The organism is Nonomuraea sp. NPDC003709 (assembly GCF_040610775.1).
Lineage (GTDB): Bacteria > Actinomycetota > Actinomycetes > Streptosporangiales > Streptosporangiaceae > Nonomuraea > Nonomuraea angiospora_A.
Genome location: NZ_JBEXMW010000006.1, coordinates 1 through 113,867 on the forward strand (window position 1 = coordinate 1; position 113,867 = coordinate 113,867).

A 113,867-nucleotide genomic window follows, 5' to 3' on the forward strand; every position below is an offset into this window, starting at 1 on the left:
GCCCAGTGAACGTCTCCACCCACAAAGGATCAGCCCGTAACACCCCACTCATACACAGAAGATGCCCGCTCAACTACTTTCTGCAACACCCTTTAGCGCCGAGGGCTACGGCCTCGTTGACCGGGCTCGAACCGGCGTCCACCCGGTCCCGAGCCGGGCGCTCTACCACTGAGCTACAACGAGGTCCGGCCATCGCCGACCGGGCTCGAACCGGCGTCCACCTGGTTGAAGAGCCAGGCGTTCTACCACTGAACTACGGCGTGACCGGCTCCAGTCTCCTAGGCGTCGCCCGGCCCGCGCCACCCCTTTTACGCAGGGTGGTCATTCACCGGCAGGTCGCTGAGCACGACTCCGGACCGCAGCCCGTGCCAGGCGTCGGCGGCGAGCTCCTGCTTGACGGGCCCGCCGCTGAACACTCCGGCCCGGCGCAGCAGCGCCGCCCATACCGGGTCGCCGATGGTCACGCCGTGGACCAGCTCCGGCGTGGGCCGAAACACCGCCGTGGCCCGCGGCGGCGCGGCCGCCGTCCAGCCGGAGGAGGCAGGATCGAGGCCGGCGCGGCGGCAGGCGGACTCGACCTCGGCGCGCGTACAGGATGCGGTGCCGTCGAGCACCGCCCACGGCGGCGGCAGCGTCGCCCACACCTTCGTGTTGGGATCGACGTCGCCGCCGGAGGCGCGGTGCCAGGCGGCCAGGTCGGCGGCCATCAGCCGCATCACCTTGCCGGGACATGCCGCGTCCAGCAGGTCGAGGGCGTTCAGTGCGGTCAGGCAAGACAGCCAGCCCGCGCGGGCGGCGTTGTATGCGACGGCCAGGTTGTTCCAGGTGGTGGAGTCGTGGCCGCGCCGGACGATCATCGTCTCCCGGTCGGCATCCGGCTGCCAGCGCTCGCGCAGCATGGCCGCGCTGTGCCGCAGGACTGACGACCAGCGGCCGAGCAACAGGCCCCGCTCCTGCTCGCTCAGGTGCTCCAGCACGTCCGGGCTGGTACGCACCTGCGCGATCATCCACCAGTCGGAGCGGCTCGTACACCGATCCAGCAACAGCGAAGCGATCTCGTCGAACGGGTTGTCCCGCCCGGCCAGGCTGAGCTCCCTGCGCAGCTTGCGGCGAGCGGTGTAGTACGCCACAAAGCAGGCGGCATCGACGTCCGCGGCGAACCGCTTCACCGGCACCTCCGCCGCGAACCCGGTGACCCCGACCATGAGCAGGTGCCGCTTGTCCTGCTCGACGGCCAGCGTCCCGGCCTTGGCCGCGACCCTGCGCAGCATCCGGAAGCGCCGGTTGTACTGCCGCTTGGAGAGGTCCATCCCGGCCGCGTCGCGGGCCTGCCGGTTGAACCGGTCGGCCAGGAAGTCGCTGCGCTCGGGCGCCCATCGGATCGAGCGCCCCACGTCCGCGGCGAACTCCAGCAACGACTCCGGATCGTCCGGATCCACCTCCGCCGACCGCCCGAACAGCCGGGTGGCCGCCGCCACCTGCCGTGCCCCGCCCACCGGGCGGGCGTAGTCGGCCGACATGGAGGAGAACCACGCCGCGCCTCGCGAGGAGTGCTTGGCCGCGCGTTCCAGCACCACCCGCTCGCGCCGGGTCAGCCGCCCCTCCAGCGCCTGCAGCACCAGGTCGGCGACATCTTCCGGACGGTAGCGGCGATCCAGCGAGCCGTGCAACTCGATCATGATCTCGCGATGGGAGCGCGGCCGCGGGTTGCGGTTCCTCATGGGCTCCATCATTGCCAGATCCGGCGCGGCGATCGACTGGTTTATCCCGGTCCGACCCGCGACACGGCACTCCTACTCGACGGCGCGCAGGTACATGGGGAGCTCCTGGTGGCCGTTGCTGATGAGCGTGGGTCCTCGGCCGGTGCCGCGAGTGACGTGGCGGGGAAGCTTTCGAAGAGCCGGCGCAGGACCTCCGCGACTTCGAGGCGGGCCAAGGGAGCGCAAGTGCACGCCATACCCGAACGTCAGGTGGTCCCTCACCTTGCGGGTGACGTCGAAGGCGTCGGCGCGGCGAGGATGGGTTCGCCCGCGGTGATGACCTGTCCGTCGGGCAGCTTGAGGTCGGTCACGGCGAAGCGCAGCGGCAGGTACTTGATGGCGGGCTCGGCGCGAAGGGTTCCTCCACCGCGTCCTCCCAGGCGACCTGCCCGGAGCGGACGAGATCGAGCTGGTCGGGGGACGTCAGCATGGCGAAGATGGCCTGGTCGATGACATTGACGGTCGTTTCGTACCCGGCGTTGATCATGAGGATCATCGTGTGGCCGATCACGGCGATGGGCACGGATAGGCCAGTCGCTCGCGCAGATTCACCACCTGGCCGGGAGGCGCCGTGGCAAGATCGTCGATCAACTCGGTAACCAGGGATCGGATGGTCGGCTTCAGCTCGGCGACGCGGCGCGCGCGCTGAAGGCGGGGGCGACCATCCGCCGTAACCTGCGTGGTCGGCGCCGTACGCGGTGAGCATGGGCGCGCTATGAAGGGCTGTCTCGACCGCATCGCCCGCCTCATGGCAGGCAAGCACCCGTCCGGCCGCGACCCCAAGGGGAAGCCGGACCTGGCCGCGCTCGCCATCACCGGGGAGACGGTGCACTGGCATCTGCTGCGGCCCGAGCACACCCAGCACATCCGCTCCCTGATCGTCGCCCCACCGTCCAACGCGGCGACCGCGCCATCCCACAGGCCCGGCTGGAAGCCCTGTTCACCGACAACCGCCACGCCCTGCGCGAGCGGGTGCTGTGGCGGCTGCTGTATGAGACGGCCGCACGCGCAGAAGAGATCCTCACACCGAACGTCGAAGACCTCGACCTGGAGTTCCGCCGCGCCCGCGTCACCTCTAAGGGCGGCGCCCTCGAGTACGTGCACTTGGCCACCGCCCGGCTGCTGCCCCGCCTGCTGGCCGGCCGCACGGCCGGGCCGGTCTTCCTGGCCGACCGCCGCGCTCCTGCCTCGGACCCCGCGCGCCCGCGGCCTCCGACATCTGCCCGATCACCCGACGCGGACGCCTGCCCTACCCCCGCGCCCAGCACCTGTTCAAAACCGCCTCCGCTCAACTCGACCCCCACGGCCAAGGGTGGACACTGCACCAGCTCCGCCACAGCGCACTGCAGCATCTGGCTCAGGCCGGGCGCACCGCCCCCGAACTGCAGGCCCATCGCCATCTCAGGCCCGATATGCCGCCCGCCATGCCCGATGGGCTCTTAGCCCTTAGTGCGATGACCAGCACGCTTCTTGTTGGACGTGCTACGTCCAAGGGTGCTCCCCACCGTTCGGCTAGGAGACACCTTGGCACGATTTGAGTGGTTCGCCCTCCTCAGACCGTCCGATTCCAATCGGTCGACGCGATTCGCGAATCTGGCGGAGAACAGCACGGCTACAGCCCTCAAGATCGCTGGACGCTCCTCTGGGCGAGTCCCTCGCAGCGCCAGCCACACCACAACTACCCGGGTCAGGCCCGCGACTATCCCTGCGGCGGCCAGGAGCGCCATGCCGCTAGGGACGAGATTGCCCACTTCAACAAGATCCCTTCGCCTCTCTCCTGATCGAGAGAGGCGATCCACATCAGGTCCTCAGCTCGACCAGTGCATGACTGGTTGAACCGAGAACCCTTCGCTGCCGGCACAACGCGGATCTCAGAAGTGGTGGGCGACGACCCCTCTAGCGTCGAACGACAAGGCCCTTCTGCGTTTCCCCTCACCCTCCGGGGCAGGGGCGGAGCGTGCTACTGCCGGTGCAGCCGACTCGACTGGCCCGGCAGAGCCCGCGGCCTTATCCACGAGTTACCCGAACGACCTCACGGCCGCCGACCAGATAGCAACAACCCTACTCGCCTCCGTCCAAGACGCGGGCGTTCGCCGACTCTGAACACTGCCAGCAGCTTGGAACCCTGGTCGCCGTCACGGGCTGCGTTCGGGTCAACTTGGCCTACGTGAAAGAAGAGATCATCGTCCTCTGACCTGGTGGAAGGGTCCTCCAACCCTAGATAACGATTGCTGGATGGTCTTCAGTCGCGGCGGGAGGGAGCTGGGGATTACGGGCTCGGACGGTGGCCGGAGCTCAGATGGCCGAGGATAAGGCGCGCCACTTCGTGCGGGGCCTCCAGGTGCATGTCGTGGCCGGTGGCCAGCTCGGCGAGGCAGAGCAGCGGAGTCTGCGCGGCGGCCGTCCTCAGTTCGCGAGCGAAGCCCCGGACGTAGGCGTCGAAGGCCACCGAGACGGCCGGGGGCAACATCGCACTCAGATCCGAGCCGCTGGAGGAAACGACGAGGAGGCGACAGCGGGCCGCCCGGTAGACGGCGACGAGGTCAAGCGCGTCCATCTGCGCGACGAAGTGGGTCATTCCCGGATCGCCCGCCGTCTGTTCGGCCAGGAACGCGCGCATTGTGCGCTCGGCACCGACCGGGTCGACTCCATCGAAGGGCCCGGTGGGATTGGTATGCCCGTCCAGATTGACCGCGAGCGGGCACTCGGGATGCACTGAAGCCCACAGGGCCGCGACGATGCCGCCCAGCGAGTGCCCGACCACGGCAGGATGCTCCAAACCATGGTCGTTGATCGCCTCACCCACAGACTCGACGGCTCCAGCCCAAGACCACGAGCCTAGATCCGGCAACTCGACCGCCACCGTGCGTAGCCCCGCTGCCTCCAACAACGGCGCAGCGAGCCGCCAGTCCGTGGACCTCCGCCCACCGCCGGGCAAGAGAAGAATCTCCATCATCGTGGCACTCTCCCGGCCCGGCGGCCGCCCCTGCAACCCGATTCCGCCTCTCGGCTGCCGCCGGCCGTGATGGAGTGGCGACAGGTATTACGTCCCCGATCCGTGGTCGAGGAGGCGGGCTTCAAGGTCGGCGATTCGCCGCTCTTGGAAACGGACATTGGAGCGAGCGGCCTTGAGCCGTTCGTCGAGGACCCGGTTGCCGGCGGTGAGCTGAGCGTGCGGGTGACGGAGCTGGAACGCCGACAGAAGCGCAACTCCGGCAACTCCTCGGTACCGCCTCCCAACGGCCCCGATGGGTCCCTGATTTCGGATGATGTACGGGCGAAGCCCGTGCCCTTGTGATCTTCTGAACGAGATTCTCTCTCAATCCGACGCCCTTTACAAAGTAGATTTCCTAGAAGGCGGAAGCGGGCGGCTTGTGCCGCCCGCTTCCGCAAACACCTCATAAGGAACGGGCTTCGCCCGTACGTCTTAACCCCACCCGAGCCCCACCGCCGAACAACCCACCAACGCGGACGTCCTCGCCGCAGGCCCACGCCATGGTTCAGCGCGTTACCCCGCCGCGCCGCCGAGGCCCTGCTGCGACAGGTCAGCCGAAGCAACTTGAAGGTCCTGCTGGAGTCCTCAGCGAGCGCCGACCCGTCGACGGGGGCATCCTGGACGGACCGCTCCGCGGAAAACCGGACGCCCGCTCACCTGAGCAGCGCCGACGCCGACAGCTTCGCGATCGTCGCGCCGGAGCGCCGCTCCGGCAGGTGGCCTCGGGTGACGCCCATCATCAGCGCGGCCAGTCCTCAGGGCGGCAGCCGCGGCCCCGCCTGCTGCGATCATCTGAGGGTGGCAAGCCTGGCGGAGCAGGGGAAACTGCGTCGGCCAGGGGAAAGGCAAAGGTCAGGCGGCGCTTCGGCCGTCCTGCGGAGCAGACGCTCGAGGTCGTACTCCTCGCGTCTGGCGCGCTCGACGAAGTCCTTCCACACGTTGGCCGGGAACTCCAGAGGCGGGTCCGACGACTCGGTGTCAGCCAGACGCTCTATCTGACCTACGCCGGCAGCGGGGCCGGCCTGTTCGACGTGGACGACTTCACCCTGGTCAAGGGGGGCTCGCCGGCGGACCGGACCGGGCCGGTGAAGGGGCTGGCGGGCAAGTGCCTGGATGTGGCGGGCGCTTCGTCGGCTGACGGTACGCAGGTGCAGGTGTACTCGTGCAACGGTACGGGTGCACAGGCGTGGACGGTGAGCGGGCAGGTGTTCAAGGCGTTGGGCAAGTGTCTGGATGTGGCGGGGGCGGGGACGGCCGACGCCACTCCGGTGCATATCTGGGACTGCTACGGCGGCGCCAACCAGAAGTGGGTACTTCCATGACCGCTGGCCGTGCGCAGCTTCGACGCGGCGTTCCCCGGCATCGTGCAGAGCAAGGCGGGCGACGGTAGCCGACGTGGCGGTCATGGATGGACGACGAGGTCTCCGGTAGCCGGTTTGCCGGGGACCTCGTGGCCGGTGTCGTGCTGACGCGGCGGCATGACGTCACCGACGGGCAGTAGGCTGGAGCCGCTGGTTCCCGCCGTCTCGGGCCATCACATGCCCGCCGCTGCCGTGGATCACTCCCGTGCTCTACGCACGCAGCTTGACCACATATCGGTAGCGATCCCCGCGAGCCGCCGAGCGCGTGTACTCCACCGGTCTGCCCGCCCGGTCGTACGTCCATCTCCTGATGACGATCAGCGGACTGCCGAGCGGGACGCCGAGCACGCGGGACTCCCGCTCGTCGGCGGCCTCCGCGTGGATGCTCTCCGTGGCCTCGGCGACCTTGGTGTCGAGGTCCTCGGCGAGCGAGGCGTAGAGCGACTGGCGCCGCGCCAGTGCCTCGGGGTCGATGCGGGAGCCGATGCGGTCGGGAAGCCAGGAGTCGAGCAGCGCGAAGGGCGAGCCCGAGCCGGTCCGCACCCTGCGGACCAGCCAGACGACCTCGGAGGGCAGGAAACCGAGTATCTCCAGCGGAGGGCTCGGGTCGCGGTGGACCTCGACCCCGCTGATGCCCGGTTCCAGCCCCAGGTCGCGCAGCAGTGTGGTGAAGCTGCGCAGGCTGCCGAGCGAGTGGCTGATGCCGATCTCCGCGTTGACGTAGCTGCCCGAGCCTCGGCGCCGGGTGATGAGGTTGGCCGCGGCCAGGCGGTCGAGCGCCACGCGCACCGTGTTCCTGCTGACGCCGTACTCGTCGGTGAGCGCACCCTCGGACGGCAGCCGCTCCCCGGGTTTGTACCGGCCTTCCAGGATCCGTGTACGCAGCGAATCAGCAACGATCTCGTGCGCATGGCGCTTGGTCATGCGGGCCCATCTCCCCTCGCTCGCGAAGCCTGCGCAGACCGAGGTACCAGTGAACGGTTAACGAGCACAACATATACCAACAGGATTCGGATTTGTACCTACAACTCTTGACAGTGTTCGGTACTGATTCCTAGCCTGTTCGACACAGGCGGCACGGGGCGCGCCTTTGGACCTGTCAGTCGTCTCGTCGGGATGCGTTATGCGAAACATCAGAGCCGGGCTCGTAGCAGCCCTGACAGCGGCCGCGCTGGCGGCCTGTTCGACCGTGGGAGGTGCGGCAGGGCCCAGCGCCGCGTCCAGCGGCGGCGGTGGCGGCGGTACGAAGGTCGCCTTCGTCTCCCAGGTGGAGGGCGTCCCCTACTTCTCCGCCTTCAAGCACGGCGCGGAGCAGACGGCGCAGTCGCTCGGCATGTCGTACACCCAGGCCGGACCGGCCACCGCCGACGCGACGGAGCAGGTCCGCATCTTCAACAGCCTCGTTCAGCAGGGCTACGCGGCGATCGCGGTGTCCCCGCTCGACCCCCGTTCGATGAACCCCGCCATCGCGGCGGCGCGGCAGAAGGGCATCGTCGTGGTCACCGCCGACGCCGACGCTCCCGACAGCCAGCGCCAGCTCTTCGTGCAGCAGGCCACCGACGCCGCGCTCGGATCGACGGTCATGGACGAGATCGCCAAGGCGATGGGCGGCAAGGGCAAATACGGCATCGTGTCCGGGGCCGCCGACACGCAGACCTTCAACAGCTGGGTGGCGCAGGCGCGCAAGCGGCAGGAGTCGGCCTACCCGGACCTCCAGCTCGTGGGCGGCGTGCGCTACACCACCGACACCGCGCAGGCGCTCAAGGAGGCGCAGGACCTCATGACCGCGTACCCCGACCTCAAGGGGATCATCGCGGTGCCCTCGACGGCGGTGCCCGGCGTGGCGCAGGCCGTGCAGAACGCCGGCAAGGCCGGCCAGGTCGCGGTCTCCGGCTTCGGCTCACCCAAGACGGCGCGCACGTTCGTGGAGTCGGGCTCGATGACCTCCACCGTCCTGTGGGACGTGCCGACGCTGGGAAACCTGACCGTCTGGGCGATGAAGCAGCTCCTGGACGGCAAGGAGATCGCCCCTGAGTCGTCCGTGCCGGGCCTGCAGCAGCCGGTGAAGTACGAAGCAGGCAGCAAGACCCTGGTGCTGGGCCCGCCGATGGTCTTCACCAAGTCGAACATCGCGAAGTTCGATTACTAGGAGCGACGTGCGGACCATCCTCTCGGTCTCCGGCCTGTCCAAGAGCTTCGGAGCCACCGCGGCCCTCACCGACGTCGGCTTCACGCTCGGGGCGGGGGAGCGGCTGGCCGTGCTCGGCGAGAACGGCGCCGGCAAGTCCACTCTGATCAAGCTCATCGCCGGCGTGCACCGCCCGGACGCCGGCGAGATGACCCTGGACGGCGCGCCGCACCGGCCCGCCTCACCCGGCGACGCGCTGGCCGCGGGCGTCAGCATCGTCTACCAGGAGCCGTCGTTCTTCCCGCGCCTGTCCGTGCTGGAGAACCTCTTCGTCGGCCGCGAGCCCCGCGACCGCCTCGGCCAGGTCGACTGGCGCGGGATGCGCAGGCGCGGCGAAGAGCTGTTCAAGCGGCTCGACGTGCCCGTGGCGCTGCTCAGCCGCCGCATGGACGCGCTGAGCCTTGCCGAGCAGCAGCTCGCCCTGATCGCCAGGGCCGTCGACGTCGAGGCCAAGGTGCTGATCCTGGACGAGCCCACCTCGATACTCACCGACGCCGAGGTCCGCCGGCTCTTCCGCATCGTCGAGCGGCTGTCGGAAGCCGGCGTGGGCATCCTGTACATCACCCACCGCTTCGAGGAGCTGGCGCACGTCGCGGACCGGTTCATCGTGCTGAAGGACGGCCGGCTCGCCGGCGACCTGCCCGCCGCGGCTGCGGACCACGACACGATTCTGGAGCTGATGTCCGGCAGGCCGGTCAACGCCACGATCAGCCGGTCGGCCCCCGATCCGGGCCCCGTCGTGCTGGAGGCCGACGGGATCACAGTGCCCGGCACGCTGTCCGACGTAAGCCTGACCGTGCGCGCGGGCGAGGTCGTCGGCCTGTACGGCCTCGTCGGCGCGGGACGTACCGAGCTGGCGCTGACTGTCTTCGGCATGCTGCGGCCCAGCGCGGGATCGATGCGCGTGGAGGGCCGGCCGTACGCTCCGCGAAGCCCGCGCGACGCCATGGCGCACGGGATCGCCTACCTTCCGGAGGACCGCAAGACGCTGGGCATCTTCCCCGGCATGGACACGCTGAGCAACCTCACGGCCGCCCGGCTGCCCGCCCTGCTGGGCAGGCTCGGCGTCATCCGCCGCGCCCAGGAGCGCGAGCTCGCCGGCGGCTGGGTCCGCAGCCTGCGCATCAAGGCCCCGGCGCTGAGCTTCCCCGTCACCGGGCTGTCCGGCGGACACCAGCAGAAGGTGCTGTTCGCCCGGCAGCTCGCCACCGAGCCCAGGATCCTCATCCTGGACGAGCCGACCCGCGGCATCGACGTGGCCACCAAGACCGACATCCAGCAGCGGCTGGTGGAGGTGGCCCGCGGCGGCACGGCGGTGCTGGTCATCTCCAGCGAGCTACCGGAGCTGCTGGCCGTCTCCGACCGGGTCTACGTCATGCGCGAGGGCCGGATGGCCGCCGAGCTGAGCGGCCAGGACCTGACCGAGGACGGCGTGCTGCGCGCCACCATGGGGGTGAGCAGGTGACCACGACCACCCTCTCCCCCGCGGCTGCCCCCTCGACCCGGGCACTGACCCTGCTGCGCGACGCGCTGCTGCCCATCCTCCTCGTCGCCGAAGTGATCTTCTTCGGCCTCGCCGCCCCCGACTTCCTGTCCGGCGCGAACCTCGCCAACGTGGTCATCAACTCGGCCGACCTCGCACTGCTGGCGGCGGGCATGACGCTGGTCGTGCTGCTGGCGGGGATCGACGTGTCGGTCGGCCCGATGCTGGGCGTGGTCGCCTGGGTCGGCGCCAGCCTGTTCGTCTCCGGGCTGCCGCCGCTGCTCGTGGCGCTGGTCTCGGTGCTGCTCGGCGGCGCGCTCGGCGCCGTCAACGCCGGGCTGATCGTCGGCGGGCGGATCTCCCCGATCATCGCCACCCTCGGCACGGCCGCCGTCTTCAAGACCGTGCTCTTCCTCCTGTGGGACAGCACCGACGTCTTCGCCGGCCCCGTCGTGACCCTGCTCGGGCCCGCCCGGGCCGGCGGCGTCCCCCTGGTGGGCCTGGTCGTCCTGGCGGTGTTCGGGATCTTCACCTACGTCCTGCGGCGCCGCGTGTTCGGCCGGCGGCTGTTCGCCATCGGCAACGACGCGGAGGGCGCCCGGCTGCTCGGCGTCCCCGTCGCCCGCACCTCGTTCGCCGCGTACGTGCTCGTCGGAGCGCTCGTCGGCGTCGCGGCGCTGATCTACGTGGGCAGGGTGGGCGTCGTCCAGGCCACGGCCGGCCAGGAGCTGACCCTGTCCGCCATCGCCGCCGTGGTCATCGGCGGCACCAGCATCCTGGGCGGCGAGGGCGGCGTGCTGCGCACACTCGGCGGCCTGGTCTTCATCGCGCTGCTGCAGAACGGCGTCGTGCTGATGGGCGTGCCGCCGCTGTGGAACGGCGTGCTCGTGGGGGTGGCGGTCGCCCTCGCGGTGGCCTTCGACGTCCTGACCCGGCGCACCCTCGACAAGCGGATCGGAGCGCGGAAATGACAACGGAAGCCCTGACCAGGCGATCGGTCCGGGATCGCGTGGGCGACCGCAGGGTGTTCCTCGCCGTGCTCGTCGTCGCGCTCGGCGTGGTGATGAGCCTGCTGTCGCCGTACTTCCTGCAGATAGGCAATCTCCTGGCGATGACGCAGTACGGCGCGGTCATCGGCCTGCTGGCGCTCGGCCAGGCCTTCGTCATCCTCGGCGGCCGGGGCGGCATCGACCTGTCCGTCGGGTCCGTGCTGAGCCTGTCCGGGATTGTCATGGGGCTGCTCGCCCAGAACCTCGGGCTCAGCCCGTGGCTGGCGGCGGTGGCGGCCGTGGTCTTCGGCGCGCTGCTCGGCTCGGTCAACGGCGTCCTGGTCGCCAGGCTGGGCCTGCCGCCGCTGATCGTCACGCTGAGCACGCTCTTCCTGTACGGCGCACTCGCCCAGGTGCTGACCGAGGGCGGCCAGCTCGCCGGGTTCGAGCGGGAGGGCTTCGCGGCGCTCGGGCAGAGCGCGATCCTCGGCGTACCCACCCAGGTCCTGCTGATCCTGGCGCCGATGTTCGCGCTGGGGATCTGGGCGCAGAACCGCACCGCGTTCGGCCGCCGCCTGCACCAGGCCGGCACCAGCGACAGGGCCGCCGGCCTGGCCGGGATCGACGTGAACCGGCTCCGGTTCCGCCTCTACTGCCTGTCCGGCGCGCTGGCCGCGCTCGGCGCCGTCGTGACGAACGCCTGGCTGCTCACCGCCCGGCCCAGCGCGGGCACCGGCATGGAACTCCAGGCGATCACCATCGCCGTGCTCGGCGGCATCGACATCTTCGGCGGGCGCGGCCACCTCAGCGGCGTCCTGCTGGCGCTCGCCGTCGTGGTGGTCCTGTCCTGGGGGCTGCAGCTGGCCCAGGTCGGCAACTCCGTACAGACCGGCATCCTCGGCCTGGTCCTCATCGGCGCGGCCCTGCTGAACAACCTGATCAGCAGGAAGGTCGCCGGATGACCGGCGCGACTGCCCCGGCCCTCGACGTGCTGGCGGTGGGAGACGCCAGCGTCGACTACTTCGTACGGGTGCCGCACATCGCGACGGCCGACGACAAGGCGATCGGGCGGCTGGTGGGCGTGTACGGCGGCGGCATGAGCGCCAACCTGGCCGCCGCCGCGAGGTTCGCCGGAGCGCGCGCCGCCCTGGCCACCGCAGTCGGCTCCGACGAACCAGGCCGCCAGGCCCTGGACCGGCTCGCGGCCCAGGGGGTGGACGTCTCCGCCAGCATCACCGTCCCCGGCGGGCACACCTGGTTCTGCGTGATCCAGCTCGACCGCAGCGGGGAGAAGTCGCTCGTGGGCGCCGTGACCGAGGTGAAGATCCCCGCCGCAGACCAGATCTCCGACGACCTGCTGCGCACCGCGCGAGTCGTCGCCCCGCTCGCGGACGACCTGGACTGGGCGATCGGCCTGGCCGCGCGCGCCCGCGCGAACGGCGCGAAGGTGGCCGTGGACCTGGAGCCCGACGCTGTCGCCGGGCGCTGGGACCAGGTGCGGACCCTCGCCCGCCACAGCGACCTCGTCTTCTGCAACCAGGGGGCGGTCCAGGTGCTGGCGGACGGCGACCCCGCGCGCTGCGCCGAGCTGCTCATCTCCGTCGGCGCCCGCGTCGTCGTGGTGACCGGCGGGCGGCACGGCGCCGCCTGCCACAGCCGGGAGGAGAGCTGGACCGCGCGCGGGCCGGAGATCGACGTCGTGGACACCACCGGCGCGGGCGACGCGCTGGCCGGGGCGTTCACCGGGTCCTGGATCCTCGGCCGCTCCCTCGCCGACAGCCTGCGCGCCGGCGTCGCCGCCGCCTCCCTCTGCGTCAGCCACCTCGGCTCACGTTCCTACCTCGATGCCGGCACCGGTATCGAGACCTACGCGCGGAACGTCACCCTCGACCCCGCGCCCCGTCTACAAGGAATCTGATGACCCCACTTCTGGACCGCATCCACGGCAGCCTGGCCGCCGCCTGCATCGCCGACGCGCTCGGTGCCCCCACCGAGGAACGCTCCATCCCGGAGATCCGGCAGCTGTTCGGCCGGCGTGTGGAGAGCTTCCACGCGCCGCTGCCCGACGCGCCGTACGCGGTCGGGCGCGGACCGGCGCAGATCACCGACGACTCCAGCCAGATGCTGCTGCTGGCCGAGGCGTTCATCGCCCATGGCGGCGAGGTGTCCCCCGAGGTCATGGCCGAGCTGCTCATCGGCTGGTCCGGCAACCCCGACTACTTCCCCCACTTCGCCGGCCCCACCACGCGCCGGGCCATCGAACGCCTCAAGGCCGGTGACGACCCCTGGGAGGTGGGCAGGGCCGGGCGCATCATGAGCGAGGGCGCCAGCAACGGCGGCGCCATGCGGGTCGCGCCCGCCGGCCTGGTGCATCCCGGCGACGTCGAGGGCGCCGTCCGCGCCGCGCACCTGACGTGCGTGCCCAGCCACCACACGAACATCGGCGTCGCCGGCGCCGCGGCCATCGCCGCCGCCACCGCGGCCGCCTGCGTGGACGGCGCCGACCTGTTCGAGGTCGTACGGGCGGCACGGTACGGCGCCGAGCTGGGCGAGCGGTTGGGGTCCGAGCAGGGCAGGCACGTCCCGGGTCCCTCGGTCGCCCAGCGGATCGACCTCGCTGTCACGCTCGCCGTCCAGTCCCGCGACCTGGACGACGCCATCGAGCGGATCGCCGCCGTCATCGGCACCGGCCTGCCCGCCGCCGAGGCGTGCCCGGCGGCCATCGGGCTGCTGGTGGCGGCGGGCGGCGACCCGTTCCAGACGGCGGTCGCGGCGGCCACCGCGGGAGGCGACTCCGACACGGTCGGCTGCATGGCGGCGGCCGTCGCGGGCGCGCTCCACGGCATCACCGCGCTCCCCGCGGAGGCGGTCGCCCGGGTGGAGCAGGCCAACAACCTGAACCTGGCCGACGTAGCGTCCCGCCTGGCCGCCGTCGCCCACCCGGCGCCCGCTCCGGTCGGGGGCTGACGCGCGCGTCGGAGGCGGCCGAGGGGTTCGGCCGCCGCCTGGCTCACGTACCAGCGCTGTGCGGTGACCATCGATAATCCTCGAATGCTGCGATTACTGGCAATGCTCGTGACGGTGACCATGCTCGCCGGCGGCGACCACCTCCTCCATAGACGGCTCACATTCGACGACTACGCCGCCCGTGCCGTCTGGACCTGGCGGACCAGCGGCGCGGCGGAGATCTGGCGCAACGGTTTCGTCCCGACGGAGGACCTGAGCCAGATGCGGCAGAACGTGGAGGAGCAGATTTCGAGTGATGAGGAGTACGGCTTCGCCGTGGCCGGCCCGCTCCCGGCGACCCCGAAGGAGGCGCGAATCCGCTGGGACGACGGCTCCGGCATGCGAGTCCCCGTGATCAGTGCACGCCAGGCGCTGATCACGCTGTCCCCCTACGAGCAGGAAGCCGCGGTCCAGGACGATCGCGCGTACAAGCTGACCGCTGCCACCTTCACGACCATGCGGCTGCGGACCCTGCGCGGTCTGGCGACCGTCCCGGCGTGGCGGCTGTACTTCTCGAACTTGCCCGGCCCGATCGATCACCTTGCGGTGGACCAGGCCACGCTCGGCACCGTCGAGGACGCCGTCGGCGACCACCTGTCCCCCGACGTCAGAGGCTTCGAGGTGCTCGACGAGCGCACGCTGCGGGTGACCTACCAGTACGGTGCCTGCAGCAGCCAAGAGATGCCGACCGTCCGCCTGCGGGCCGATCAGTGGCCCGACGTCGTGGTCCTCGGAATCGAGGTCCACGAGCGCGTCCCCGGCGGCATCTGCGCGGGTGTCGGAGCAACCGGCGAGGGCGTCGTCCGGCTCAGGGAGCCGCTGGGCGGTCGAGTAGTGCTGGATGCGCAGAGCCGGCTTCCCGTCTGCCTCCATTGGTCGGCCCCCTGCCGGGCCGGACAACCTACGGGCACATCCTGGCACGGGCCGCGGCCGTCCGGGCCCTCTCCCAGAGTGGTCTCAGCGGGCATTTGATTTGAGTAGTTCGCGGCTTATGTCCTAAATAAGTGCGCGTACGCCGACACGTAAATCCGAGGTACAGAGCAGCTGGTTACGATCGCCGCATAAAGTAGGTGGCACACCGCACCGTCGGCAAATTGGTGTAGGTGCTGGTCGTCGAGTGGCCAATCAATGCGGGGAGAAACGTGTCATTCAAATATTATCTCTACATCAGCGACGCCAAGATCGACATGCTCTTATCGCAGATCGACCCGGGAGCCGGCCACAAACGAGGGACCGAACTCGGTGTCGACCTCAAGATGCTGAAGGTCAAGCGGACCTACGAACCGAGTGCCGGTGACCGTATTGCGCGACTCGAACTCGTCGTACGACACCTGCTGGACCATGGTGACGTCGGCTCGGTGGAAGAACCGGGACAGTTCTTCTGGGGGCTGCTCCCGATGCGGTGGGGACCGTTTCCGGTCGAGACCGGCTCGTCGCTGGTGTTCTTCGGCGGGCAGACCGAAGAGACGACCGTGGGCCTCGGCGGTTCCGTCAAACACGTGCTCGGATCGGTGCCGGACGCGGCCGACCACGGCATTGGCCGCTCGCTCATGCCACCGATGCTGGACGCGCTCGGCGTGTCGTCCGACCTTGAGGACGAGTATGTCGCCGACGCGGTCGACGGCGACCTCGACCGGGCCGACAGTGCTGCTCTCGCCAAGGCGTACGAGGCGGTCACGAGCCTGCGCCGGCCGGCGCAGAACGTCGAGTTCGTGGCGAAACGCCTGCTTCACGGCAAGGACCCGCGCTCAGGAGAGTCCGTGCTGCTCGGCTCACCGGTCTACGTCGCGCTGGTGGACTGAATCCACATGGCCGTCGGGCGCAGGTGGCGGGTGGGCGAGGTCATGCTGGACCTGTACGAGGTCCGGGAGGTGGTCCGCAGCGGGGGCATGGGGCTGGTCTACCGGGTGCACCACGGCGGCTGGAACGTCGAGCTCGCTGTCAAGACGCCACGGCCGGCGCTGCTCCGATCGCCGGACAGCTGGTCGGACTTCGAGCGGGAGGCCGAATCCTGGGTCGGACTCGGGCTGCACCCGCACACGGTGAACTGTGCGTACGTGCGAAGGGTCGGCGACATCCCAGCGGTCTTCGCCGAATGGGTCGACGGCGGCAACCTCGCCGACGCGGTACGGACCGGGCAGCTTTACGACGGCGGACCGCGACGAGCGCTAGGCCGAATCCTGGACATCGCCATCCAACTTGCTTGGGGGCTCGACCACGCGCACGCACACGGACTGGTGCACCAGGACATGAAGCCGGCCAACGCCATGATCACGAGAGAGGGTCTGGCCAAGGTCACGGACTTCGGGCTTGCCAGGGCACGCGCCGCAGCCAATGAGCACGACACCGACCTGACCGGAGCAAGCGTGCCGGCCGGCCACGGCGGACTCACCCCGGAATACTGCTCCCCTGAGCAGGCACGCGGCGCGGGCCTGACCCGTGCCACGGACGTATGGTCATGGGCGCTGACGGTGCTCGAAATGTTCACCGGCCGGCCACCGGCCGCGCATGGCCAGGACGCAGCCGAAGCTCTTGACGGAGCAGTGCGCCAAGGGCCACCGCACAACCGTGTTCCGGCATTGCCGCACGCACTGGCCGGTCTGTTGCGCTCCTGCTTCCAGCCGGAGCCGCCCTCCCGACCGTCACAGATGGACGAGCTGGCGCACACGCTGATCGAGACCTACACGGACCTTCTCGGCGAGACCTATCCACGCAAACGTGCGGAACCTGCCGACCTGATCGCGGACAGCCTGTCCAATCAGGCACTGTCCATGATGGACCTTGGTCATGTCGAGCGGGCGGAGATGTTGTGGGAGAAGGCGTTGCGGGCCGACCCGCAGCATGTCCACGCGATCTACAACCGAGGGCTGCACTTGTGGCGTGCCGGAAAGATCACCGACGCACAGCTCGTGGCCAAGCTCGAAGTGGCCCGCGCCCATGAGCTGACCGAACGATTGCTCACCCAGGTACGTCTGGAACGCGGTGAGGCGGCCTGCTGCTGGGAGATACTCGGAGAAGTAGACGAAGGCGTCGTCCGTGGTGACAGAGTCGCATTGAGCGCGAGTGGCAACCTGGCCGCAGTGGTGACCAGCGAATACTCCAAGAATGCGGAGCGGTGGGAAGGTTCCGTCACAGTATGGGATATCGAAGCCCGACGCCGTCTTGTCGATCGGGCCGGGCACGCCGGGAAGGTCACGGCCGTAGCGTTCACGTCCGATGACCGGCTGATGGTCTCGGCAAGCGAGGACCGGACGGTCCTGGTGTGGGACGTATCCACCGGCCGGCGGCTGCACCGGCTCGACCACGCAAGCGAGGTCAGATCAGTGGCCGCGGCCGGCAACGGTGATCTGGTGGTGTCGGCCGCGGTGGACGGGGCATTGCTGATCTGGGACCTGCGTACGGGACAGCTCCGGCATACCCTGCGGCCGGGGCGGCCTGACACTCGGCACCTCTGGTCCTCGGTGGCCGTGACCGACGACGGCGGCAACGTCATCACATCGGACCACACCACCAACAGATTGCAGGTCTGGGAAACCGCAACCGGCCGCCTGTTGCGTTCGACGACCATCGGCGCGGACGCACCGAACACGGCGACCGGCATGCGGGCCATGCTCTTCGCACCGCTCGTCCAGGTGGCGCCGGCCCTTGGCGGTAAGTTCGCCTTGACCTACCAGGAAGACCACATCGCGCTCCGTGACACCGCGACCGGCCAGTTGGTGCGTGCCATCGCCGCCGACTCGTACTGGCACTCGGCAGCGCTGAGCGGAAACGGGCGATGGGCCTTGTCGTGGGGGCTCGGCGGCGTGCAGTTGTGGGAAACGGACACCGGCCGCTGCCTGCACACCTTGCAGCCGCACACCCCTCAGCGGGTGTCCCTCGCGTTGAGTGCCGACGGCAGAAGGGGCCTGCTGTGTTCCAGCCGAGCCGCCGCCGTCTGGGATCTGCCCGGCCCCGGCCCGACGGCACCGTGGAGCTATGCGCAGCCACGCACCGCAGTCGAGCTCACCCACGGCGACGACCTGGTCAACCGCGCCATCGAACGCGCGCGCGGCTACATTCAGGACGGCCAGCTGGGCAACGCCGCAGCAACCCTACGGGAGGCCCGCGGAATCCCCGGCCACGAGCGCGACCGAGAACTGCTGGACCTGTGGACTGATCTGGGCCGGCAGGGCCGTCGAACCGGCTTGCGCGACGCCTGGCTGGTGCATGAATTCGAGTCCGGCGATGCCTATGCGCTCGGTGCCGCATTCTCGCTCAGCGAGGCCGGCCGCCGGGCACTGATCCGCTCTGCGTTCTGGTCGGTAGACGTGGTGGACCCGGTCGCTGGTGCGCATCGGCACACGTTGGCCTGGAACGGCGACGCCATCAGGGACCTCGCACTGAGCCGGGACGGACTCTTCGCGGTCACCGCAGGGGAAGACAAGGCAGTCCGCGTGTGGGACCTGGAGAACGGACAGCAAAAGTACGTGCTGACCGGACATCGGCGCGAGGTCCTGGCTGTCGCGATCAGCGCGAGCGGCGACTTGATCGCGTCGGGAGCCGTGGATGGAACGGTGAAGGTGTGGGACTCGGCACGGGGCCGTCGGTTGAGGTCGATGCGACCGCATCGCGGGCGTATCACAGCTATCGCGTTGAGCGCTGATGGGCGTTTCGTGCTCACGTCCGATCATGCCGGTGACATTTGCGTCCGCGACATGGCAGCGGATCAATGCCGTCATGTAGTGCCGGACACCGGCAAGGGACTCGACCTGGTGGCGCTCGGGCCCGACAGTCGTACGACCCTCTCCCCCAGCACCGACGGCCAGGCGCTCCGCGTCACCGATCTGGTGACAGGAGACCTCCGGCATCTTCTGCCCGGGCACCCGGCCCAGATCATCTCGGTCGCCATCAGCGCCGACGGCAAACTCGGATTTTCAGGCGGAGATGACAGCACGGTACGCGTATGGGACCTCGTAGCGGGGAAATGCGTGGCCATCCTGACCGGCCATTCGGCTTCGGTCTGGTCACTCGTACCGAGCAGTGACGGCAGGGTCCTGCTGTCGGCAGCCAAGGACGGCACAGTTCGGATCTGGAACCTGGCCGACGGCCACTGCCTTGGCAGGCTGGACAGCCGCAGCCGTGCCGCCCCGTTCATAGCAGCCGATGCCGAGGCCCGCATCGTGATGTCGGGGAGCAGCCTGGGCCTGGGCCTGGGCCTGATACGTGTCTGGGAACTCGACTGGGACTACGAATTCACCCATTGAGCGACAGCGAGGGAGGAGCGGAGCCCGATGATTCTCGCTTGTGGAGGGTGGGCGTGCAAACGTTTCATCTCAGTGTCCGGCATTCGTGGCGGAAACCCGGTGGCACGTCAGGACCAGGAGCACTTCTCGATTCGATTCCAGGTGTGCGTCGACTGTCGCAAGAACTTCTGCGATCGATGCGTTCCGTTCAAACTTCTCCGCAGGGCGCGCTGTCTGCTGTGCGGGGGCCGGCTGATCGACGGCCGGCAGGCGAACCGGGTTTGGGGGACTCCGCTGCCTGGCTTCGTCTTGTACCACGACAAAGGCGTCAGGCTGATTGAGTCCGGGCAGTTCCGCGCGGCACTTGTCGAATTTGACGAAGCAGCGCGACGTCGCTCTGGATACCGGTCCGCGCACTTCCATCGCGGCGTTCTACTCACCCGTCTGGGGCGAGATCAGGAAGCCCTGCTTGCCTTCCAACGAGTGATACAGCTCGATCCGCGCAATGTTGCCGCCCGGTTCGAACTCGGCAAGCTGCTCCGGCAACTGGGCAGACCGGCGGAGGCCGTCCGCGCTTACGATCGTGTTCTCGGGCTGGAGCCACGCTACGCCATGGCGCTGGCGCACAAGGCGATCGCCCTCGCCGATCTTGGACACCTCGACGAGGCATCGGCCGCCTGTGACACCGCGCTGCGGCTGCACACGACGAACGAGGCGGTCGAGGGTACGGCCCATGTTGCCGGCACGGCATACGCCGCACGGGCTGCCGTCTTCCTGAAGCTCGGTCAGCACGACGATGCTCTTGCCGCCATCGACAACTCGCTACAGTACGAACCCGACAACGCGGATTCCTATGATCTGCGGGCGCACATCCTCGATGCGCTCGGGCGCGAAGCGGACGCGCTCCAGGACCGGCGGCAGGCCGGGAAACTTCGCCATTCCCAGTCAGGCTAGTCCCCGGGGCTGAGGCATTCTCGGCCGATGGAACGGTTGCGGAATTTCGAAAACAGGTCGCGGCGGCCCCCTTCACCGAAAGGTAGGCTCCTGCGTTGGTGACGGCACACAGAGCTGAGTGCCCGAGAGGACGGCGATGACAGCACAGCGGTTCGAATTGCTCCCTCAGGTCGGCACAGCGGAGGTCACTCTCGTCATCGCCGCTTTCGCGATTTTGGTGGCAGCGCTCTGCGTGGTGTATGTCGGTCGGACCCAGGCTCGGCGGCTCCAAGAGGAATTCGGCCACGCGGAGCACGTGTTCGCACGCCTGCACCGTGATCCGGACGATGAGGAGATCCGGCTGTCCGCCCGGCGCAAGTCCCGGACCGACACGGACCCGGAGATCGTACAGACCGAGGGGATGACCGCAATCTCACGGACCGCGCGGCAGGAAGCGGAGATCTACCTCCAGCACCACCTGATCGCGCTCAAGCATCACGCCGCCTACCAGCAGGCATCGCTGTGGTCAGGCCTGCTGGGATTCTCGGTCATACTCGTCGGCGGGGCACTCACCTACTTCGTCGGACTCGACGTCGGCGCGGTGACGGCGCTGGCCGGTGTCATCCCGGTCGCCGCAGGACGGCTGCTGTTCCGCCAGGCGAACGTCGTCGGCGCCCGTGCGGCGGGCAACCTGCGCGGACTCGAGGACAGCGTGCGGCGGTTCGGCGCGCTGCAGGGGGGCTGGCGGCGACCGTCAGACGCGCAACCGCATGTACGAGGTGATCGGCATGCACCTGCTCTTCCCGACCAACGAACTGGAGACGTTGTTGCAGGACCCGGTGAAGGCGGTCGAGAACGGCAAGAAGAACGGGGAGAACTGACCCTATCTTCCCCGCACCACCCGAAGGTGCTGCTCGGCGAGAGCACGATTCTTCGGGTCGATGGCGCGGTGGCTTCGTGCGTACTCGAGCATCTTCGCAGCCTCGGCGAACTGCCCGCGTTCCTCCAGCACGCCGCCGATGTTGAGCGCCGCGAGTGGGATCACCGAGGGAAACATGGTGAACTCGCTGTCGCGTAGCGCGTAGACGTCCCGGTACCTCGCCAGCGCCGCCTCGACGTCATGCCGCTTGTGCGCGATGGTGCCCAGCCAGAACGTCGCCTGCGCGCGGATGTCCAAGATATGCGACGTGGTGGCGGCGGCGAGCGCGCTCTCGGCGCCGCTCAGATCCTTCGTGTCGAACAACAGGATTCGGCCGAGGGAGAAGCCGCACATGGCGGCGAAGTCACTCCCCGGCGCCAACTCGAGGCAACGGCGGTACGCCGCGATGGCACCCTGTTGGTCTCCGAGCTCTTCGCGGCACATCCCGAGGAACGAGTACAGCGGCACCGACTCGGTCGTCTCGACGGAGTCGAGTATCTGCGTGTAGATCTTCTCCGCCTCGGCGTACTCCTTCTTCGTCTGCGCTTCGAAGCGGCGCCCCCCAGTTCGAGGCCGCCCTGGCTGCCGCCCGGGAAGTGAAGGCCCACGCCCCGCACTGCCGCGTCATCCTCACCGTCTACGAAATGAAGCGCCTGGGCCGTGACGCCGCCGAGCTCACGGCCCTCGCCGACCACCTCACCGCGCACGGCCTGGTCCTCGAGATGCTCGCCGGACCGCTCGCCGGGACCTACGACCCGTCAGGGCCGGTCCGGATACTGTTCGCGTTCTTCGCCGCGATGGCCGAGACCGAACGCGAGAACATCCGCGAGGCGACCCTGGAAGGGCTGGACGCCGCCGCCCGCAAAGGCAACCACGGCGGCCGCCGCCCCGTCATGACCGACGACATGCTCCACACCGTCCTGCGCCGCAAAGCGGCCGGGGAGAAGGTGGAGGACATCCGGAAGGACCTGATCATCCCCTCGGGGAAGAACAAGGGCCAGAACCCCTCGCTGGCCAGCGTCTACCGGGCGCTCGCCGAGCATGTGAAGGCCAGCGCCTACCCCGAAGCGATCGAGCAAGCACACGCCGACTTCGCGGCGGCCCTGCCGTAGGGTCCGCAGTCCTCGCGGCCAGAGAACCCGCTACAGGCGCACCAGGTAACCGGGGTCGGCATCCCCGCTCATCTGCTCGACTCCGGTTCCTGGGGAGACTCACAGGGTCGCGGGAGTGGCACCAGCCGGAATCCGGCCGTAGGTGGGCAGATCGTGTTCGGGGGCCCGCTGGTGGTCGCCGCTTACGGAGGATCTGGGCGCGAAGCCGTTTGTTCGTCGCCGTTGTTGTGGGTGCGTTGAGTGATGGTGCGTTCGAGGCCGTCGAGGAGGGCGAGGAGGCCGAATTCCCGGGTGGTGGTGGTTGAGGGGATGGCCACGGTGGTGGCAAGCAGCGGGAAGCGGCTGGCGTTGAGGAGTAGCAGGTCGCGCATGATGGGGGCGGCGCTGCCGTCCGTCCAGGTCTGAGTGCCTTGGGTGGCGGCCGGGTGGGTGGCGCGGATGTGGTGGGACACCATCATGACCGCGTCGAGCCGTTCGCGTTCGGTCAGGGGGGTGTCGGTGAGGGCGCTGAGGGCTGTTTCGGGCCATGCGGTCTCACGTGGGCCCATGACGCGGTCGCCCACGGTGACCGACGGCAGCCAGGGGTGGCGCCGCCAGGCGGTGGACAGTCCGCGGGCGTACTCCTCCAGCTTGGCCCGCCAGCCGGCCGCCCCGCTCAGGTCGGGGGGTGTGCCGACCGCCGCCTCGATCATGATGGCCATCAGCTCTGTCTTGCCGTTGACGTAGCGGTACAGGGCCATCTTGGTGAGGCCGAGCTCGGCGGCGATGCGGTGCATGGAGACCGCCTCCAGGCCCTCGGTATCGGCGACCTTGACGGCGGTGTCGGCCAGCCGGGCGAGGTCGAAGGCGGGCCTGGGGCCTCTGATGCGCGGCTTCCGCAGGCCCCACAACAGTTCCGCCAGTGTCCTCGGATCTTCGTTGACCGCCACGTCGCCTCCCGCTTGCCATCCGCCAAAACTGTCTCTACCGTACACAGTGTTCTGGGGACACAGTTAATCTCCGGACCCGGGAGCAGGCGGTGGCCGAGAGGCCACGCCGTGAAACAAGGAGTGGGCCATGTCCAAATCAGTGCTCGACATGTCGATGTCCCTCGACGGGTACATCGCCGATCCCAACGACTTCCTCGGCGGCAACGATGGCGAGCGGTTACACAAGTGGGCTGACTCGGACCAGCATCCCGGGCCGGTCAAGCAGTTCCAAGACGAATGGAACGGAGCTGGTGCGATCCTCGCGGGACGGCGGACCGCTGAGCTCATGGACCACTGGGGCGGCTCTCACGGCGGTCTCCCGATCTTCGTCCCCAGCCACCGGCCGCCCGGCCCGGCCGCCAGGTGGGGCTATCCGCTGGTGACCTACGTGAACGACGGGATCGAAAGCGCGATGGCGCAGGCGAAGGCCGCCGCCGGGGAACGGGACGTCCAGATTCGCGGCGGCGCGTACACGGTGCAGCAGGCCCTCGAGGCCGGAGTGCTGGATGAAGTGCAGATCCACCACATTCCAGTACTCCTGGGCGCAGGGCGCCGGTTGTTCGACGTCCTGCCGTCGGAGATCGAGTTGGAGATCGTTCAGGTGCTCGACACGCCCGAGGCCACCCACATCCGCTACCGCGTCCGCCGCTGAGCCGATCGGCCACGGACCGGGCTGGGCGTTACTGCCCAGGGGACGTTGAGGTTGGTTTCGGTCATGATGGAAGAGTGACTGCTTTGCCTGGTGATCGATTCCGTGATCCGAAGGTGTGGATCACGGCATTCGCGGACGAAGCCTTGGTGCGATGCCCGCGCTGCGCTGGTGCGCCGTGGTGCTCGCTCAACTGGGCGATCCTGTGCATCGGCGCGTACCCTGACGTGGGGGACGATTCGAAACGCTGAGGCGGTTGCGCTGCTCAGGTTGTGCGCTGGCCAAGGACGAGTTCCAGTCGTCTTCGATGTTCGGCGTGGCCACGGCGGTCGACCCGTACTTTGGGTTGCCCTTGTGGCTCCAGGCCGGGTTTCGCGGTCACCTCTTGTGGGCGTACAACCTCCGGCACCTTGATCTGTTGGAGGGCTATGTGGCAGCACGCCTGAGAGAGCGTCACGAACGTCCTCTCACCACAGGCTCCATGACCATGATCGCCCGGCTTCCCGTCTGGATGAAGGCGGCAAAGAACCGGGACGAGGTCTTGCGAACGATCGGCCGCATGAGGGCCTCAGCGCCCGCCACGGCCTGACCCAGGCCTGTTCGCCCCATCGCCTCTGATGCCGCTGGAGCAAGCGGGAGGAAGCCAGCGCCTGGCTGGCCGGCCACCTGCGGCGCCGTAGCGCGATCGCGTCCGGGGTGAACGAGCTCGCCCACGGCTTCGTCGTCAACCAGACCGGCCCCGGCGCGGGCGAGGCGCTCGACGCTGACGGCCAGTGTGGCCCTGATCGAGTCGTGCTCACCCGCGTCCCAGGCGGGCATGCTGTAGCCGAAGGCGATGTAGTCGAGGGTCACTGGGATATTCGTGCCGGCCCACCCGGCGAAAACCCTCCTGGCAGTAGGCGAGGAAGCACAGGGCCGCGCCTTCGGTGCTGTGGGCGAGGATGCCGAGATGGCGCATGATGATCGCTCCTTCGGCGACGGCTGTCGCTACGACCGCCGTGGAGCGATTCGCGGAAACCGTGAAACTGGACGGTATTGGGCGGCAACTTGCTACTAATCGTTTATCGAGCCACTGGCTATTGAATCACCGCAGCATTTGCGCTCAAGCAGCGAGAGGAAATAGTCATGTTATCAAGCGAACAACGACCCGACGACCAGCCGGCGTTATCCGACGACGGCAACGGAGACGGACGATCTCCGGCGGACGTCGTCATACCGGAGCTCTCTCGCCGGGCCTTCCTGGGGACCAGCCTCGGCGCCATGGCGCTGAGCTCACTGCCCTGGGCCGGCGGGCCCATCCCGCCGTCATGGCACTGGGGTGCTCGCGGCAAGCCCGGCCCTGGGGTGACGTACGGGATCGGTGCGGTGGCGGTCCAGGACAGGACAGTCTCGATGGCCTCCCGTCCTTTCCTCTTCGTGCGAGCGGATGACAGTCATCTGTGGATTCTCTGGAAAAACCCCGCTGACATCTGGGAATGGGTCGACCAAGGGGGAAAGGTCGACCGACCCGTTGGTGTCATCGCCCTCGACGACCATCCGAATGGGAATCGACCCTACGCGTTCGTCGTGCGAGATAGACATCTCTGGATGCGCTGGTGGAACGGCATAACTTGGATCTGGTCCGATCAGGGGCAGCCGGCGAGCGTCGACGTTCTCAATGGCCTCGGCGCGGTGACGGTCGCGCTGAAGCCGACGCTGGATCTCGCCCCCTTCGCCGTCGTAACCGGCAGCGACGGCAATGCGTGGGTGAACTGGTGGAACGTGTTGTCCTTGTCCTGGAACTGGTACAACATGGGTTCGCCCGGCGTCGCGATCGGCTCCTCGATGGGAGTTCTCGCCGTCCCGGACGAGAGAACCGGCGAGCAGAGCCTGCAGGTCTATGTGTGGGACGGCGGCAGGCAACTGTGGCTCGGTGTCACGGACATGGTGTCCACGCGATGGACCGCCCTTGGTGGGCCTCGCTACCCCGCGGCGATCAGTGGATCGGCCAGTGCGGCGATCATCATAAGCGCCTCGGAGTGGCCCCCGCAGCCCTGCTGCTTCGTTCTGAGCGCATCAACCGGCGACCTCTGGGCCTGTCAGGACGGCACCTGGCTCAACATGGGCGCCCCGCCGAGTGACCACCACGCCAAAACCGGTTTGGGTGCGAGAAGCGTCCTGGACATGAACAACGGCTCCCAATACGCACTGGTCTTCGTGACCGACGGCAACAACTCCGTCTGGGCCTGTCGGTGGGACGGCACCAATCCGGTCTGGGAGGATCACGGGAATCCGACTGGCCATACCATCGACGCGGGCGTCGGCATCACCAACACACAGACCTCGCCTGCGGCAGCTTGGCTGCCCCATGCCTTCATGCGAACCACCGACGGGCTCGTCTACGAGAACTGGGAGCAGTAAGCCCGGGCATCGTCCAGCGTCGGCGCGCCTCCCGCGGCCGCTCGCGCTGAGCAGGGCGGCGGCGGCCCTGTCGGCGAGCTCCGCCGGTGGCCCGGCAACCTGATCACGTGGTTTCGAGCATGGCGGTGATCCGCCGGCATCGGCCTGGAATTCCTCACCGGCGAACTGCAGGGCAGCCACGACCCGTCCGGCGTCGTGTTCACCGTGCTGGCCGCGCTGTCGGGGATGGAACGCGAGTGCATCCGCGACCGCACCCTGGAAGGCCACGAATCCGCCCGCAGCCGCGGCAAGACCATCGGCGGCGCCACCGTCACCGACGACGCCATGCTCTCCATGGCCCTGCACCTGCGTCAGCAGAACCTCAGTCTCCGCGACATCGCCGCGCGGCTCGTCATCACCAAGGGCAAGAAGAAGGGTCGGCACCCGGCCCCGGCCACCGTGCTACGGATGCTGCGCGAACACGACGAAACCCACCCCGACGTTGGCCTCGGGCTGACCCGCCGGTCACCTGGCGTAAGGGAGAAGATCGGGTGAGGCTACGCCCCGGCGGCGTCGCCGAGTTCGCCGCGCCAGGAGTGGGCGGGCTCGAACCCAAGGACGGAGCGGGCCTTCTCGATCGAAAGCAGGGTGCCGTACTCGTCCACGTCACGCAGCTCGACGCCGGGGAAGACCGCCTTCATCAGCTCGGCCGAGGGCCGGTTCATGATCGTGTCCGCCGCCGCGATGATGAAACTCTCCGCGCCGGTGACCGGCGCGTCCAGGGCGAGCCGGCAGGCCAGCGCCACGTCACGCACGTCGATATAGCCCCACAGGTTCCACCTGCGCGACTCCGGGTTCTCCCAGAACGACGGCACACGCTCGTACTCGTGCGGCTCGAAGATATTCGAAAAACGCAATGCCACGAACGGGATCCCCGACCACTCCGAGACGTGCGCCGCGGTCGTCTCGCCGACCACCTTCGACAGGGCGTACGTCGAGGTGGGCAGCGGATAGTGCGCCTCGTCCACGGGGGCGTACCTCGGCGGCACGTCGAACGGCAGCCCCAACGTCGTCTCGCTCGACGCCCACACCACCCGTCGCAGCCCCTGCTGGGCGGCGGCGAGGAAGACGTTGGCGTTCATCGCGGTGTTGTCGGTGTACGTCACAGCGGGGGTGCGCAGCCCCGGAGCGGGGATGTTGGCCAGGTGGACCACGGCCTCCACGCCCTGCAAGACCTCGACGGTCTGGCCGTAGTCGGTGAGATCGGCCTGGAGCACCGGAACGGTCGTCCGGTGCGACACCATGTCGGTGGCCACGACCTCGTGGCCGTGATCCAGAAGGTCGGCGACAACGGCCCGACCGGCCTTACCGGCTGCGCCCGTTACACATATCTTGGTCATGCCCCCAGCCTTCCACTCTGGAGTGAACTCCAGGCCAGCGCGGGTCGCGCGAGGCCCGTCACGGCGGGCGCCAGAAGGAGAGGCGCGGCGGGACGGCCCATGCCGCTGGACTGGACACGACGACTGGCCCGGCCTCGGAACTTTGCTGGTGAGGTCGCGTATTCAGCTGTCGCGGGTTCTCGATGCAGAGGGGCGCGGCAGTAACTGACCGTGATCTCCAGCGGCAAACCGGCTTCATGCGCCTACATCATCAACACGGCGGAAGGCCGCGCGGTAGTCCCTCGGGCGTCGTCCAGTGTGTTTGGCGAAGAGGGCGGCGAACGTGCTGGGGTCCCTGTATCCGACCGCAGCGGAGATGCTGCCGATGGTTCGGTTCGTGGCCTCAAGGAGGTGGCGGGCGCGACGGACACGCGACGATTGCAGGTACTCCAGCGGGCTCTGGCCGGTCTCATCCGCGAAGCGCCGCAGCAGCGTCCGGGTGCTGACCTTGAACGTGTCCGACAACGCGGCGAGGTCGTATCGGGTGGCAAGGTTTTGGTCGAGCCATCGCATGACCTTGTGGGAGAACGCGTTTCCGGGCTGCGGAAGACATTGCGCGTCAACGTATGGGGTCTGGGACGATCGCGCATCGTCGACGAGCGCCACCCGCGCGGTTGTCCGTGCCACGCCGGCACCACTGTGTTGACGGATCAGATCCAGCGCGAAGTCGTACATGGCGCTGAAGGCCGCCGTTGTCGTCACCCCGGTGTCGGTGACGACCAGACGCTCAGGCCGGACGTCAGCGTCCGGATAGCGTCGAGCCAGTTCGTCCGCGAGGAGCCAGGCTGTCGTAGCACGGCGTCGGTTGAGGAGTCCAGCCTCGGCGAGCAGGAACGCACCGACACAGATCGAGACGACGACAGTGCCCGCAGCAGCGTGTGAACGGATCGCCGCAATTTCAGGGGCGAGGGGTGCGAGCTTCGCGTCCACGTCGAGGCCTGGCACGAGCTCGAACCCTGGCACAACAAGGACATCCACCTCGCGCAGCGGAGAGACGTCCAACACCGCACCACCCGATGCCGCGACACGACGACGAGGCGAAACGATCGACACCTCGTATCCGGAGCCGTCCGGACCGGCAACGTGCGTGGCCATCGTCAAGAGATCGGGTACGCCGTATACCTCGGACGCGAAGCAGCCTGGATAGGCCAGGACCCCAACCCGCAGCGCGCTCACGCTCGCCTCCTCACCATCAGCCTATGGCGAAATTACCCGCATACATGGCGATGTCGCCTCTCGCCCTCGCGGGGGCATCGGTCCACGCTGTCACCATGAGCGCTGCCAGCGGACGACTTGACGACATGATCACGGACTTCTCCCGCCGACTCGTGGATGTGGAGGGGGTGGTGAAGACGGTGTACGCCGCGGGTTCCGGGCCGGCCGTCGTGTTGATGCCGGAGATGCCCGGCATCAGTCCTGATGTCCTTCGACTGGCGCGGTGGGTGCGAGATGCGGGCTTCACCGTCTATGTCCCCTCACTCTTCGGGATCGACGGTGCCTATCCCACGGTAGAGGGTGGTACGGAGGTCGTCCGTCGCGCGTGTGTCAGTGCCGAGTTCCGCGCGTTCGCCGGGGGCGGCACCAGCCCGGTCACGGCATGGCTACGTGGGCTGGCGCGCCAAGCCCATGCCGAATGCGGCGGTCCGGGAGTCGGCGCGATCGGATTGTGCTTCACCGGCAACTTCGCTCTCACCATGGCGCTTGAGCCGGCTGTCATCGCGCCAGTGGTCAACCACCCGTCGCTGCCGCTTGACGACCCTGTCGGACTCGAGATCAGTGACGAGGACGCGCGCGCAGTCCGAGACCGCATCGCGCGCGAGGGACTGAAGGTCCTTGCCTACCGCTTCGACGACGACCGCTGGTGCACCGGCCAGCGCTTCGCCGCCTACCAGGCGCTCCTCGGCGACGCCTTCGACGGCCGTGTTCTTCCGGGCAGTTCCGCGAACACCAGCCCGCCACCGTTCTTCGGCGACGTGGTCGGGTCCCCCCACAGCGTGGTCACCGCCCACCTCGTCGACGAAGACGGACATCCCACGCTGAAGGCCAGGGACGAGATCATCGTCTTCCTGACCGACCGCTTGAGCCCGTTCGGACATTCCGAGACGACATACGGCTGAGCGGCACACCCGCCTGGGCGGCAGGGACCAGCAATGAAACAACCAATAGCGGTAAGCGGCTCTGAGCCTGGTCAAGGGCCGGGGCATGAGGGAACATCGGGACCGGATCGTGCTAAGCCCTGCTCACAGCAGGGGAGCTTCGAGAGTCGAGGAGCTACCGCAGAACCTGCGCCTGAGGCTCGACCTGATGCGCAAGGCGTACGAGGCAGGCCGAGCGGCGGGCGGTGAGGCCGGATGAGCTCTTGCCGACAGATGCGCGCTCCACGTCCGGCATAACTTCGCCCGTAATGCCGTCCCTGGCGCAACTCCCATCACGCACGAGGGCGCAGCGCCGCCCTGCTGAAAACTGCCGCGCCGACCGCGACCCTAACGATGTGGCGACGCCGGCTCACCGGCGGTCACGTGAGGGGCGCGGCCTGCGTCACGCGTGGTGCTTTGCCGGCCTGCGCAGCGGCCCGGTTGTGGAGGTTCTTGCGGACTTCGGCGCCGGGCCAGGTGCTCATGTGGTGGGGCTCGCCGCCTTCGATGGCCAGAGCGAGCGCGTACTGCAGGCGGGTGCTGTCACCGGCAGGGGGAACGGTGCTGCGCTGGTCATACCCGGTGGCCGGGACGTCCCACACCAGGATGCGCCAGGCGGTGTCGTCGTCATCGTCGAGCAGGAAGTAGTCAACCGCCGTGAGTGCATGTGCAACCAGGTCGTCCAGGTAGGTGCGGAAGGTGGCGCGGCCGAAGACCCGCGGGCTGCCCACGGCGTCGTCGACCACCCCGCGCCCGATCACCGGGTGATCCCTGTCGCCGAAGTTCGTCATCCACGACCAGGACGTGTCGCGGGTGCTTCGCGTCTGGATCACGAACGCATATTGGTGGGCGCCGCTGGAGCTCATTCTCCGATGATGCGTGCCCGACGGGAGACGCGTCTGTGGAACGCGGGCATTGGCCCGTGCAGTGGCTGAGGCCGCCCGGGACGGGCTGGTAGGCGCCACGATCGGCGGTGGCCGTCCGGCAGCAGAACCCACGAGGGCAGCGAGGTTACCAGCCGGATTACACGCACAGATCGCCGAAGTGGATCATGCCGCAGAAGGTGGGTGCTGCTGCGCATGGCCGCGCATCAGCCGGATGGTTCGTTGTGGATTCGTGCGGGCAACGGATGGGAATGTCCCGGCGGATTGGGCATACGACAGGCGGCCCCGCGAAGACGTGTAGATGAGGCGGATGAACATCATGGCAACCGACTACGACAGCCCCCGTAAGACCGACGACGACGCGAGGGAGGAGAGTCTTCAGGAATTCCAGGCACGTCGCGCCGACGCCTCGTCCGACAGCATCGACGTCGACGAGACCGAACTGGCCGACTTGGTCGAACTGCCTGGCGCGGATCTGTCGGACGAGGAGCTATCCGTGCGGGTGATTCCACCTCAGGCGGACGAGTTCACCTGCTCGCGCTGCTTTCTGGTGCACCACCATAGCCAGCGCGCCTCTGAGCGGGACGATCAGCCGATCTGCCTGGAGTGCGCCGCCTGAGCGGGACGACGATCAAGGCAACGAAGTACGCTACCGATCACCGGCCCCAAACTGGCGACGCTTTGCCAAAGAGCAAGCAACTCCTTCTGCGCGTCCGGGTCCGCGCTCGCCCACCAGCTCTCCACGCTCGTCGTGTCCGGCGGCACGAGCTCGGCTCCACGGCGATGCGCAAGCGCCAGCAGCAGAGCGGGCGCGGCGCGGTCCGCAGCTGCTCCACCACAGCCGGCACCAGCACGCGCGCCGCGATGCGCACCAGGCCGCAGCCGTCGTCCGGACAAGCGAAGGTGATGACGCCGACGGTCATGTCGGGGGTCAGGTCGCCACCGCAGCCGCCGCACGTCACCAGTCCTGCGAGGACCAGGTCGGCACGCCAGCCGTACTCGAACGCCGTCTCCTCGCGGCCGGGGAGCGCGGCGATCATCACGGCGGCCTGCTCGGCGGTCAGTCGCCCGGGGTCTGATCGGCCATGGTGACTCCTGTGGCCGATATGATCGCCCGCTCCGTTGAGCGGGCGCCTGCCTGCGACGACGGCCAGGCCTCGGGATGGTCCTTCATGATCCCTGGCGACACCGTGGTGCGGCTGGGTGGCACCGCCAAGGCGCGCGCGGCGGCTCGAACCGCCGCCCAGCGGTTGGGCTGGAGCGTGCTGACCCACGTGTATCCGATCATGCCCGGTGAGCCCGCGCAGGCGGTTGGCGTGATCAGCGAACGGCGCAGCCCGCAGAAGCGGCCCGCCGCTCCATCCGTCATGCCCGCACGTCCGTCCAGCGCGCTGGGCGAGCCGTCGTGCGGTTGCACCCGTGGTCCGTGCGAAGCTGCTGCCGGCTTCCGCCTGGGCCATCTGCCCGTTCGGGACGGTGACAACCTCGCCGGGGAGCATGGGGCCATCACACTGGCCACTGACCTGCGGACCTTGCCTGCCCGGATGCGTAGCGTCCACAACGCATCCGCTCTGTTCGCTCCGACCCGCCCTGCGGACCACTTCGCCGACCCGAGCCACTACCTTGACGTGGAACTACTGCGCATGGGCGCCCCCTTGGGGCCTTTGGCGGACGTGCACGTGTACTGCACCGACCCGTACGGCCGCTACCCCGGGCAAGGCCCATGGACTGGGGCGCCAGCACGCCCGCCGGGATCGGGCCCCGGCACATCGTGCTCCCCCTTGGCGAGTTCCTCCCGGTTCTGCCCACCGGCGACCTGGCGATGTTCGAGCCGGACTGGAGAACCGACCGGTGGTGTATCGGCTGCGGCGGCTACGCCATCAGGCGGCTGGGACCCAGCCAATGCGCCTTTTACCAGGATCTGGTGCGACGCGCCAGTACGGGTGGATGATGGGCACTTCAGCTGCATCGTCCCGGCGGAACCGCTGAAACGAGTTCTCAAGGCACCGTTCGCCGTCACGGTAGGCCAGACGCCAGCCTTGTTGATGCGGCCGGACCCCCTCTGCCGCGTACCGTCACCGCCGGGCCGGGCTCCGACCCGGTAACGAGACTAGGCTCCGACGTATTGGTATGTAGCCGCGAAGGGATCCGATCATCAGCAGCGACTCTGTCTCTCCGCGGGAGGACCGGTCAAAACCGGTGCGCCGCCGAGTCACCGAAGCAGCCGTTCTGAGCGCCCATGCCCAGAGCCCGGCCGACGTCGCCCAGTGGACCTGCCGGCATGGTCAGCATGCCAGGCACGGCTGCGTCGCCTGCTATCACGCCTGTGCCGACGTCGATCCTGCACAGCCGCTATGGGAGGTCGCGGCGTGGTTCACCACCGAGCGGCCGATCCCCATCAGGGCGCTGCAGGACGTGCACCGCCACGACCGCGGCCTCACTCTCACCCAGCCGTCGACGCCCCTTGTCTACCTTCTGAGCGCACGTGTCAGAGCAGCCCTGGGCTCGGAGGCGGTGGCGGGAGTGGTGGGGTTTCTGGTGCAGAACCGGCATATCGTCGACGAGTTCACCGTGACGGAGATCCGCGCCGCCCACTCCTGAACTTGCCGTCCTGGGACGGACCCCTGACTCTGGAGCCCCTGCGCGAGGAACCGTATCCAGCGTCCCTTGCGCTCCAGGCGGGGTAGCGGGCGGGCCTGCCCCGATGCGGGCGCGCACGAAGAATGCAGGCACCGTTTAGGGCTGGGGCGGCATCGTGATCGGTTCGTTCGGGCAGCCAGCGGCGGCTGCGGCGAGCGCGTCCTTCTCGGCAGGGTCGGCCGTCAGTTCCCAGCGCAGTTTCACTGTGACGCAGTCCGCCACATACCGGCAGTGTGCGCCCTCGTCCGGCGGCATCCACGTGGACGGGTCCTGGTCGGCCTTGCTCCAAAGCGAGCGGGTTCTCGGATTCCTCAACCTGTAGTTGAAGGAATCCGTGCGCGGGTGCAGGCGCAGGTCCCCGAACGCAGACGAGTTCCTGACAGGCGCCTCACCATAGCGGAGCATTCTTCCCGATCAGCGTGCGTCTCCAAGCGGTGGGTGACCCGTTGCTCGAGAGAAGGGCGCCCGCCGATCTGGTGGGTGCCCTTCTTCTGCCTGCCCCTGCTACGCCGCCGGCTCCCCGGCAGCCTTCAACTCGGCCAAATTCTGGGTCAACGCGAGCCACCCCTTCAGGCGAATCCAGAACCGCCAGCATGGCCCGCCCAGCACCACGGCCCTCTGTTCTGCCAGCTCCAGCACCTGCGCGCATTGCTCTGAGCGCGAGCGAACGCCCACCGCCAGCCCGGACCAGCGGCAATGAGACCGCTCGCGACAACGCCCACCGTTCCGGCTACTCCGGCGATGCCGAGCGCCCGATTGCGTTCCCGCCCTGCACGGAAGGTGACGGCCAGCAGCGACAAGACTGCCGGTGCGATGAGCGCACCGCCCAACCCCTGGAGCCCACGCGCCGCGATCAGCACGCCGCTGTGCTGCGCCACGCCCGCCACCAGCGACGCGGCGGTGAACAAGCCAAGGCCGGCGAGCAGGACGCGGCGTCGTCCAAGCAGATCGGTCATCCGGCCACCGACGAGGAGGAATCCGCCGAGCAGGAGACCGTAGGCGACGACAACCCACTGCAAGCTGTCTTGGCTGATGCTGAGGTCCCGCTGGATCGAGGGCAGGGCCATGTTCACGATGGCGATGTCGAGGCCCACCATCGCCATGGCGGCGCACGCCAGTACCAGCACGAGCCGTTGGCGAGGGCCCGGCTTCTGCCGGCGCGTGGAGGTCAGCGGACTAGCGGCGATTTCCACGGGGTTTTGCGCGTCAGACATGGGTTCGGTGTCTTTCAGCTCGCGGCGGTTCACCGGCGGTAGCTCACAATGGGCTGACCGGCGCCGGTGGTGAGCAGCTGCGGCAGGCTCTTGGTGATGAAGAAGGTCCAGGCGCGCGAGCACGCTTCGAAGCAGGCGGATTCCGCCGCAGTGAGGCCTTCGTGCATGAAATGCAGCGTCGTGCCCTGCGCGTCGGTGGTGATGTCGAAGATGACGTTGGTGTCGGTCCACTCGTCACGGTCGTCGAGGCCGGTGTTGTCGGAGTCCACGACGTGCCAGACCACCCGTCGGCCGGGCACGAACTCGGTGATCTGGAACCGGGCGAAACGGAGGCCCTTCTTGGCTCGGACGGTCTCACCGGCGTATTCGCTGTCGTCGGTGAAGACGAACTCGTCGTGCAGGGCGGCAGAGTGGCCGATGAGGTTCTCGCTCCACCAGCCGCGGACGTTGGTAATGGCCTCGAAGACCTGCTCCGGCGTCCGGTCGACGGTCATGGTGGCGGTCAGGTACTCGGTGTCCGACATCGTCCTTGCCTCTCTCTTGGGTGGTTTCGCCCCACCGACGAAGGAGGCCGCCCGGGATCGACATCGACCGGGAAGAAACTTCGAAAATTCGGCCGCGATGGCCCTTGTGCTGGTCAGAGCTCGGAAAGACGACCCGTCAGATAGCGACGTTCGGCGTCGGTCGGCGCCAGTCTCAGCGCCTCCTTGTAGGACGTGGCGGCCTCGGCGCGGCGGCCGTCCCGGCGGAGAAGATCGGCCCGTGTCGCGGGCAGCAGATAGTAGCCATCGAGCTCACCGGACTCGGTGAGCTCGTCGACGAGGGCGAGTCCGGCGGGGATGCTGTCGGCCATCGCGACCGCCACGGCGCGGTTGAGGGCCACCACGGGAGATGGCGCCAACCGCATGAGCTCCGCATAGAGGGCGGCGATCTGCGGCCAGTCGGTAGCCGCGGCATCGGGCGCTGTGGCGTGACAGGCGGCAATCGCGGCCTGCACCTGATACGGCCCGGAGCGCCGCACGGCCAACGCGTCGTCAAGCGTCGTAAGGCCTTCGGCGATCAGCGCGCGATCCCACTGGGATCGGTCCTGGTCCTCCAACGGGACCAGCACACCGTCGTCGATGCGATGCGCGCGCCGGGCCTCGAGCAGCAACATCAACGCCAACAGGCCGCGCGCCTCAGGCTCGGTCGGCATCAGATGGACCAGCGTCCGGGCGAGGTGGATCCCCTCAGCGGCCAGTGCCCTGCGCCCGTCTTCTTCGTCGTAGCCCTCGTTGAAGATCAGGTACAGCACCGCGAGGACAGCTGTCAGCCGGTGCGGCAGGAGCTCCGCCGGTGGAACCCGGTACGGTATCCCGGCCTCGACGATCTTGCGCTTGGCGCGCACCAGGCGTTGCGCCATCGTCGGTTCGGCGGTCAGGAACGCCTTGGCGATCTCACCCGTGCTCAGCCCCGCCAGCGTCCGTAGCGTCAGGGCGACCCGGGCAGGGAACGGCAGCGCGGGATGACAGCACGTGAAGATCAGCCGCAACCGCTCGTCCGGAATCTCCTCAGCCGACGGCTCGATCGGATCCCGCTCCAGCACAGCAAGCTGCCGCAACTTCGCCGCCCCCGTTGCGTCCCGCCGCAGCCGATCGGTCGCCCGGTGACGTGCCGTCGTCGTCAGCCACGCACCCGGACGAGCCGGAACGCCATCGCGCGCCCACGTCGCCAACGCGGCGGCGAACGCGTCCTGCGCGCAGTCCTCCGCCAGATTCCAGTCCCCGGTCAGCCCGATCAGCGTGGCGACCACTTGGCCCCACTCGTCCCGAAACGCCGCATCGACCGCGGCACGAACCGCCTCCGGCGCGGTCATTCCCAGACGGGGCGGACCTCGACACAACCCCGGCTCGCGTAGGGGTGCCGTGCCGCGATCGCGATCGCCTCGTCCAGATCGGCGCATTCGATGATGTCAATACCGCCGATGAAGTCCTTCGTCTCTGCGAACGGGCCGTCGGACACCAGCGTCTCCCCATCGCGGACACGGACCGTCGTCGCATCCGCCACCGGACGCAACCGCGCACCACCGAGAATGGCTCCCCGCCGATCCACCTCCGCCCCATACGCCTGATGCGCCGGGTCCGCCGCAATCTCCTCCATGGACGGCGACACCTTCTCATCGTCACAGATCAGCAGCACATACTTCATGAGGCCACTATGCCCGACCCGCCCGATCCGCTCGAACGTCGCACCTCTGCCGAGCGCTCCAACCCCTCGCGGACCCTGGGTTTCCGGCGGTGCGGCGCACCCCGTTCGGCTGGGGCTTGTACCGGCGCAGCGTGCGCTGGTATGACGACAAGGGACTGCCGGTCATCGGGCCGGCTGGCGTGTACTGGGACCACACCTACGCCCCGCTCGGACCAGCGCCGTTCGCGGTGCAACTCGTCGTCCGCGACCAGGGGCTGTACACCCTCGTCACCTACCTGCGGCAGGCCATGGTCGGCGGCGTGCTCAAGGTCGCCGCGGCCGTGCAGGGATACCTCGAGAACGGCCACCTCGTGCTGCCGGCCGTCATGAAGGACTGGGCTTCCTCGGCCTACTCGAGGACGAGGCGCTGCAAATGGTGCCGGTGCTCGTGATGTTCCTGGCCGGCGGGCTCGTCGGGCGCTTCCTGGTTACCTTCGGCAAGGGCGAACTGCAGGCGCTCGGCCTTGCCATCCTCGCCGGCGTCAAGGTCGCCGGGTACGCGATGGACATCCAGTTCCGCGGCCAGGTTGCGTTGCTGGCCAGCTCGGGGGGTCCCGGTAGCAATCGCGGATAATCCAACGAACCCATCTCTGAGCGGTTTGTCGTCAGCGGATCGCTTGGTCGCGGCGTCGGCGGGCGGCGCGGATCTCGGCGTCGGCGACCTTGTCGTCCAGCAGCGCGTACAGCTGGGTGGTCTCGGTAGAGGCGTGGCCGAGGCGGCGGCGAACTGCCTCGATGGACACCCGGCGTTGACGAGCTCGCTGGCGTGGGCATGACGCAGCTGGTGGATGTCGATCTCGACACCGGCGGCGGCGCAGTAGCTCTGCCAGCGGTGGTGGGCGGCGTCGTAGGACAGAGGTCCGCCGCAGCCGTTGATGGACGCGCGGAACAGCGGCCCTGCGCTGTAGCCCGCGCGGGCCAGGTAGAGCTTGAGCAGGGTGACGTAGCCGCGGTCGTCGAGCAGGACGCTGCCGCCCTTGCCGTGAACGCGGACGTGTTCGTCGTCCAGGCGCAGGTCGAGATCCTCCACATACAGGCCGCACACCTCCGAGGCGCGTGCGCCGCACACATAGGCGGTCTCGAACAGCACCCGATCCCGCAGCCGGTCCAGCGGCAGGTCCTTGCGCGGTCGCCGCGGGCAGATCACCGCCAGCACCTTCGCCACGTCGGCGGCCGCGGCCGGGCGGGGCAGGCTCTTGGGCACCTTGACCGTGTCGATCCGGTCCATCGGGTTGGCCTGCAGTAGATCGTGGCGGATGGCCCACTTGGCGAAGGAGGCGACGGCGGCGCGCTTGCGCTTGCGGCCGGCCGGCGACAGTTCTGCGAGCTCGGCCAGGAACGCCCGGACCGGCGCGGCGGTCAGCTCACCGAGTTCTTCGCCGTGGTGGGCGGCGAAGGCGATCAGGTCGCCGCGGTAGGCGCGCCGGGTGTGCGCGGAGGCGCCGGCGTTGGCCAGGTCGGTGAGGAAGTCGTTCAGGTGTGCCGCGAGCGGGTGGGCGCGGCCGAGCTGCTCGGCGATGACCGGATCCACCGTGCCGGCCTCCACCATCCGCCAGGTTGCCAGATAACCGGAAAACGAAGCCTGCGCGCCGAGCGACGGCCGCCCAGCTCGCGTTCCGCCGGTGATCGCTATCTTGCCGGATAACGAAGGATATCCAAGAACCGCTCGAACCCCGGCCCCGATCACAACCCTGAAAGGGTTTCCGTCTCGGGCACCTGCGCCGGCAGTGTCGGTGTCCGGCGATGCGCTGCCGGCTACCCCAGCCCCGGCGACGGTATGGCGTCCGGGCTACAGGGTCAGCAGCGCAAACTGCTCATAGCGAGCTGCCACATTCCTAAAGGTGCCGGACATTTACCAGGTGTCCGGCACCTTTCGGCAAGGAGACTTTGTGACATACCGAGATCGCTTCGAAGCGGTCTATGACGCGTACTACCCGGCGATACACCAGTACGCCGCCCGCCGTACCAGCTCGCCCGACGACACCGCCGACGTCATCTCCGAGACGTTCCTCACCGCCTGGCGGCGCATCGGCGATATGCCCGAGGACGAGGAGGCGCTGCTGTGGCTGTACGGGGTGGCCCGCCGCGTGCTGGCCAACCAGCAGCGCGGCGAATCCCGCCGGGCCGTGCTCACCGAACGGCTGCGTGCGGAACTGGCCGCCGACCGGCCGGTCAGATCGGTCGATCTGGACCATGTTCGCGCCGCCTTCGACGGGTTGCCCGAACGTGACCGCGAGGTCTTGGCGCTGGCCTGCTGGGAGGGCCTGACCAGCCAGCGGATCGCCAAAGTTTTGGGATGTACAGCTATTGCCGCCCGCACCCGGCTGCATCGGGCGCGCAAACGGATGGCAGCGGCGCTGGAGCGGCAGGCGTCCTTGACAATCGCGATGGGGGAAGCATGAGCGACATCGACAACCTGGTCAAGGCCATCGACCCGGCACCACACGCGCCGGATCAAGGGCCCGGCGCGCGCGAACTGCGTGAGGCGATCATGGCGACCCAGGAGCGCCCACACCGGACGGCCCGGCGTCTGCCGTGGCGGGCCGGTGCCATCGGGCTCGCAGCGGCCGCGGCCGCGACGGCGGTCTTCCTTGGCCAGGCCACCCCCACCGCAGCGCCCTCCCCCACAGTCACACCCGGCGGCACCATCCTGTCAGGCACGTCGATCCTGCTGGCCGCCGCTGCCAAGGCCCAAGCCGCCTCAGAAGGCGGCTACTGGCATCTCAAGCAGCTGTACGTGGGCTCGGCGGGACCGTACGGCCAGAACGGCAACACCTACCGTCTGGAAACCTCATACCTCTCAGAGACGTGGGTGGCCAAGGATGGCCGAGGCTGGATCGGCCGCAGGCAGCTGGCCGCACGCCCCCTGGATGTGGAGGCATGGCGCCGGGACGGCTCGCCGACCGAATGGGAGATGGGGAAGGACGGCGGCGTCTACTCCACCTCGCCCGATGAGGGCACGCTCACCCGGCTCATGAGGGAGCAGAAGCTCTACTGGAGTGCCATGCCCATGACCCTGAAGGAGATCGAGGCCCTGCCCGCCAACCCCGAAGCGCTGAAGAAGCGGGCCGCTGAGGCGATCCGTAGCGATCAGGATTTCGCCGGTTCGGTGGAGAACGGCCTGCCGCCCACCTTGGCATCACTCCTGTACGAGCTGCCCGCCTCCCCACAGGTGCGCAGCGCCGCGTACCAGGCGCTGGCGACGCTGCCCGCAGTGCGGGTCGAAGGCCGGACCACCGATCCGCAGGGGCGGCCGGGCGTCTCCGTGACCTTCCCGATCCAGGAGGGCCAACCCACCCAGGGCAGACTGATCATCGACCCCGACACCTCCAAGGTGCTGACCTTCGAAGTTATCGGCGGCATTCCGCAGGTGAAAGACCGGGTCAACATGGTGCTGGAGTCCGGCTGGACCGACACCCGGCCATCCCCGCCCTCCGCCGGGTGAAGCCCGCCGTCGGTGAGGGGATGTGAGCGGTAAGCGGTGGTGAGGTGGAGCCGGGTGTCCATGTCCAAAACGAACCGGCCGTAGAGCTTGACGTGGGGCCAGAACAGAGGTTGAGCCTGCGGCGGTCTTCGGGGGTGAGGTGCTCATACAGCCCCGCACGCCGCCAGGCGGCCACCATCATGGTTCTTCCGGGGTTCGCCATCAGGGGTTGATCAGGAAGGTGATGACTAACTCGTTCACCAGGGTTGGCCGCAGCGGTAACCAGCCGTCGTCCAGTTTGGCGAGTTCGGCTTCGATGTCGCCTCGATGAAGCCGAAGAAGTTGATGTTCTCGCGGTGGCCGGGGGCGATGAACGACAGCAGTTCGTCGGGGACTTCGCGGCCCTGGGCGCGCAGCTCCTTGATCGCCATGCCGTAATACTCGGTCGTCCAGGTGATCACCGCGTTCGTCAGGATCGTGAGGAACCAGGCCTGCTCAGTCTGATCTTGCAGGTGAGGCCGGACGATGGTGCCCTGCTGGGCGTAGTGCAGGTCCCGGCGCAGCGCGTGCAGCGATTCGCGTTTGTTGAGCTGCCTGGAGATCTTGCGCCGGTAGACCGGATCCGAAAGGTAGCAGGCGGTTATGTGGAATCTGTTCTGTCAAACCGCGTACTCCAGGTCACTCACAGCTACTCTGCGTCTGGTCGCACGGACCCGAGCGGAGGGCCGTTATGGCCGGCCGCCATCGCCGCACCGCGTCGGGTTCGCATCTTGCTGTGGACGGTCAATCTCCGAAGGCTGCCTGGTGGGCAGCGACGCAGGTGTGCGGGAGGTCGACCGGTACCACGACGCTGCCGGTGATCGTGGTCTGCGGGGTGAACGGGATTGCCCGCACCCGGGTGGAGCGGATCTCCGCGACCTGGTCGCCTGGCAGCACGGTCCAGCTACGCGGATTGAAACCGACCTCGACGATCGTGTCCTGGACCGTCCCGGCAAGGCGGCCGACCCGAGTTTCGACCCCGGCCTTCCGTATCGCGGCTTTCAAGGCCTCCGGCAGGAACAGGCCGTGGTCCCGCGACGGGATCCGCAGTTCGCCGACGGCGAGATCGGCCAGGTCGACTGTCGAGCGACCGGCGGCGAGGTGCTGCACGGAAACGATCGCGAACAGCTGCTCCGTCCACGTCGGCAGCACCCGCAGCCCGGGTGCCGAATGCACCCCCCGGGCCAGTGCCAGATCGATCTCCCCCCGTCGCACGGTGTCCAGACGAGCCGCCAGTGGAAGGTCGACCAGCACGACGTCGACGCCGAGCGCCGAGGAGTGCTCGCGCAGCGCGTCGATCCCGCGTTCCAGGCGAGCGGTGAACCCGGCGGCGGTACCGATGCGCATGGTGCCCGCCGGCGCACCGGCGGCGGCCTGGACCCGATCCGCGGCCGCCAGCGCATCACGCGCCGCGGCGAGCACCCGGTGCCCCGCAGCAGTGAGCCGAACCCGGCGCGGTGAACGGTCCAGCAGCCGGACTCCCAGCTCCCGTTCCAGTTGGGCGATCCGCCTGCTGACCGCGGGCTGGGCGATGTGCAGCCGCTCGGCGGCCCGCCCGAAGTGCAGTTCGTCGGCGACCGCAACGAAGTAGCGCAGTGACCGCAGTTCCACCGAGCCCCCTGTTCTGCGACGATGCCTCCAGGTTATCGAGCGCGTCGGAACTGGTCCTGGTTTCCGAATGGGGCGTGGTGCTGGGATCGGATCATGGATATCGATCTGGGTCTGCTCGGCGCCCACCTACGCGAGCATGAGGTGAGCCCGCAGAGCGCGATGGAGGTGGAGCGGGCCGGCTATGGCACGCTTTGGCTGGACGCATCGCCACCGGCCGACCTCGCCTTCGCGGAGAAGCTCCTCGACGCCACCACCCGGCTGGTGGTCGGCACGAGCGTGGTCAACGTGTGGTCCGCCGACGCCGAGACCGTCGCCGCCTCCTACCACCGAATCGTCGCCAGGCACCCCAGCCGGTTCCTTCTCGGCGTCGGGGTCGGGCACCGCGAGGTCCACGCCGAGTGGGCGTCGCCATATGACACCCTGGTGTCCTACCTGGACCAACTGGCGCTGGCCGGTGTCCCGGCCGAGCGGGTGGTGCTGGCCGCCCTCGGTCCGAGAATGATGCGGTTGGCCCGCGACCGCACCGCGGGTGCCATCCCCTGCATGGTCACGCCCGAGCACACCCGGCGGGCGAGGGAGGTCCTGGGTGCGGGCAAGCTGCTACTTCCCGGCCACTTCGCGATTGCGGAGCCCGACGTCGAGCGGGCCCGCGCCGTCGCCCGGGCCGCACCGCCCGGGAAGGCGTTGCAGGTCGCCAACTACGCGAGCAACCTCCGGCGGCTGGGCTTCACCGACGAGGACCTCTCCGGCACCGGGAGCGACCGCGTCATCGACGCACTGCTTGCCTACGGCGACCCGGCCGACCTCGCGCGCGGCCTGACCGCGCACCTCGATGCCGGCGCGGACCACGTCGGCGTCTACCCCCTCGGCGACGACCCCATCGCCACCCTCCGAGCGGTCTCCGACGCCGTGCTGGCCATCAGGCCCGAGTGACCGGGCGGGAACGCGTCGGCGTCCACGTCGGCGAGCACCACAACCTCCGGTGCGGGTCCGTCCCAACTGTGTCCAAGCGGTCTCCACGCGGGGGCTGCATCTCCATCAACATCACCCACGCCATGACGGAGCTGGAGGAGCTGCTGCCGACCTTCGGCGGCTGGGAAGGACGGCGGGGCAGTACGCCGACGTGCGTCGCGGGTAACTGCGGGGTGCGGAGCTCAGAGGGAAAGCCCAAGAGCACCCGATCCGTCCGGGGGCCACAGGCGAGGGGAAGGCCGAAAGGACGAGCGAAAGCAATCCCTTGTTTCAAAGCCTCGTGAGGCAAAGATCCCCGAGACGGCTTTCAAATTCGGGGCTAACAGGGACTGGCCGCGAGAGTCGGCAGGAGGCGGCCCCGCCACACGGCGGGGCCGTACTTTTGCCGTCAAGGGATTATGTCCGGCCACGTAGCGCCGGAGATTCCCGGACATTTACCGCCGGAACTCACGCAGCAGTTGCTCCAGGCGCCGCTCGCCGTCGCGGGTCTGCGCGCCGGCCGCGAGCGCGCTGCGGAACAGTTTCTCCGCAGCGGGCCGGGCGAACTGACTTGCCCATGCCTCGTGCTCGCGCACCATCCCGGCGGCCAGGTCCTGCGGCGGCAGGGCACTCTTGACGGCCGCGATCGTGCCGTCCGGCAGGTCCGCGATGTTTCGGGCGAGCCGGTCGACGAACGCGTCGATCTCGTCGGTCGGCAGCGCGCGATTGACCCAGCCGTAGCGTTCGGCCGTCTGCGCGTCGAACAGATCCGCACCGAGGACGATCTCCACAGCGCGGTTGCGGCCCGCCCGGGCCAGCAGGTACTGCGTGCCGCCGCCACCGGGCACGATGCCGCCCAGCACCTCCATCTGGCCGAGCCCGGCCCGGCCGATCGCCGCGAAACTCATGTCGGCCGCCGCGACGAACTCGGCCCCTCCGCCACGAGCGATCCCGGCCAGCTTGACGATCGTCACTTGGGGCTGGGTACGCAGGGCCTCACCGAGCGCCTGGAAGACGTTGAGCCCGGCCGGCGCCCCGGCGGTCGGGTCGGCGGTGGCGTCCTCGTCGTCCACGAGCGTCATGTCGACGTGGGCGATGAAGAACTCCGGGTCGGCGCTCTCGAACACGACAACCTTGGCCGTCTCGTCCTGCCGCAATGTGGTCAGCAGCGTCATCAGGTCGGCCATCATCGCCAGGCTGAGAACGTTCACGGGAGGGTTGTCGATGACGACCTTGACGACGCCGCGGTCGCGCGTCACGTGCAGGGTGGGGAAGGTGGGCTGGCTCACGCCGGGGAACTCCTATCCGGAGACGGCGACGGCAATGCGACACAGGCTGCCACGCCGCTAGGTATCTGATGTATACCTATGGTTGGGTGATCGCCTGGGGGCGTCAATAACGCACTTTGGGCATCTCAAGCATCGCGGAGGATACCTAGGTGACCGATACCAGCGAGCCGGACCGGGTCTTCCGCGCCGACTGCCCGACCCGTCCGATCCTCGACCAGATCGCGGACAAGTGGTCGATGATGACGATGGCGGTGTTGGCCGAGCCGAAACGGTTCAACCAGATCAAGCGCCGGCTCGAGGGAGTCACCCAGCGCGTGCTCACCCAGACCCTGCGTCGTCTGGAACGCAACGGCATGATCGAACGCGGTGTCCTGCCGACCTCGCCCGTAGGGGTGGAGTACTCGCTCACGCCACTCGGCGAGTCGCTGCGAGAGCCGTTCTTACACCTCTACACCTGGGCGGTCGAACACGCCGACGACATCGACGCCCGGCAACGGGCCTACGACGCGCGCTCCGTAAGTGCCCACTCCAGTGATGGTTGAGCGCTCATCGTGGCAGTCCGCTCGGGTCCGTGTCACCAGACGCAAAGTAGCTGTGAGTGATCAGAGCTACCGGTCGGTACCAGCTGGTCAGCCCTCGGCCGGTGCTGCGGCGTCGTCGTGCTCACGGGGCATGCGCAAGACGGTCGCCGGAGATGGATGGCGGGAGCCTTCTTGCCGGTGGACCCCAACCCCGCTGGCACGGCCCTCACGGTTGGCTAACCTGATCAATAGAGGGCGAGGAGAGGGCCGATGACTGTCTCGATGGCGGTAGCAGCCCTGATGCTGCTCACAATTGCGGCGATCGCTGTCCGTTCGGCGTGGTCACTGCTGTTCCGCAAGGCTCCCGTGCCCAGGCGTCGGGCCCGGGGCCGCCACCTGCCGTACCACGGTCCGATGGATCACGCCGGCCAGTACCCCATGCCCGGCGCGGACGGTATCGGCTGTGACCCAGGTAGCTCGGGCAGCACTGGCGGCTGAGACCGTGCCCGGCGAGCCAGTGACAGGGCCCTGACAGCCGTAGCAGAGCATTTCCGCAGGTCACATTGGGTAACGGCCGCGGCACCCGACTCCGGGTTTTGGTCCGCTCGCGTCTCGGGGTCGGTAACGAAGCCGTCAGCAGGGTCAACACGATCGCGTGTACCTGGTGACACGACTCTTAACGACACCCCGTGAAATCCCGGAGTTCAGGCGAACTGAAGGCTCTTCGCGATGAACCCGTAAGTCTTCATGCTCCGTGGGTTGTTTCGGCCCTTGGGTTCGCCGTGAACTTGGTGGGTCATAGCGAGAGGTCTTGATCTGTGAGCCCGAGCCCGAACTCAGGCTCGGGAGCCGAGGGGCGCCAGCCAAGTCGGAGAGCAAGACGGACACTGGCGGCGACCACGGCGTCTTCCAGATGGTTAGGTTGCGGGCCTGACGTTAAGGTCCACGACACCCGCAGGAGGCTGCCCGGGGTTTCTGCAGGCTCAACCAGGAAGGTCACGACGGGTGGTTCTATCCCGGCTCGGCTCCGCGGGCCCCATTGAGCGTGGTAGCCGACTCCGTCGATGGTCATGAAGCGGGTCGTGCTGTTGTCGAATGTCATGGCTCACGATCATGGGCCCACCTGGCGTCTGGGGTCGATTCCATTTGTCTACTGTGTGGTAGAGCTACTTGGTCTCGTGCTCCTCTGCTGCAGTGACGAGAAGGGCGCGGGCGTTCTCGGCGTAGCGGATGGCCGCCTTGGGATCGAGTCCGAACACGGCTGCGAGGTGGAGGGGGTCCGAGCCCTGGGTGAGGGCTTCCTCGAGTTGTCGATGCATGCGCAGTCGTTCCAGGGTCGCGGCCTGGCCGCGGAAGGACTGGGTGAGCCAGACTCTGCTGACCGGACCGGTCTCCGGGGTCGAGGAACAACGGGACAGCCATTAGCAGCGAGATGGATCATGGTGCAGATGGCCACCGGGACCTGCGGAAACACTCAAGGTCGCGTTATTGCGCCAGGCTCTCCCGCCACGTTCGGGCCGACGCTGACTCAATGCCGTTGGTCGTGCACACCTGTCCTGACATGCTCGAACATCCCGTACCGCTAATGGCTGTCCCGTCGTTCCTCCACCCCGGAGTTGCTGATGGCCGAATGTGATTACCAGGCCCGCAAAGCGTCGGAGCCGCGGATCAAGGCGGCGAGCTTTCCGAGGCAGAAATCGCTGCGCGAGTTCGACTTCGACGCCACCCCCAACGTCGACTCGGCCGTCATCACACGCTGGCCACCTGCGACTGGGTACGCATGCACCTGCCGCTGTGTCTGATCGGCGACTCAGGAACCGGCAAGTCGCACCTGCTCATCGCGCTGGGCACCGAGGCTGCGCTGGCCGGGTTCAAGGTCAAGTACACCCTGGCGGCCAAGCTGGTCAACGAGCTGCTCGAGGCCGCCGACGAGAAGGCGCTGACCAAGACCATGTTCTCACCGAGGGAGGAGACCAACAGTGTCGCGATCGCCTCAAATGAGTCGTTTTCGAAAGCGCACATATTCGCGCGAACGTGTGTCAGGTGACGCCGAAACTGCACAAGTTCAGAATGCGCCTTCGAACTTTCACCGTCAGAAAGGTGGACTTCATCGGAGACGCCAAGATCCAAACTGCCCGCCGTGCAGGCGGGCGAGGCCGCTGGCCGGCGCGATGTCGCCATCACCAGCGGCGGCGCGACGGTGAACCAGCCTCACCAAGAGGGCTCATCGGAGTTGCGCCTGCAACTCGCGGCGTCCACGTGATCATGGCAGATGCTCTGGTGGCATCCGGATGTGGTTGGCGAGCGATGAGTTCGCCGGTCGTCGACGGTCTGACTGTCCGAAGGCACACGCCGGAACGAGAGGATCCACGAAGCCCACGACCGGGAGGGCGCACGAACTGCGCCTCTGGTGGGCTTCAAGGCGCCGTCGACTCGGTGAACCGGCGGGATCTGAGCAACATGACAAGGAGTTCGATCATGACCGTGAGCGCCAGCTTCTGTATGTCTCTCGACGGGTTCGTGGCCCGTCCGGACAACAGCGTCGGCCCTCTGTTCGACTGGTATGACAACGGCGATGTGGAGGTGCCGATGGTCGGCTATCCGATCACATTCCGGGTCGCCGCGGCCAGCGCGGGCTATCTGCGGGCGCAGATGGACTTCGCCCGGGACAGCGCGTTCGTCTGCGGCCGGCGGGTGTTCGACTACACCGGCGGCTGGGGCGGAAACCCGCCCGGTGGCGGACGCGCGTTCGTGGTGACCCACCGCGAACCTCCAGCGGACTGGCCCGCGGAACGGCTGGCGCCCTTCACCTTCGTCCACGACGGCGTCGCCAGCGCGATCAGTCAGGCCAAGGCCGCCGGAGACGGCAACGTCGGTGTCTCCGGCCCGAACATCGCCCAGCAGTGCCTCAATCTCGGCCTGTTGGATGAGGTGCGGATCGATCTGGTCCCCGTGTTCGTCGGTGAGGGCGTCCGCTACTTCGACAACATCCAGAACGAGAAGGCCGAGCTCGAACGCGTCGAGGTCGTCGAGGGCGAAGGCGTGACACACCTGCGTTACCGCGTGCGCTACCGCTGACCGCCCTGTTTCCGCGTCAATCGTCGGCTTGGATCGCCAAGAACCCAAAACCGCTGACTAACCGGGGCGGCCGCGGTTCTTATTCGCCGGAGAAGCGGCGGTCAGCGGCCGAACGCGGACATCTGGATCGTCTTGGCTGCGGATGGTCACTTCGGGCAACTCGGTGACGTCGTGATCTTCTTGGTGCATCGCAGCGAGGATAGGTCTCACGTTGGCCGGTCAACCGCGCTTCGTCCGGGCAGGCGGCCGGGATCGACATGGTCGGCGAGATAGATCATGACGCCTTCGGAGTGCATCCCGAAGGCTGCGGCGACGAGCTTCGTATCCATCGTGTTGACCAGGTCGATCAGGCGGGTGGAGCGGCGCATCCGCGGTGAGATCCCGGCCGGGTCCAGGACGTGGCTGACATAGGCGGCCGAGGCCGGGTTCCGGCCGGCCTTGGTGCCCTTGGTGACCATCAGATGCGGGTTGCCGGTGCGTTGGGTCTCGCGGTGAGCCACGCACCGCTGCACGGTGGTCCAGCTGACCGGATCCAGGGGCGCCGGGCGAGGACGTTGCCCCAGGCGGATGGCGCGGTCCGCCGGATTGATGTCGTCCAGCCGCAGGTGGCGAACCTCGCTACTGGAGGCGCCATGCAACAGGGCGAGAACGCCCAGCAGAGCCTCGTGCGGGTGGACAGCCGGGTCGGTGGTCCACCGCTGGAAGAGGTGTCGCTGCTGGTCGAGGGTGAGAGCCTTGCCGATGAAGCCCTTGGGAGCCTTCGCCGACAGCCCGTCGGTGGGGTCGATGAGGATCATCTTGTGGCTCTTGGCGAAGCGGAAGAACTGCCGGGTGATCTGCAGCCTGCGGGGCCGGTTCTTGGGCTGAGCGGCCAGGAACGCCTCGATGTCGTGCACGTCGGCCAGGGCCCAGTCCTGCTTGCCGCGCGTGCTCACGTGCTGGGCCAGATCGCGCAGGGTGGACAGCTTGATGTCGAGAGTGACGTCGGCGCGGGGCAGTGTCCCGGCCCGGCGGGCACGCTCGCGTGAGCGCAGCAAGAAGGAGTCCATGAGCCCCCCGGAAAACGTGGCGCCCGGCTGGTTCCTCGGGCAGCATCGGGGTGTCTGCCACGTTCGACATCCTGATCCGGAGCGGCGATGTCCGAAGAGAACGGTTTCTCACTGCGGATCACCCCGGCCGGGGCCGACGTCGATCCGGCGGAGGTCGAGGAGTTGGCCATCCAGTTCCGCCGGGACCTGCTGGCGTCGGGGATCTCCGGGGTCACGCGGGCGGTGGAGGGGCCGGCCCCTGACGGGACCCGGTCGGCCGAGCTGCTCGCCGCCGGGATCGGCTTCCTGGTGACGGGACTGTCCACGGCGGCGTCCGTGGCGCAGATCGCGGACTACGTCCAGCGGTGGCGGCAGGCGCATCCACGTCGTCGCCGGGTCCTGGTCTCCGTCGAGGCCGGTGCTCCGTCTGGTGGTGCGGCTGCTTCCGGTACGGCCGGCCGGCGGAGCGCGCTTCTGGTGGCCAACGCGGCCTACCAGGATCCCGGGCTGAGCCGGTTGCGTTCGCCGGTCTCCGACATCATGGCGCTTGCCCAGGTCCTCGGCGAACCGGGCATCGGTGCCTTCGACGTCGAAACGCTCACCGATGCCAGTGAGTCCGTGTTGCGCCGCCGGGTCGCGGCTCTCTTCGCCGACCGGCGGCCTGACGACGTCCTGCTCCTGCACTTCTCCTGTCATGGGCTCAAGGACCAGCGGGGCCGGCTCTATCTGGCGGCGGCCGACACCGAGCTGGACTCGCTCGCGGCGACCGGGCTGCCGGCGTCGTTCATCTCCGAGCAGATGAGCGAGTCCGCGTCGCGGTCGGTGCTGCTGGTGCTGGACTGTTGCTACAGCGGGGCGTTCGCGCGCGACGCTCCGGTGCGCGCGGACCGCACCGTCTACCTCGGCGACGAGTTCCGCGGGGGTGGGTCCGGGCGTACGGTGCTGACCGCGTCCAGTGCGACCGAGTACGCGTTCGAGGGCGGCCGACTCACCTCCTACGAGGCTCAGCCGTCCGTTTTCACCGAAGCGCTGGTGCACGGGCTCAGGACCGGGGGCGCCGACCTGGATCACGATGGTGAGATCACCGTTGACGAGCTGTTCGACTACGTCGCCCGGCGCGTCCGCGAGGCCGGGGTCGGGCAGGTGCCGCGTAAGTGGAGCTTCGAGACGACCGGGGCGCTGGTGGTCGCGCGCAGCGTCCGCCCGGCCGTGCTGCCGGAGGAGGTCCGCGCCGATCTCGGCAGCGATCGGCCCGTGCTGAGGCTGGAGGCGGTGCGAGCGCTCGCCGAGCTGCTGGCCGGGGGGCGCGAGGGCTATCGGCGGGCCGCCCGTGAGGCGCTCGCCGGGTTACGCAACGACGATGACAGCAGGCAAGTGCGGGCGGCCGCCGCTGCCGCCCTGGGTGACGTCGCGCCGCCCCGGCTGCCCCCGCCCGCCGTACCTCCGCCCGTAATCGAGACGCCCGCAATCGAGACGCCTGAGGTCGAGACGCCTGGGGTCGAGGCGCCATCGCCGTCGCCACCCGGCAGCGCCCCGGTGCCCGTCACGAAGCGCCGACTCGTGTTGGTCTTCGGCGCGATCGGCCTCGTCGTCGCCATCGCCGCGACGATCGGCATCTTCTCCGCACTGCCCACACAGCGCACTACAGAGAGCGGCAGCGGCCCGGCAGGCTTCGGGGCGACGCTGGGGATGATCACGCTGAGTCACGGCGGCTCGATCGAGTCTGCCGAGCTGAGCCCCGACGGCCGCTGGGTGGTCACGCTCGACCCGCCGGTCAACCGGGCCGCCGCGCAGATCGCGACATTGTGGGACACATCGACCGGCCAGAAGGTGGCGACGTTCGACACGGACAACGGCGTCGTCTTCAGCCCGGACGGCAACCTGGTCGCCGGCACCTACTTCGACGGCAAGCGCGAAGTCACCACGGTGGATGGCGAGTCGATGGGTGTCCTCTCGGGTGGCACGATGACCGTCTCGCTGCGTAACACCAGCAGGGGCGACGTCATGGCCTCGTTCACCGGCCATCAGGGGTCCGCAGCCGTGGCGTTCAGCCCGGACAGCAAGACCGTCGCCACGGCCAGCATGTTCGCCACCGACAGGCCCTTTGACGCGCCGATCCGCTTGTGGGACCCCTCGACGGGCAAGCTGCTGGCCACGTTGACCGGCCACCGTAACGGGATCCAGAGCATGGGGTTCAGCCAGGATGGGAAGGTGCTGGTCACGGGTGCCGCCGGCGGGGTGACGAAGGTGTGGGACGTGGTCGGCGGCAAAGCCACGGCGACGCTGGACAACGCTTGGTTCCCGGTGTGGATCAGCCCCGACGGCAAGACGCTCGCCGACACGCTGCCGGGCGGCAAGGACGGATTCGAGCTGAGGCGCGTGCCCGACGGGAAACGGCTGGCTTCGGTCGCCAAGGCCGGGCGCTTCGCCGGCTTCACGCCCGGCTCCAAGGCGTACGCGACCGACAAGGACGGGGGCGTCCGCCTCTTCGACCTCGCGACCGGGAAGGTTCGCGCGACTCTGACCGCGACGGTGCAGGGCGATCTGGTGTTCAGCCCGGACGGCAAGCTCATCGCCGCCGCGACGAAGGAGGGCGAACCGGCTCTGTTCGATGCCGCGACCGGTCAGGGGCTCACGCCGCTGACCGGCCACACCGGCAAGGTCACCGACCTCACGTTCACGGCGGACGGACAGGCGCTCTTCACCACCGGGACGGACAAAACGGTGCGAAAATGGAACGTCAAGCGCTGATCATGGCCACGGGTCGGCCGGGTCGTTCAGCGGACGGCTCTGAGAGCGTCGATTATTGCGCCTGCCGAAAACTACATCCATGCAGTTCAAGTGGCATGTCGGTGTTCGCGGTGGACTCCTGGGGCGAGGAACAACGGGACAGTCATTAGCGGTAGGGGCTGTTCGAGCAGGTCAGGGCGGTGCACCACCAACCGTGTCGAGTCAGCTCTGCGGCCCGAACATGGCGGGACAGTCCGGCTCAACAACACGATCTTTAGTGCTTCCGCAGGTCGCGGTGACCATGCGCACCATGATCCATCTCACCGCCAATGGCTGTCCCTGCGTTCCTCGCCCCCGGCCTCCGTTCGCTGGGTAGCCGCAGCGCGCGGAGGGCCGAATAGCGTCGCGTGCTGGCGGTCGACGCAATACGCGTTCATGCCAGGCCTATCGTGGGAGACATGGGCGCACTCACCTCCCGGCGCCAGCACCTGCGCGGCGTCACCGTGATCGCCATGGCGGGTCCGCCGCCAATGCCGACCCTTGGCGCCAATGCTGTGACCGGTAACCTTCACCGGGTTGGTTGCACCTAGTAGCTGCGGTTGGCGGGGACTTCGAAGATGAGTCCGAGACCGTCCTCTTCGTCCCAGTCTTCTCCGACCTTGACGAAGCCGAAGCCGGCGATCGTGGCCAGGGACGCCACATTGTCGGGACTGATCGTCGCCCGTACGGTCTTGACCGCCGGTTCGGCCGCGGCCCGGCGCAGCAACTCGATCAGGATGGCTCGGCCGTACCCCTGGCGACGGAAGTCAGGAGCGACCGCGTAGCCGATCTCGACCATGCCCGCCTCATCGGGCGGTCCGTGAAACCCGGCATGACCGATGACGACACCTTCGGGCCCGGTTACCGCTTGCCGCGCGATCCACCGTGCGTGGCGGGGGTCGGCGGCCATCTGGTCGATCCGAATCCGCCACAGCCACTGTGCTCTGTCTGTCACGAAGTACTCAGTCAGAGCGACCCCAGCCGTGTTGCTGGCCGCGGGCAGATCCCCCTCGAGCAGAGCGGACATCGCAGTGCTCGACAACTCGACAAAGCGCACATGCTTCGAACTGGTGGGGAACGACGTCTGGCGATCGGCTTCATCTGTCACCGTGCGATGGTCGCAGAGTGTCCGACAGACGTCCACGAAGTTTGGAGTGATTGATCAATCGAACGTGCTCACGACAGCATCCACCACCCCGAGCACCAACCCGTTGAAAGATCATGTCGGGTACCGATTCTCCTGGTCCGCCTGGCCGGAGTGGCAGTGATCATGTACGCGCCGCGCGGCTGAGCCCGGGATGGGCGCTCGCGGGAATGATCCTTCCCGACACCGGTCAGAGATGATCAGGGGGATTATCGCGGATAGTGAGCCATTATCTGCGATAACCTCGATCTTGCCTCTGGTGGCGGCCTGATCGACCTCGGACGTTCCGCGGAGCGCTCCCGCATCAGACGGGGTGACTCGGGGTGCTTATCTGCGATAGCGGTTCGGAGGGGTGCGATGGGGACGGTTCGTCGGCTGAGTCCGCGACCGGAGGTGCCGGATCTCGGCGCGGCGGTCGAGGCGTTCCTGGCCACGATCGGCAACCGCAACACCGCCAAGGCGTACGCGATCGCGCTGCGCGCCCTGGCCGCCGAGTTCGGCGAGCACGCCGCCCTGGAGGAGTTGGAGGGCGAGGCCGGCGCCGACCGCCTCGCCGCCTGGTTCACCGCCCGCTGGGGGACGGCGGCCGCGGCCACCTTCAACGCCCGCCGCGACGCGCTCGGCTCCGCCCGCGACTGGTGGCATGACCAGGACTGGCTGACCGGCGACCCGCTGCGCCGCATCCGCCGCCGTGCCCGGACGCCGGACCGCACCAAGGCCCTCGACCGCGCCCAGGTCGAGGCCCTGCTCACCCGGCAGAACCTGGGACTGCGCGAGCGCACCCTGTTCCGAATGCTGTATGAGAGCGCGGCCCGGGCCGAGGAGGTCCTGGCCCTCGACGTCGCCGACCTCGACCAGCGCAACCGCCGCGCCAAAGTCCGACGCAAGGGCGGCGCCGTCGACGTCATCGTCTGGCAGACGCCCACCGCCCGCCTGCTGCCCCGCCTGCTGGACGGCCGCCGCACCGGGCCGCTCTTCCTCACCGACCGGCGCGCCCGCGTCCCGCTGCCGCCGCCCGACCTCGACCCCGGCTCCGGCCGGGCCCGGCTGTCCTACCGCCGCGCCGCCGAGCTGTTCGAGCAGGCCACCGCCGAGCTTTCCGGTGGCCCGTGGACGCTGCACCAGCTGCGTCACTCCGCGCTCACTCACGCCGCCGAGGACGGCGCCAACACCTCCACGCTGCTGGCCTACTCCGGCCACACCTCGGTCGCCTCGCTGGCCCGCTACGCCCGCGTCTCTCCCGAAGCCCTGGCGCGCTGGCAACAAGCCCGCGACCCGGCCGCGCGCCGCCGGTGAAAGCTCAGTGGGTCTGTCCTCTCTAACAGCCGCCTCCTCAACCCCTCCGCGGCACACGTCCCCCAGGCCGCGAGCTTTCATCCGGTACATCGCACTCCGTGCCGGTTTGATAGCTGAGATGACTCTTGTTGCCTGATCTTGCGAAAGTTACGCTTTGCCCGTTTGGTCGGTGCTCCAGAGCCGCACGAGTCAGGACTTCTGCCGGGTGGGGTGGAGCGACGTTTGATCCTTCGCGGGGTCCCTCGTTGTGGTTCGGAGCGTGACGGCGTATGCGCCGGATTTTGTCGTGGGCACGTTCCCCCTTAGCGGGTCTTGCTGTCACTGTTTTCTCGATGCCGGGCTTGCTGACGTTAGCGGTCCAGCCGGTGGCGGCGGAGGTACAGCAGCCGACGGTAGATATTTCACAGCAGGAGACGACGGCTGGGATCCCGCAGCAGCAGAGATGGGCCTTTGGCGTCGCGCCCGTGCTGGTGGACTCTTCGGTCACGCAAGCGGGACAAGACGCTTTCCTTAAGAGACAGGCGTCGACCCAGCCGCCCGGCGAGGCGCTGGGGCCGGACAGGTTGTACGCCGGCCCGCCGGCCCTGGTGGGTGAGGCACCGGAGGTGCGGATACCGCGGGACGGAGTGGAGCGGAACCTCGCTTCCAGGGCTCCTGAGCGGCAGGCGGCCACGATGGCGGCCGATCCGCCAGCGCTGTGGGAGACGCAACCGGAGAACGGCATTCAGAGTGACACCTTGACCCCGCAGCTCCGGCTGGAGGCCTACGGCTCCGGCTCGACCCCCATTTGGGAGGTCGGCCTCCAGTACGAGATCTGTGAGGTGACCAACACGGGCGGGACGGGCTCGTGCACCACCTCGCCCTGGAAGGGGTGGACCGAACCGTACTGGACGGTGCCCGCCGGCACGCTGAAGTGGGGCAAGACCTACACCTGGAAGGCTCGGGCGCGCGACAACACCAGCGGCGCGACCAGCGAGCGGACCGGCATGTACTTCACTACCGGTGTCCGCCAGCCGCTGGTGAGCTCGCTGCTGGCCACCAGCGGGGTGAACGGTCAAGAGTTCCACCAGATGGTCGGCAACTACACCACCGCCGTCACGGACGCATCAGTCGCTGCGGCGGGATCGGTTCCGCTGAGCGTGGTGCGCTCCTACAACAGCCTGGACCGGCAGGCCAAGGCCATGTTCGGCGCGGGCTGGTCCACACGCTTCGACACGCAGATCAAATCCGAAGGCGGGACGCCTGAGTCGCTGCTGGTCACCTACCCCGACGGGCGGCAGCTCAGGTTCGTGCAGCAACCCGGGAAGAACGCCTATCAGTCGCCGCCCGGCATGTACTTCACGCTGACCAAGCAGACCGGTGGCGGCTGGAAACTGATGGACAAGCAGTCCACGGTCTTCGACTTCGACGCCCAGGGTCGCCTGCTCAAGGTGGCCGATAGCCGGGGACGCGGCCAGCAGTTGAGCTACACCGACGGCAAGCTCACCAAGGTCGTCGCGGACGGCGGGCGTTCGCTGACGTTCGCCTGGACGGGTGATCATGTCACCGCGGTGTCCACCGACCCGGTCGACGGGGCGCCGCTGACCTGGAACTACCAATATGACGGCGATCGGCTGGCGAAGGTGTGCGCCCCCGGGCAGGACACCACCTGCACCGTTTACACCTACGACAGCGTTTCGCGCTATCGGGAGACGGTGCTGGACTCCCGTCCCGTCAACTACTTCCGGCTGGGTGAGGTTCGTACCAGCGGCACAGTGAAGTGCCTTCCCGACGAGGTGTACACGGTCGAGTGCAAGAGCTTCGGCAGCGGCGTCTTGACTGGACAGCCCGGCGCGCTGTCCGGGACGACCAACGCGGCGGCCACCTTCCAGGGCAGCGGGCGCTCCTCCTATTTCGAGACTTATCCGATGCTGCCCAAGCTGGGCGCCCAGATGTCGGTTGAGGCCTGGTTCAAGACCACGAAGTCCGGGTTCATCTACTGGGCGCAGCAGGGCGGGTACTCGCAGGGAGGATGGAACCCGTCTTCCCCCGGGTTAGGAGTTCCCGGCCTGTACGTGGGTACGGACGGCAAGCTGCGCGGCATGCTGAAGATCGCGGGAGCCGAGAGCGGCGCCACTCCCGTGACCTCGCAGCAGGCCGTCAACGACGGACAATGGCATCACGCGGTCATCACAGCGGCCAACAAGGTCACCACGCTGTATGTGGACGCCACGGCCGCCGGAACTCAGCCCTTCGGCGTGGAGGACACGAGCTGGGTCAACGGCTCCCTCATCGGCACGGGCGCGGCCGACTCGAGCCTGCCGGGCACACCAGCGAATGTCACCCAGCCGAGCGAATTCGGCTTCCAGGGCTCCATCGACGAGGTCGCCTTCTACAACCGCGCCCTGACCGCGGCGGAGGTGCGCACCCACTACGACGCGCGAGCGGAGGCGGCGCTCGCCCTGTCGAAGATCACGCTTCCGTCTGGTCGTACCCGGATGTCGAACACGTACGACCCGGCCAGCGGGCGGCTGAGCACCCACACCGACTCCAACGGCGGAACGTGGACGATCGGCGTTCCCGTCCTCACCTCCACCAACTGGAAAAGCGCGGTCACCGTCATCGACCCGCTCCAGAACGACCTGAAGTTCGAGTACGACCCCCGGCGCGGCTACCGGCCAGTGTCGGCAACCGACCAGCTGGACAAGAAAACCAGCCTCACCTATGACACGGGCGGTTTCCTCTCCGAAATCATCGATCCGAACACCAACAAGGTCACCCGGACAAACGACGAACGCGGCAACGTCATCAGCACCACCACCTGCCGGACCGCGAGCAATTGCCAGACGGTCCGCACCCAGTACTACCTCAACACCGCCAACGAGTTCGACCCGCGCAACGACCGCGTGACCAAGATCCGCGATGCTCGCTCGGCCAGCGCCACCGACAACACCTATGCCACCGCGTATGAGTACAACAGCTACGGCGAACTGACCAAGCAGACCACCCCGGCCACCCTCGACTTCCCCAGCGGCCGCTCCACCACCGTCACCTACACCGACGGGACCGAGCCGGCCATCGGCGGCGGCACCACCCCGGCCGGTCTGGTCAAGACGCGCAGCGACGCCAAAACCAACACCACCTCCTTCGGCTACACCGCAGCGGGGGATCTCGCCGAGCAGACCGACCCCGGCGGGCTGATCACCCAGCGGGAACACGATGCTGTGGGGCGGCTGCGCAGCCAGACGCAGATCTCCGACGCTCAACCGGCCGGGGTGAAGACCACCTTCACTTACGACGATGTGGGCCGCCTGGCGACCCAGACAGCGCCGGGTGTGAAGAACGAGATCACCGGCGTGGTCCACACCGCGCAGACCGGCTACACCTACGACGAGGACGGCAACACGCTCACCGCCACCGTCAAGGACCTGACGGGTGGCGACGCGGAGCGGCAGACCGGCTACACCTACGACGCCTACGGCCACCGGGAGACCGTCACCGACCCGGAAGGCGGCATGGTCCGCACCGGCTGGGACACGCTCGGCCGGCCATCGACCGTCACCGACCAGGTGGGCGCGGTGTTCGGCTACACCTACACCGAGCGCGGGCAGCTGGCCAGCACGAAACTGAAGAACTGGACCAGCAGCCCGGTCAACCCGCAACCGGCCACCGAGATCACGCTGGCGTCGTACTCCTACGACGACGGCGGCCGGCTGGCCGCCCAGGCTGATGCGATGGGCCGCAAGACGTCCTACACCTACTTCGGCGACAACCTGCTGTCGCAGGTGATCGGCGACGACGTCAAGCTGAACGCACCTGCCGAGCCCGCCAAGGACGTCGTGCTGGAGCAGAACACCTACGACGCGGCGGGATATCTGAAGACGCAGACGATCGCAGCCGACCCCGTTTCCGGTACCGCGGTCGCCAGCACCGACTACGTCTACGACGCCGCCGGCCGGCTGACATCGCAGACCTTCGATCCGGGCCCGGCGTCCGACCCGGCCAAGCTGGCGCGCAAGACGGCCTACAGCTACGACGCCAACAACAACATCACCGCCACCAAGCTCTCGGCCGCGGGCACCACGCGTGTCGAGACCACCGAACACGCCTACAACAACGAGAACTACCTCACCGCGACCACGGTGAAGAACGACGCCCAGGACCTGACCCAGACCTGGAAGGTCGACGATCGCGGCCTGGTGGAAAGCATGGTCGACCCACGCGGCAACACCGCCGGCGGCGACCCCGGCGCCTACACCACCAGCTACCGGTATGACGCGTTGGGGCGTCTGGTCGAGCGTAAGGCCCCGACCGTGCAGATCGAGAAGAACGGGACCGCGCAGCCGGGCCGCCCGGCCACCCGCTTCGGTTACGACACCGCAGGGCAGCAGACCCACACGATCGACGCCGAGGGACGGCAGACCACCTCGGGCTACGACCGGGCCGGCCGGCTGACCTCGACGACCGGCGCCCCCTACACCCCGCCGGGCGGAACCGCCGTCACCCCCACGATCTCCTACGCCTACGATCCCGCCGGCCGGCTGATCAAAACCACGGACCCGCGCGGGTATGCCACCAGCGTCGAATATGACGCGCTGGGCAACGCCGTCCGCGTCACCGACCCGCCCGCCGGCCCGGGACAGCCAGCCGGGCAGTGGATCAGCGAGTACGACCTTGTGGGCGAGGAACTGGCCGCCATCGACCCGACCGGGGCACGCACTCAGGCCACCTACGACGACCTGGGACGGCAGATCACCCGCACCACCATCGAACGCAAACCCGCCCAGGCGGCCTATACCACCAGCCTGGAGTACAACAACGCCGGCGACCTGACCAAGGTGACGCTGCCTGGCCCCGGCACCAAGACCACCAGCACCAGCTACACGGTCAACGCCGCGGGCGAGGTCATCACCGAGACCGATCCGGCGGGCAACATCACCCGCTACGGCTACGACCTGGCTGGCCGCCCGGCCAAGACCACCGACGCCGAGGGCAACGCCACCGCCGCCGACTACGACCTGGCCGGCCGCCTGACTGGCCTCAAGAGCCTGGACAGCACCGGCGCGAGCGTGCGCACCGTCGGCTACGGCTACGACGCCGCCGACAACCTCACCCAGATCACCTCCGGCGAGGGCCACATCACCCGGCGCACCTTCGACGCCAGCAACCTGCTGACCCAGCTCCTCGAACCGGTCGCCACCGGCGAGCAGATCACCACCAGCTTCGGCTACAACGCCACCGGCCAGCGCACCCGCCTGACCGACGGCCGCGGCAACGCCGCCTGGACCAGCTACAACACCCTCGGCCTGATCGAAACCCTGACCGAACCGGCCACCACCGCCCACCCCAACCTGACCGACCGCACCTGGACCCACCTTTATGACGCGAGCGGCAACGAGACCGCGCTGATCAAACCGGGCGCGGTACGCTTGGACCGGCAGTACGACGCGCTCAACCGGCTCACCAAGGTCAGCGGCTCCGGGGCAGGTATCGTCGTTGAGGACAAGACCTACGGCTACGACCTAGCCGATCGGGCCACCACCGTCGGCGACCAGACGCTCGAATACAACGACCGCAGCCTGTTGACCAAACGCAGCACACCGGCCGGGACCAGCACCGCCTATGCCTACGACGGGCTCGGCAACCCCACCCAGCGCGCCGACGTTACCGGCACCACCACCTTCACCTGGGACGACGACAACCGGCTCAAGACCGTCACCGACCCGGTCAGCGGCCGCACCAACACCTACGACTACGACAAGGCCGACCGGCTCAAGACCATCACCTCGGCCAACCCGGCCAACACCCAGGCCTACACCTACGACGCCCTGGACCGGCCCCTCACCCAGACGCTGAAGAACAGCAGCGGCGGCGAACTCGCGAAGATCACCTACGGCTGGGACAAGGACGACAACCTCACCAGCAAAACCAGCAGCGGCCTGGCCGGGGCCGGTACCAGCACCTACGGCTACGACCACGCCGGGCGCCTCACCTCCTGGACTGCCCCGGACGGCACCACGACCGCGTATGAGTGGGACGCCGCCGGCAACCGCACCAAAGCAGGGGACAAGACCTACACCTACGACGAACGCAACCGGCTCACCTCCGGTGACGGCGCCGACTACAGCTACACGGCGCGCGGTACGCTCGCGTCCCAGACCAAGAACGGCACCACCCGCTACCTGACCTTCGATGCGTTCGACCGGCTCATCAACGACGGCGACGCCACCTACACCTACGACGTTTTCGACCGGCTGAGCAGCCGTCAAAGCGCGTCCGGTCAGCAGCGGTTCGTCTACGCCGGGCTCGACAACGACATCGTCGCTATCACCGACCAAAACGGGATCGTCCAGTCCAGCTACGGCCGCGATCCGTTCGGCGACCTGGTCAGCGTCAAGGACGGCGCCAACCCCGCGCTCGGCGCCTTCACCGACATGCACCAGGACCTGGTCGGCACTTTCTCCGGCACCGCTCTGGCCGCCAGCACCGCCTACACCCCGTTCGGCGAGGTCGCCGCCCAAACCGGGACCAAGACCAGCCTCGGCTACCAGAGCGAATACACCGACCCCGACACCGGCAACGTCAACATGCACGCCCGCTGGTACCAGCCGGGCACCGGCGCCTTCACCAGCCGCGACGACTGGACGCTACCTTCCAGCCCTTCCGCGCAGGCCAACCGCTACATCTACGGCAACGCCAACCCCCTCGCCTACCAAGACCCCACCGGCCACGCCCCCTGCCCCGGCACAGAGGAGTGGCGCAAGCAGAATGTCGCATACCACCGTGGCGACCCCGCCTGCGGGGGCAAGGGCGGTAGTAGCGGTGGCGGTAACAACGGCGACAGCGGAGACCGCAGCAACGGCAATGGGCGAGGTGGCACTCCAACTACTGCAGAACCCACCGAGCGCTCTGAGCGCCGTCCCTCCGGCAATCAGCCCAGCCAACCCGCTAGCCCCGAGCCTAAGAGCCCCAGGCCTAAGACACCCGAGCCTAAGAGCCCCAAGCCTAAGACACCCGAGCCTAAGACACCCAAGCCTAAGAGCACCAAGCCTAAGAGCCCCGCGTCCAAGCCAGAGCTTCCCCGCGGCGGCCCCACAGATGATTACATCGACCTCAGCAACGCCCCCATTGCCCATGTCGGCTCAGGGGGCGGCTCGGGAACGCCTGTTACTGCTCTCCCTGCTGGCGGCACGCCCAGCAGTGGGACGCCCACAGTCACCCCCGTCGATCTGCCTAGTGGCGATCTTCCACCCGGCTGGACCCCTCCGCTCCAACCGCCGAACGAATTCTGGCAGGGAGCAGCCGACACAACTGCAGGAATCTTCCAGGGCGTCTGGGATATGACCTGCATCGTCTGCCACCTCGTACCAGGCTTCGGCGATCTCCCGCAGCTTCCTTCTCAGGCCCTCTTCGGAACAGACCCCACATCACCCGAATACCAAACCGGACGTTTGGCCCCCGGCATACTCTCCATGTTCATCGCACCTGAGGTGGGACCCACCCGGCCCGGAGTGGCCCCCAAGATCGGTGGCAGAACAGCTGGCAGGACGCAGAGTCCTCCGTGTCTGAATAGCTTCGCAGCCGGTACGCAAGTTCTCATGGCCGACGGAACTCGGAAAAACATCGAGGACGTCGAAATCGGCGATAAAGTACGGGCCGCCGATCCAGAAACAGGCCAGACTGAGGCCAAAAAGGTGACAGTCGTTCATCGGAATGTCGACACCGACATGACAGACGTCACCATCAAGACCGCTGATGGACAGCGGAGTGTGCTCCACACAACGGTGGAGCATCCCTTCTGGAACAGCACGCGCAAGGCATGGGTGAATGCTGGCGATCTGCGTTCTGAGGACGTGCTCCACACGTCCGATGGGCGACCCGCTGTCGTGGTCGAGGTGCGCGCCTTCGGCTCATCGCGGGTGATGTACAACCTGACGGTCGCTGACATCCACACCTACTTTGTGTTCGCGGGCAACATCCCTATCCTGGTTCACAACGACGGCGAGGAACCCGACTGGCTGGCCGAGCTCCGCAAGAGTTGGGATCCTGGAAACGCAGACGACGACGGTTACCATGCGCCGTCCAGCCGTGTGGAGCAGGACAAGGACTTCAAGCGTGCGGTTAAGGAGATCCAGCGCAATATTGGCCGAACCCTTTCCAAGGCGGAGGAGCGCCAGCTTCATGATGAGATCACCAAGCGTGGTTACGGCTACGATCGCATCGTTGAAGAGGGCAAGAACTTGTTCAAGGGGTGCTGATGCCAGAGTTCGATGATTTGCTTGAGTTGATCCATGGGGCGACGCTGACGGCGGTAGGTCGGGCGGCGGATCTCGGAATCCTTGAGTTCGCCTCGGCGACTGGAGACGGGGAGATTTTTCTCCATCTGCAGTGCCCTTTCCGGATCCTATACGGCGGCGATCTGCTCATCGCTTCCGGCGACATGGGCTATCCCAGCACTACGGCAGGTCCAAGGCCGACTGATCCTCCGGGAGGATCCGTATTCGATGAACGGTCGTTGATGCTCAACCAGGCAATCGATCGGATTCGTCCCATGGTGACCAAGGCAACTGTGGAACTTCAGGGGCTATTGGTGGTTGAGATGGCACCGGCGTTTCTCTTGCAAGTCTTCCCAGACTGCTCAGGACGAGTCGAGATGTGGCGCCTTTTCGCTCGTGGAAGCTCTGTCCACTATGGGTTTCCGCCCGCCGTATTTACCGAGTGAGGTGTACCTCCAATCCCACCGGACCCACGTCCAATGAGGTAATCCCAGCAGGCAGATCGGGGCGATGAGGAGCAGTTCGTAACCGACGTGGAGGAGTCGTCGTTCCCCTGACATGGGCGTGGAGTCCTCGATAGGAACGGATCGTTCACATACGGTCACCATCGAAGGACTCCACGTGATTAGCTATCGTGCCATCCTCGACGTCCCGCGGGAGCTGATTTCCTATCTTTCCAAGCTCCTGCGCCACGAGCGCCGCTAGCGCGGCACCCGCAAGAGCACTCGCAAGAAGACCACCTGGTGGCAGGCCGTCTTCGGGCTGGTGTGGTTCCGCGACGGCGGCGACATCACCAACCTCGGACGCGGCTTCGGCCTGTCCTGATCGAGCTCCTACCGCTACCTCCACGAAGTCATCGATGTCCTGACAGAGCAGGCACCCGACCTGGAGTCCGCCCTGGATCACGCCCGCTCCACCGGCCTGCCCCACCTGATCATGGACGGCACCCTGACGAGCATCGACCGGGTGGGCGAGAAAAAGACCAGCGTGAAGGGCAAGGACATCGACGCCTGGTACTCCGGCAAAGCCCACGCCTTCGCCGCCAACCTCCAAGCACTCATGACACCCTGCGGTTTCCCGATCTGGATATCCGACGCAATGCCGGGCTCGACTCACGACGTCACGGCCGCGCGAGAACAGGTTCTCGCCACGATCCAGCCCTATCTCAAGGACATGCCGGTGCTGGCCGACACGGGCTATGAAGGTGCCGGTATCGGCGTCCACGTGCCGGTCAAGCAGCCTGCCGACGGGCGTGACCTGGACGTTGACACACGTACCAGGAACGCACTTCTCCGGGCTCTGCGCTGTTTGGGAGAACGAGGCTTCGCCCTTCTGGAACAGCGCTGGCGAACCCTTCAGCATGTCTCCCTCAGCCCCAGCCGAGTTGGCGACATCGCAAAGGCCGCTCTCGTTCTCACCCACGTCGAGCACGGCAAGGTCGCGTGAAAGTCGCTGGGATTACCTCAATGAGCCGAGCCGATGAAGGTCAGGTCTGCACTCGAGATGGGGGACGGCGGCCTCGCGCGTCAAAGAGAGCGCCTGAGTCATCCACGCCAGCTGGCACATCACCCGGCACTGAATCATGGAGCGGCGGTTGCGAGCCTCCCTGACCTGAGGTAACGCCGCTACTTTGGGGCTCATCGCACGGACCCGAGCGGAGGGCTACCACCCCCACACCCTGAAATCCCGCAACCTCGCCTACGCCTACCAGGCGGCGGGGGACCTGGATCGGGCCATCCCCCTGTTCGAGGCCACCCTCGCCGACTGCGAGCGGGTGCTTAGCGGCGACCACCCAACGACGAAGGTGGTGCGAGCCAACCTGTCGGCGCTCAGGTAACCCGACGCTCGGATGCGAGCTCCGCTGGCGTCCTCTCATCGCTGGTGAGCTCGCGGGTCCGGCCGTTTTCGCGGAGCTGACGCAGGTCGGGGATGTGGTTGTAGAGCGTGCCCGGGCTGACATTGAGCAGCTTGGCGATCGAGGTGATGGAGTTGGCGGGGTTGGGCAGCATGTCGCGGGCGGCGCGCAGCAGCTCGGGGGTGATGACGGTGGGTCGGCCGCCGGTGCGGCCGCGGGCCTTGGCGGCGGCCAGGCCGTCGCGGGTGCCGGCGACGATGAGTTCGCGGATGAACTCTGCGAGGGCGGCGAAGACGTGGAAGATGAGCCGGCCGCCGGGGGTGGTGGTGTCGAGGTTCTCGTGTAGCGAGGTGAAGCCGATCTCGCGACGGCGCAGCTCGCCGACCATGGTGATGAGGTCGGCCAAGGAGCGCCCGTACCGGTCCAGCGACGGGACGACCAGGGTGTCGCCCTCGTTCAGGAAGGCGTGGCAGGCCGTCAGCTCGGGCCGCTCGGCGTTCTTGCCCGACTTCTTGTCGGCAAAGACGCGCCGGCACCCGGCCGCCTTCAGCGCGTCGAGTTGGCGTTCGAGGTTCTGCCCGGCGGTGGAGACGCGGGCGTAGCCGATGCGGATCTCGCTGCGGTGGGCAGGGAAGGCGGCCAGCGGGTCGGCGGGCAGCTCCAGGGCGTCGGTCACGCCCGCCATCCTCTCAACAAACAGTGCTTTGGGGTTGTTGAACCACCGAGGTTGTTGAACGAGTTTTTGAAGGCGTTTCGGGGCTCTGGAGCGCCGTTTTCAAGATCTTCAAAAAACGATCGTTAAATGAAGAGATCAGCCACCCTCCGACGCCTGATCGCCTGCTTCTCTCGTCCAGTAGGCGAGGTTGTTCCGGGTGTTCAGGGTTGGGGTGTTCGGTGCCGAGCACGCGTTCGCGGATGGGGAGCAGGGCGGCGTACTGGTCGCGGGCGGCGGCCGCGTCCCCCGCCTCCCCCGCCCAGCGGGCGAGGCTGCTCCGAGTGGTCAGGGTGTCGGGGTGTTCAGTGCCGAGCACGCGTTCGCGGATGGGGAACGGGGCGGTGAACTCCTCGCGGGCGGCGGCCGCGTCCCCCGCCTCCCCCGCCCAGCGGGCGAGGCTGCTCCGAGTGGTCAGGGTATCGGGATGTTCGATGCCGAGCACGCGTTCGCGGATGGGGAACGGGGCGGTGAACTCCTCACGGGCGGCGGCCGCGTCCCCCGCCTCCCCTGTGTAGTGAGCCAGCCTCTGCCAGGCGGCCAAGGCATCGGGGTGCTCGGGGCCTTGGGCGTAAAGGTGATGGGCGTGGATCTGGCGCTGGATGGTCAGGGCAGTGGTGTAGTTGCCGCTGGCCTCGAGATAATTGAGTACCTGCTCCAAGCCGGTCGAGGGGTGATCGAGGTGGACGGGTTCGGCTTCCTCGGCACGATCGTCGCGCGCAGCGTGCGCGGCGCCCAGGCCGCTGCGGCCGCCGCCGTCGAGGAACTGACCGGTCGCACGGTGACTGGCTGGGGCCCGGACGTCTCCAGCCGCTCCATCCACGGCGAGTTCTCTTGGTACCTGTGCACCCAAACCTCCTGACGCGTCAATAAGCATCATCCCAGGTCAATGCTGACACCATGGCGCCGAGCTCGGTGCTGGCGAGGCCTCTGCGGCCGCCGCGGCGTACCGTCACGGTCGTGACCCATCCGCCTGCTCCCCCGGCGTCCGGCCGACATCGCCGCAGACGCTTGCTTCCGCTTGGCCACGCACCTGGAGTTGCCGGCCCACCATGTGCGCGAGACCGCTCTGGAGCCGAGCGAGCATGAGCGCCTGGCCGCCGCGATGGCAGAGGTCCAGCGTGCATAACGCGGCTGCAACCTCAATCTCGGAGGGAGGCGCATGATGTCCTGGCGCAAGAAGAAGGTCGTCGAGGGTGTGGCCGTCGGGAAGGCTGAGGAGAGCATCCTGGGCACCCTGATTCTCTCCCCGTCGGAGAGCGAGCCTTTGGGAGATGCTCAGTCGTCGTGTGTGCGGAAAGCCGCTCATGGAGAGCCTGGCCATGCTGGAGACGGCGGGCTGGATAGAGAGCGCCTGGAAAGAACCCAAGGGCCAGGTCGGTCGCCGCTTCTATTGGCTGACTGATTACGGGTACCCTCTCGCCCTGCCGGCGGTGGGAAAGGACGGACCTGCCTCCCCCGGCGAGGAGTCGGCCGATGATGCCACTGGCAGGTAACGGAGTTAGCGATCGGCGGCTGGGAAGTGCCGGTCCAGGATGTTGGCCCACTGTCGTAGGACGACGAATCCGCCGTGGCCGTGGAACCGATCTCCCTGCACGACCGAACCCCCGGTCGGAACCGGGGGTTCCTCTTTTCCAAGGTCGTTTGAGGCGTGCTGCTGTTGATCGCCTGGCTGTGGTCGGTCTAGTCGGCGATCCTGGCGTATTGGTAGCTGGTCTGGCCGTTTTCGTCGCCGCTGTGCTGGCGGCCGACCAGGGCCTCGTTGGGGCGAGGCGGCGAAGAAGGAGTTGCTCTCGCCCTGGGAGTCGCTCCAGGACGGTGCGCCAACCCTGACTTGTTGCCCGTCGATGAGGATCAGGCCGCAGTAGTAGGTGGTGTTGCCGTTCTCGCAGTGGCGCGCGTCCGGGCGACCGCTGACTGGCTGGAGGCGGCCATCGAATCGGGGGACGTGAGCCTGGCCCGGTTGCTACGCGGCGAGTAACACCATGCCCTCCAGAGGCTTGGCGGCCAACGTCTGCGGGGAGCAGGTGCATCTGACTCCCACGAACTGCTCCTGTCAGCGGCGAAATGTCCTATGAATGTCCTGCTGGTTACCTGGCACCAAGCCTTCTTGGGCATTAGCGTAAATGACACGGGTGACGAAATTATCGGCATCTCCAGACATACGCCTGTCTTCAATCGCGCTGAACCGAATTGGCTGTCGCTTCTCTGCTGGGCAAGTAGTGGTCGCCTATTCCGGTTCCGCGCTTGATATGGCCGGCCGTATGACGAAGAAACGATGAAAGGAAGCGGAGAAATGAAGCGAAACGTCACCGGAGGAATTGCCATTACCGCGATCGGCGGCCTCGCGGCTCTGCTGCTCTCCGTCAGTCCCGCACAGGCCAAGGAGACGGCAGGTCACTGGTACGGCCCCTACTCCACTAAGGGAATTTGCGAATACTGGAGGAACGGTGTGCAGGCAGGTGGGACACAGACCCATCCCTGCTTTGATGACCAGGGCTGGTACTTCTGGGCAGCGTCCTGAGTGGTCAGTACTCCTGACCGCATGCCCATCGCCAGGCAGGCAGATTCCAGAAAGGTCCGTCCGGGGCACTGAGCCATCACCGTTGTTCCTCGTGTCACGGTGAGCCCGAAGTCCGATTGGTGTGGGAAACTCGCGCGCAGCCAGGTCGAAATCACTTCCTCCACGCGGCTGATCGCCGCCCAGGCCGAGGTTACCCATCGTGAAGTTCTGGGGCGAGGGCCTGCTCGCCTCGGTCGACGGACTGCGGTTCGTCGACCCCGTCCGGACCGTCAGCGCGATGCCTCCGCTTGAACCCGAAGTACTTCGGGTTCAAGCGGAGGCATCACCTGGCTCAACGCCGTCAACGACCAGGTCGCGGGCATCGGGCAGATGGTCGTCCCGGGCACCCCGCGCGACTCCCTGCACATCCTGGACGCGCTGCTGAACCTGGACGGCGGGGTCAAGCCGGAGATGGTGGCGACCGACAACGCCTCGTACGGCGTACCGGGACGGCATGGAGGACCAGCTCGGCTCGCTCGGCCTGGTCCTCAACGCCATCGTGCTCTGGACGACCCCGTTACATCGACGCCGCCGTCGCCCAGCTCCAGGCCGAGGGCCACGAGATCCGCGAGGAGGACACCACCCGGCTCTCCCCGCTCAAGCACCGCAACCTGAACCTGCTCGGCCGCTACAGCTTCACCGCCTCGACCTCGGCCGCCGGCGCCCTGCGCCCGCTGCGCGACCCGGACGCGACCGAGCTGGACGAGGACGACGAAGGCGTGGACTGAACGCCCACATCGGGTGACGCGGGCATATCAGGTGGCCGGGGCGCTCGGAAATCGCAAGCGCCGGTAGGGAGCTGATGTCAGGCTGCCTGGTATGTCTACCTAAGCCTTGATTGGTGCGGCCGTCCTGGCGGCCTGCTCGATCTTCGCGCAGTAGGCTGCACGGGCTTCCTCATCGATCTGCTGCTCGTATTCGGCGCGCAACCCGGTCCGGCCGTCGAGGCCCTCGCGCAGGATATCGGCGTGCCCGGCATGCCGGATGGACTCGCCGAGGACATGGACCATGACGGCGAACAGGTTCGTGTCGGCATAAGGCTCCGGCCACCACGGCACGTGGCCGGGGGCGTCGAGGGGAAGCTCGTTGATCGTCGCGTTCGAGTGTTCCCACGTGCGCCGGTAGAACCCGATGATCTGATCGCGGGTCTCGTCCTCGGTCGCCCACAGATCGCTGCCGTCGGAGTCCTGCCACCGGGGCAGCGGTTCCGGGGAAGGGCGGTCGAAGACCTCGCCGAAGTACCTGGCCTCGACGGTGGCCACGTGTTTGACCAGGCCGAGGAGGTTGGTCCCGGTCGCTGTCAAAGGTCGGCGGGCGTCGTATTCGGACAAGCCGTCGAGTTTCCAGAGCAGCGCCTTGCGGTCCCGCCGCAGTCTCCCGTGCAGGTTGTCTTTCGCGAATTCATCGATCATGCGGCATGAGCCTGCCATGGGCTGCCCGTGGTCTCAAATCCCGTACATGGTCCGCAACGACTGGCAGAGCCGAGGCCCGGCCATGGCCGCCGTTGTTCGCGCTCACGGACGGCACTGCCTCGGGGCGAAGAGCGGGCGCCGTCGCCGGCCTCTGGCGGCCGGGCGACACCGTGCACATCTCCGAGATGTTCCGCCTCGTACGCGGCACCGGGCACATCCTCGACGTGCTCGACGTTCTCCACCGCGACCAGGTGGCGCTGCGCATCCACGACGGCGCGTTTCTCCGCTATGGACCTCACCGCCCGTCACCCGCGCACCGGGGAGTTGCTGTCCACGCCGCCGGCGAACTCCAGCGCGAGCTGACCTACGACGGACTGCGAGCCGCCGAGGCCAAGGGCAGCAAGGGCAGGCGCCGCCCCGCCGTGGCGGCCGAGAAGACCGACGACGTCCGCACCGCGTACCTGGAAGGCCGCTCGATCGCTGCCCTTGCCCGCGACCACGGCGTCAGCCGCACAGATACACACTCGCCCCCGACCGCGGCCCCTTTCTGGGTGTTTCGTCATGCCTTCCGGGCACCAGGGATCGCCGAGACGTGACACGACGTGACGAGCATCGGCCTGTTGCTCTTCCGCGGCCGGGCGACATCGAGGTCGAAACGATCGGCAGTCAGGACGCGTCGTCGGTGAAGTGCGACAGGACCATCTCGACCAACGCGGCGACGTCGGCATCCACCATCGGCTCGCCGGTCATGCCCATCCGGTGGAGCAGGGTTCCGACGACGACGTCGATGAAGAACAGAACCCGGTTCTCCGGCTCGCCGAGCGCCTCCTGGAGCGCGAGCCGGTAGGGGTCCTGCAACCGGGCGGACAGGATCTCGCGCAGGGCCGGGTCGCTGACGGCGTCGCTGAACACGCCGGCGAACGCGTCGCCGACCCCGGGTTCGCTGATCTTCCCCGCGATCCAGCGAATGGCCGAGGACATGAGCTCGGCTCGACCGGTGCCCTCCAGCGGCACCGGGCCGAACACGTCCAGGAGGCAGTCCACGATCAGCGCGCCCTTGGACGGCCAGCGACGGTAGATCGTCGTCTTGGCGACCCCGGCCGCGGCGGCGATGCGGTCGACGGTGGCACGCGCGTATCCGAGCTCCTGGACCGTGCTCAGTGTCGCGGCGAAGACCACGTCGTTGAGGCCGGCGCGCGGGCGACCGGGTGGTCTGGCGGATGCGGTCGAGGTCATGCCCACACGATAAACCATTGCGCTACCAGCGGTATCGATACCTGCGGTGGCGCAATTGCCGGGCTGAGGAGGAGACCTGGGTGAGGTCACTGTCACGGAGCGGCAGCCGGAGCCGGAGCCGGATCGGTCGGCGGTGACGGACTGGTCGGCGGTGATGGTCGAGGAGCTGGTCGCTTACCGCGGGTCGGAGAACCGCTTTGGGCGTCCAGCGCGGCGCGGGCGATCACCGGGGAGCCGGATCCAGGCGTCGCGATCGGCCGACAGGAGGTGGCGCTGCCCAGCCGCGGGCTCCCGGTCCGCGTGACCCGACTTGGCCGTCGCCACTCACCTGGGCCCTCGTCCGTCATCGCCTGGCTCTGGACGACCGGCCTTCGAGGAGGCTGAGTGCCGAAATCAGTGGTAAGGACCTGCGACTTCGCCTGTTGGCGGTCAGGGCAGCGGGTTTGCCTTGCCGGCTGTAGGTCGTGCAAGCGCTGCGGCGTGTGGTCAGGCGCCAGGGTTCGGCGGGGCGGCCTGCTCGGCGGGGGTGCTCAGCGGCAGGCGCAGGACGAAGCCGGCCCCGCCGATCGCGGCCTGCTCGACGTGCAGGGTGCCGTGGTGGGCGGTGGCGATGTCCTGGGCGATGGCCAGGCCCAGGCCGGTGCCTCCGCGGTCGCGGCTGCGGGCGGCGTCGAGGCGGACGAACCGCTGGAAGATCCGTTCTCGGTCGGCCGGGGGCACGCCGTCGCCGTCGTCGCTCACCATCAGCTCGGCGTGCGTTGCCGAGCTGTGAAGCCGTACCCGCACCTTGCTGGTGGCGTGCCGCTGCGCGTTGTCCAGCAGGTTGGTCAGCACCCTTGCGATCTGTCCTGGTACGGCGTCGACGACGACCCGTTCTGCCAGGTTCAGGACTGCCGGGTGGCGATCGGCACGCCGGCCGGTCTCGGTGCGGATCAGGTCGGTCAGATCGACGTGCTGAGTGGTCTGGGGAGCGGTGGCGTCCAGGCGGGCGAGCAGGAGCAGGTCGGTCATGATGCCCTGAATCCGATCCAGGTCCTCCAGCGTGTGCCCGATCAGGTCGGGCAGGTCGGTGTCGTGGGGATGCATCTGTGCCTCCTCCAGGCGCACGCGCAGGCCGGCCAGCGGGGTGCGCAGCTCGTGGGAGGCGTCGGAGGCGAACTGGCGTTGCCGCTGCAGCGCCTGATGGGTCGAGGCTTTGGCCTGCTCCAGACGTCCGAGCGTGTGGTTGACGGTGCGCGCCAGTTGGGCGATCTCGCCGTGGCCGTGCGGTTGCGGGATGCGGATGCTCAGGTCGCTGACGTTGATCGCGGCCAGCTGTGCGCGTATGAGCTGGATCGGGCGCAACGTGCGGCTGGTGATCTTCCATGTCGCCGCGGTGGCCAGGAGGATCAGCAGCGCGATCTGGGCGATCCAGAGCAGTTGGAACGTCCGGGACGGCGCCATGAGCGGGACCATCCGGCCGGCGTAGACCACCGGAGAGGTGGGGGCGGGTGAGAGGCGGACGGCGGCCAGACGCAGGCACTGGCTGCCGCTGTTCTTGTCGCACACCTCGACGTCGGCCTGCGGGTGGTCCGGGGAAGGTCGTACCTGGCTCAGCGGGTCCCGACCGCGCGCCGCGGGAGAAGCGGCGATGACGCGGTGATCGGCTCCCACTACCTGGATCAGGTCGATGCCGGGTGTTTGCGTCTCGATCGTGCCGGTCAGATTCCGGCGCCCGGCCGCGGCGGCGGTGATCCCGGCTTGCTCGCGGGCGCCCGACCAGCCGGGGTCGGCTGACGCCTGCCCGGCGGCTGACGCTCCGACCATGCCCATCGGGACCAGTACGGCGATCGCCGTGGCCAAGGTCAGGACGGTGAGTCGGGCCGGGGTCGAGCGCAGGCGCGGCCGCCGCGGCGATGAGCCCGGACTCATGACGGCATCTCGCCGCTTCGCAGATCGCCCGGCGCGCCGCACGCGTGCGCCAACCTGCCGGGCACTCGGCCGTTCAAGGCTCGCCGGCGGCGGTATTCCTCCTCGTCGATTTCATCGCGGATGAACAGGACGAACAACTGCCGTTCCTGTGGCGAGCAGTCCTGGCACGGGGCCGGTGTCCGCCTGTACAGCGACACCATGGCCAACGCCGCGGCGATGGCCGTGGTGAACAGGATCTGGCTGACGATCAAGGACATGGTTCCCCTCCCGGCGGTGATGATGAAGGCTCGCTCTCCGGGCGGCCTACAGGTCCGGGATGTCGTGGTGGTGGCGCCGGATGTGCGCCGTGAAGGCCCGCATGTATCCGGTCAGAAACTCGGCGACGGACGGCACCTGGATGTCGCCCTCGTCATTGATCAGGCCCTTGGTGAACTGGATGTAGGCCTCGGGCTGACCCAGCACCGGGGAGTTGGTGAAGGACAGGATGGTCTTGAGGTGCTGCTGTGCGACCGCGGTGGAGATCTGGCCGGGTGAGGCCCCGATGATCGCGGACGGCTTGCCGTTCAGCACGTTGGATCCGTAGGGCCGGGTCGCCCAGTCGATGGCGTTCTTCAGCGCGCCCGGTACGGACCGGTTGTACTCGGGGGTGACGAACAGGAGGGCGTCGGAGGCTTTGATCGCATCCTTGAACTCCTGGGCCACGGCGGGGTAGTCCGGGTCGTAGTCGTAGCTGTACAGGGGAAGCTCGCCGATGGGGATCTCCGTGAGGCGGAGTTCCGGCGGCGCGAGACGGCTCAGAGCCAGAGCGAGAGTCCGGTTGATCGACTTCTGGGAAAGACTCCCGACGATGTAACCAACGATGTAAGTCATTGCGTTTCCTTTCAAGAAAAAGAGGCGGGAAGGAGGTCGTGCCGACGAGGTCTTCGGGCTGCCGGCCGCATTGCGCTCACAGCAGTGCCGGGGAACGTCTTGCGCCTGTTCGGTGACGGCGAGACCCCGGGGAATCGCGTTGGCGGAGATGCCGTAGCCGCCCGGTCCATGGGCGAGCCGGCCGCGACGTGGGGGTCCGGAGCCGGATTTGACGACACGTACTCATCAATCGAGGAGGGGTACGTGCCGGTGAGGTTGATCTCGAGGACGCGCGGGGCTAACCCTCGACGAACGCGACCGTCTCGTCGAGGGGCGCCCGGCCCGTACGGACGTATTCCACCGTGACGTCCTCGAACCCGATCGACATGCCACAGAAGAGGATGAGGCCGTCCGGGGGTGACAGGATCTCCGCGACGGTCCTGCGATACACCGACCACGCCATCTGCGGGCAACTGTGCAGCCCTTCGGCGCGCAGCAGCAGCATGACGGTCTGCAGGTACATGCCGACGTCGGCCCATTGGGGCGGGCCCATGTCGCGGTCGATGTAGCAGAACAGGGCGGCGGTCGCGCCGAAACACTGCCAGTTCTCGGCAGCGGCCCTCTGGCGCGCCTCCCAGTCCTCACGCACGATGCCGAGTGCGCTGTAGCGCTCCTGGCCGAAGGCGGATCGGCGCTCGTGGTACGGGGTCTTCAGCGTGGGCGGGTACATCTCGTACTCCCGCTCGTCCCAGGGGTCGCCTGCGGCCAGGCGCTCGCCGGCGCGCTTCTTGAGCTCGGCCAGCGGCTCGCCGGTCAGCACGTATGCGTGCCATGGCTGGAGGTTCGATCCGGACGGCGCCCAAGCCGCGGCGGACAGCACGCGCTCCAGCACCTCCCTCGGGACAGGCCGGTCGGTGAATCCGCGCACCGCCCGTCGGCTCGTGACTGCCTCATAGACGTCCAAGATCACCTACCTCCTCAATGCATTAATTTCACTACATCCGAGACTGTATCACCTGTGATGGTATCATTCAATACTATCTGGCGACCGTACGAGCCCCGTGCATCGCGGAGGGAATGAATTCAACGCTAGCTGGCGGGGTGCGCAACGGCGCCGCCGGGGCAGAGTGACGACAGTGGCGGCTCTCAAGGCCGGCACACGGGCGCGCTTACGCCTCGCCGTCCGCTGGATAGGCGAACCGGGTCAGCAGATCCCTCAGGAGCTCGGCCTCGCCGGGCCCCAACGCGGCAACCAGGCGCGCGTCCACCGGCTCCGCCGCCACATGGGCCGCATCGAAGAGCTCGACGCCTTGAGGCGTGATCTCCACTGCCCGAACCCGCCGGTCCCCCGGAACGCTCTTGCGGACGGCCAGCCCCTTACGCTCCAGGTCGTCCACGACCCGCATGATTCCGGCCTTGTCCGACCCGGTCGCCGTCGCCAGGTCCCGCTGCACCGTGGGCCCGCGCTCGATCAGTACGATCAGCACGGCAAAATGCCGCAACTCTATGCCGAGTGGTCGAAGCGCCTCTGTCATCACCGTGGCCGCGCGCCAGTGCGCCTGGCGCAGCAGCAGACCGAGAGCGAAAGGTGATGCATCCCCAGAGCGGTCGGTCGCTCTGGGGGGAACGTCGGCAGCCATCAACCCATGCTACCAGATATGCTCTCATTCGATACGGTATCGCGTGAAATTAATGCACGGTCAGAGGGGTTTCGGACTCGACGCGGGTGAGCTTTTCGGGGTTGCGGACGTAGTGGAGGCCGGTGACGCGGGCGTTCTCCACGCGGAAGGCCAGCACGCCGTCGATCACGCCGTCCAGGCGCAGGATGAGCCCGGGGTTGCCGTTGACCGTCGTGGGCTCACCAGTGAAGGTGCCGCCGGCCTTGGCGACACTGCCGGCCAGGTAACTGAGCACCTTGTCGGCGCCGACGACCGGCCGCAGGGCCGCCGCCGTCGCTGACGAAGACGACGTCCGGGGCGAGTACGTTGAGAGTCCCTGCAGATCCCCGGTCGCGAGCGCGGTCCGGAACGAATTCAACGCTGCCCGGGCTTCTTCCGGGGAAGCCGGTGTGCGCGGCCGGCGAGCGTCGACGTGCCGGCGGGCGCGGTATCGGCCATGTCCGGCGCGGTGAGCAGGGGCTCGGGCAGCCAGGGGCCCGACGTAGGCCTCCTTGCGCCGTTTGAGGGTGAGTGCCTGCCGGGCCGTGATCCGCACCAGGTAGGCGCGCTGGTCCTGCACCTGCGCCAGGCCGACCTTGACCCACCGCAACCAGGTCTCCTGGAGGACGTCCTCGGTGCCAGCCGCCGACCACGACCACCTCGACGTTCCCGTCCATGATGCCTCCCTCGCGTTATGGACTCGGCATGGAGACACCAGCCACGCATCCGGCGTAACGGCCTGCGGATGAGACATAGCGCACATCGGACGCGGCGGAAACGCCCCTGCGCGGCCGGCCTCCTGGCGGTCATGCTCCTATGGAGAAGATCGCGACAGGTAGGACGATGGAGGAAGACACAGTGAAGCGCATCGGCATCATCGGGGTGGGCGAGATCGGCCGAGCCATCGTGGCGGGCCTGTGTGAGGGAGCCGACCGGTCCCCCGAAGTGTTCCTCTCCCCCCGGGGAGCCGGCACGGTCGCGGCGCTGTCCGAGCGCTACGAGAGCGTGCGGGTGTGCGCCGGCAACCAGGAAGTGGTGGACGGCTCCGAGGTGGTGATCATCGCCGTACGCCGCCAGGACCGGCACGAAGCGCTGGCCGGGCTGAGGGTGGACGGCGACAAGGTGGTGGTCAACGTGATGGCCGGGGTCGGCAACGACGACCTGCGCCGGACCCTTGCCACAGACGCCCCGCTGGTACGGGCCATCCCCCTGCCCACCGTACGCGAACGCCGCTCCGTCACGGTGACGTACCCGTCGCACCCGGTGGTGAACTCCCTCTTCGAGCACCTGGGCGGGGTGCTCCCGGTCGCGGACGAGGCGGCCTTCAACGTCTTGTCCGCGCTGACGGGAACGCTGACCACCCACTACTCGTATCTCGCCACGCTCACGTCGTGGACTGTCGGTCACGGCATCGACCCCGACGAGGCGGACCGCTACGTCCGCGGCCTCTTCCAGGGCGTCGGCCGTTCCCTGAGCGACGAGACCCGTTCGCTGCACCAGCTCGCGGCCGACCACGAGACCCCGAACGGGAACAACGAACGCATCCGCACCACCTGGTTCACCCCGGCCAACGCCGAAGCCCTCAACAAGGCCCTCGACGACCTCCTCGCCGATCTCTGAAGCCCGGTGAGCTCACCGCTGTCCGCCGGTCGCCACCAGCTCCCCGGCGAAGTGGCACGCGGCCAGTTGCCCGCCCGGGGTCTCGGCGAGCTGCGGCTCCTGCTCGGCGCAGATCGTCCGCTCCGGATGGGCCAGCGGGCCGATCGGGCAGCGCGTACGGAAACGGCAGCCCGACGGCGGGCTCTTCGGGCTGGGCAGGTCGCCGGTGAGCACGATGCGCTCGCGGCCGCGCACCGTGGTGTCGGGCACCGGCGAGGACGACATGAGCGCGACCGTGTACGGATGCTGCGGAGCCGCGTAGACCGCCTCGACCGGGCCGGTTTCGACGATCTTGCCGAGATACATGACGGCGACCCGGTCGGACAGGTGCCGCACGACCGAGAGGTCGTGCGCGATGAACAGGTACCCGAGGCCGAGCTCGTCGCGCAGCGACTCCAGCAGGTTGATGATCTGCGCCTGGATCGACACGTCCAGTGCCGACACCGGCTCGTCGCAGATCAGCACCTGGGGTTGGACGGCCAGCGCGCGGGCGATGCCGATGCGCTGGCGCTGCCCGCCGGAGAAGGCGTGCGGGTAGCGGTCCAGGTGCGACTCGTTCAGGCCGACCCGCCGGATGAGCGCGTCCGCCTCCGCTGCCCGTTCGGCGACCGGCACGCCACGCATGTCGAGCGCCTCGTCGAGCGACTGCCTGATCGTGCGGCGCGGGTTGAGCGACGCGTACGGGTCCTGGAACACGTACTGCACCGTGGAGCGCAACGCCCGCGCGCCGGCCGGGGAGAACGCGTCGACGCTGTCGGAACCGACGCGGACCGTGCCCGCGGCCGGCCGGTTGATCCCGACGACCGTCCTGGCGAGGGTCGACTTGCCGCACCCGGACTCGCCGACCAGGCCCAGCGTCTCCCCGCCGGCGACCGTCAGGCTCACCCCATCCACTGCGTACACGGGCTGCGAGCGGCCGAGCAGGCTTCTGCGGCCGGAGGCGACGTCGACCCGGAGGTTCTCCACGCTCAGCAGCGGGGTTCGGGCCTGTTCGGCCCGCGCGGCCGGGTCGGCGGTGACGAGCGTGAGCGGCGGTATGGGCGTGCCCTGATGGGTCACCCAGCAGGCGGCGGCGTGCCCTGGCGTGGCCAGGGGCAGCAGCTCGGGAACCGCGGCGCGGCAGCGGTCCTCGGCCAGCCGGCAGCGCGGGTGGAACGAGCACCCGGGCGGCAGCGCGGCGGGGTCCGGCGGGGCGCCGGGGATCGCCGGCAGCCGGTTGCCGCCCGCGGTGTCCATCCGCGGCATGGCCTTGAGCAGGTCGGCGGTGTACGGATGCTCCTGCCGCGCGAAGATCGTCTCGACCGGTCCCCGCTCCACGACCCGGCCGCCGTACATGACGACGACGTCGTCGCACATCTCGGCGACCACGCCCATGTCATGGGTGATCATGAGTACGGCGATGCCCAGCTCGTCGCGCAGCTGCTTGAGCAGGCGCAGGATCTGCGCCTGGATGGTGACATCCAGGGCCGTGGTCGGCTCGTCGGCGATCAGCAGCGACGGCGAGCCCGCCAGCGCGATGGCGATCACGGCGCGCTGGCGCATGCCGCCGGAGAACTGGTGCGGGTAGTCGTCGATCTTGCGTTCGGCGTCCGGGATCCCGACCTGCCGGAGCAGTTCGAGGGCCCGTGCGCGGGCCGCGCGCTTGCCCGTGCCGTGCACGGTGAGGGCTTCGACGATCTGCGCGCCCACCGTGAGGACCGGGTTGAGCGCGGACTGCGGGTCCTGGAACACCATCGCGATCTCGGCCCCGCGGATGCGGCGCATCTCCTCCTCGGACAGCCCGAGCAGGTCGCGGCCGCCGAAGCGGATCTCGCCGGCGGCGATCCGGCCCGGTTGGGGCACCATCCGCAGGATCGAGCGGGCGGTCACCGACTTGCCCGAGCCGGACTCGCCGACCACGCCGAGGATCTGGCCCGGTCGCAGGGTGAGATCGACGTCGTTGACGGCGTGGACGATCCCCGCGCCGGTCGCGAACTCGGTGCGCAGCCCGCGGACCTCGAGCAGGACATCCGCGTCGGGACGCGCCGGGGCCGCCGGCGCGACGCCGTGGGGGTGAGTGGTCATTTGCGCAGCACCGCCTTGTTGAGCGCGTTGGACAGTAGGGTGAACGCCAACGCGAGGAGCAGCAGCACCAGGCCAGGGCCGAGCACGTACGCGGGGTGCACCTCGATGTAGCGGGCGCCGACGTTGAGCATCGCGCCCAGCGACGGGACGGGCGGCTTGATGCCGAGACCCACGATGCTCAGGCCGGACACGATGAAGATCGCGACCACCATGTAGACGGCGGCGCCGACGACGATCGGGTCCATGATGTTCGGCAGCACGTGCCGCACCAGCACGGTGCGCTTGCGCACGCCGAGCACCTTGGCGGCCAGCACGTACTCGCGTTCCTGCTCGACCTGGAGCCCGGCCCGCGACAGCCGTCCGAACCCGGGAAGGCCGCTGATCAGCACGGCCACGAACAGCGAGAGCCAGCCCGTGCCGAGCACGAGGACGACGCTCATGCCGAGCACCAGCCCCGGGAAGCCGAGGATGATGTCGAGCGCGCGCTGCATCGCGGCGCCGAGCAAGCGCGAGACCACGCCGGTGAGCCCCATGAGCGTCCCGATGACGGCGCTCACCGGCACCGCGGCCAGGATCAGGCTCAGATCCGTACGAAGGCCGTAGATCGTACGGGCGAGGATGTCGCGGCCCAGCTCGTCGGTGCCCATCCAGTGCGCGGCCGAGGCACCGGCCAGCGAGTCGCCGCTCTGGTCGTCGTACCCGCCGGGGAACAGCACCGGCGCCAGGAGGGCGACCGCGACGAGGGCCAGCAGCAGCCCGGCGCCGAACGCGCCGCGCGGGGTGCGCAGCGCAGTGAGGTACTGCCTCAGCGCCCCAGCGCCGGGCCGGCGCGGCACCGCCGGCGCGGGGGTGCCGGGTGCGGTGACGGTGGTGGTCATGGTTTCACGCTCCCAACCTGACGCGGGGGTCCAGGACCGCCATGGCGATCTCTGTGAGCAGCTGCACGACCACCGCGATCAGCACCGTGCCGACGATGATCACCTGTACGAGGTTGTAGTCCGCGCTGAGCACGCCCGAGACCCCGAGCTGCCCGATCCCGTTCCTCGCGAAGATCATCTCGATGACGACGGCGCCGGCCAGCATGTCGCCGAACCGCATGCCGATCGTGACGGCGGCGGGCCCGAGGCTGTTGCGGACGACGTGGCGCAGGGTGATCCACCTTCGTGGCACGCCCTTGGCCACGGCGAGGTCGACGTAGTCCTGCCGCCACGCGTTGTCCATCGAGGACTGGACGAGCATGGCGACGTGGCCGCCCATCGGCACCGCCATCGCCACCGCGGGCAGGATCAGGTACTGCAGGCCGATCACCGGGTCGTCCAGCACCGCGACCTCCCCGCTGATCGGCAGCAGGCGGAAGACCACCCCGAACAGGATGATCAGCAGCAGGCCGAACAGGAAGGGCGGCATCGCCAGGAGCACGGTGTTGCTCGCGTCCGCGGTGAACCGGGACAGCCGCGAACGCGCCGACCCGGCGAAGATCCCGAGCCCCAGCGAGACCGCGACCAGGAGGATCGTGGCCGCGACGGTCAGTTCGAACGTGCTCTCCACCCTGCTGCCGATCAGCTCGGCGACCGGGCGCTTGAACTGCAGCGACTGGCCCAGGTCGCCGGTGAGCAGCCCGCCCATCCAGTGGACGTACTGCTCGGCCAGGGGGCGGTCCAGCCCCATCTCGACGCGGATCGCCGCGACCTGCTCCGCGGTGGCCTCCGGCCCCGCCGCGATGGCGGCCGGATCACCGGGCCCCAGGCGGGGCAGGAGGAAGGCGATGGCGGTCGTCGCCACCAGGACGAGCAGGACCGACGGCAGGCGCCGGATCAGGAAATGGATCATGCTCGGCCTCGTTCACCGGGTGAGGTAGGCGGCGCGCATGGAGCGGCCGTAGCGGCTGACCAGGATGTCCCTCGCGGCGTCCGCGCGCACGACCGTGGCCGGCACGATGGCGATGGTCTGGAGGAAGGCGGCGTCGAGCAGGTACTGCGAGAGGTCCTTCAGCCGCTGCGCCGTCTCGCTCTCGTCGGCGCCGTCGATCAGCGCCTGCGCCCGCTCGCGGTAACCGGCGTCGGCGTAGTTCGAGGTGTTCTTGGCCGGTCGCAGGTCCGGATATCCGTACAGCGAGAGTGCCGGCGGCAGCTTGGCCACCGCGGTCCAGGTCAGGAACGCGGGCCCCAGCTTGCCGGCGATCCTGCGCGGCTCGAACTCCGCGGGGGGCAGTTCGAGCGCCGACGGCCGGAGGCCGACGTCCGTCAGGTTGCGGGACACGATCTCGATCACGTTGCGCGGCACCGGCAGCGCGTGGACGGCGATCTCGACGCGGGCCCCGGCCGCCCCGGCGTCCTCGATCATCTTCTTCGCGCGGTCCGGCTGGTAGGCGTAGGTGGCGGCGAGCTCCGCGGGGTAGCCGGTCGCGTCCTCGCTCCACGGCAGGCTGGGCGTCGTGCCCACCCCGCCGAAGACCTGCTGGTTGATGCGCTGGCGATCGATCGCGTAGCCGATGGCCCGGCGCACCTCGGGCTTGTCGAAGGGCGCCTTGGTGACGTCGAAGCCCAGCGCGTACACGAGCCCGTGGTTGAGGTCGAGGTGGAACTTCTTGTCGTCGACGACCGTCTTGGCGTCCTGGATGTTGAGCCCGTTCGCCAGGTGCGCGCGGCCTGAGCGCAGCGCCGCCAGCTGGGCGGTGGAGTCGCCGATGACCGTGAGCTCGATGCCGTCGAGGTAGGGCAGCCCCTGCTCCCAGTACGCGTCGTTGCGCGTCATCTTGATCTCCGTGCCGGCCTTGTAGCCGGACCAGAGGAACGGTCCCGTGCCGATGACCTTCGACCCGTCCGCGAGCCCCTTGTAGCTCTCGCGGTCGATGATCGGTGTCGAGTCGAGGATGTCCAGCACCACTTCCTGGAGCGGCCGCGGCGAGGTGATCGTGACCTCGTGCTGGCCGGTGGCGCTCGCCTTCCAGCCCTTCATCGCGCCGCCGAGCGTGGCCAGGCCGTCGCCCGCCATCTCGCGTTCGAGGGTGAACACGACGTCTTCCGCGCCGAAGGCACGGCCGCCGTGGAACTTGACGCCCTCGCGCAGCGACAGCACCAGCGTCCGGTTGTCGTCCCGCAGCTCCCACTTCGTCGCCAGCAGGGGCTGCGGCTTGTTGTCCTGGTCGACCATGACCAGCGTCTCCAGGACGTTGCGGTTCCAGAAGATGTTGCCGGGGCGGCCGGTGAAATAGGCCGCGGGGTCCGGCGGCGCGGCGACCGTGGCGACCAGGGTCCCGCCGCGGGTCGGGCCGCTCACCGCGCCGGCCGTCTTGCTCTCGTTCACCGCGGAGCGGCATCCGGCCAGGCCGGCCGCACCGAGGACGGCCAGCCCGCTGAGGAGCGTCCGGCGCGACAGGGCCGAAGCACCGGGGATGGAATCGACGTGGCGATTACTGGGGTACATCGCTGCACCACCTCACTTACTTTCTCTCGGGCCGGGGGGGAAGACCCGGTTGATCACTCCTCGTGAACCTTGATCGACGTCGTGCCACGGATGTCCGCGCAGGAGAATCCGATGGAGACTTCGAACGTTCCAGGCTCGACCGCCCAGTCGTGCCGTGCCACGTCCCAGTGCTGGAAGGCCTGGGGAGGCAGCGGGATCTCGGCGGTGAGCGTTTCGCCGGGTTCGCCGCGCACGACGGCGAACCCGGCCAGCCAGCGGGCGGGGCGGTCGACGCTCGAACCGGGCCGCGCCAGGTAGACCTGCAGCACCTGCTTGCCCGGCCGCGAACCGGTGTTGCGCACGGAGACCCGTACGGCCGCGTCCGGTCCGCTGTGGACGTCGACGAGCTCCCAGGACGTGTAGCCGACGCCGTGCCCGAACGCGTACGCGGGCTCGACCCCGGCGCGCAGCCACGCGCGGTAGCCGACATGGACCCCTTCGCCGTACTCCAGCCGGCCGTCCACGGGCGCCGTGTCCAGCACCGGAACGTCCTCGCCGCAGTCCGGCCACGTCATCGGCAACCTGCCGCCGGGCTCGGCGTGACCGAGGAGCACGTCCGCGAGCGCGGCGCCGGACTCCTGCCCGCCGAACCACGTCACGAGCACCGCCGCGACGTCATGGCGCCACGGCAGCAGCACGGGGGCGCCCGCGTTGACCACGACGACGGTGTTCGGGTTCTCCGCGGCGACCGCCCGCACCAGGTCGTCCTGCCCGTCGGGCAGCGACAGGTCCGCCCGGTCGAAGCCTTCGCTCTCGGTCTGCGAGCTGGTGCCGACCACGACGATCGCGACGTCGGCGGCCCTGGCCTGCTCGCGGGCGACGGCGAGCTCATCGGCCGGGGACCGCCGCGGTGCCCGGGAGCGGATCGCGACGGCCGAGCCGGACTTCGGCATCCGCTGCCGCAGCAGCACCTCGACCGGCCTGCCCGCTTCGAGCGGCACGTCGAACGTGCGCACGGGCGGCGTGAGGATCTCCGCGCCCGGGCCGTCGTGCGTCGGCCGTACGTCGTCGTCCAGCAGGGTCCGGCCGTCGACGGCGAACACGATCCGGCCCGCCCCGCTGAGGCCGAGCTGCCACGTGCCCGAGACGTCCGGGACGATCCGGGTGGTCAGCTCGACGGTGGTGGCCTCCGCGGGCACGTCGGCGCCGAGCCGTACGAGAGCGGCGCTCCGGCGATCCTCGCGCGTCACCTCGGCGCCCGTGTCGTCGAGCCAGCGGATCAGCACGGGCGCGCCGAGCATCCCGGGCGGCACCGGAGCGGGGTCGCCTTCGAGGTAGCTGCCGGCGGTGTAGGTCACCTGGACGCCGGGCGGCAGGGCGGCTTCGAGCCCGTCCAGCGGGGACACGACGTGGGTGGGCCGCACTTCGGCGCTGCCGCCACCCTGGATGCGCGGGCTGCCGGCCAGCTCGCCGAACACGGCGACGCGGCGCAGGCGCTCCGGCGCGAGCGGCAGCAGGTCGTCGGAGTTGTGCAGCAGCACGGTCGCGTCCGCGCCGGCGGCGTGCAGCTCACTGCGTACGTCGACGGTGACCGGCGTGCGGGTCACCGGCACCGAGTCGAGGGCGCCGAGCCGGGCGGCGAGCCGCAGGAGGTTCTTCACCTTCGCGTCCACCGCGGCTTCGCTGACCAGGCCGTCGGTGACGGCCTGCACCAGCGCGGCGCCCCACGGTCCGCCGGGGCCCGGCATGGTGAGGTCGAGGCCCGCCGAGGCGGCGGGCGCCACCGAGCGGGCGGCGTGCCAGTCGGACATGACGAGCCCGTCGAAGCCCCAGTCCGTGCGCAGCGGGCTGTCGAGCAGCTCGTTCTCGGTCATCGCGGTCCCGTTGACGGCGTTGTACGACGCCATGACCAGCCACGGCCGTTCATCACGGACGATGTGCTCGAACGGGGCGAGATACACCTCGCGCAGCGTGCGCTCGTCGAGGCGGACGTCGACGGTGGCGCGTTCGGTCTCCGAGTCGTTGGCGACGTAGTGCTTCACGGTCGCCGCCACGCCGTGCCGCTGGAGCGTTCCGACCAGCGCGCCGGCGAGCCGGGCGGTCAGGACCGGATCCTCCGACCACCACTCGAAATGGCGGCCGGCGAGCGGGCTGCGCTGGAGGTTCGCCGTGGGGCCCAGCACCACGTCGACGTCCTTGCGGGTGGCCTCCGCGGCGAGCACGCGCCCGGTCGCGGCGGCGCGGTCGACGTCCCAGCTCGCCGCGATCGCGGTCGGGCACGGCAGGCACGCCGACGGGGAGCCGTTGTCCCATTCCGGGCCGCGCACTCCGGCGGGCCCGTCCGACACGTTGATCTCGCGCAGCCCGATGGCCGGCTCCGCGTACGTGCGCCAGTGGGACTCCCCCGTCAGCAGCCGTACCTTCCGCGGGAGGTCGAGCTTGCCGACCAGGGCGTCGAGGTGCTCCTCGAGTCGGTCGTTCACCGGTCCTCCTTGATGATGAGTCGCTCGAGGTAGGCGGCCATGCGTCCGGGGAGGTCCATGGTGGGGTCGAGCAACCACTGGATCTGGAGCCCGTCCATCACGGCGATCATCTCGCCGGCCAGGACTACCGCGTCGAGCGTGTCCGGGAGCCGGCCCAGCTCCTGGTCGCGGCGGATGCGCTCGGCCACGCGCTCACGAACGCGGGCGTAGCGGCGCAGGAAGAACTCGCGGGCGGGGTGGCCCGGCTCGATGCTCTCCGCGGACTCCACGGCGTACAGACGCATCGCCGTCGGATCCTCGACGTTGTGGCGGCACAGCGAGATCAGCGCGTCCGCGACGGACATCTCCTGGAACATCGCGTCCATGTGGTCGCGGCTGTCCTCGTCACGACGTTCGAGGGCCGCGAGCAGCAGCTCTTCCTTGTTCTTGAAGTGGTGGATCAGGCCGGGCTGGGAGATGCCGACCCGGGCCGCGATGTCGGCGAGCGAAACACCCCGGTAACCGCTGTCGCCGAACATCTCGGTGGCGACCCTGAGGATCTCCTCCCGCCGCACCCCTGGCGGCCTGCGGTTACGCACCGATGGTGCCACTCCTGACAAGAGATTCTCCTTGCGTTCTCGCGGTTTCGGCAGACCTTACCGAGTACTCGGTAAGGTACGCTACCCCCCAATTCAGTAACGGGAGGATGACCATGACGTATCGCCCGAATTTCCTGGTGGTGGTCGCGGACCAGCTGAGGGCCGACGCGGTGGGCGCCTTCGGAAGCCCGTCCGCGCGCACTCCGAACCTCGACCGCCTCGCCGCGACAGGCACCGCCTTCACCAACGCCTACGCGCAGCATCCGGTGTGCTCGCCGAGCCGCGCCTCGTTCCTGTCCGGCTGGTATCCGCACACGGCGGGGCACCGCACGTTCGGGACGCCGCTGCGCGCCGACGAGCCGAACTTCCTGCGCACGCTCAAGGAGAACGGCTACCACGTGGCCTGGGCCGGGGATCGCGGCGACACGTTCGGCCCCGGCGCGACCGAGCTCAGCGTCCACGAGCACGGCTTCGGCACGCGGCCGACCAGCGGCCGATGGGCGGGTGGCGCCAAAGGGGCCGTGGAGCTCCCGCGGATGGCGTCCGAGGTCGATCCCGACCTGTGGGACCGCCTCTACTACCACGGCCGCGTGGCCGACGACAGCGACATCGACTTCGACGAGGCCGCCGTGCGCACCGCCGAGGAGTGGCTCGCCGACCCGCCGGACGGGCCGTGGGTGCTGTTCGCGCCGCTGGTCGCGCCGCACTGCCCGTTCCGTGCCCCCGAACCGTGGTTCTCCCTGCACGATCGCGACTCCGTGGGCGACCCGGTGTCGGGCAGCGGCCCCGAACCCGCCTACCTGCAGGGGATCCGCGACTACTACGGCACGGACCGCGCGACGCCCGAGGTGTGGCGGGAGCTCCGGGCCACCTACCAGGGCATGGTCTCGCGGCTCGACGCACATGTCGGCCGCCTGCTCGACGGCGTGGATCGTACGGGTGCGGCCGAACGTACCGTGACGGTGTTCTTCTCCGACCACGGCGAGTACCTCGGCGACTTCGGCGTGGTCGAGAAGTGGCCGTCGGCGCTGCACAGCTGCATCACCCGCGACCCGGTGATCATCAGCGGCGGCGGGCTGCCGGCGCACGGCGCGGTCGACGCCATGGTGGAGCTGATCGACGTCTTCCCGACCGTGCTCGATCTCGCCGGGGTCGAGCACGGACATCATCACTTCGGCCGCAGCCTGCTTCCGGTGCTGCGCGATCCCGCCGTGGGGCACCGCGAGTACGCGTTCAGCGAGGGCGGCTTCCTCGTCGAGGAGGAGCCGAAGTTCGAGCACAGCGGCTTCCCGTACGACCGCAAGACGGCGCTGCAGCACGAGCGGCCGATGACCGTGGGCAAGGCCGCCGCCGTCCGCGACGAACGCTGGACGTACGTGTGGCGCCTGTACGAGCCCGCCGAGCTCTACGACCGGTCGGCCGACCCGCACGAGGCGCACAACCTCGCCGGGCGCCCCGACCTGGCCGACGTCGAGGCCCGGCTCTCCGGCGTGCTGCTGCGCTGGCTGGTGGAGACCGCGGACACCTTGCCCGAGCAGGCGGACACCCGGATGCCCGACGTCGACCTCCCCACCCCGGGCGCCCGCTCGGCGAAGTGCCGGACCCCGGGCGGCACTTCGGGCGGCGCTTCGGGCGGCACTTCGGGCGGCACTTCGGGCGGCGTGGCATGAGCGGCCGGGGATTCGGGCCGGACAGCCTGCTCGCCGACATCCTGGACCACGCCGAGGCCCGCGGCGTCATCCAGCGCGCTCTGCCCGGCGTCGTGAACTCTCCCCTGCTCATACAGCTGCGCCGCCGCACCCTCGGCAAGATCACGGCCGCCGGTCCGTACGCCCGGCTCTCCCCCGCACAGCTCGACGACCTGTGGCGCGAGCTCGCCGCGCTCGACGCCGGCGACCCGGGCGTGCGCTCCGACCCGCCTGCGATCGCGCCGGACCCCCACTACGAGCCGGCCGGTACGCCGCGCGGCTCGGCCGGCGTGCTCTCCGCACCCGCCACGGGCGAAGTGTGGGCGACCTGGGAGCTCGCCCTCGCCGGGCCGCACCACGGCAACCCGTTCGTCGACGTCGACCTGCGCGCACGCGCGACAGCCCCCGACGGGTCGACGCGCCGGCTCGGCGGCTTCTACGACGGCGACGGGATCTGGCGCGTCCGGCTGCTGCCCGACCAGGCCGGACGCTGGGTCGTCACGACGGAGGCGACCACGCCCTCCCTCGACGGCGTCACCGTCGAGCTCACCGCGGCGGCCGGCGCCGGTCGCGGGCCCGTCCGGGTGGCGGACCGCCATCACTTCTCGTACGCGGACGGCACGCGTCACCTGCCACTCGGCACGACCGCGTACGCCTGGACCCACCAGAGCGAAGCGCTGCAGGAACAGACCCTGCGCACGCTGGCCGAGTCGCCGTTCACCAAGATCCGGATGGGGATCTTTCCCAAGTCGTACCTCTTCAACGCCAACGAGCCGCCGCTCTACCCGTTCGAGCCGGACGGCGACGGAGGGTGGGACCACACCCGCTTCAACCCCGCCTACTTCCGCGCTTTCGAGCGCCGGATCACGGATCTCGCCGCGATCGGCGTCGAAGCCGATGTCATCCTGTTCCACGCCTACGACCGCTGGGGCTTCTCGGACATGGGCACCGCCGCGGACGACCGCTATGTCCGGTACGTCGTTCGGCGATTGTCGGCATTGCCGAACGTCTGGTGGTCGCTCGCGAACGAGTACGACCTGCTGTTCTCGAAGACCGTCGACGACTGGGAGCGGCTGGCCGCGATCGTCGTCGAAGAGGACCCGGTCGGGCACCTGCTCTCGATCCACAACTGCTTCCGCTTCTACGACTACGGCCGGCCGTGGATCACTCACGCGAGTGCGCAGCGCATCGACGTGTACCGCACCGCCGAGAACACCGACCAGTGGCGTGAACAGTGGGACAAACCCGTCGTCATCGACGAATGCGCCTACGAAGGAGACATCGACCAGGGGTGGGGCAACATCACCGGTGAGGAGATGACCCGGCGGTTCTGGGAGGGCGCGGTACGCGGCGGCTATGTCGGGCACGGGGAGACCTACCTCAACGACCGCGAAGAGCTGTGGTGGTCGAAGGGCGGCGAGCTCGTCGGCTCGAGCCCGGATCGGATCGCCTTTCTCAGACGGATCATCGAGGAGTCGCCGACCGGGGTGCTCGACCCGCTGCCGAGCGACTGGGACACCCCTTGGGGCGGGGTGGCGTCGCGTTACCTGATCGCCTACTTCGGCTTCAACCGGCCGTCGTATCGCGATGTCACGATGGAGCCCGGCACGGTCTGGACGGTCGACGTGATCGACACGTGGAACATGACCGTCGAAACGCTGCCCGGCACGTACTCGGGCAGCTTCCGGGTCCCTTTGCCGGCGCGCCAGTACATGGCGATCCGATGCGTCGCCACCGACGCCGACCAGCCTGCGGGACCGCGCGATACTGCGCTGGAGATGAATGGCCGTGGCGGGACCGGAGAGGACGAGCATGCGCGGGTGCCGGCAGGCTGACGTACGCATTTCGGTGCTGGACACCTCACCGATCGTTCAGGGGTCCACACCGAGGCAGGCGCTGCACAACACGGTGGATCTCGCGAAGCTGGCCGACGCGCTGGGCTTTCACCGCTACTGGGTCCCCGAGCATCACGGCATGCGCGGCGTCGCCGGCTCCGCCCCCGCCGTCCTCATCGGCCACCTCGCCGACGCCACGCGCCACCTGCGCGTCGGCGCGGGCGGGGTGCTGCTGCCCAACCACGCGCCGATCGTGGTGGCCGAGCAGTTCGGCACGCTGGCCGCCCTCCACCCGGGACGGATCGACCTCGGTCTGGGCCGTGCCCCGGGCGGCCCTCGGCCGGCCGTGGAAGCGGTCCGTCCCGAGCGGGACCGGACCGCGAAAACCTTCCGCCAGCAGCTCGACGAGCTCCGGGCCTACCTAGATCCGCCCCAGGACGCACAGGTCAAGGCGATTCCCGTCCTCGGCGGCAACGTACCGTCGCTGTGGCTGCTCGGCTCCACGACCAGCAGCGCCGACCTCGCCGCCGAACTCGGCCTGCCCTATGCCTTCGCCCACCACATCAACGCGCAGATGGCGGTGGACGCCATGCGCAGCTACCGGGAGCAGTTCCGCCCCTCGGACCGTGCCGCGACACCGACGACGCTGGTCAGCGTGTCCGTCATCGCCGCCGATGACGACGAACGCGCCGAATGGCTCGCCGGGTCCACCCGCTTGAAGGTGCTCAGCCGGGTCCGGGGAAACCGCATCCTGCTGCCGAGCCCCGAGGACGCGGCAGCGTATCCCTACACCGACGACGATCGCGCCGAAATCGCCGCCCGCTCGGACGGCGTCCTGGTCGGAGGCCCGGCCACGGTGATCGAGCACCTGCAATCGGTGCTCGACGCCACCGGCACCGACGAGCTCATGATCACCACTCCCCTCTACCACCACGCGGATCGCCGCCGGTCCTACGAGCTGATCGCCTCCATCTCCGACCGGCTCCGCCCGAGCGCGAAACTACTAACCCGGCGCCGGTCTCGCCCCAGGTCCGTGCCGCCGCCTACCGGGCGCTCGCCTCACGGCCGGGAGTCGTCGACCTCGCAGGGCATGATCAGGGCGTGCCGAACCAGCCGGAGAGTGCTTCGCGCAGGGCGGGCGCGGCGGTGCCGGTGGGTTCGTCGATGGTCGCGGCCCAGGCGATGTGGGCGTCCGGGCGGATCAGCAGGGCGTCGGCCGGCCGAAGGGCGGTCTTGGCGGTGTGGATGTCGACGCGATGCTGCCAGTCTTGGGCGGTTTCGCGCAGGTCCGGGCGGTCGGCGAGGTCGAGCAGGATCGGCCGGGCGGGGTGCAGGAGTTCGGCCACGCTGGTCTTGCCCTGGCCGGTGTGGAGGGTGAGGTCGGGGGCGAAGGCGCCGGCGAGGGGGTGGTGGTCGGAGCCGGGCATCGGGTAGCGGATGTCGGTGCCGGCGACCAGCGCTCCCATGCGGCGCAGCGGCTGCTCGTCGGTGAGGAGTTCCTGGAAGACCTCCCGCAGTGCTTCGGCGGCCGCGTCGTGCCCGCGCCGTAGTGCCACCTGGGCTCGGGTGTGCAGCATGGTACGGGCGCCGGCGAGGTGGCGTTCGCTGTGGTAGGTGTCCAGCAGGCCGGTCGGCGCCCGGCCGTGGAGGTCCACGGCCAGTTTCCAGGCCAGGTTGACGGCATCCAGCATGCCGGCATTGAGCGCCACCCCGGTGGCGGGGAACAGGTGCGCCGCATCGCCGGCCAGCAGGATCCGCCCCTCACGGTAGCGCTCGGCCTGCCGGGCCTTGAACGTGAAGCGCGACAGCCGGAGCGCCTCTCCCACGGGCAGCTCCACGCCGAGCACGCGACGGACGCTGTCCTGCAGTTCGGCGACCGTCATCGGGACGTCGTCGTCGTACTCGGTGCTCTCGTCCTCGATGGTGTAGAGCGAGACGGTCTGGGAGCCGGGCGAGGAGCCGACGCCGAACAGACCACGGTCGGTCCGGGTGAAACCCGCGCGGACAGTGCCGAAGCCGGGCACGTCGAGATCGCCGTTGCCGAGCACGGTCACCTTCTCGGGCAAGGTGACCTGGGCCAGCCGGTTGACCTCCGGATAGATGGTGCCGGGAAAGCCGATGCCGGCCCAGTCGCGGACCCGGCTGCGCGCGCCGTCACAGCCCACCAGGTAGCGGGCGATCACCCGGTACGGCCCGTCCGGGCCGTGCACGTCCACGCTCACCGCGGCCTCGTCCTGGCTCACCCCGGCCACCTCGTGCCCGCGGCGGACGTCGACGCCGAGCTCGCCGGCGCGTTCGTCGAGCAGCCGCTCAAGCAGCTGTTGCGGGAGCGGCAGGGCGTGCAACGGGGGATCCGCCAGCTGGGTGAAGTCCAGGTGCACACCGCCGAAGGGGAAGCGGGGAGCCGGAACAGGGCCGGTGCAGGCCGCTTCGAACCGTTCCAGCAAGCCCCGGTAGCGCAGCAACTCCAGGATCTGCCCGCCGAGACCACCTGCCTTCGGAGTGTCCCGGCGGTGCGGATGCCGCTCCAGCACCAGTGGTCGCACCCCGGCCAAGCGCAGCTCGGCGGCCAGCATCAGGCCGGTCGGACCGGCGCCCACAATGATCACATCTGCGTTCGTCATCGGGTGACTCCTTCACAATCCGTCGTTGTCAGTGACACACGCATCTCGTTACTCCCTGTTTCTGCAGGTTCTGGACGATTCAGCTTTCGACGTCGTCGGCGACGGTGGAGGTCGGGATGCTGAGGATGCCGTCGAACGCGTCGAGGACGGGAGTGTGCAAGTAGGCGCTTTGTATCCGGATGCGATCGGGACCCGGGGCAACGGCCTCTCGGCGTGCCCGGCGGAGGTCGGCGATGCTGAGCCCCAGGCCGGCATCCGCGAAGGCGGCTTCGACGCTTCCCGGCTCGGGCGCCTCCAACGCCGTGTTGTCGATGGCGAAACCGAAGCGCGCGTTCTCGTCGGGGCGCATGTCGGCTGTGTGCCCGGTGGTGCTCGTCAGGCCGAGGGCGAAGTACTCATCGCCGAGTACGCGCTGCAGGTGCTGTCCCATCGGGAGCCCCGTGAGGTGACCGTTGAAGGAGATCGGCACCTTCTGGAGGTGGGCGTTGTGAGCCGCCAGCACGATGCGGGCCCCGGGCTCGAGGCGCTCCAGGTGCCACAGGACCGACCCGGCCATGTAGACGTCGCGGGCCGAAGTGTCGGCGGTCAGCCCGTTTCCGGCGTACAGGCCGGCCATGGCACGGAAGCCGTAGTCGGCGTGGCAGGCGGCCTCGATGCGACGCAGGGCGATGTCATAGCTGTGCTGATCGCCATGGGAGACGTACAGCGCTTCGACAGCGCGGAACCGGATGAGCAGGCGCATCAGGACAGCGCTGAGAGCGTCCTGCTCGGCAGTGGCCAGGCGCGTCCAGGCCGGCGCGGCCGAGGCCGCGGAGGCACCGGCGAACGACGCGGCCATCCGCATCGCCGCCTGGACCGCCGGGAGGGTTTCGGGATCGATCTCGCGGAGGTAGTCGGCGACCGGGGCCAGCGCGGGAAGCAGGGATCCACCGGCCGCCGGGATGTCGATCCCGGCGAAACGTACCGGCACCCCGGCTGTGGCGTTGTGCCGGCGCATCCAGCGCAGCGGCTCATCGACTCCCACGGGGATCGCCTTGGCGAGATGGGCCGACAGATCATCATCCGTCCCCTCCCCCTGGGCCCAGGCGTCAAGGGGGAAGCCTTCGCTGAAGCCGTACTCGAAGGCCAGGACGGTGAAACCGCAGTGTTCGACCAGGAACCGCAGGATGCGCCGGCGCATGAGTGCGAACTCGTTGATGAAGTGGGAGTTCTCACCGATCGCGACGACGCGGGCGTCGCCGATGATGTCGCGTACCGGCTCCAGATCGTCGAGCGGCGCCTCAGGGTCGAGGTGGGTGAGCGGGACGGCCTGGCGGCGAAGCCAGGCGGTGAACGGGTTGGGGTGGGACGAAGCAGGCATGCCGATAACTCGATTCCGAAGTGCTGGAACTGTGAAACGGAGGTGATCTCACAACGTGTAGACCAGCGTGAGCACCTGGAACTCGCGCTCCATCGCCCGACCGGCGATCCCGGCGAGCTCTCCCGTCCCGGAGTTCGGGACGATGCGCCCTTCGCTGCTCTGTTCGGCTCCATCGGCCAGCCCCCAGTGCTGGATGACAAAGGTGCCCTGGCGGCCGTCGAGCGTGCCTTCGATTCGCTCCGAGGCGACGTAGCCACCGCCGGCGCCGCCTTGGACCGTAAGCACCTCGGCGACACCCGCTCCTTCGATCACGCCCTGGTAGCGCTTGCGGATCGTTACCCGGGTCAGCTTGGGCCCCTCGGCGTGCTCGTCATACACCATCTCGTCGAACTCAACGATCTCGAACTCCGCCTTGACGGTGCGCTCTACCTGCGGGTCAGTCATGACGGCTCGTCGCTGCCGGAGCGGGCGCCGCGTTCTGCAGGTCGTCGATGCTGCCGGACATGATCGTGCGGATGTGCTCGCTGATGTGCTGGAGCGGCCAGTCCCACCAGGCCAGAGCGAGGAGACGGTCGATGTCGGCGTCGCTGTAGCGGCGGCGGATGAGTTTGGCAGGGTTTCCGCCGACGATGCCGTAGTCAGGGACGTCGTCGACGACGACGGAACCGGAGGCGATGATCGCTCCGTGGCCGATGCGGACACCCGGCATCACCATGGACCGGTAGCCGAACCAGACGTCATTTCCTACTACGGTGTCACCCCGTACGGGCAGACCGGTGATGAGGTCGAAGTGCTCGGCCCAGGAGCCGCCCATGATCGGGAAAGGGAACGTCGAGGGCCCGTCCATGCGGTGGTTGGCGCCGTTCATGATGAACCGCACGCCCTCCCCCAGCGCGCAGAACTTCCCGATGACCAGCTTTTCCGGCCCGTAGTGGTACAGCACGTTGCGGGCCTCGAAGGCGGTCGGATCATCCGGGTCGTCGTAGTAGGAGAACTCTCCGATCTCGATCAGCGGCGAGGTGACCAGAGGCCTCAGCAGCACCACCCGCGGCTGCTCGGGCATGGGATGCACCACGGTCGGGTCGGCAGGAATGGGCATCAAAAAACGTCTTCTTTCCGAGGAGGTGAGGGTGGAGTCCTTGGGACCTGAGAGCTCTTATCGGTACGGAACGCACCGTACCGATAGGATGATGTCCAATGGGGGCTTCCGATGTCAAGTACGGCACGTACCGTACCGATAAGGTGTCGGCATGACCGACACGCCCCATCGCCGCGGCGCCGACCGGACCGAGGCCATCATGCGGACCACGCTGGAGCTCGGCCAGGAGATCGGCTACGCCAAACTGAGCATTGAAGCGGTCGCCGCCCGTGCGGGCGCGAGCAAGCAGACCATCTACCGCCGATGGTCGTCCAAGGGCGCCCTGCTGCTCGACTCGCTGTTGTCGCTGAACGAGCCCGGCCTGGACTATCCCGACACCGGCGACATCGTCGCCGACCTGCGCGCGCAGATCCGCGCGGCCGTCGACCTGCTGGCCACGCCACCCTTCGGCCCCTTGTACAAGGCCCTGATCAGTGAGGCCCAGCACAATCCCGAGGTCGCCGCCGCACTCAACGAGCGCTTCATCACCCCGCAGGCGGACAAGACCGTCGCCCGGCTGAAAGCGGCCCGCGACCAGGGCCAGCTGTCACCCGGCTTCGACCTCGACCTGGCGATGGCGATCCTGTCCGGCCCGCTGTACTTCCAGCTCCTGATCACTCAGGAACACCTGACCTATGAGTATGTCGACCGGATCCTCGACGCTCTCTTCGCCGGGATGGGGCCCTCGCCACGCTCGGCGGTTTCATAGGCGCCGGGGAGCCCGCTGCGGGAGGTCGATGCCGGCCGAGCGCATTCTTGCCTCGAACAACTCATCCAGCCGAGCCCAGGCCGGCTTCTGCTCTTGTCCGTGGTGGCTGAGCAGGCTGTACCGAATCGCGCCGTCGGCGCGGGCCCGGAGTCCGGCCGGGATCGGCAGCAGCGAGGGATGGGCGAGGAAGTGGTCGGCCATGGCTGTGGCGAGTTCGTCGATCCGGGGGTCGTCCGGCTCCCACTCGGCGGCACACCACAGGCGTTTGACCAAGGAGACGTACCGAGGGTCGTCGAGGGCACGCTCGACCTTGGTGACATAGTCGTCGAAGCCTTCCGGCACCAGGGCCCTGATCAGCACCAAGCCCTCCCGGGCCATCGTCACGTCGTCCGGGGTGAAGCCCAGCTCGGCGGCCACCCTGTCCAGCTTCGTGAGAACGCGGTCGGGCAGCAGAGCCCGATCGCCGGTGGCGAGCCGGCGCAGCGTGTCGCGCCGCGCGATCAGATCGTCGATCCGGTCGGTGAGGCGCCGTTCGACGTCGACGAGCGCGGCGGCGAGCCGGTCAGGGTCGGCGTCGAGTATGGCCCCGATCTCGGCCAGCGGCACTCCGGCGGCGGCCAGCGTCCGGATCTGGACCAGCCGCAGCAGGTCGGCCGATCCGTAGCGGCGGTAGCCGGAGCTGTCGCGGCAGGGTTCGTCGATCAGGCCGTGCTTGTGGTAGTGCGCGCATCTGTTCCATCTCCTCCCGGCTGCCGCCGAGGTTGGCACCCGTGGCGACCACGTACCGGACCGGACAGGTCACACCGTCCAGGACCGGGCCGAGGGCGGCGCAGACCTCGACGAGCTCGATGTTGCTCTGGGCATGTGCCTCGACGGACATCTTCGCGCACAAGTGCAGGGGGCGGAGCATCGGAAACAGCCAGCCCCACCGGCGGAACAGCCCCCGGATCCGTTCCGGGGTGACGGTGTCGGTCCAGCCGTGCGGGTACGCGCCGTCCACGGACACCACTCCCAGGACGCGGTCCGGGTTCCGGCCGGCCCAGTGCAGCGCGACCGGCGCGCCGTAGGACCAGCCGACCAGCAGCGGCCGGTCAACGCCCCTCGCCTTGAGGACGGCGTCGACGTCACGGACGTGCGCCTCGAACGAGGCGGCCGCCGCCGAACGCCTCGATCGGCCGCGGGCCCGCATGTCGTAGGTGATGTGCCGGTATTCGCCGCCGAGTTCGGCGATGACGCGCCGCCAGTACGACTGCGTGGCGAACTGTCCATTGAGGTAGACCACGGGCCGGCCGGGCCCACCGATGTCGGTCACGGCCAGCGCGGTGTCGTCGACCGGAACCATGCCGGTCCAGGTGGAGTTCAGGTCGGTCACCCGTTCAGCGTGCACGCTGACCCAAGGTCAAGGTTAACCCTGGGGGTCGAACGGCTCGCCTTCCCCCGCTAGGGACGGAGCACGATCTTGCCGTGAGTGTGCCGCTGTTCCAGCTCGCGGTACGCGTCCCGTACCTGCTCCAGTGGGTAGGTGCGGGCGATCGGCACTTCGAGCTCCCCACGCGCGGCGAGCCGGGCCAGCTCGCCGACCACGACCGCGCACGCCGCGGCGCCTTCTCCGTCGGTACGCGCACCGACCTTGGCCGCGGCCTGCCAGTCGCAGATCGTGTTGATCCGCTCGGGCCGCACGCCCAGCTCCACTGCCAGCTCCACGTAGCCGTCGCCGAACGTGTCGATGAACGCGTCGACCTTCCCGCCGCAGGCTCCCCGGATCCGCTCGGCCACACCCTCCCCGTACGCGACCGGAACGACACCGCGATCCTTCAACCAAGCGTGGTTCGGCTCGCTCGCCAGCCCGATCACCGTGGCGCCGCGCCGCCGCGCGAGCTGGACGGCAAGGGACCCGACGCCGCCCGCCGCGCCGGACACGACGACCGTGTCGCCCGGTCCGGGGTCGACCGCGAACACGGTGGCGTACGCCGTCGTGCCGGCCACGTACAACGACCCGGCCACCTCCCAGGACAGCCCCTTCGGACGCGGGGTCAGCTGCACATCGTCCACCACGACGAACTCCGCGTGGCTCGCCCTCTGGTGAGTGAAGCCGAGAACCTCGTCGCCCACCGCGACACCACGGACCTCCGGACCGACCTCCACCACGAGTCCGGCCAGATCGCTGCCCTGCCCGGAGGGGAACGTCGCCGGCCAGCGCTCGTGCCGTGCACCCTGCCGGATCATCACCTCGCCGGGCTGGATCCCGGCCGCGCGGACCTCGACCAGCACCTGCCCGGGGCCGGGCACCGGACGCTCCACCTCCTCCACCCGCAGGACATCGATCCCGCCGTACTCGTGGAACCGCACCGCCTTCATCGCCTGATCACCGCTCTTCCTCGTTCGGACGGGCCTTCACACTGCCATCGCCCTTGATGGTCGAGGAACGGAGCGGTCTTCCTAGGACCGACGCTCCGATGATGCGTTCAACTACCGATTCGGGGATGCATCGCGACGCCTCCCGCCGGAGGGGCGCTGCGCATGCTGGGTGAGCGCCATGACCGCCATCCCCGCCGAGGGACGACGAGCCGGCTCGGCCGCCGCACCGTCCGGCGCCTGTTCCGGGCGGAGAGGTTTGGCCACACAGCAGGGCGCCGCAGTTCATGAACCCTGCTCGGCTCCGGTCAGCATGGCGACCATGCTGTGGGGTGCGTCGTCGCCGAACATGACCGTGTAGATGTCGTCGTCTGCGGCTTCGGCGGCGGCGCGCGTGAACATGGCTTGTTCGTACTCGGCGAGTGCGGCCTCGACGTCGTCGGGGCGGGCGGCGATGGCCTGGCCGAGTGCGGCGCCGTCCTGCATGGCCAGGTTGGCGCCTTCGCCGTTCGGGGGCATGAGGTGGGCCGCGTCGCCGAGCAGGGTCACACCCGATGTTCGATTCCAGCGGTGTCCGGTCGGCAGGGTGAAGAGGCGGCGTAGGACCGGCGGGGTGTCGCTGTCGGTGATCAGGGCGGTGAGCTCGGGAGCCCAGCCGTCGAACTCCTCGACGACACGCGCGGTCACGGTTGCGGCATCGGTGAGATCGATGCCGGCTAGCCAGTCCTGTGGTTTCACCAGCTGCGCGTAGCTGTGCAGGGTTCCGCCGCTCTCCCGATGGGCCAGGATTCCCTTACCCGGCGTGAGCGCGAACAGCGATCCGGCGCCGACCGCCTTCGCGGTGGCGGGATGGCGGGTGTCACCGTCGAACAGGAACGTCTCGATGACCGAGACGCCGACGTACTCGGGGGTGGCGCCCGAGAGCAGCGGACGAACCCGCGACCACGCGCCGTCCGCGCCGACGAGCAGACTCGTGACGGCGGTGGTGCCGTCGGCCAGGCCCACCTTGTAGCGGCCCTCGTCCAGGGTCTGCACGCCGGTCACCTTGCACCCCCACCGGACGATGCCGTGCGGAAGTGAATCGAGCAGCAGTTGCCGCAGCTCGCCGCGCTGCACCTCGGGACGCTCGCCCGTGCCGTCGTCGGGCCGGTCGAGCAGCACGGTCCCCTTTCGGTCGAGGACCCGGTAGGACTCGCGGCCCTCCAGGACGAGCTCGCGAAACCCCTCGATCAGGCCGGCCGCCTCGAGCGCCGGTTGGCCGTTCCAGGGGTGGATGTCGAGCATCCCGCCCTGACGGCGCGCGGCCGGTGAGGGCTCCGCTTCATAGACGGTGACGGGGATGCCGTGTACGTGCAGGACGCGGGCCAGCACCAGACCGCCGAGGCCGGCACCGATGATCGTGACCGGGGTCGTCATGGTGTTCCCTCCAGAGGGGTTTGGATCGACGATCCAATCAAGCTAGCACGACTTTGGATCGACGATCCAAACATGCGATAATGCGACCATGGCGAACAAGGCTCAGCGGACCCCGCGGCGCACGGACGGGCTGTCCAAGGAGCTGATCGTCAAGGCCGCGACCGAGATCCTCGACGCCGACGGCGAGACCGCGCTGACCTTCCGTGCGCTCACCACTCGCCTGAGCACCGGCTACGGGGCGATCTACCACCATGTCGCGAACAAGAGCGATCTGCTCGCGGCGGCCACCGCCGACGTCATGGCCGGCGTGATGACCGGCGTGGTCATCGATACGGAGCCGCGGGAAGCTCTGCGTGCTGTCGCATCAGGCCTGTTCGACGCGATCGACGCGCACCCCTGGGTCGGCGCTCAACTGTCCCGGGAGCCGTGGCGTCCCGCGCTGCTGGAGATCTACGAGTGCATCGGCAGGCTGCTCGATGCGCTCGGCGTTCCCGAGCATGCACTTTTCGATGCCGCGGGCGCGCTCGTGAACTACGTGCTCGGTGTCGCCGGGCAGAATGCCGCGAACGCCCGGGTCCTTGCCAGCAGCGAGGCGGACCGCTCGGCCCTCCTGGACACCGTCGCCGCACAATGGTCGCAGCTGGACCCCGGCAAGTACCCGTTCGTGGTGAGAGCGGCGACGCAGCTGCGCGAGCACGACGACCGCGAACAGTTCCTCTCCGGCGTCGACATCTTCCTGGCCGGCATCGCGACCCTTCGCTAGACGACCACCACCTGCAAAGGGGCTGTTCCAGCGTGTCACCCAGCGCGCCGCGACGCTCTACCGCTGCCTGGCGTGAGCCTCCGGGACGGGCATGTTGATCAGCAGGGCCGCCAGCGCGGCGGCCAGGAGCAGGACTCCCGCCCCCCACGCCGTCGCGGTCGTGTACCCGTGGACCAGCGCCCGCGCCTGCGGAAGGCCCGCGCGCAGAGAGGCGGCGGTGGCCGCGGTGGCGACCGTGTTGAGCAGCGCGGCGCCGAGCGAGCCGCCCACCTGCTGGGCGGTGTTGACCATGGCCGAGGCCACGCCGGCCTCCCGGCGGTCGACGCCTTGGGTCACGGCGCTGAACCCAGGGGTGATGACACAGCCGATCCCCCCGCCCAGCAGCACCTCGGCCGGCACGATCACGGTGAGGTAGTCGCTCTCGGGAGTGAGCCCGGTGAGCAGCAGCAGGCCGGTGGCCGTGACGAGCAGCCCGGGTACGATGAGCAGCCGTGCGGGCACCCGCGGCAGCAACGGACTGGCGATGCCGAACGCGCTGGCCGCCACGGCCAACGTCATGGGCAGAAAGGCCAGCCCCGCCTGGAACGGCGAGTAGCCCAATACCGCCTGAAAATGGTACGTGAGCAGCAGCGACATGCCGAACAGCCCGACGATCGCCAGCCCCGAGGCCACGCAGGCGCCACCCCGGTTGCGCTCCCACAACAGGCGCAGGGGCAGCAGCGGCTGAGCGGCCCGCGACTCCCACAGGACGAACGACGCCAGCAACAGCACGGCCGCCCCGAGCGGGACGATCACCTGAGCCGCTCCCCATCCGGCCGCCACCACCTGCGTGCACGCGTACACCACGGCGACGAGCCCGCTCGTCACCAGCAGCACGCCGGGCACGTCGAAGCGCTGCCTGCCCTGGGACTCGCCATCGGCCAGCACCCAGAGCCCGGCCAGACCGGCCGCCAGCCCGATGATCATGTTCACGTACAGGCACCAGCGCCACGACGCGAACTCCGTCAGCAGACCGCCCGCCAGCAGCCCGACCGCTCCCCCGCCGCTGGCGATCGCGCCGTAGACCGCGAACGCTTTGGCCCGCTCCTTCGGCTCGGTGAACGTCACGGCCAGCAGTGACAGCGCGGTAGGGGTCAGGACCGCGGCGAAGGCGCCCTGCAACGCCCGGCCCGCGACCAGCATGGGAAAGTTCACCGCCGCACCCCCGATGGCCGAGGCGGCCATGAACCCGGCCAGCCCGGCCAGGAAGGCCCGCTTGCGTCCGAGGTAGTCGGCGATCCGCCCGCCCAGCAGCAACAGGCCCGCGAAGGCCAGCGTGTACGCGGTCACCACCCACTGCCGGTCGGCGTCGGACGGATGCAGGGCCTGCTGCGCCGAGGGCAACGCGATATTCATGATCGTCGCGTCCAGGGCCACCATCAGCTGAGCCACGGAGACGACGGAGAGGGCGACCCACCGCCGGGATCCGGTCATCGCTACGCGTCGTCGGCCATCGGGCTGAACTGGATGCCCGCCAACCGCCACGAGCCCTCCTGCTTCACCCACACCTGGGACACCCGCACCCGCAGCGCCACCGGCCGGCCGTGCGAGGTCGCCTTGTTGCTCTGCACGTTGCGGACGATCGCGGCGTCGCCATACATCCGGATGTCGATCCGGCTGGTGTCCAGGGCGTGGTACTCGAACTGGGCGTGACGGCCGATCCACTGCTCCTTGTCGAGCACGTACCCCTTGGGACCGATCGACCGGAAGTCGTCGGCCAGCAACTCGCGCAAGCGGTCGGCGTCCGCGGCCAGCTCGGCCTCGTCGAACTGCCGCTGCAGGCTTAAGACCGCCTCTTTCTCCGTGTCCGTCATGAAGCCGAGCATAGGCGTGGCCGCGAAAATGGGAACCGGATAATGCCGGGTGCGAGAAAATGTCCGGTGAATGTCCGGTCCATGACCTGTCACCCATTGATCGTCATCGGCCAGACTCTCTTTCAGCCGAAGCCGGCGAAAGAATGTGAGGCGAGCATCGCCACCCGGCATATCGCGGTCACGAACGCCTGGCTCATCCCCCACCGTCCCAACCGAAACCCGCGAAACAGGAGAGTGCGGATGCGGATCGGCAAACTCGTCCTCGCGGCCACCTCTGTGCTCATCGGAGGAGCCGCGCTGTTCGCGACCCCGGCGACGGCCGGAGCCGCCGCCCTGGCTCCCTGCCGCGTGGTCGCCGACACACACGGAGGGTCGTTGCGGCTCTGGTACTGCGACGGCACCGGTGGAACAAGGAACGGCTATCACGGGCAAGCGGTGGGCGCCTTCGAAGGCGACCAGCTGTTCCTCAGAAGCGCCGCCGGCACCAAGACCGCCGTGGTGAACATCCCCCGGAACGGCAATTACGACACCGCCACAGTCGGTCGCCAGGGAGGGCCATGGAAAGCCTGCTACGACCCTTGGCCAACGGCTCCGGGCGTAGGGGACGAATTCTGCACCGCGGCGGGCTGGTGACCCGAGGGTCCACGCTCCCGCACTCGCGTGCAGGAGCAATTCCGGCCCCGGTGCTGGGAGAACGGTGTTGCAGTCACATCCGGCTCCCTGTGGCGCGCCAGGTCGGAGACCGGATCCCGACCTGGCGCAACAAGCCGGTAGCAGGCGCTTCGGTCATGAAGAGGTCGCTCAGGAAGGGCTCGATCCGGGCCTGCATCGTGCCATCCGCTCCGCGGGAGAACGGCCAAATGCGGGTTCTTTCTCCGCCTCGATTCCTAAATCGCGGCCACCATGCGGAGAATTTTTTGTCCGGGTCGTCATTGACACCGTAGTGGTGGGCGAGCCACGGGAGCCGACGCGTGAACTCGGCTTTGTCGTCGAATTCCCATTCCTCTGTCGCCCGTTCGTACGCACGCCTGGGCCGTCCCTTGACCTGCTCGTCCGCTCGTGTCGGTAATTATGCGACAGCTCGAGAATGCGATCGGGACGGTCGACGGCCTTTTCGAAGTCCTCTCGGCCCAGACTGATCAGCCATGGTGATGTAGAAGGCAGCGTACATGCCGCCGGGTGCCGGCCTCCGCGGCGGAGCGCTCAACCAGGTCCCAGAAACCGTCGATGATCACGGCATCCGGAGGGACTTCCCGCTTACCCGCCGCCTACTGGCTGTCGGAGGCACCGCGCCGCACGAACGGTGACGCCGATGCGTGCCACGGCGGTCGAGGACGCCCACGGGGCTTCTGAGACGCTCGGCCCGCATCGAGGGCGGACCTGGGCTCAGGGCTGGTCGCACAACCCGAGCGGGGGTCGTCGAGGCTGCCGCGATTGATCATGCTTCATTGAACAGAGTATTGTCGCCGGGCATGCCAGAAAGATCCACACTGGCGCTGACCGTCATAGTCGCGTCCACTGCCTTCGACCGGACCGGGGCACGGGAGGACGGGCAAACAGCACGTCCAGGCAGGCGACTGTTGCGGCAGTGGTCGGCGCTAGCCGCAAGGGCCGCTTGCGGCAGGACCCGCACGACCTACCGGATCGGACGGTAGCCGGCTCCTACGCGAGCCACGGAAGAAGCAGATCACGCGCCTCGGCGGCCGCGTGCGCGCGTGACGTTGAAATACGGGGAGACCGACCATGAACACCATCAGAAAGACCGCCTTGGCCCTGGCTGCGACGAGCGTGCTCAGCGGCCGCGGGGGCGACGCCGAGCCGGCTGAGAAGGGCGCTTCACCTCCCTCGACGTCGGCCGCGACGGCACAGGATAAGAGACGCCAGTTCGAATCCGTCAAGGCGGACTGCATGAAGCAGAAGGGCTTCAGATACATCGCCTACGTGCCGCAAGAAGATCCCATGACCGCACACCGGTCAGCCGGATCTCGTAGGCGATCTCCTCGCCGAACCTCCCCACGAGTTCCTGGCGGATGCGGGCAGTGCGGCGGTGATCCTCACGGCCGGGGCACGACTCCGTTGCTGAGGGCGTCGAACAGGCGCTCCAGGCGGGCGCGGTGATCGTCTGCGACGGTGTCGGCCGGGTCGCCGGCGATCAGGCGCCGGGCGGTCTCCACCAGCACGACGGTGTAGCCGGCGATGAAGAAGGCGGCGAGCAAAGGGGCGTCGCCGTCGAAGAGCGGGTCGCGTTCGAGCTCGCCGGCGAGAGTCCGTTGGAGGTCGGAGGCGATTTCCCTGGCGCGGGCGACCAGCGTGGGCGAGGCCGCGACGGTCCGGAAGAAGGGGGCGGACCCGTCCTTGAGGCCGGACAGGGCGTGCCGCTCCTCGAGGAGGCGGAACGCCGTCTCGCGCAGGGACTGGAGCACTCCGGCGTCCGGGGCGCGGTCGTGTACCGCTGAGCGCAGGAGCCCGACGGCGTCGACCTCGCGGTCCAGCAGGAGGTCCTCCTTGCGCGGGAAGTGCTTGAAGACCGTCACGGCCGAGACCCCGGCCTCCCGTGCGACCTCGGTGACCGTGACCGTGTCGAATCCGCGTTCGAGGAACAGCCTGGTCGCGACCTCCGAGATCTTCGCGCGTGTCTGCGGTCCGCCTCGCGCTCCGGTCCTGGGCATCCCGACCTCACTTTCTTGTGCCACTTAACTTAGTCGCATAACCTAGTGGCGTGTCCTTCGAACAGACCACTGTCATTGTCGCCGGAGCAACCCCCCAGCGGGCCGCGCTCCACCGCGACCACGGCCCGCGCGAGCGGCCGGATTGCCCTGACCAGGGTCCCCGTCGGGATCACGACGTGAAGGGGGTCCTCCATGAATGAGATGGCTGCTCGTACTCCCCGGTCGCTGCGGGAGGCGTGGGTCGCGTTGGCGGGGCTGTCGGCGGTGTTCCTCTTCGAGATGCTGGACAACTCGATCCTGAACGTCGCGCTGCCCGTGATCGGACGCGAGCTGCACGCCTCGACGATCGCGTTGCAGTGGGTGACGGGCGCCTATGCGGTCGTGTTCGGCGGGTTGATGCTGGCGTTCGGCGCGATCGCCGATCGGTTCGGCCGGCGGCGGATCATGCTGATCGGGCTGGTCCTGCTCGGCGTGGCGAGCCTGGCGACCGCCGTGGTCACCACCGCCGAGCAGCTGATCGCCGTCCGGGCGACGATGGGGGTCGCCGCGGCGATGACGACCCCGGGATCGATGGCGCTGGCGTTCCGGCTGTTCGACGAGGACGGCCTGCGCGTGCGCGCAGTGACCCTCATCTCGACCGTCGGCCTGGTCGGGCTCGCGATCGGCCCGACGACGGGCGGCCTGGTGCTGGCGATCGTGCCCTGGCAGGCTCTGCTGCTGGTGAACGTGCCGATCGCCGTGCTCGCGTTCCTCGGCGTGCGCTCCGGCATCGCCGCCGACGACCCGGCAGACCTCCACCGCGACCCGCTCGACGTCCCCGGGATGCTGCTGGGCACGGGGACGATCGTGCTCGCACTCCTCGCGCCGACGCTGTTCGTGGACGAGGGCGCCGGCTCATGGGTGCCCTGGGCGACCACCGCCGCGGCCGCCGCGACGGCGATCTGCTTCGTCCTGCGCGAGCGCCTGGCCCGCCATCCGCTGCTCGACCTGAAGCTCCTCGCCCTTCCCCTGGTTTCCAGCGGCCTGGCCTACAAGGCCGCCACCGGGCTGGCGACCGCCGGACTCGGTTACCTGGTGACGCTGCAGTTGCAGCTCGACTGGGGCTGGACGCCCGCACAGGCAGCCATCGGGATGCTGCCGCAGGTCGTCGTCCTCATTGCGGGCAGCGCGTTCGTCAACCCGTTCGTGCAGCGCGTCGGCCTGGACCGGGCCGCCTGGATCAGCGCCGCGGCGGTCGTGTCCGGCCTCGCCGTCTACGGCCTGCTCGGCCGGGTCGGCTACCTGTGGGTCGCGATCGCGCTTGTCCTCGTGGCGGCCGGGATGCGCGTGGTCGGCGTCGTCGCCGGGCTCAACGTGGTCCGCGGCCTCCCCGACAACCGGACCACGATCGGCACCGCGCTCGTCGACACCGCCACCGAGGTCACCTCCGGCACCGGCATCGCCATCACCGGCACCATCCTCGCCGCCCTGTTCACCGGCGACATCGCCACCTCCCACTGGAGCCCGCAGCAGACCGGCGAGTTCGACCAGGCCGTCACCATCGCGGGCCTCACCCTCACCACCGTCGCGGCGGCCCTCGTCGGCTGGGGAATCGCCCGCACCCGGTACGCCGCCGGCAACCAGGCGGCCGCTCCCCTCGACGACGCCGTCCCCCAGGACGCCTGACATCCTCCGCCGCAACGCCCGCATCATCATCATCATCAAAGGAGCACAGAGGACGGCCTCCCGTTCGGCCACCCGCTGCGCATCGCGGGCGAATGGGGCCTCCGGCATCCGGACCGCCCCGTGACCTGGCTGAACACCGGGATCGGCCGCAACAAGGTGATGGACCTCGAAGCCCGCCGGCAGGCGGACGTGCTCGACGCGCGCCCGGATGTGGTGTCGTGACCCGGCCTTCGGGCCGCCCTCTTCATCGCCGGTTACGGCACCCTGATGGTGGAGAACGCGCGTCGCCTCATCGCGACAGGGGCTTCAGCTCGTCGGCGACCAGCTTGACCACCAGATCGTCCAGGGCCAGCACGGCGTACTCCGAGACGTGATGCTCGGTCTTGTCGCCCGACGAGACACCGTCGGCCCCGTACGTGAGAAAGGTGAAACGCCCCATGGTGAGCTGGGCGAGTTGGCGGTAGATGTACTCGCCCTGGGCGTCGAGGCCCGACGAGGCGATCGGCTCGATCTTGATGCCACGTTCGGCGGCCCGGCGGGCCTCGGTCAGGTAGTCCGGCCCGTCGTAGTCGAGGTGCGGCGGGGCGTCGGCGATGAGGAAGACCAGCTTGACGGCGTCCTCGCGCCAGGCCGGCTTGGCCAGCGCCTCGGCGAGCGCCGCGTTCAGGTCCTCGGGGGTGTCACCGCCGCCTTCGGCCCGAACTGCGGTGAGCTGCTCGCGGAACGTTCCCACGTCGGCGGTGAAGTCGGTGGTCCTGGTGACGTATTCGTCGCCCTTGTCGCGATAAAGCGTCATGCCGAGCTCCAGTTCGGGCCCCGCCGTCAGCTTGGCGATGCGTGCGGCGACCGAGTCGACGCTGGCGGTCAGGCGGCCGATCTCGTCGCCCATCGAGCCGGTGGTGTCGATGAGGAACAGCACCTGCAGCTTGGCCCGGCCTTCCGGTCCGGTGACGGGCAGCTTGACCTTGGGCGCCTGGCCGGTGGCCGCGGCGGTGGCTCCGCCGTACGAGACGGTGATCCGGCCGTCACCGAAGATCAGCGCGCGTCCGTCGGCGTAGGTGCGCGCCTGCTGATCTCCAGCCTGTACGGTGGCGCCGGACAGCGGCCGGCCGCCCCTGTCCGTCACGGTCACGATCCGGCGCCCGCGGACATCGGCGTCGCGCACCTCCTGGTCGCCGTCGGCGAACTTCTTCCGGTAGTCGAGGTAGGCGGTGAAGGCGGCGTTGTCGTCGACGCTGCCCGCGCGTAACCCCGATTGCCCCTGGGCTCCGGACCTCGGTTCGGGGGCATCGGCGGCGGTCGTATCCGCTGCGCCACAGGCGGTCAGGAGGATGACGGACAATGGCAGGACGGCGAGACGTACACGGTGACGTGTCATGACCTTTCCGACGGAAGGATCGGCACGGGCGTTCGAGCCCGGGCCACACGGTGACCGTGCCGTGCCCGACGTGTGACCTTCCGGCCGCTGTCATGGCCGCCGGGGGTGTACGGCAGTCGTCTCGGCAGCGTGCGTGCCGTGTCACCGCGCCAGCCGCCCCAGCAGTACGGACGCCGCCGTGATGCCGATCGCCGTGGCCGCGAACAGCACCGCGAAGTCCAGCGGCAGGTGCGCGGGCACGCCGAGCAGCAGTCCGCGCAGCGCGTCGACCTGGTAGCTGAGCGGGTTGACCGCGCTGACGTACTGCAGCCAGTCCGGCATGGCCGTGGTCGGGTAGAGCGCGTTGGACGCGAAGAACAGCGGCATCGTGATCGCCTGCCCGATGCCCATCAGCCGGTCGCGAGTCAGGACGATTCCGGCGATCGTCACCGACAGGCAGGAGAAGAACGCCGAGCCGAGCAGCACGGCCACGATCACGCCGGCCAGGCGCACGGGGTTCCAGGTCATGCTCACGCCCAGGAACGCGGCGATGAGCATGACGACCACCGCCTGGATCATCGCCTTCACACCGGCGGCGAACGCCTTGCCGGTGACCAGCGCCGCTCGCGGAGTCGGCGTGACCAGGAGCTTGGTCAGGACCCCCGAGTCGCGCTCCCAGATGATCTGGATGCCGTAGAAGATGGCGATGAACATCGTGGACTGGGCGATGATCCCGGGGGCCAGATAGTCGAGGTACGGGATGCCGTCGCTGGGGATCAGCTTGATGCGGGTGAACGTCTCACCGAAGATCAGCAGCCACAGGGCGGGCTGGATCGCGCGGGTGTACAGCTCGGTACGATCGTGGCGCAGCTTCTGCAGCTCCACCACGCACATCGCGGCGACCCGGGCGGGTAGCACGCGCCACCCCGTACGGGCGCGCGGCGGAACGAGCAGCAGGTCGAGGCCGCCCGCGCCGGTGCTGTCAGCCGACACGGGAGGCGGTGTTGCGGGTACGGCGGACATCGCGGAACTCCCCTCCTCCTTCGTCGAGGCCGCTTCCGGCGACGTCGCGGAACACGTCCTCCAGCGTCGGCACCGCGTCGTCACCGCGCCGCTCGCGCAGGTCGGCGATGAGCCGTTCCGGAGTGCCGAGGGCCCGTACGCGTCCCTTGTGCATGAGCGCGACCCGGTCGCAGTACTGTTCGGCCTCGTCCATGTAGTGCGTGGTGACCACGACGGTCATCCCGGTGGCGGCGCGTACCGCCATGATGTGCTCCCAGACGCTGGTGCGGGCGATGGGGTCGAGCCCGATCGTCGGCTCGTCCAGCATGAGCAGGCGGGGCGCGCTGACCAGGGCCTGGGCGAGTTCGAGGCGGCGTACCATGCCACCGGAGTAGGTGCCGGCCATCCGGTCGGCGGCGTCGGCGAGCCCGACCGCCTCCAGCGCCTGGCCGACACGGCCCGCGCGCTCGCGCCGGGGGACGTCGAAGACGCGGGCGAACAGGGAGACGTTCTCGCGGCCCGTGAGGCTCGCGTCCGCCGACAGCTGCTGGGGCACGTACCCGAGCAGGCGGCGCACCGCCATCTTCTCGGTGGCCGCGTCGTGCCCGAAAACCCGCACCATCCCGGACGGAACGGGCAGCAGCGTGGTCACGCATCGGATGGCGGTGGTCTTGCCCGCCCCGTTGGGGCCGAGCAGACCGAACACCTCTCCGGCGGCGACCGTCAGATCGACGCCGTCGACGGCCCTGGTCCGGCCGAACGAATAGCGCAGGCCGGTGCAGGTGACCGCGTCACCCGTGGTCGGCGTACCGTCCCTCATGCCGTCCCCACCTCCTCGTGCAGGCCCTCGGCGAGCCTGCGCAGCGCCGGGAGCGCGGCGGTCAGCGCGGCCCGGTCCTCCTCACTGAGCCGCTCCACCTGCTCGCGGACGAGCGCCGCGCGCCGCTCCTCCCAGGCGCGCAGCCGCGCCTCGGCCTCGGGGGTGGGCAGCAACCGGGCGGAACGGCGGTCGTCGGTGCCGGTCTCCCGGCGCAGCAACCCGGCGGTCGTGAGCTGATTGACCAGCGTGGACACCGAGTTTCCGGCCAGATACAGCTCCTTGGCCGCCGCCGAGACGCCGATGCCGGGGTTGGTGGAGACCAGCCGCAGCAGCTCGACCTGGGCACCGCGCAACCGCGGCCCGGTCAGCCCTCGGCGCAGCTTGCGCCGGAGGAGCCGCTGGATACCGGTCAGGACGCCCGCGAGAGCGTCGGGAAGATCTGTACTGCCCATACTCAAAACATTAGCTCTGTTCACGAGCTAATGTGAAGTGGTCTTAAACGATCTCGAGGTTGGCCATCATGCCCATGTCCTCGTGTTCGGCGTTGTGGCAGTGGAAGAGGTAACGGCCGCGGTAGCCGTCGAACCGGGTGATGATCTCCACGGCTTCGCCGGGGCGTAGCGAGACGGTGTCCTTGAGCCCCGCGTCGTGGGCCAGCGGCGCCCTGCCGCTGCGCGAGAGCACCTGGAAGCCGACCAGGTGCAGGTGGACGGGATGGTGGACGTCGGCGACGAGCCGCCAGACCTCGACGTCGCCGAGCCGGGCCGTGACATCGGCGCGGGCGGGGTCGAACGGCAGGCCGCCGATGAGCCAGCCATGGCCCGCGTGCATCTGCCCGGCACGGAAGGAGAAGTCGCGCACCCTGACGGCGTCCGAACGCCGCCAATCCGGCAGATCGGTGGACAGCCTGCCGGGGATGCGGCTGTCGTCGGTGGCTCCGCGGGCGACGCGGAAGGCCATCACATCGCCGGTACGGCCTGCGCCAAGCCGGTTGATCACCCTGACGAGGCTCCCGACCGGGACACCGGAGAAGTCGACGACCACGTCGTAGCGTTCGGCGGGCGCGATCGGCAGCAGCCGGTGGGTGACCGGGACGGCGAGCAGCCCCTGGTCGGCCCCGATCTGGACGAGGTCGAGGCGGCGCCCGTCGTCGGTGACCGCTTCGAGTTCGTAGTGGCGGGCGTTGGAGGCGTTGAGGATGCGCAGCCGGTAGCGGGCCGCGTCGACCTCGTGCACGGGCCAGGGTGCGCCGTTGACCAGGATCACGTCGCCGAGGACCCCGGCGAGGTACGGCTCGCGGACGCCGGGCCGTACGCGCAGGGTGGGGTCGAGGGCGGGATAGGCGAGGCTGCCGTCGGCGGCGAACGCCCGGTCGGCGATCATGAGGGGCAGCTCGCGCGGTCCGGCGGGCAGGCCGAGGGCGTCCTCGGCGTCGTCGCGGACGATGTGCAGCCCGGCCAGGCCCCGCCAGATCGCGGGGGCGGTGAAGTCCATCCGGTGGTCGTGGTACCACAGCAGCGTGGGCCGCTGATCCAGCGGGAAGGTGTAGTCCCTGGTCAGCTCGGTCACCACGGCCCTCGGGTCGCGCATGCCGTGCTCGGACCCGTGCCCCATGTGCATGGCGTGCTCCTGCCGGCCCTCGGGCAGGACGAGGTCGGTCGGATACCCGTCGGAAGCCGCCGGGGTCCGCCCGCCGTGCAGGTGCACGACCGTCGGGACGGGCAGCTCGTTGCGGTGCGTCACGGTGACCGGCCGGCCGCGGCGCGACTCGATCGTCGGCCCCGGGAAGGTCCCGCCGTACGTCCACATCGGCGTCGTGACCCCGGGCAGGATCTCCGCGCTCGCTTCACGCTGGGTGATCTCGTAACGGTCGGCGCCGCCGGAGGTGCTGACCGGCTTCAGCACGGCGGGGATCGGCAGCGGCACCCGGAAAGGCGGCGGCAGCGGTACGGCACTGCGCAACTCGGCGCCGGTGATCGACGGCCGGCGGGCCAGCGCGGCCGAGGCCGACAGCCCGGTGGCCGCCATCAGCCCGAGCGCCCCGCCGATGCCCAGAACCCGCCGCCGGGTCAGGCCCCGGGCGTCATCCTCACGCATTGCGAGCCTCCCGCCGCGGCAGGGGCCGGCTCCAGACGGCGATGAACAGTACGACGAGCGCGACGACGGTCATCACACCCAACGGGATGTGCAACCACAGCGCGCCGTCCAACCCGGCGAAGTACTGCACCGTCTCGGCCGCCACCACCGCCGTCGTGGCCAGGAACGGCCACACCTGGCGCAGCCGGATCCACACGACGATCGCCACGATCACCTGCAGGTAGCCGATGGAGGTGACCACGTCGGCGCCGATCGCGTGCCAGCGCAGGCTGTCGAAGTCGCCGGTCAGATACACCCCGGCGAACACCGGCTGGCCGACGATCGCCACCACATGCGCGCTGACGACGGCCCGCAGTGTCCGCGCGGCCATGGTGAGCATGCGTCATCCCTCCTCACTTTGTTCTCGCTGTTCGCGAGCGGGCTCGACACTATGGCTCGACAGCTATCTTGTCTAAGATCAATATTGCTATGCTGTTATGCCCGGGGAGTCATGATGGAGCTGAACACGCTCAGGCAGTTCCTGGTGGTGGCGCGGCTGGAGCACCTCAGCCGCGCGGCCGACGAGCTGCGGGTCGCCCAGCCTTCGCTGAGCCGTACCATCGCCCGTTTGGAGAGCGAGCTGGGCACACCGCTGTTCGATCGCAGCCGCTGGCGTCGGAGACGTTCCTCACCCTCACCGGGCCGCTGGCGGCCTTCAAGCGAGCCCATCCCTCCATCGAGGTCGCACTCCACTGGGCGGCGGCCGAGGACATGGCCCGCCACCTGCGGGCCCAAGAGGTCGACCTGTGCGTCGCCTCGCAGCCGATCCACGCCGCGGGCCTGGAGGCGGTTCAGCTGCTCGACGAGGCGGTGTGGGTGGCCACGTCACTCGATCATCCGCTGGCGGGCCGTACCTCGGTGAGCATCGACGAACTCGCCGACCAGTCCTTCGTCTCCGCCCGCAAGGGACACTGGCAGCGCCGGCTCCTCGATCGGCTCTTCGCCGCCAGAGGCCTCACACCGAAGATCGTCTGTGAGGTCGACGAGCCCAGCTCCATCGCCGACCTGATCGGCGCGGGGCTCGGCATCGGCCTCGTCCCTTCGTTCGCCCGGCATACCTCCATCCGGGCTCCCCTCGTCGCGATCACCGTGGACAGCCCCGACTGCCGTCGCGCGCTCACGCTGTACTGGGGTGCCGACAGCCACCTGTCGACCGCCGCCCGCCTGATGCGCACCATGATCACCAACTGGAACTGGACCACCGGCGATGCGCCGGCCTCACATTCCGAGGGGCTGTCTGGTCGGTAACTACAGAGACGCGGATTTCACTATCTCGACCAGAAGAGGCGACATGTCAACAGCTCAGGAAGCACGCAACAAGGAGACGTACCACCGCTTCCACGAGGCCATCAACAGCGGCGATCTGGAGATCATCTCGAAGGCGATCGACGAGTTCATTCACCCGGACGGGCGGTTCCACACGGCGGAACTGGCCGGCGTGACCGCGGTGCAGGCGCAGAAGCGCATATGGGACGTCCTCCTGCGCGCGTTCCCCGACATCCACGTGAGCGTCGAGGACCTGCTCGCGGACGGAGACAAGATCGTCGCTCGGCAGCGGGTCACCGGGACCAACTCCGGTGAATACCGGGGCATGCCCCCCACCGGCAGATCCGTCACGTACAACGAGATCTTCATCGCCCGCTTCGCCGACGGCCAGATCACCGACATCTGGGGAGTCGTGGACATCTATTCACAGCTGCAGCAGCTCGGCCTGATCAAGGCGTAGCACCTCGCGATCATCGTGCCCGGAGGCCCTCCCCCGGCGCCGACCGGCCCGGTGCTGGGTGCCGGTCACCGCCGCGCTGTTCCTCCGGTGGCGGACCAAGGACAAGGCGGCGCGGATGAAGGACATGGACATCGCGCACCCCGAGCCCTTCTGAGCCAACCCGGCGTGCATGCGGCACAGACGGTCGCCCCGGGTTCGCCCGCCCACCGAGCCGCCCCGCTCCCCCAGGTCAGGCTGGGCCTCGGTGGCACCCGTACCTGAGTTTTCTTACTCGACCGGGCCCTGTCTCGGTGCCGCACGGACGTGCGCGCGTTCGCCTTGTTTCCCGATGAGGCTCAGGAACTCGACGGGTCCGGCGCTGGTGGCCCCGAACCAGTGCGGGGTGCGCGTGTCGAACTCCGCCGCCTCCCCTGGCCTGAGGATGAGGTCATGCTCGCCGAGCACAAGGCGGAGCGTTCCGTTGAGGACATAGGCCCAGTCGTAGCCCTCGTGGGTGCGAAGGTCGGGCTCGGCGTCGTCGCTTCCGGTCGGGAGGACGAACTTGTAGGCCTGGATTCCTCCGGGCCTTCGGGTCAGCGGCAGGACGATCGAGCCGTCGCCGCACGGGATGGGACGCAGATTGACGCGGGGATCGCCGGTCGGCGGCGCGTCGACGAGTTCGTCGAGCGTGACCCCGTAGGCGCGAGCAAGCGGAAGCAGCTGCTCGAGCGTGGGACGTCGCAGGCCCGCCTCGAGCCGGGACAACGTGCTGGTGGAGATGCCGGTCTCCGCCGCGAGGTCGGCGAGCGTGACGTCTCGATGCAGCCGAAGACGTTTCAACCTCGGTCCCACAGCGTCAAGAGTGCGGTCTATGGCTTCGTTCACCCCGCCATTTTGCCATTCGGCAACAGCGTTTGCGAATCTGCCTGCTCTGTTAGCACCATGAACAACGCCACAGCGGAGAGATCATCGCGAACAAGGGAAAACGACCTATGACCTACGAATTCGACAAGGACTTCTGGGAGCGGCACTGGCAAGAGGGGCGAGCCGGGGGCTCCGGGTCCATGGGCGGCAACCCGCCGAACCCGTACCTCGCCCGTGAGACCAGCGGCCTGACACCGGGCACGGCACTGGACGCCGGGTGCGGCGGCGGCGCCGAGGCGATCTGGCTCGCCTCTCACGGCTGGCACGTCACCGCGGCCGACATCTCGTCCGAGGCCCTTGCTCGCGCTGCCGAGCGCGCGGCGACGAGCGGGGCCTCCGAGCGGTTGCAGTGGGTTGAGGCGGATCTGCGCCTCTGGAACCCGGGCGATCGGTTCGACCTGGTCATGACCCACTACGCCCATCCGGCGATGCCCCAGCTGGAGTTCTACGATCGCATCGCCGGGTGGGTGGCTCCCGGCGGCACGCTGCTCATCGTGGGGCACCTGCACACCCCGGAATCCACCGGCCACGGGCACCAGCATCCGGCCGAAGCGTCGGCCACCTCCGCGACCGTCACCGCGCGCCTCGACGGCACGGAGTGGGAGATCGTCACCGCCGAAGAGCCCCGCCGCACGCTCACCGGCCACGGGGGCCGCGCGGTCCCCCTGCACGACGTCGTCGTCCGCGCCACCCGCCGCCGGTGACCGCGCCGACTCCCCTGGCCTTCTGAAAGGAATTGCATGAGTACGAACCCGGGAGCACCCGACCCGACCATCCACGACCCACGACAACGACGTACGATCCTGGCCGGGGTCTGCATCGCGCTCATGGCGGTCATCGCTTCGGTGTCCGGGCTGAACGTCGCCCAGTCGGAGCTCACCGTCGCGTTCGACGCCTCGCAGACCGAGGTCTTGTGGTTCATCAACATCTACACCCTCAGCCTGGCCGCGTTGCTCCTGCCACTCGGCGCGATGGGCGACCGGTGGGGCCGCAGGCCGGTGCTGCTCGCCGGCCTGGTCGTGTTCGGAGCAGCGAGTGCGGCGGCCGGCCTGGCCACGTCGTCCGGGATCATGCTCGCCGCGCGATTCCTGAGCGGCGTGGGCGCAGCGATGATCATGCCGGCCACCCTCGCCGTCATCACCTCGACCTTTCCGGATGAGGAACGTTCCAAGGCGATCGGTGTGTGGACCGGCGTCGCCGGCGGTGGAGGCATCTTGGGGATGTACCTGTCGGCAGTCCTGGTCGACCTGGCGAGCTGGCGGTGGCTGTTCGTCCTGCCGGTCGTGCTCGTCGTCGTCGCCATCGTCATGGCGCTGCGATCCGTCCCGAACTCGCGCGAGGCGTCAGGGCACGGGTTCGACGCCATAGGCTCGGTGTCGTCCGCGGTCGCGGTGGTCGGGCTCGTCTTCTTCCTCCACGAGGGCCCCGAACGAGGCTGGACCGCGCCCGCGACGCTGCTGGGCCTTATCGTCGGCCTCGTCGCCGCTGTGGGATTCGTGGCATGGGAGCTGCGCCGGCAAGCACCGCTTCTCGACGTCCGCCTGTTCCGGGAACGT

The 113,867-nt window shown here is 68.8% G+C and carries 103 protein-coding genes, 2 tRNA genes and 6 pseudogenes (1 of these 111 running past the window's edge); 51 read left to right on the forward strand and 60 right to left on the reverse strand.

The window, feature by feature from the left end; genetic code table 11:
* Positions 1–111: 111 nt before the first annotated feature.
* The 5 genes from ABZX61_RS19170 to ABZX61_RS19190 all read right to left on the reverse strand — a co-directional run bounded on the left by ABZX61_RS19170 (position 112) and on the right by ABZX61_RS19190 (position 4,716).
* Positions 112–183: transfer RNA gene (locus ABZX61_RS19170), tRNA-Pro, on the reverse strand.
* 6 nt (positions 184–189) lie between these two features.
* Positions 190–263, reverse strand: a tRNA-Lys gene (locus ABZX61_RS19175).
* A 45-nt stretch (positions 264–308) separates the two neighbouring features.
* Entirely contained in the window at positions 309–1,721 is a 1,413-nt protein-coding gene (locus ABZX61_RS19180) for a hypothetical protein (RefSeq protein ID WP_355196147.1), read from the reverse strand.
* Between the two features lie 346 nt (positions 1,722–2,067).
* On the reverse strand, positions 2,068–2,283 hold the full coding sequence (locus ABZX61_RS19185; protein WP_355196149.1) for a hypothetical protein: 216 nt from the start codon (positions 2,281–2,283) through the stop codon (positions 2,068–2,070).
* Positions 2,284–4,029: 1,746 nt separating this feature from the next.
* On the reverse strand, positions 4,030–4,716 hold the full coding sequence (locus tag ABZX61_RS19190) for an alpha/beta hydrolase (protein ID WP_355196151.1): 687 nt from the start codon (positions 4,714–4,716) through the stop codon (positions 4,030–4,032).
* A gap of 102 nt (positions 4,717–4,818) precedes the next feature.
* Between ABZX61_RS19190 and ABZX61_RS19195 the strand changes: the two genes are divergently transcribed.
* Together ABZX61_RS19195 and ABZX61_RS19200 are read left to right on the forward strand one after the other, a co-directional pair.
* Positions 4,819–5,058 carry a hypothetical protein gene (locus ABZX61_RS19195; RefSeq protein WP_355196153.1) on the forward strand — a complete coding sequence of 80 codons (240 nt, stop codon included), beginning with the start codon at positions 4,819–4,821 and terminating at the stop codon, positions 5,056–5,058.
* A 728-nt stretch (positions 5,059–5,786) separates the two neighbouring features.
* Positions 5,787–6,077, forward strand: coding sequence for a ricin-type beta-trefoil lectin domain protein (locus tag ABZX61_RS19200; protein WP_355196155.1), 291 nt, complete (start codon positions 5,787–5,789; stop codon positions 6,075–6,077).
* Positions 6,078–6,326: 249 nt separating this feature from the next.
* Here ABZX61_RS19200 and ABZX61_RS19205 read toward each other — a convergent pair whose 3' ends face one another.
* Entirely contained in the window at positions 6,327–7,040 is a 714-nt protein-coding gene (locus ABZX61_RS19205) for a GntR family transcriptional regulator (RefSeq protein WP_355196157.1), read from the reverse strand.
* Between the two features lie 199 nt (positions 7,041–7,239).
* Between ABZX61_RS19205 and ABZX61_RS19210 the strand changes: the two genes are divergently transcribed.
* The 11 genes from ABZX61_RS19210 (at position 7,240) to ABZX61_RS19260 (ending at position 21,015) form a co-directional block, all read left to right on the forward strand.
* Positions 7,240–8,265, forward strand: coding sequence for an autoinducer 2 ABC transporter substrate-binding protein (locus ABZX61_RS19210; protein ID WP_355196159.1), 1,026 nt, complete (start codon positions 7,240–7,242; stop codon positions 8,263–8,265).
* 7 nt (positions 8,266–8,272) lie between these two features.
* The gene (locus ABZX61_RS19215) at positions 8,273–9,769 is read left to right on the forward strand and encodes a sugar ABC transporter ATP-binding protein (RefSeq protein ID WP_355196161.1); all 1,497 of its coding nucleotides are present in this window, start codon (positions 8,273–8,275) and stop codon (positions 9,767–9,769) included.
* Positions 9,766–10,758 carry an ABC transporter permease gene (locus ABZX61_RS19220; RefSeq protein WP_355196163.1) on the forward strand — a complete coding sequence of 331 codons (993 nt, stop codon included), beginning with the start codon at positions 9,766–9,768 and terminating at the stop codon, positions 10,756–10,758. Before ABZX61_RS19215 ends, ABZX61_RS19220 begins: the two co-directional genes overlap by 4 nt.
* Positions 10,755–11,738 (forward strand): ABC transporter permease, encoded by a 984-nt coding sequence (locus tag ABZX61_RS19225; protein WP_355196165.1) that lies wholly within the window; start codon positions 10,755–10,757, stop codon positions 11,736–11,738. Before ABZX61_RS19220 ends, ABZX61_RS19225 begins: the two co-directional genes overlap by 4 nt.
* Entirely contained in the window at positions 11,735–12,694 is a 960-nt protein-coding gene (locus tag ABZX61_RS19230; RefSeq protein WP_355196167.1) for a carbohydrate kinase family protein, read from the forward strand. Before ABZX61_RS19225 ends, ABZX61_RS19230 begins: the two co-directional genes overlap by 4 nt.
* Entirely contained in the window at positions 12,694–13,743 is a 1,050-nt protein-coding gene (locus tag ABZX61_RS19235; protein ID WP_355196169.1) for an ADP-ribosylglycohydrolase family protein, read from the forward strand. The genes ABZX61_RS19230 and ABZX61_RS19235 overlap by 1 nt, the downstream gene beginning before the upstream one ends.
* Before the next feature lie 84 nt (positions 13,744–13,827).
* On the forward strand, positions 13,828–14,754 hold the full coding sequence (locus ABZX61_RS19240; RefSeq protein WP_355196171.1) for a hypothetical protein: 927 nt from the start codon (positions 13,828–13,830) through the stop codon (positions 14,752–14,754).
* A 131-nt stretch (positions 14,755–14,885) separates the two neighbouring features.
* The gene (locus tag ABZX61_RS19245; protein ID WP_355196173.1) at positions 14,886–15,584 is read left to right on the forward strand and encodes an SAVMC3_10250 family protein; all 699 of its coding nucleotides are present in this window, start codon (positions 14,886–14,888) and stop codon (positions 15,582–15,584) included.
* A 30-nt stretch (positions 15,585–15,614) separates the two neighbouring features.
* On the forward strand, positions 15,615–19,025 hold the full coding sequence (locus tag ABZX61_RS19250; protein WP_355196175.1) for a protein kinase: 3,411 nt from the start codon (positions 15,615–15,617) through the stop codon (positions 19,023–19,025).
* A 99-nt stretch (positions 19,026–19,124) separates the two neighbouring features.
* Entirely contained in the window at positions 19,125–19,958 is an 834-nt protein-coding gene (locus tag ABZX61_RS19255; protein ID WP_355196177.1) for a tetratricopeptide repeat protein, read from the forward strand.
* A gap of 136 nt (positions 19,959–20,094) precedes the next feature.
* Positions 20,095–21,015, forward strand: a complete 921-nt coding sequence (locus tag ABZX61_RS19260; RefSeq protein WP_355196179.1) for a hypothetical protein — start codon at positions 20,095–20,097, stop codon at positions 21,013–21,015.
* 219 nt (positions 21,016–21,234) lie between these two features.
* On the opposite strand, the pseudogene ABZX61_RS19265 reads toward ABZX61_RS19260, so the two are convergent.
* Positions 21,235–21,378 (reverse strand): annotated as a pseudogene (locus tag ABZX61_RS19265) (hypothetical protein); the annotation flags it as partial.
* Between the two features lie 32 nt (positions 21,379–21,410).
* Here ABZX61_RS19265 and ABZX61_RS19270 point away from each other — a divergent pair.
* Positions 21,411–21,968: pseudogene (locus ABZX61_RS19270) on the forward strand (recombinase family protein); the annotation flags it as partial.
* Positions 21,969–22,150: 182 nt separating this feature from the next.
* Here ABZX61_RS19270 and ABZX61_RS19275 read toward each other — a convergent pair.
* A complete protein-coding gene (locus ABZX61_RS19275; protein ID WP_355196181.1) occupies positions 22,151–22,897 on the reverse strand; it encodes a TetR/AcrR family transcriptional regulator in 747 nt (248 codons plus the stop codon).
* A 127-nt stretch (positions 22,898–23,024) separates the two neighbouring features.
* On the opposite strand from ABZX61_RS19275, the gene ABZX61_RS19280 reads away from it, so the two are divergent.
* The gene (locus ABZX61_RS19280; protein WP_355196183.1) at positions 23,025–23,588 is read left to right on the forward strand and encodes a dihydrofolate reductase family protein; all 564 of its coding nucleotides are present in this window, start codon (positions 23,025–23,027) and stop codon (positions 23,586–23,588) included.
* Between the two features lie 450 nt (positions 23,589–24,038).
* Here the strand turns inward: ABZX61_RS19280 and ABZX61_RS19285 are convergent, their stop codons facing one another.
* Positions 24,039–24,437 carry a hypothetical protein gene (locus tag ABZX61_RS19285; RefSeq protein WP_355196185.1) on the reverse strand — a complete coding sequence of 133 codons (399 nt, stop codon included), beginning with the start codon at positions 24,435–24,437 and terminating at the stop codon, positions 24,039–24,041.
* Between the two features lie 408 nt (positions 24,438–24,845).
* Between ABZX61_RS19285 and ABZX61_RS19290 the strand changes: the two genes are divergently transcribed.
* Together ABZX61_RS19290 and ABZX61_RS19295 are read left to right on the forward strand one after the other, a co-directional pair.
* Positions 24,846–25,985 (forward strand): hypothetical protein, encoded by a 1,140-nt coding sequence (locus ABZX61_RS19290; RefSeq protein WP_355196187.1) that lies wholly within the window; start codon positions 24,846–24,848, stop codon positions 25,983–25,985.
* A 144-nt stretch (positions 25,986–26,129) separates the two neighbouring features.
* Positions 26,130–26,519 (forward strand): hypothetical protein, encoded by a 390-nt coding sequence (locus ABZX61_RS19295; RefSeq protein WP_355197056.1) that lies wholly within the window; start codon positions 26,130–26,132, stop codon positions 26,517–26,519.
* A gap of 2 nt (positions 26,520–26,521) precedes the next feature.
* Here the strand turns inward: ABZX61_RS19295 and ABZX61_RS19300 are convergent, their stop codons facing one another.
* Together ABZX61_RS19300 and ABZX61_RS19305 are read right to left on the reverse strand one after the other, a co-directional pair.
* Entirely contained in the window at positions 26,522–27,364 is an 843-nt protein-coding gene (locus ABZX61_RS19300; protein ID WP_355196189.1) for an NAD(P)-dependent oxidoreductase, read from the reverse strand.
* 234 nt (positions 27,365–27,598) lie between these two features.
* On the reverse strand, positions 27,599–28,579 hold the full coding sequence (locus tag ABZX61_RS19305; RefSeq protein ID WP_355196191.1) for a helix-turn-helix domain-containing protein: 981 nt from the start codon (positions 28,577–28,579) through the stop codon (positions 27,599–27,601).
* Between the two features lie 23 nt (positions 28,580–28,602).
* On the opposite strand from ABZX61_RS19305, the gene ABZX61_RS19310 reads away from it, so the two are divergent.
* Positions 28,603–29,520 (forward strand): dienelactone hydrolase family protein, encoded by a 918-nt coding sequence (locus ABZX61_RS19310; protein ID WP_355196193.1) that lies wholly within the window; start codon positions 28,603–28,605, stop codon positions 29,518–29,520.
* 398 nt (positions 29,521–29,918) lie between these two features.
* On the opposite strand, the gene ABZX61_RS19315 is transcribed toward ABZX61_RS19310, so the two are convergent.
* Positions 29,919–30,371, reverse strand: a complete 453-nt coding sequence (locus ABZX61_RS19315) for a hypothetical protein (RefSeq protein ID WP_355196195.1) — start codon at positions 30,369–30,371, stop codon at positions 29,919–29,921.
* Between the two features lie 370 nt (positions 30,372–30,741).
* Here ABZX61_RS19315 and ABZX61_RS19320 point away from each other — a divergent pair, with 370 nt between their 5' ends.
* The gene (locus ABZX61_RS19320) at positions 30,742–31,041 is read left to right on the forward strand and encodes a DUF4193 domain-containing protein (RefSeq protein ID WP_355197058.1); all 300 of its coding nucleotides are present in this window, start codon (positions 30,742–30,744) and stop codon (positions 31,039–31,041) included.
* Between the two features lie 37 nt (positions 31,042–31,078).
* On the opposite strand, the gene ABZX61_RS19325 is transcribed toward ABZX61_RS19320, so the two are convergent.
* Both ABZX61_RS19325 and ABZX61_RS19330 read right to left on the reverse strand, forming a co-directional pair.
* Entirely contained in the window at positions 31,079–31,465 is a 387-nt protein-coding gene (locus tag ABZX61_RS19325; protein ID WP_355196196.1) for a hypothetical protein, read from the reverse strand.
* A 17-nt stretch (positions 31,466–31,482) separates the two neighbouring features.
* Positions 31,483–31,791 (reverse strand): hypothetical protein, encoded by a 309-nt coding sequence (locus ABZX61_RS19330; protein WP_355196198.1) that lies wholly within the window; start codon positions 31,789–31,791, stop codon positions 31,483–31,485.
* 830 nt (positions 31,792–32,621) lie between these two features.
* Between ABZX61_RS19330 and ABZX61_RS19335 the strand changes: the two genes are divergently transcribed.
* Positions 32,622–33,023 (forward strand): hypothetical protein, encoded by a 402-nt coding sequence (locus ABZX61_RS19335; RefSeq protein ID WP_355196200.1) that lies wholly within the window; start codon positions 32,622–32,624, stop codon positions 33,021–33,023.
* A 608-nt stretch (positions 33,024–33,631) separates the two neighbouring features.
* Here the strand turns inward: ABZX61_RS19335 and ABZX61_RS19340 are convergent.
* The 4 genes from ABZX61_RS19340 to ABZX61_RS19355 all read right to left on the reverse strand — a co-directional run bounded on the left by ABZX61_RS19340 (position 33,632) and on the right by ABZX61_RS19355 (position 36,463).
* Complete coding sequence (locus ABZX61_RS19340; protein ID WP_355196202.1) at positions 33,632–34,309, reverse strand: MFS transporter; 678 nt, start codon at positions 34,307–34,309, stop codon at positions 33,632–33,634.
* Positions 34,306–34,800 carry an SRPBCC domain-containing protein gene (locus tag ABZX61_RS19345; protein ID WP_355196204.1) on the reverse strand — a complete coding sequence of 165 codons (495 nt, stop codon included), beginning with the start codon at positions 34,798–34,800 and terminating at the stop codon, positions 34,306–34,308. The genes ABZX61_RS19340 and ABZX61_RS19345 overlap by 4 nt, the downstream gene beginning before the upstream one ends.
* Positions 34,801–34,913: 113 nt before the next feature.
* Complete coding sequence (locus ABZX61_RS19350) at positions 34,914–36,131, reverse strand: sigma-70 family RNA polymerase sigma factor (RefSeq protein ID WP_355196206.1); 1,218 nt, start codon at positions 36,129–36,131, stop codon at positions 34,914–34,916.
* Entirely contained in the window at positions 36,128–36,463 is a 336-nt protein-coding gene (locus ABZX61_RS19355; protein ID WP_355196208.1) for a YciI family protein, read from the reverse strand. Before ABZX61_RS19355 ends, ABZX61_RS19350 begins: the two co-directional genes overlap by 4 nt.
* An 89-nt stretch (positions 36,464–36,552) precedes the next feature.
* On the opposite strand from ABZX61_RS19355, the gene ABZX61_RS19360 reads away from it, so the two are divergent.
* Positions 36,553–36,894 carry a hypothetical protein gene (locus ABZX61_RS19360; RefSeq protein ID WP_355196210.1) on the forward strand — a complete coding sequence of 114 codons (342 nt, stop codon included), beginning with the start codon at positions 36,553–36,555 and terminating at the stop codon, positions 36,892–36,894.
* On the opposite strand, the gene ABZX61_RS19365 is transcribed toward ABZX61_RS19360, so the two are convergent.
* The gene (locus ABZX61_RS19365; protein WP_355196212.1) at positions 36,852–38,189 is read right to left on the reverse strand and encodes a tyrosine-type recombinase/integrase; all 1,338 of its coding nucleotides are present in this window, start codon (positions 38,187–38,189) and stop codon (positions 36,852–36,854) included. The two genes, ABZX61_RS19360 and ABZX61_RS19365, sit on opposite strands and share 43 nt — an antisense overlap.
* A 154-nt stretch (positions 38,190–38,343) precedes the next feature.
* Between ABZX61_RS19365 and ABZX61_RS19370 the strand changes: the two genes are divergently transcribed.
* Positions 38,344–38,904 carry an RNA polymerase sigma factor gene (locus ABZX61_RS19370; RefSeq protein WP_355196214.1) on the forward strand — a complete coding sequence of 187 codons (561 nt, stop codon included), beginning with the start codon at positions 38,344–38,346 and terminating at the stop codon, positions 38,902–38,904.
* Entirely contained in the window at positions 38,901–39,947 is a 1,047-nt protein-coding gene (locus ABZX61_RS19375; protein ID WP_355196216.1) for a CU044_5270 family protein, read from the forward strand. Before ABZX61_RS19370 ends, ABZX61_RS19375 begins: the two co-directional genes overlap by 4 nt.
* A 236-nt stretch (positions 39,948–40,183) precedes the next feature.
* On the opposite strand, the gene ABZX61_RS19380 is transcribed toward ABZX61_RS19375, so the two are convergent.
* Positions 40,184–40,570: a Tn3 family transposase gene (locus ABZX61_RS19380; protein WP_355197060.1), complete on the reverse strand. Its 387-nt coding sequence runs from the start codon at positions 40,568–40,570 to the stop codon at positions 40,184–40,186.
* 139 nt (positions 40,571–40,709) lie between these two features.
* Positions 40,710–41,576, reverse strand: coding sequence for a LysR family transcriptional regulator (locus ABZX61_RS19385; protein WP_355196218.1), 867 nt, complete (start codon positions 41,574–41,576; stop codon positions 40,710–40,712).
* Between the two features lie 93 nt (positions 41,577–41,669).
* Here ABZX61_RS19385 and ABZX61_RS19390 point away from each other — a divergent pair, with 93 nt between their 5' ends.
* Positions 41,670–42,509: a TIGR03620 family F420-dependent LLM class oxidoreductase gene (locus tag ABZX61_RS19390; protein WP_355196220.1), complete on the forward strand. Its 840-nt coding sequence runs from the start codon at positions 41,670–41,672 to the stop codon at positions 42,507–42,509.
* A gap of 473 nt (positions 42,510–42,982) precedes the next feature.
* Here ABZX61_RS19390 and ABZX61_RS19395 read toward each other — a convergent pair whose 3' ends face one another.
* The gene (locus tag ABZX61_RS19395; RefSeq protein WP_355196222.1) at positions 42,983–43,816 is read right to left on the reverse strand and encodes an enoyl-CoA hydratase/isomerase family protein; all 834 of its coding nucleotides are present in this window, start codon (positions 43,814–43,816) and stop codon (positions 42,983–42,985) included.
* 149 nt (positions 43,817–43,965) lie between these two features.
* On the opposite strand from ABZX61_RS19395, the gene ABZX61_RS19400 reads away from it, so the two are divergent.
* Positions 43,966–44,358 (forward strand): helix-turn-helix domain-containing protein, encoded by a 393-nt coding sequence (locus tag ABZX61_RS19400; protein WP_355196224.1) that lies wholly within the window; start codon positions 43,966–43,968, stop codon positions 44,356–44,358.
* A 1,145-nt stretch (positions 44,359–45,503) separates the two neighbouring features.
* On the opposite strand, the gene ABZX61_RS19405 is transcribed toward ABZX61_RS19400, so the two are convergent.
* On the reverse strand, positions 45,504–45,656 hold the full coding sequence (locus tag ABZX61_RS19405; RefSeq protein ID WP_355196226.1) for a hypothetical protein: 153 nt from the start codon (positions 45,654–45,656) through the stop codon (positions 45,504–45,506).
* A gap of 461 nt (positions 45,657–46,117) precedes the next feature.
* Between ABZX61_RS19405 and ABZX61_RS19410 the strand changes: the two genes are divergently transcribed.
* Positions 46,118–46,384, forward strand: a complete 267-nt coding sequence (locus tag ABZX61_RS19410) for an ATP-binding protein (RefSeq protein WP_355196228.1) — start codon at positions 46,118–46,120, stop codon at positions 46,382–46,384.
* A gap of 431 nt (positions 46,385–46,815) precedes the next feature.
* Complete coding sequence (locus ABZX61_RS19415; protein ID WP_355196230.1) at positions 46,816–47,415, forward strand: dihydrofolate reductase family protein; 600 nt, start codon at positions 46,816–46,818, stop codon at positions 47,413–47,415.
* Positions 47,416–47,621: 206 nt separating this feature from the next.
* Here ABZX61_RS19415 and ABZX61_RS19420 read toward each other — a convergent pair whose 3' ends face one another.
* Positions 47,622–48,464: a hypothetical protein gene (locus ABZX61_RS19420; protein ID WP_355196232.1), complete on the reverse strand. Its 843-nt coding sequence runs from the start codon at positions 48,462–48,464 to the stop codon at positions 47,622–47,624.
* A gap of 87 nt (positions 48,465–48,551) precedes the next feature.
* Between ABZX61_RS19420 and ABZX61_RS19425 the strand changes: the two genes are divergently transcribed.
* Complete coding sequence (locus tag ABZX61_RS19425) at positions 48,552–51,194, forward strand: caspase family protein (RefSeq protein WP_355196234.1); 2,643 nt, start codon at positions 48,552–48,554, stop codon at positions 51,192–51,194.
* A 565-nt stretch (positions 51,195–51,759) separates the two neighbouring features.
* Here the strand turns inward: ABZX61_RS19425 and ABZX61_RS19430 are convergent.
* Positions 51,760–52,320: a GNAT family protein gene (locus ABZX61_RS19430; RefSeq protein ID WP_350730374.1), complete on the reverse strand. Its 561-nt coding sequence runs from the start codon at positions 52,318–52,320 to the stop codon at positions 51,760–51,762.
* 393 nt (positions 52,321–52,713) lie between these two features.
* On the opposite strand from ABZX61_RS19430, the gene ABZX61_RS19435 reads away from it, so the two are divergent.
* The 3 genes from ABZX61_RS19435 (at position 52,714) to ABZX61_RS19445 (ending at position 62,353) form a co-directional block, all read left to right on the forward strand.
* Positions 52,714–53,652: a site-specific integrase gene (locus ABZX61_RS19435; protein ID WP_355196239.1), complete on the forward strand. Its 939-nt coding sequence runs from the start codon at positions 52,714–52,716 to the stop codon at positions 53,650–53,652.
* Positions 53,653–53,984: 332 nt separating this feature from the next.
* Positions 53,985–61,889 carry a polymorphic toxin-type HINT domain-containing protein gene (locus tag ABZX61_RS19440; protein ID WP_355196241.1) on the forward strand — a complete coding sequence of 2,635 codons (7,905 nt, stop codon included), beginning with the start codon at positions 53,985–53,987 and terminating at the stop codon, positions 61,887–61,889.
* The gene (locus tag ABZX61_RS19445; RefSeq protein WP_355196243.1) at positions 61,889–62,353 is read left to right on the forward strand and encodes a hypothetical protein; all 465 of its coding nucleotides are present in this window, start codon (positions 61,889–61,891) and stop codon (positions 62,351–62,353) included. Before ABZX61_RS19440 ends, ABZX61_RS19445 begins: the two co-directional genes overlap by 1 nt.
* Positions 62,354–62,498: 145 nt before the next feature.
* Here ABZX61_RS19445 and ABZX61_RS19450 read toward each other — a convergent pair whose 3' ends face one another.
* A complete protein-coding gene (locus ABZX61_RS19450; protein WP_355196245.1) occupies positions 62,499–62,813 on the reverse strand; it encodes a hypothetical protein in 315 nt (104 codons plus the stop codon).
* A gap of 30 nt (positions 62,814–62,843) precedes the next feature.
* Here ABZX61_RS19450 and ABZX61_RS19455 point away from each other — a divergent pair, with 30 nt between their 5' ends.
* On the forward strand, positions 62,844–63,353 hold the full coding sequence (locus tag ABZX61_RS19455; RefSeq protein ID WP_355196247.1) for a transposase family protein: 510 nt from the start codon (positions 62,844–62,846) through the stop codon (positions 63,351–63,353).
* Between the two features lie 184 nt (positions 63,354–63,537).
* The gene (locus ABZX61_RS19460; protein ID WP_355196249.1) at positions 63,538–63,744 is read left to right on the forward strand and encodes a tetratricopeptide repeat protein; all 207 of its coding nucleotides are present in this window, start codon (positions 63,538–63,540) and stop codon (positions 63,742–63,744) included.
* Here the strand turns inward: ABZX61_RS19460 and ABZX61_RS19465 are convergent.
* Together ABZX61_RS19465 and ABZX61_RS19470 are read right to left on the reverse strand one after the other, a co-directional pair.
* Positions 63,737–64,438 carry a recombinase family protein gene (locus tag ABZX61_RS19465; protein ID WP_355196251.1) on the reverse strand — a complete coding sequence of 234 codons (702 nt, stop codon included), beginning with the start codon at positions 64,436–64,438 and terminating at the stop codon, positions 63,737–63,739. The genes ABZX61_RS19460 and ABZX61_RS19465 overlap by 8 nt on opposite strands.
* Positions 64,439–64,451: 13 nt before the next feature.
* Entirely contained in the window at positions 64,452–65,135 is a 684-nt protein-coding gene (locus ABZX61_RS19470) for a tetratricopeptide repeat protein (protein WP_355196253.1), read from the reverse strand.
* A 12-nt stretch (positions 65,136–65,147) separates the two neighbouring features.
* On the opposite strand from ABZX61_RS19470, the gene ABZX61_RS19475 reads away from it, so the two are divergent.
* The 4 genes and pseudogenes from ABZX61_RS19475 to ABZX61_RS19490 form a co-directional block, all read left to right on the forward strand.
* Entirely contained in the window at positions 65,148–65,336 is a 189-nt protein-coding gene (locus ABZX61_RS19475) for a hypothetical protein (RefSeq protein WP_355196256.1), read from the forward strand.
* Positions 65,337–66,365: 1,029 nt separating this feature from the next.
* Positions 66,366–66,455, forward strand: a complete 90-nt coding sequence (locus ABZX61_RS19480) for a DUF6192 family protein (protein WP_355196258.1) — start codon at positions 66,366–66,368, stop codon at positions 66,453–66,455.
* Positions 66,456–66,770: 315 nt separating this feature from the next.
* Positions 66,771–66,998, forward strand: a complete 228-nt coding sequence (locus ABZX61_RS19485; RefSeq protein ID WP_355196260.1) for a hypothetical protein — start codon at positions 66,771–66,773, stop codon at positions 66,996–66,998.
* A gap of 156 nt (positions 66,999–67,154) precedes the next feature.
* Positions 67,155–67,765: pseudogene (locus tag ABZX61_RS19490) on the forward strand (Tn3 family transposase); the annotation flags it as partial.
* Between the two features lie 99 nt (positions 67,766–67,864).
* Here the strand turns inward: ABZX61_RS19490 and ABZX61_RS19495 are convergent.
* Positions 67,865–68,449: a DinB family protein gene (locus ABZX61_RS19495; protein ID WP_350730382.1), complete on the reverse strand. Its 585-nt coding sequence runs from the start codon at positions 68,447–68,449 to the stop codon at positions 67,865–67,867.
* 92 nt (positions 68,450–68,541) lie between these two features.
* Between ABZX61_RS19495 and ABZX61_RS19500 the strand changes: the two genes are divergently transcribed.
* Positions 68,542–69,045: a hypothetical protein gene (locus ABZX61_RS19500; RefSeq protein ID WP_355196262.1), complete on the forward strand. Its 504-nt coding sequence runs from the start codon at positions 68,542–68,544 to the stop codon at positions 69,043–69,045.
* 70 nt (positions 69,046–69,115) lie between these two features.
* Here ABZX61_RS19500 and ABZX61_RS19505 read toward each other — a convergent pair whose 3' ends face one another.
* The 7 genes from ABZX61_RS19505 to ABZX61_RS19535 all read right to left on the reverse strand — a co-directional run bounded on the left by ABZX61_RS19505 (position 69,116) and on the right by ABZX61_RS19535 (position 74,713).
* Positions 69,116–69,685, reverse strand: a complete 570-nt coding sequence (locus ABZX61_RS19505; protein WP_355196264.1) for a TetR/AcrR family transcriptional regulator — start codon at positions 69,683–69,685, stop codon at positions 69,116–69,118.
* A 486-nt stretch (positions 69,686–70,171) separates the two neighbouring features.
* Entirely contained in the window at positions 70,172–71,596 is a 1,425-nt protein-coding gene (locus tag ABZX61_RS19510) for a HAMP domain-containing sensor histidine kinase (protein ID WP_355196266.1), read from the reverse strand.
* Positions 71,593–71,853 carry a hypothetical protein gene (locus ABZX61_RS19515; RefSeq protein WP_355196268.1) on the reverse strand — a complete coding sequence of 87 codons (261 nt, stop codon included), beginning with the start codon at positions 71,851–71,853 and terminating at the stop codon, positions 71,593–71,595. Before ABZX61_RS19515 ends, ABZX61_RS19510 begins: the two co-directional genes overlap by 4 nt.
* Positions 71,854–71,899: 46 nt before the next feature.
* Positions 71,900–72,466, reverse strand: coding sequence for an NADPH-dependent FMN reductase (locus ABZX61_RS19520; RefSeq protein ID WP_355196270.1), 567 nt, complete (start codon positions 72,464–72,466; stop codon positions 71,900–71,902).
* 277 nt (positions 72,467–72,743) lie between these two features.
* On the reverse strand, positions 72,744–73,415 hold the full coding sequence (locus ABZX61_RS19525) for a nitroreductase (protein WP_355196272.1): 672 nt from the start codon (positions 73,413–73,415) through the stop codon (positions 72,744–72,746).
* A 199-nt stretch (positions 73,416–73,614) separates the two neighbouring features.
* Positions 73,615–74,085: a MarR family transcriptional regulator gene (locus tag ABZX61_RS19530; protein ID WP_350730396.1), complete on the reverse strand. Its 471-nt coding sequence runs from the start codon at positions 74,083–74,085 to the stop codon at positions 73,615–73,617.
* Between the two features lie 49 nt (positions 74,086–74,134).
* Complete coding sequence (locus ABZX61_RS19535; RefSeq protein WP_355196274.1) at positions 74,135–74,713, reverse strand: hypothetical protein; 579 nt, start codon at positions 74,711–74,713, stop codon at positions 74,135–74,137.
* A gap of 233 nt (positions 74,714–74,946) precedes the next feature.
* On the opposite strand from ABZX61_RS19535, the gene ABZX61_RS19540 reads away from it, so the two are divergent.
* Positions 74,947–75,723, forward strand: a complete 777-nt coding sequence (locus ABZX61_RS19540; protein ID WP_355196276.1) for an NAD(P)-binding domain-containing protein — start codon at positions 74,947–74,949, stop codon at positions 75,721–75,723.
* Positions 75,724–75,735: 12 nt separating this feature from the next.
* Here ABZX61_RS19540 and ABZX61_RS19545 read toward each other — a convergent pair whose 3' ends face one another.
* The 6 genes from ABZX61_RS19545 to ABZX61_RS19570 are packed head-to-tail and all read right to left on the reverse strand — an operon-like array spanning position 75,736 to position 84,292.
* Positions 75,736–77,826, reverse strand: coding sequence for an ABC transporter ATP-binding protein (locus ABZX61_RS19545; RefSeq protein WP_355196278.1), 2,091 nt, complete (start codon positions 77,824–77,826; stop codon positions 75,736–75,738).
* On the reverse strand, positions 77,823–78,704 hold the full coding sequence (locus ABZX61_RS19550) for an ABC transporter permease (RefSeq protein ID WP_355196280.1): 882 nt from the start codon (positions 78,702–78,704) through the stop codon (positions 77,823–77,825). Before ABZX61_RS19550 ends, ABZX61_RS19545 begins: the two co-directional genes overlap by 4 nt.
* A 4-nt stretch (positions 78,705–78,708) precedes the next feature.
* Positions 78,709–79,656, reverse strand: coding sequence for an ABC transporter permease (locus ABZX61_RS19555; RefSeq protein WP_355196282.1), 948 nt, complete (start codon positions 79,654–79,656; stop codon positions 78,709–78,711).
* Positions 79,657–79,668: 12 nt separating this feature from the next.
* Positions 79,669–81,252, reverse strand: a complete 1,584-nt coding sequence (locus ABZX61_RS19560; protein WP_355196284.1) for an ABC transporter substrate-binding protein — start codon at positions 81,250–81,252, stop codon at positions 79,669–79,671.
* Positions 81,253–81,305: 53 nt separating this feature from the next.
* Entirely contained in the window at positions 81,306–83,714 is a 2,409-nt protein-coding gene (locus ABZX61_RS19565) for a glycoside hydrolase family 3 C-terminal domain-containing protein (RefSeq protein ID WP_355196286.1), read from the reverse strand.
* Positions 83,711–84,292 (reverse strand): TetR/AcrR family transcriptional regulator, encoded by a 582-nt coding sequence (locus tag ABZX61_RS19570; protein WP_355196288.1) that lies wholly within the window; start codon positions 84,290–84,292, stop codon positions 83,711–83,713. Before ABZX61_RS19570 ends, ABZX61_RS19565 begins: the two co-directional genes overlap by 4 nt.
* A gap of 113 nt (positions 84,293–84,405) precedes the next feature.
* Here ABZX61_RS19570 and ABZX61_RS19575 point away from each other — a divergent pair, with 113 nt between their 5' ends.
* The 3 genes and pseudogenes from ABZX61_RS19575 to ABZX61_RS19585 form a co-directional block, all read left to right on the forward strand.
* A complete protein-coding gene (locus ABZX61_RS19575) occupies positions 84,406–85,962 on the forward strand; it encodes a sulfatase-like hydrolase/transferase (protein WP_355196290.1) in 1,557 nt (518 codons plus the stop codon).
* Positions 85,887–87,815: a DUF5605 domain-containing protein gene (locus ABZX61_RS19580; RefSeq protein WP_355196292.1), complete on the forward strand. Its 1,929-nt coding sequence runs from the start codon at positions 85,887–85,889 to the stop codon at positions 87,813–87,815. The genes ABZX61_RS19575 and ABZX61_RS19580 overlap by 76 nt, the downstream gene beginning before the upstream one ends.
* Positions 87,793–88,725 (forward strand): annotated as a pseudogene (locus ABZX61_RS19585) (LLM class flavin-dependent oxidoreductase); the annotation flags it as partial. The gene ABZX61_RS19580 and the pseudogene ABZX61_RS19585, both read left to right, overlap by 23 nt.
* A gap of 184 nt (positions 88,726–88,909) precedes the next feature.
* On the opposite strand, the gene ABZX61_RS19590 reads toward ABZX61_RS19585, so the two are convergent.
* The 4 genes from ABZX61_RS19590 to ABZX61_RS19605 all read right to left on the reverse strand — a co-directional run bounded on the left by ABZX61_RS19590 (position 88,910) and on the right by ABZX61_RS19605 (position 92,898).
* Positions 88,910–90,439 (reverse strand): FAD-dependent monooxygenase, encoded by a 1,530-nt coding sequence (locus tag ABZX61_RS19590; protein ID WP_355196294.1) that lies wholly within the window; start codon positions 90,437–90,439, stop codon positions 88,910–88,912.
* Between the two features lie 79 nt (positions 90,440–90,518).
* Entirely contained in the window at positions 90,519–91,799 is a 1,281-nt protein-coding gene (locus tag ABZX61_RS19595; RefSeq protein WP_355196296.1) for an erythromycin esterase family protein, read from the reverse strand.
* 48 nt (positions 91,800–91,847) lie between these two features.
* Positions 91,848–92,243: a DUF3224 domain-containing protein gene (locus ABZX61_RS19600; protein WP_355196298.1), complete on the reverse strand. Its 396-nt coding sequence runs from the start codon at positions 92,241–92,243 to the stop codon at positions 91,848–91,850.
* The gene (locus tag ABZX61_RS19605; protein WP_355196300.1) at positions 92,236–92,898 is read right to left on the reverse strand and encodes a CatB-related O-acetyltransferase; all 663 of its coding nucleotides are present in this window, start codon (positions 92,896–92,898) and stop codon (positions 92,236–92,238) included. Before ABZX61_RS19605 ends, ABZX61_RS19600 begins: the two co-directional genes overlap by 8 nt.
* A 151-nt stretch (positions 92,899–93,049) precedes the next feature.
* On the opposite strand from ABZX61_RS19605, the gene ABZX61_RS19610 reads away from it, so the two are divergent.
* Positions 93,050–93,646: a TetR/AcrR family transcriptional regulator gene (locus ABZX61_RS19610; protein WP_355196302.1), complete on the forward strand. Its 597-nt coding sequence runs from the start codon at positions 93,050–93,052 to the stop codon at positions 93,644–93,646.
* Here ABZX61_RS19610 and ABZX61_RS19615 read toward each other — a convergent pair.
* The 4 genes and pseudogenes from ABZX61_RS19615 to ABZX61_RS19630 form a co-directional block, all read right to left on the reverse strand.
* Positions 93,641–94,309 (reverse strand): annotated as a pseudogene (locus tag ABZX61_RS19615) (MerR family transcriptional regulator); the annotation flags it as partial. The gene ABZX61_RS19610 and the pseudogene ABZX61_RS19615 overlap by 6 nt on opposite strands.
* Positions 94,209–95,018 (reverse strand): alpha/beta fold hydrolase, encoded by an 810-nt coding sequence (locus tag ABZX61_RS19620; protein ID WP_355196304.1) that lies wholly within the window; start codon positions 95,016–95,018, stop codon positions 94,209–94,211. The gene ABZX61_RS19620 and the pseudogene ABZX61_RS19615, both read right to left, overlap by 101 nt.
* Positions 95,019–95,086: 68 nt before the next feature.
* The gene (locus ABZX61_RS19625; protein ID WP_355196306.1) at positions 95,087–96,004 is read right to left on the reverse strand and encodes an NADP-dependent oxidoreductase; all 918 of its coding nucleotides are present in this window, start codon (positions 96,002–96,004) and stop codon (positions 95,087–95,089) included.
* Positions 96,005–96,286: 282 nt separating this feature from the next.
* Complete coding sequence (locus ABZX61_RS19630) at positions 96,287–97,417, reverse strand: NAD(P)/FAD-dependent oxidoreductase (RefSeq protein WP_355196308.1); 1,131 nt, start codon at positions 97,415–97,417, stop codon at positions 96,287–96,289.
* Between the two features lie 88 nt (positions 97,418–97,505).
* Between ABZX61_RS19630 and ABZX61_RS19635 the strand changes: the two genes are divergently transcribed.
* Positions 97,506–98,180 (forward strand): TetR/AcrR family transcriptional regulator C-terminal domain-containing protein, encoded by a 675-nt coding sequence (locus ABZX61_RS19635; RefSeq protein WP_355196310.1) that lies wholly within the window; start codon positions 97,506–97,508, stop codon positions 98,178–98,180.
* Positions 98,181–98,237: 57 nt separating this feature from the next.
* Here the strand turns inward: ABZX61_RS19635 and ABZX61_RS19640 are convergent, their stop codons facing one another.
* On the reverse strand, positions 98,238–99,653 hold the full coding sequence (locus tag ABZX61_RS19640) for an MFS transporter (RefSeq protein WP_355196312.1): 1,416 nt from the start codon (positions 99,651–99,653) through the stop codon (positions 98,238–98,240).
* A 2-nt stretch (positions 99,654–99,655) separates the two neighbouring features.
* Complete coding sequence (locus ABZX61_RS19645; protein ID WP_355196314.1) at positions 99,656–100,033, reverse strand: nuclear transport factor 2 family protein; 378 nt, start codon at positions 100,031–100,033, stop codon at positions 99,656–99,658.
* A 240-nt stretch (positions 100,034–100,273) separates the two neighbouring features.
* Here ABZX61_RS19645 and ABZX61_RS19650 point away from each other — a divergent pair, with 240 nt between their 5' ends.
* Positions 100,274–100,666 (forward strand): hypothetical protein, encoded by a 393-nt coding sequence (locus ABZX61_RS19650; RefSeq protein ID WP_355196316.1) that lies wholly within the window; start codon positions 100,274–100,276, stop codon positions 100,664–100,666.
* 1,421 nt (positions 100,667–102,087) lie between these two features.
* On the opposite strand, the gene ABZX61_RS19655 is transcribed toward ABZX61_RS19650, so the two are convergent.
* The gene (locus ABZX61_RS19655; RefSeq protein WP_355196318.1) at positions 102,088–102,702 is read right to left on the reverse strand and encodes a TetR/AcrR family transcriptional regulator; all 615 of its coding nucleotides are present in this window, start codon (positions 102,700–102,702) and stop codon (positions 102,088–102,090) included.
* Between the two features lie 192 nt (positions 102,703–102,894).
* Here ABZX61_RS19655 and ABZX61_RS19660 point away from each other — a divergent pair, with 192 nt between their 5' ends.
* A complete protein-coding gene (locus ABZX61_RS19660) occupies positions 102,895–104,367 on the forward strand; it encodes an MFS transporter (RefSeq protein ID WP_355196320.1) in 1,473 nt (490 codons plus the stop codon).
* 289 nt (positions 104,368–104,656) lie between these two features.
* On the opposite strand, the gene ABZX61_RS19665 is transcribed toward ABZX61_RS19660, so the two are convergent.
* The 6 genes from ABZX61_RS19665 to ABZX61_RS19690 all read right to left on the reverse strand — a co-directional run bounded on the left by ABZX61_RS19665 (position 104,657) and on the right by ABZX61_RS19690 (position 110,022).
* Positions 104,657–105,745: a vWA domain-containing protein gene (locus tag ABZX61_RS19665; RefSeq protein ID WP_355196322.1), complete on the reverse strand. Its 1,089-nt coding sequence runs from the start codon at positions 105,743–105,745 to the stop codon at positions 104,657–104,659.
* A gap of 141 nt (positions 105,746–105,886) precedes the next feature.
* Positions 105,887–106,717: an ABC transporter permease gene (locus ABZX61_RS19670; RefSeq protein ID WP_355196324.1), complete on the reverse strand. Its 831-nt coding sequence runs from the start codon at positions 106,715–106,717 to the stop codon at positions 105,887–105,889.
* Positions 106,707–107,546: an ATP-binding cassette domain-containing protein gene (locus ABZX61_RS19675; protein ID WP_355196326.1), complete on the reverse strand. Its 840-nt coding sequence runs from the start codon at positions 107,544–107,546 to the stop codon at positions 106,707–106,709. The genes ABZX61_RS19670 and ABZX61_RS19675 overlap by 11 nt, the downstream gene beginning before the upstream one ends.
* Positions 107,543–107,998 carry a MarR family transcriptional regulator gene (locus ABZX61_RS19680; protein ID WP_355196328.1) on the reverse strand — a complete coding sequence of 152 codons (456 nt, stop codon included), beginning with the start codon at positions 107,996–107,998 and terminating at the stop codon, positions 107,543–107,545. The genes ABZX61_RS19675 and ABZX61_RS19680 overlap by 4 nt, the downstream gene beginning before the upstream one ends.
* A gap of 43 nt (positions 107,999–108,041) precedes the next feature.
* A complete protein-coding gene (locus ABZX61_RS19685; RefSeq protein ID WP_355196330.1) occupies positions 108,042–109,643 on the reverse strand; it encodes a multicopper oxidase domain-containing protein in 1,602 nt (533 codons plus the stop codon).
* Positions 109,636–110,022, reverse strand: a complete 387-nt coding sequence (locus ABZX61_RS19690; RefSeq protein WP_355196332.1) for a hypothetical protein — start codon at positions 110,020–110,022, stop codon at positions 109,636–109,638. Before ABZX61_RS19690 ends, ABZX61_RS19685 begins: the two co-directional genes overlap by 8 nt.
* Before the next feature lie 114 nt (positions 110,023–110,136).
* Here ABZX61_RS19690 and ABZX61_RS19695 point away from each other — a divergent pair.
* The 3 genes and pseudogenes from ABZX61_RS19695 to ABZX61_RS19705 form a co-directional block, all read left to right on the forward strand.
* Positions 110,137–110,232, forward strand: a pseudogene (locus ABZX61_RS19695) (LysR family transcriptional regulator); the annotation flags it as partial.
* Positions 110,233–110,357: 125 nt separating this feature from the next.
* On the forward strand, positions 110,358–110,930 hold the full coding sequence (locus ABZX61_RS19700; RefSeq protein ID WP_355197062.1) for a LysR family transcriptional regulator substrate-binding protein: 573 nt from the start codon (positions 110,358–110,360) through the stop codon (positions 110,928–110,930).
* 43 nt (positions 110,931–110,973) lie between these two features.
* Positions 110,974–111,408 carry an ester cyclase gene (locus ABZX61_RS19705; protein WP_355196334.1) on the forward strand — a complete coding sequence of 145 codons (435 nt, stop codon included), beginning with the start codon at positions 110,974–110,976 and terminating at the stop codon, positions 111,406–111,408.
* Between the two features lie 267 nt (positions 111,409–111,675).
* On the opposite strand, the gene ABZX61_RS19710 is transcribed toward ABZX61_RS19705, so the two are convergent.
* A complete protein-coding gene (locus ABZX61_RS19710; protein WP_355196336.1) occupies positions 111,676–112,272 on the reverse strand; it encodes an XRE family transcriptional regulator in 597 nt (198 codons plus the stop codon).
* Between the two features lie 107 nt (positions 112,273–112,379).
* Between ABZX61_RS19710 and ABZX61_RS19715 the strand changes: the two genes are divergently transcribed.
* A complete protein-coding gene (locus ABZX61_RS19715; protein WP_350730458.1) occupies positions 112,380–113,015 on the forward strand; it encodes a class I SAM-dependent methyltransferase in 636 nt (211 codons plus the stop codon).
* Positions 113,016–113,051: 36 nt separating this feature from the next.
* On the forward strand, positions 113,052–113,867 hold the 5' portion of the coding sequence (locus tag ABZX61_RS19720; RefSeq protein ID WP_355196338.1) for an MFS transporter. Its footprint extends 753 nt past the window's final position; the window shows 816 of its 1,569 coding nt (coding positions 1–816); it begins with the start codon at positions 113,052–113,054; its stop codon lies beyond the right edge, outside the window.

Coding starts and splice junctions, on each gene's coding strand:
- ABZX61_RS19485 (WP_355196260.1), top strand. CDS start 66,771: ATGAAGCGAAACGTCACCGGAGGAATTGCCATTACCGCGATCGGCGGC.
- ABZX61_RS19390 (WP_355196220.1), top strand. CDS start 41,670: ATGGATATCGATCTGGGTCTGCTCGGCGCCCACCTACGCGAGCATGAG.
- ABZX61_RS19545 (WP_355196278.1), bottom strand. CDS start 77,826: ATGACCACTCACCCCCACGGCGTCGCGCCGGCGGCCCCGGCGCGTCCC.
- ABZX61_RS19290 (WP_355196187.1), top strand. CDS start 24,846: ATGGCGCTGAGCTCACTGCCCTGGGCCGGCGGGCCCATCCCGCCGTCA.
- ABZX61_RS19445 (WP_355196243.1), top strand. CDS start 61,889: ATGCCAGAGTTCGATGATTTGCTTGAGTTGATCCATGGGGCGACGCTG.
- ABZX61_RS19655 (WP_355196318.1), bottom strand. CDS start 102,702: ATGCCCAGGACCGGAGCGCGAGGCGGACCGCAGACACGCGCGAAGATC.
- ABZX61_RS19595 (WP_355196296.1), bottom strand. CDS start 91,799: ATGCCTGCTTCGTCCCACCCCAACCCGTTCACCGCCTGGCTTCGCCGC.
- ABZX61_RS19510 (WP_355196266.1), bottom strand. CDS start 71,596: ATGAGTCCGGGCTCATCGCCGCGGCGGCCGCGCCTGCGCTCGACCCCG.
- ABZX61_RS19240 (WP_355196171.1), top strand. CDS start 13,828: ATGCTGCGATTACTGGCAATGCTCGTGACGGTGACCATGCTCGCCGGC.
- ABZX61_RS19300 (WP_355196189.1), bottom strand. CDS start 27,364: ATGACCAAGATATGTGTAACGGGCGCAGCCGGTAAGGCCGGTCGGGCC.
- ABZX61_RS19680 (WP_355196328.1), bottom strand. CDS start 107,998: ATGGGCAGTACAGATCTTCCCGACGCTCTCGCGGGCGTCCTGACCGGT.
- ABZX61_RS19520 (WP_355196270.1), bottom strand. CDS start 72,466: ATGACTTACATCGTTGGTTACATCGTCGGGAGTCTTTCCCAGAAGTCG.
- ABZX61_RS19230 (WP_355196167.1), top strand. CDS start 11,735: ATGACCGGCGCGACTGCCCCGGCCCTCGACGTGCTGGCGGTGGGAGAC.
- ABZX61_RS19555 (WP_355196282.1), bottom strand. CDS start 79,656: ATGATCCATTTCCTGATCCGGCGCCTGCCGTCGGTCCTGCTCGTCCTG.
- ABZX61_RS19650 (WP_355196316.1), top strand. CDS start 100,274: ATGCGGATCGGCAAACTCGTCCTCGCGGCCACCTCTGTGCTCATCGGA.
- ABZX61_RS19610 (WP_355196302.1), top strand. CDS start 93,050: ATGACCGACACGCCCCATCGCCGCGGCGCCGACCGGACCGAGGCCATC.
- ABZX61_RS19600 (WP_355196298.1), bottom strand. CDS start 92,243: ATGACTGACCCGCAGGTAGAGCGCACCGTCAAGGCGGAGTTCGAGATC.
- ABZX61_RS19210 (WP_355196159.1), top strand. CDS start 7,240: ATGCGAAACATCAGAGCCGGGCTCGTAGCAGCCCTGACAGCGGCCGCG.
- ABZX61_RS19590 (WP_355196294.1), bottom strand. CDS start 90,439: ATGACGAACGCAGATGTGATCATTGTGGGCGCCGGTCCGACCGGCCTG.
- ABZX61_RS19550 (WP_355196280.1), bottom strand. CDS start 78,704: ATGACCACCACCGTCACCGCACCCGGCACCCCCGCGCCGGCGGTGCCG.
- ABZX61_RS19345 (WP_355196204.1), bottom strand. CDS start 34,800: ATGTCGGACACCGAGTACCTGACCGCCACCATGACCGTCGACCGGACG.
- ABZX61_RS19685 (WP_355196330.1), bottom strand. CDS start 109,643: ATGCGTGAGGATGACGCCCGGGGCCTGACCCGGCGGCGGGTTCTGGGC.
- ABZX61_RS19355 (WP_355196208.1), bottom strand. CDS start 36,463: ATGAAGTATGTGCTGCTGATCTGTGACGATGAGAAGGTGTCGCCGTCC.
- ABZX61_RS19260 (WP_355196179.1), top strand. CDS start 20,095: ATGACAGCACAGCGGTTCGAATTGCTCCCTCAGGTCGGCACAGCGGAG.
- ABZX61_RS19405 (WP_355196226.1), bottom strand. CDS start 45,656: ATGCATCGACAACTCGAGGAAGCCCTCACCCAGGGCTCGGACCCCCTC.
- ABZX61_RS19205 (WP_355196157.1), bottom strand. CDS start 7,040: ATGACCAAGCGCCATGCGCACGAGATCGTTGCTGATTCGCTGCGTACA.
- ABZX61_RS19420 (WP_355196232.1), bottom strand. CDS start 48,464: ATGGACTCCTTCTTGCTGCGCTCACGCGAGCGTGCCCGCCGGGCCGGG.
- ABZX61_RS19665 (WP_355196322.1), bottom strand. CDS start 105,745: ATGACACGTCACCGTGTACGTCTCGCCGTCCTGCCATTGTCCGTCATC.
- ABZX61_RS19350 (WP_355196206.1), bottom strand. CDS start 36,131: ATGACCGCGCCGGAGGCGGTTCGTGCCGCGGTCGATGCGGCGTTTCGG.
- ABZX61_RS19235 (WP_355196169.1), top strand. CDS start 12,694: ATGACCCCACTTCTGGACCGCATCCACGGCAGCCTGGCCGCCGCCTGC.
- ABZX61_RS19280 (WP_355196183.1), top strand. CDS start 23,025: ATGTCCAAATCAGTGCTCGACATGTCGATGTCCCTCGACGGGTACATC.
- ABZX61_RS19505 (WP_355196264.1), bottom strand. CDS start 69,685: ATGACCTCGACCGCATCCGCCAGACCACCCGGTCGCCCGCGCGCCGGC.
- ABZX61_RS19715 (WP_350730458.1), top strand. CDS start 112,380: ATGACCTACGAATTCGACAAGGACTTCTGGGAGCGGCACTGGCAAGAG.
- ABZX61_RS19640 (WP_355196312.1), bottom strand. CDS start 99,653: ATGACCGGATCCCGGCGGTGGGTCGCCCTCTCCGTCGTCTCCGTGGCT.
- ABZX61_RS19530 (WP_350730396.1), bottom strand. CDS start 74,085: ATGGCTGCCGACGTTCCCCCCAGAGCGACCGACCGCTCTGGGGATGCA.
- ABZX61_RS19630 (WP_355196308.1), bottom strand. CDS start 97,417: ATGACGACCCCGGTCACGATCATCGGTGCCGGCCTCGGCGGTCTGGTG.
- ABZX61_RS19515 (WP_355196268.1), bottom strand. CDS start 71,853: ATGTCCTTGATCGTCAGCCAGATCCTGTTCACCACGGCCATCGCCGCG.
- ABZX61_RS19375 (WP_355196216.1), top strand. CDS start 38,901: ATGAGCGACATCGACAACCTGGTCAAGGCCATCGACCCGGCACCACAC.
- ABZX61_RS19560 (WP_355196284.1), bottom strand. CDS start 81,252: ATGTACCCCAGTAATCGCCACGTCGATTCCATCCCCGGTGCTTCGGCC.
- ABZX61_RS19320 (WP_355197058.1), top strand. CDS start 30,742: ATGGCAACCGACTACGACAGCCCCCGTAAGACCGACGACGACGCGAGG.
- ABZX61_RS19495 (WP_350730382.1), bottom strand. CDS start 68,449: ATGATCGATGAATTCGCGAAAGACAACCTGCACGGGAGACTGCGGCGG.
- ABZX61_RS19705 (WP_355196334.1), top strand. CDS start 110,974: ATGTCAACAGCTCAGGAAGCACGCAACAAGGAGACGTACCACCGCTTC.
- ABZX61_RS19625 (WP_355196306.1), bottom strand. CDS start 96,004: ATGAAGGCGGTGCGGTTCCACGAGTACGGCGGGATCGATGTCCTGCGG.
- ABZX61_RS19225 (WP_355196165.1), top strand. CDS start 10,755: ATGACAACGGAAGCCCTGACCAGGCGATCGGTCCGGGATCGCGTGGGC.
- ABZX61_RS19635 (WP_355196310.1), top strand. CDS start 97,506: ATGGCGAACAAGGCTCAGCGGACCCCGCGGCGCACGGACGGGCTGTCC.
- ABZX61_RS19425 (WP_355196234.1), top strand. CDS start 48,552: ATGTCCGAAGAGAACGGTTTCTCACTGCGGATCACCCCGGCCGGGGCC.
- ABZX61_RS19455 (WP_355196247.1), top strand. CDS start 62,844: ATGGACGGCACCCTGACGAGCATCGACCGGGTGGGCGAGAAAAAGACC.
- ABZX61_RS19675 (WP_355196326.1), bottom strand. CDS start 107,546: ATGAGGGACGGTACGCCGACCACGGGTGACGCGGTCACCTGCACCGGC.
- ABZX61_RS19180 (WP_355196147.1), bottom strand. CDS start 1,721: ATGAGGAACCGCAACCCGCGGCCGCGCTCCCATCGCGAGATCATGATC.
- ABZX61_RS19660 (WP_355196320.1), top strand. CDS start 102,895: ATGAATGAGATGGCTGCTCGTACTCCCCGGTCGCTGCGGGAGGCGTGG.
- ABZX61_RS19605 (WP_355196300.1), bottom strand. CDS start 92,898: ATGCCCATTCCTGCCGACCCGACCGTGGTGCATCCCATGCCCGAGCAG.
- ABZX61_RS19190 (WP_355196151.1), bottom strand. CDS start 4,716: ATGATGGAGATTCTTCTCTTGCCCGGCGGTGGGCGGAGGTCCACGGAC.
- ABZX61_RS19330 (WP_355196198.1), bottom strand. CDS start 31,791: ATGACGGATGGAGCGGCGGGCCGCTTCTGCGGGCTGCGCCGTTCGCTG.
- ABZX61_RS19690 (WP_355196332.1), bottom strand. CDS start 110,022: ATGCTCACCATGGCCGCGCGGACACTGCGGGCCGTCGTCAGCGCGCAT.
- ABZX61_RS19410 (WP_355196228.1), top strand. CDS start 46,118: ATGCACCTGCCGCTGTGTCTGATCGGCGACTCAGGAACCGGCAAGTCG.
- ABZX61_RS19575 (WP_355196290.1), top strand. CDS start 84,406: ATGACGTATCGCCCGAATTTCCTGGTGGTGGTCGCGGACCAGCTGAGG.
- ABZX61_RS19540 (WP_355196276.1), top strand. CDS start 74,947: ATGGAGGAAGACACAGTGAAGCGCATCGGCATCATCGGGGTGGGCGAG.
- ABZX61_RS19645 (WP_355196314.1), bottom strand. CDS start 100,033: ATGACGGACACGGAGAAAGAGGCGGTCTTAAGCCTGCAGCGGCAGTTC.
- ABZX61_RS19435 (WP_355196239.1), top strand. CDS start 52,714: ATGGGGACGGTTCGTCGGCTGAGTCCGCGACCGGAGGTGCCGGATCTC.
- ABZX61_RS19440 (WP_355196241.1), top strand. CDS start 53,985: ATGCCGGGCTTGCTGACGTTAGCGGTCCAGCCGGTGGCGGCGGAGGTA.
- ABZX61_RS19415 (WP_355196230.1), top strand. CDS start 46,816: ATGACCGTGAGCGCCAGCTTCTGTATGTCTCTCGACGGGTTCGTGGCC.
- ABZX61_RS19310 (WP_355196193.1), top strand. CDS start 28,603: ATGGCGAAATTACCCGCATACATGGCGATGTCGCCTCTCGCCCTCGCG.